This is a genomic window from Ensifer sp. 1H6, from assembly GCF_001976035.1.
Classification (GTDB): Bacteria; Pseudomonadota; Alphaproteobacteria; order Rhizobiales; family Rhizobiaceae; genus Ensifer; species Ensifer canadensis.
On sequence record NZ_MOAI01000013.1, the window covers coordinates 56,886 to 172,228 of the forward strand.

Sequence of the window (115,343 nt, forward strand, 5' to 3'; positions counted from 1 at the left end):
CCCGTGCGACCAGGATTCCATCTTCGCCATCGCGGATCATTTCCTCGGGCCCCCATTGGCACCGAAACGACACGGTGGGAATTCCGGCGGCCATCGCCTCCAGCAGCACGATCCCCCATCCCTCATAGCGAGACGAGAGCACGAACACGTCGGCCGTCTCCACCCATTCTCCTGGCCGCTTCGTGACGCCAGGCATGCTCACCCGGTCGGCAAGACCAAGCCGGTTCCTTTGCGCCTCAAGGTTTGCCCGCTCCTCCCCTTCCCCCCAAATGCGCAAATGCCATTCCGGCAAATCCGGCGCGATTTTGGCGAATGCCTCGAGCAGCAGGTCGAAGCCTTTTTGGTGGGTCAGGCGTCCGACGGCAGTCAACGTGTTATCCTGTCGTCTCCTGTTCCAACCCGGCGGCAGATCGGATGCATTAGGAACGACCCAGCCACGCTTGCGCATGATGGGTGGAAAGGTTTCGAGCGCCCCGCGCGTCATCGTGACCAAGCCGAAGGCGCGCGGGTAGAGCCATCGCTGCAATCGCTTCCAGCCGCGTCCAACGGGCTGCAGTTCGGGATTGTTGCGCTCGGAAACGATGATCGGCACACCAAGCCGCCAGCCCGCGAGCAGTGTGAGAACGTTTGTTCGCGTGAGGAAACTGAGGATGAAGGTCGGGCGGGACGCTCGAAGCGCGGCTGTAAGCTTTCGCATCCTGCGAAACGCCATCAGACCGGAATGAAGGTTCGATCGAGGCCGCCCGGCCCCGCCGAGCCGCCAGATATCGATATGCGGATCGATCGGATAATATGCCTCCGAAGTCGGGGCCTCGAAAGTAATGATGGTTACCTCATGCCCTTGCCGTGACCAGTGATTTGCCACCAGGCTAACGACATGCTCGGTACCGCCGGCGCCGAGTGCCGGCACGACGATCGTGGTTCTGGTCGTTTTCCTGTCTGGATGGTCGTGCGCGCCACAATACGGGCTCGTTGCCATTCGTTGATGTTCCCCGTCGCGTTCCACACGTCCTCGGTCAAATAGATGATGGTTGGTACATTCCTGATCGCTGTTTCAGTATATTATGTTTTAACCGCTGCCGCGACGGCTTCATCGCGCCGTCAGGGGATGCCGATGAGCAGTATTTTGCAGCGTGTCACGGGCGCATACGAAGCGTGTCCGGCTGACCTCTCATGCTGCGTTGGCGGACGCGTTACTCGTTTCCTCGCCGAAAATCCGGCAGAACCTGGTTTCGGTTCATTCTGTCCCGAGCAACAGCTACACCGTATCCTCGCACTTGCCGATCGCAGCTCTCGGCAAGTGCGAAGGAGCTGCTGGTCCATACAGGCCCCGACTTGCGCTCCAGCTGACCACGCGGTCACTTCGTAGCGCCCGCGACGACGTTCCTGACAACGTCGGCGATCGTCCTCATTGCCTGCGCGTCGAAACTGGGGTCCACCAGAAAGGCCAAGCTTGTTTCTCCGAGAGACCTGGCGACCGACAGTCGGTGCGCCGGCACCATGCCTAGGTTGATGAATGCCTGTTCCCGATAGATTTCCGAGCAACTGCCACTAAAACACGGCACGCCGCGGCCATTGATCTCCGTCACAAGCCGATCCCGGTTCCATCCGTCGCGCAGCATTTCTGGCTTCACGAAACTGTAGAAGCGATACCACGCATGGACGAACTCCGGCGGCGGCATGGGGGTGCGAAGCGCCGACAGGTCCTTGATGGCGTCGTGAAGGATCGCTGCGTTCACAGCACGGATATCGTGAGTGTCGGCAAGCGTGGCAAGCTGCGCCGTCCCGAGCACTGCCTGTATCGACGTCATGCGCCAGTTGGTGCCGATCGTCTCATGCAGCCAGCGGAACCCCGGGGGATGCTCCGTCTTGAACACGGCATCGTAGCTCTTGCCGTGGTCCTTGCGGCTCCAGGCGCGTTTCCACATGGCCTCGTCGTTTAAGGCGATCAGGCCACCTTCGCCGCCCGTCGTAATGATCTTGTCCTGGCAAAACGAAAATGCGGCGATCTCGCCGAACGTTCCGACGGGGTGGCCTGCTATGGAGGCTCCGTGCGCCTGGGCGCAGTCCTCGACGACCCAGAGATCGTTTTCGGCCGCCAGCGCCATGATTGCCGGCATGTCGCAGGGCCAGCCGGCGAGATGAACCGCTATGATGCCTCTGGTCTTTTTCGACAGGCAGCGGCCGATCGTCTCTACCGTGATGTTCTGGCTCTCCTCGTCGACATCGGCGAACACCGCCCTACCCCCGGCCATGACCACGCAGGATGCGGAAGCTATGAAGCTCCTGGGCGTAACGACGACCTCGTCGCCGGGCTGCAGGTCGAGTGCATGAAGTGCCAGGTCAAGCGCGACCGTTCCGTTTGCAAGCGCGATCGCATGTCGCATGTCCAGATAATGTTCATAGGCCGCTTCGAAGGCGCGAACGTGAGGTCCGGTCCAGGCGTTGACCTCGCCGGTTCGCAGCACGTTGCAGACGTCTGCGATCTGCTGTTCATCGTAGATGGGCCATCGATGCATCTGTCTCCCCCGAAATCCACCTTGTCATGAGCGCGTCTGTGGCAGCATCCAACGAACAAGGACGAACGCTTCGGCCGCGTCGCTCATCACCGTCGCACCGCGCAATTGCGCCAGCGCCGACAGCGTTCTCGTCGATCGCTCGTGTGGCGGCGAGCGGATTTGGGACGCAAAACACTGCACCGCTTCGAGTTTTCTTTCGAAATAGCTGGAGATGTCGACGAAGACGTTCGGCGTGAAGCCTGGAGTCAGATAGGGCGCGTTCCAGTTAGTCTCGGACAGTGTTTCGTAGGCCAGTATGCGATGAGGGAAGCTTTCCTGGTGCGGTCGACTTGCCACCAGCGCCGAAAGGAACGCCAGTTGATGATCCTTATGAATGTCGCCGGGAAATGGCAAAAGAACTGTCTCGGGAGATAGGAGACGAACGAGATCCGAGAGCGCGCTGTTGACGGCGGAATGCCCGGCCAGGTCGAGACCAGCCGCTTCGAAACCGAGCCAGAATGTTTCCTCCACGCCTAGCAATGCGTGGGCCTGATTGGCCTCCGTTCTGACTAGAGCGATGCTTTCCGAAGTGAAGGCGGGAGGCCGCCCCTCGGTTACGATCGCCACGAACACCCGCTCGCCTTCCGCGGTCAGTCGCGCGATCGTTCCGCCCGCCCCCAACACCTCGTCATCCGGGTGCGGGGCGATCACCAGGGTTCGGCCAAACGAGAGCGGAACAGGCAACGCGGGACCCTTCTTTGCCTTGGCGCGCTTGCTCATCGATGGCTTTCTCCTAGTGGTGCGAAAGGCGCAGCGGCGCCGTATCGTTCGGCGATATGACGCCGTGCCTCTGTCAGATGCCTGTCGTTCCGCTTCTCGCCGGCGAGCAGGGTGAGTACGGTCATGACGAGGATGCGCGTGTCGAGCCATCGATCAGCATGGTCGACATACCAGATGTCGAGCGCCAGTTTCTCCTCGTTCGACAGGAGCGTATTGCCGTTGACCTGCGCCCATCCGGTGATGCCGGGCAGTACCCGGCAACGGACCCGGCCGAGCTCACCGAATTCCGCGATGGTTGTGGGACCCAGCGGGCGCGGTCCGACGAAGGCCATCTCACCCCGCGCAACGGAGAGGAACTGCGGCAATTCGTCGAGGCGCGTGCGTCGCAGAAACCATGTCAGCCTCGTCGCGCGCAGATGGTCGGGCAATAGGTGTCCGTTCGCATCGCGACCTTCGCGCATGGTACGAAACTTGACGATGGAAAATGGCTTGGCTCCGAGACCGGCACGCAATTGTCGAAAGATGAGTGGCCAACCGAGTGTGGCGAACACAATCGCGGCCGCCAACAGCATCAACGGCAGGCAGAGGACAAGCAACACGCCGGCGATGAGAACGCTGTCTATCCGGCCATTTTCAGCTGGTACAGCTATAGGGCCCATATCGAGTGCATGTCGGCCATTCCGTCTCAATCCGCTCTCCGTCAGGTGTCTGTTCGGTCGGCAGCGCCGCCTTGACCGTGCTTGCTTACATGCCCGTTATTGCCACCACCAAGACGTCGCCGGGCAGCATTTCCGTTAAAGGGGAAGCCTCAATGCTCGCCGGCTTGCCGCCGACGGGGTTGCGGCGGATCTCGTAGGTGTAACTGATCTTGGATTTGTTCGCTTCATCGGCGCTCGCCGCTGCCATCAGCAGAATTTGCTCCTGGGCAGCTTGCCTGCTCGCGATCAGTTTCTTGATCTCCACGTCGCGCTCCTGCAGCTGCATGAGAATTTCCTTCTCGCGATCCGCCCCGAGCTTGGCGAACTGCAGCTTCATTTCGCTCAGCTCCCGCCGTGAACGGGCAAGCGTCGCGAAGGTCTCCAGCAACTGGGACTTTTCATTCGATGCGTTGTTCTTGGCCCGTGAAAGGTCGCTTTCGGTGTTGAGTTCACGCTTGCGTAGCGAGCTCACCCGCGCCAGGTCCTTTTCGTTGATGTCGACCACTTCCTTTTGTTGAACCACCAGCTGATCGAGGATGTCGATCGCGCCTTGCCCCTGGGTAATTCCTTCCGACAAAATGGCCGTCTGCGACTTGTTGGCGGCGAGATCGGCACTCAGGATCTTTTCCTCCACCTCGATAACCCCTTTGAGAGGTAGGTCGGTGAGGAATTCCTTGGCGACTTCCGGCACGTCCTTCAGGTCGATCTTCGCGCTGTTGTTCAGCTGCGCAACCAGGCGGGCAGCGTAAATCGCCTCATAGACGATCTGCGCGTCAGCTCCCTCAATCTCACCGCGAAGCCTTGCACGCGCCACGATCCGGTCGGATGGATTGACGGATGCGATCTGGGTGCCTCCAGCGAGACCCACGGCCTGCTCTACCGTCAGGCCGCTGTAGAAGGGGAAAGAACCGGGGGTTCGCACTTCGCCGAGAATGAAGATCGGACGAAACGTGGAGATGTTGAGCGAAAGCTTAGGATCAATCAGGATTTCCCGGGAACGGTACTCGGAGCGCAATTTTTCCAAGGCCGCCGTCACCGTCAACCCATCGATCTTGACGGATCCGATCAAAGGGAATTGGGCATCGCCGTCGCTCGAAATCGTTACCGTCACGGGAAGCTCGGCGTCGTCCAGGAAGTCGAAGGTGAGGATATCGCCGGTGGACAGCCGATAGTCCGCGGAAAGCCCTCCCCCCGCCGTCACACTAAGCAGAAAACACAGGATCGCTGCGAGAAGATATTTGGATATCCTTCTCGCAAGGCTCCGGTTGTCGAATGAACTCATGATTCCGGTCATGCGATTGCGCCTCTCAAAAGAAAAGACAACGCTCGGATATCGTATTGCCGGAGACTATATTCTGCCATTCGTCGAAGCGTCAAAGGATTTTGGTTGAAAATCAAAAGATGCGGTCACATTATAATACATATCCCGCGTGGGAGAGTAATTGCGATTTTTATTACCCTGATGGATTACCCCTAAAGAGTTACCGAGACTGTCCTTTTTCTCGCCGGCGCTCCCGGCATGTTCTTCTGGAACGCGTGCGTGACGATCCGCAAGAAACTACGACGCGCCATGAAGGCGTTCGGCGACATCGCGAGGCGGGAAAAGAGCCTGAAGGAGAGGCTGCAGGCGGTCGCTCATCTGATGGCCGGCAATTTCTTGGGCTCGATCATCGGGCTCGCCGGTTTTGCCTTGACCGCGCGCGCACTCGGTCCGACCGACTACGGCATCCTGGCGCTGTGCTTCGCCTTCATCAGGGCCGTTGAGCGGCTTGTCAGCTTTCAGTCCTGGCAGCCGCTCATTAAGTTTGGGAGCGAGGCCAAAGAGGCCGGGCGTAACGACGATCTGCGCGTCATCCTTAAGTTCGGGCTCCTGCTGGATGTCGCGGCCGCGATCGCCGGTTGCCTGATCGCAATCCTGCTGGTTCTTCTCGCCGCACCCTTCTTCGGCCTCTCGGAGCCGGTGAAAGGACTGGTACTCGTTTACTGCTTCGTCTTGCCTTTTCAGCTTTCGGGCATGCCGACCGCGGTCCTCAGGCTTTTCGGCAGGTTCACCTCCCTCGCCTACGGCCAGGTGATTTCGAGCCTCTTGCGCGTCATCCTCTGTTTTCTCGGTTACATCACCGGGGCTGGGCTGTTCGAATTCGCATTGATCTGGATGGCGGCGCAGATCCTGAGCGCCATCTCGCTCGTTGCATTTTCCTTGGTTGCCCTCAAGCGCGAAGGCTTGCTTCACGGGCTGGCGTCGGCGTCGATGGCACAGCTTCGGACCCGATTCCCCGGCCTATGGAAATTCGCGATCTCGGCGAATGTCTCGCTGACCATTCGCGCAAGCGCCAACGAACTTGACACACTGCTGGTCGGCTACCTTGCTGACCCGGCTTCAGCAGGGCTGTTTCACATCGCCAAGCGCGTCGGTCGCCTGGCACAACAGGCAGGCAGCCAGGTCCAGACGGTGCTCTATCCCGAACTCGCTCGCGCATGGGCCTCGGGCGCCAGCGCCGAATTCCGTCGCGCCGTGTCCCAGACACAGTGGCTGCTTCTGGCATTCGGCGTCGCGATGATGGGTGCATTCTACGTCTCGATCGAGCCGCTGCTGAAATGGACAGCCGGACCGCAATTCGTCGGCGCTGCGCCACTGGTGATCGTCCAGTCGATTGCCGTGACACTAACCCTCGTCGGCGCCGTCTTCCGCTCGGCACTGCTGGCGATAGGAGAGGAACACAGAGTCCTCACCAGTGTGTTGATTTCGGTCGTGGGCTTTTACGTGACGGCGTTGATCTTCATTCCGCAGATTGGCGCCATGGGCGCCAATGTTGCCCATATCGTCATGGCAGTCTTGTGGCTGGCGATGATGTATGTGGCTTATCGTCGGCGCGTCTAGCCGAACATCTTCAGTCTGTGGGATAGCGCCCGGCGATGCGCTCTTCAGAAAGCCACTGCATGAAGTCGTCGAAGTTCGACCACCCGTTGCCGTCGCCGTCGACCCAAGCGTCGTTGCTGACCGCTGCGGCACCAAACTGCGGCTCGATCGCGTCGGCCATGCCGTCAACATCGGAATCGAGGTAAGGCTCGCCATTGGCAATTTCCGGCAGGGCACCCGGCGCGCTGACCATCTTGCCGCCGCCCTTCTGCCCGATGGGCCCGATTTCGGCGATCACCCGTGTGTCGACGCCATCACGCGGGAAGGCGCCCGCGGTCGCCGTGACGGAGGCATAGACCGCCTCGGCCGGCTCGGGATTGGCAATCGCCAACGGACAAGGCGGCTTGTCGACGACGAAGCCGAGCGTGTCGGGCGCGATCGCGACGATCGATTTTTTTCCAAAACTCCAGGTAACATTGCCGCTTTGGTAGAGCTTCGGGTTGTCGACACTGGCCGTGTCGTTCCAGTTCATCGCGTAGGTGACTTCGTTGGTACTCGGGCCTGCCTTGAAATAGTTACCGACAAAGGAGATCGGCGTTCCCCCGGGAAATTGCGAGAATATTTCGCCCCACTCGGACGCTGCGTTAAAGAAGAGATTGTTGACGATCTCGATGCACGAGCCGCCATAGTGGTTATTGTCCGGGTTCCTGTCTCTGTTGGAAACACAAGCATTTTTCCAGAAGCTGATGTTTTGTGGCCCCCGCGGATCTGAGCCGAGAAGCGCGCATTTGCTGTGCTTGTTCAGGCCTTCGGCAAACAGGGAGTTGGCAACGGTCAGATCCGTCGTGGTGGCATAGGCGTTGAAGTTCTCATCCGTTGCCCAGGACGTCGACACGTGATCGACATAAACCAGCCGACTGTTTTCGATCGTCACGCCATCGACATTCGGTATCGAATTGGCAAACTGCGGCCGCATCCGAATATGGCGAACGATGACGTTGACCGATCCGTTGACGACGAAGGGCGTGTGTAGCCCCTCGCTGTTTGTCTGGTCGATGGTCAGCAGGATGCCGCCACCCGGCGCCGTCTGGCCGAGAATGGACAGATTGGCGTTCTGGTCCCGCACCACCAATGAACTTTTGAGCTTAATGATTCCGCCAACCTTGAAAACGCAATTGCGCGGGCCGCTGAGATCGATGCAGGCGCGCAGGCTGCCGGGGCCAGCGTCGTTGAGGTTGGTGACCGGGATGATCGCCCCGCCCCTTCCTCCCGATGCCATCTTTCCGTAGCCCTCAGCACCCGGGAATGCCGGCTGTTCCTGTGCCAGGGACAGTCCCGGCGCCGACATCAGCGCCAGGCAAGCGCAAGCGACTGCGCTGCCCCACCAAAAGGAAGGCAGGCGAAACAACAAACAATTCGAACTCGAAACCGCCTTCGCTGCGTCTGTCATGTGAAATCTCCTGCTAGGGCTCCACATCGGTTCGTCGGGACAAGAAGGCTGGACGAACGATAATGGTTTTAACTCAAGTCATCGAAAGGCACCAGCCGCCCTCGAACTCGCTTTCGCCGCGTGCGAGGATTTCACGAATTTTTCCATGAACACTGGATGCGGTGCGTGTGTGCGCATTGCGCACCCGAATTATGTCCGCCGGCGCTTTTACGAGCTGGCGGCTTCCGGTTCTGCAGCGATCGCCAGCGAGGTACTGAAACGCATCGCCGAACTTTATCGCATCGAGGACGAGATACGCAGCCAGACGCAGGATGAGCATCGTGCCATGCGCCAGGGCCAGTAGAAGAGCCGCCCGTCCAACTCATGTATTTAGGGGCGGCATTCAATGTTGGGTCGCAAACGGTATTCAGACCGCATAGCCGAATTTTTCAAGATCCAAGCCGGTTAGCTCCATAACGCGGCAGTTGCTATCACGATAATGGCCGGCAACGAATGCGCGTATGTTTCGGTCAATTTTCCTGTTTAACCGCTCGTCAAATGATTGCGGAGTTAGGCGTTCGAAGACCGGCTTCAGTCGTGCGAAACGCCGCGCGAAGCGGGGGATTTGAACTATCCCGCCGCGGCTGAGCTCGTTGTTGCTCATGAGACGGTTTGCAAAGCGCTGAACGACCTGCATCGTAACTGGACGCCTGCTGTTGGTGACGACCTTTGCGATCGAGGCGGGAGGCGGCATCTCCATGAACTGGCTGATTTGCTCCACGAAGCCTTCCAAGTCCCGCACCATCATCTCGAAAGGTAGCACCAGGACGCGGTCAAAGAGCTCCTGGTAGTGCCGGATCAGTCTGTCGAACTCGTAGACTTCGAGACGGAACCCAGGCATGCGTCCTAATTGTGGTTCAGGCGTCTCAAGAAACCGGTGGAGCGAGAGATCCCCGCCGTCGGTAATGTACTGGCTATATATTGATCTGATCAGCGATACCTGCTCTCGCACCACGATCAGAATTCTTGCCGCGGGGAACGTACGCACGAGCCGGTCCGCAATCAGCATGCGATCATAACCGCCGCTTGGCGGATATCCGGAGAGCCGTTCGTGGCTAAGGACGAAGCGCAGGCGATTGTCGCGCGCGGTCTCTATATAGGGTAAGTAAAGGCTTCGGCACATAAAGGGGTCGAAGACGAAATTGTCGGGGAATGCGATGTCTTTCACAATGCGCGTTCTCGACCCGCCTATGTTGCTGGAGTAGCCATTGATGGGCTGGAAGCAATGGTCCTGCAGGTAGGTCGATCCGGTCTTGTGATAGCCGATATGGATAAGTATGTCGGCGAAATTTGCGTCCGCGGGTGCGGTTCCTCCGCTGTCATTCACCCGATCGAAGTTCATCTCGCCCCCTTCTCAGCGGGCGCCTTTGGCTCCGCCGGTTGGCTGCAGTCACCTGCCTGATGCAGGAATCCCATTTTGCCATGATGGTTTCGGTCGAAAAGCGGAGGACGGTTTGATAGCCGGCTTCGGCAAAGCTTCCGCGCAAGCTGTCGTCCAGCATCAAGAGCTTCAACGCGGCCGCTAAACTGTCGACGTCGTCGACGGGAACGAGAAGACCTGACACCCCGTCCTCAATGATCTCCGCCGGACCAAAGTCGCACCGAGTGGAAATAACCGCCAGCCCCGCCGCCATGGCCTCCATCAAAACGTTGGGAAATCCTTCATAACGCGAACTGAGAACGAATAGGGCCGCGTCATCAATCCAGGAGCCGGCCTTTGCCGTCACCCCGGCGAGCGAGATTCTGTCCTGCACATGCCGAGCCCGGATCCTCTCTTGCAATTGATGCCGGTCCGGACCTTCGCCGTAAATCGTCAGGCACCATTCGGGAACCTCCGCACATACTTTGGCAAACGCTTCAATAAGCGTATCAAAGCCCTTCTGATCCACAAGCCGCCCAACTGCCACGACACGTAAAGCTCTACGGGTAGGTTCAAGGACGCGGCTTCGCTCACAAGGATTGCCGATGACGACCGCCTTTGCCCTCAGTGATGTGGGCAGAGTTTTGGAGATGGCCTCTGTTTGCATGATCAAGCGGTGGGCTCGCCTCAGAACCAAGGGTTCTATCACGTTCCAGAGGAAATGCTTGGGTTGAGCATCGGGATTGTTGCGTTCTGAAACGAGCACTGGAATGCCTAGTCCGCGCGTGGAAAGCAGGGAGACAATGTTGACCTTCGTCAGAAAGGACAGCACGACGTCTGGGCGAAGCTTTCGAAGTTCTGCGCGCAGCCGCAAAATTCGTTTCACGGTTTTGATAGAGCTCTTTGAAAACGGACCCTCTCGGGCGTCCGGCAATCGGTGGACAATCACGCCGCTGGGCAAGGAAAAGTAAATGTCATCCTCATCGGAGCTGAAGGCGAAGACATGCACTTCATCGCCGCGCGCGTGGCGGTCTTTCACGATAAGGCTGACGACCCGTTCAGTTCCTCCGGCGCCGAGGCCTGCTTCAACTAGCGCAAGTCGCATGCTTCCTCACAATCGCACAGTGCTACTGTCGGTTTTGCGCGGCTGGGGATGATCGGCGCGTTCTTAATTTTCGACGTCAAATTAAAAGGCGAAAAGAAAACAGGCTCGAAACAAGCCTGGCTCAGTTCTGGCGGCACCATCGGGCATAGGGAAGATACCCGCTCCGGCCAGCTTGAACAAGGCTCTCCTAAAAAGCGCCGCTGGGCATCCTAGCCATGGAATTCTCTACCAGTGCCGCAGAAGCGAAGACGGGCGCGCGGCCCTATTTCATCCGAAGGCCTTATGCCTGTTTCAACGCGGCAACGTGAAGCAAGGTGTTAGTCTAGTTCAAAGTGCTCCTTGTAGTCCTGCTTGAGGCGGTCGGGCTGATCTTCCTTTCGAAGGACGCAGTTTCCAACGACAAGCCGTTCTATCTCGGTGCCCATGAAGCAGTGGAACGCGTCTTCTGGAGTACAGACGATCGGTTCGCCACGCACATTGAAGCTCGTATTGACTAGAACCGGGCAGCCGGTACGCGCCTTAAAGGCAGTCAGCAACTCCCAGTAACGGGGATTGGTCTCTCTATGCACCGTCTGCACTCGGGCCGAATAATCGACGTGAGTAACAGCCGGGATCTCCGATCGTGAGACGTTCAGGCGGTCGATGCCGAATAATTCCTGCTCATCAGTGTTCGGTTGATGTCTTCGACTTTCCAATACGTCGCCAACAAGCAACATGTAGGGACTGTCAACATCGATATCGAACCAGTCCGATACATCCTCGCGCCTGACGGAGGGCGCGAAGGGGCGAAAGCTCTCGCGATATTTAACCTTGAGATTCAGCGTTCTCTGCATGGTAGGCGACCGCGGATCGCCCAATATGGATCGCGCCCCGAGCGCTCGCGGCCCGAATTCCATGCGGCCTTGCATCCACCCCACAGCCTTCTCTTCAACGAGAGCATCGACGGTGCTCTCGGTAACCTCGCTGTCTGAAAGAACGCCGTAGACGGCTCCGGCGGTAGTAAGGCGCTGTTCGATCTCTTTTTGGCCGTAGGCGGGCCCAAGATATGCGCCCTCCATGCTATCGCGACCATTGACCTTCCGACCATTGCGGAGGAAGCCGTGCCAAACAGTAAGAGCCGCGCCAAGAGCACCTCCGGCGTCGCCGGCTGCCGGCTGGATCCAGATATTCTCGAATATGCCTGCCTTAAGGAGCTTACCGTTTGCGACGCAATTCAGCGCGACACCACCGGCAAGGCACAGGTTTCTTTCGCCCGTTTCAAGTTGTGCAAAGCGTGCGAGCCTCAGGACCACCTCTTCGGTCACTGCTTGGATGGACGCAGCCAGGTCCATTTCGCGCTGGGTTAAGGCGGATTCCGGTTTTCGTGGTTCGCCTCCAAAGAGACGATGGAAGGCCGGGGAAGTCATTGTAAGACCAGTGCAGTAGTCGAAATACTGTTGATCGAGGCGAAACGAGCCGTCCTCTTTCAAATCGATCAGATGATCTAGAATAGTTTGGGCAAAACGCGGCTGCCCGTAAGGTGCTAAGCCCATAAGTTTGTATTCGCCCGAGTTTACCTTGAATCCCGTGTAATAGGTGAAAGCGGAATAGAGTAGGCCCAGAGAATGGGGGAAGTGTATCTCCTTGAAAATGGTGAGGCGATCGTCGGTACCCTGCCCTATTGATGTGGTGCACCATTCGCCCACGCCGTCCATTGTCAACACGGCCGCATTCGAAAAAGGAGACGGAAAGTAAGAGCTGGCTGCATGCGCCATATGGTGCTCGGTGAACAGGAGCGAGCCTGTCCACTCTTTCGAGCCAGCCAGTTTTCCCAGCTTCTGCCGCAGAATTTTCTTTTGAAACAATTTTTCCTTGATCCATATCGGCATCGCGGTCTTGAACGAGCGAAAGCCTCTTGGGATCGTTGTGAGATAAGTTTCAAGCAATCGCTCGAACTTCAAGAATGGCTTTTCATAAAAGACGACGTGGTCGATTTCGCTCATGCCGCAGCCTGCCTCGGCCAGGCAGTACTCAACCGCCCTCATTGGAAAGGCCGCATCGTGCTTCCTGCGGGTGAAGCGCTCTTCCTGTGCTGCAGCGACAATACGTCCGTCCTCGACTAGGGCCGCCGCACTGTCATGATAGAAGGCCGAGATTCCAAGAACTCGCACTCACCCTCTCCGCGTCAGAACAGTGTGTAGATAAAGGGAGCAACCGCGGTGCCCTGGGTCAGGACCAAGAGAGCTCCAAAGACGGCGACCATGATAAAGACGGGCAGCAGCCAAAACTTCTTGCGGACGCTCATATAGTGGAAAAGCTCGCGTACCATTTCCATGTTTCGGTCCTTCATCGACGTTCGATCACAGTAAAAAACCGCGTCGTCAGAACTGATTTCGCATCGTGGACGGCTCGGCCTCTTCTAACGGATGGTTGACCCAATAGGTGACTGCCGTCCGGTCAAACCTCGGTGCGAGAGGATCGTGACCTCGCAGTCTCAGGAGCAACCCGATGGGCACGAACGTCGTCACATATATGAAGAGCATCACGACGGGATTGACGACCTTGAACAGGAGCAGGCCGAGCTTGCTCCAAATCTCATTGGGGATTGTGAGAGAGGCCGGGTAAATAAGAGCCAGCAAGACCAGAAGGCCGCCCACGCTCGCAAAGCCCAACATGACCGGTGTCATTGTTCCGGTGATTATCCATCTCGCCGTAACAAGACAAAGGAGAATACCGCCCACCGTGTAACCGAAATTACGATTCGATGGCCCTTCCGGAATATCCTCGAATAATTGCTCGTGCGATTCGCTCACTGTTTTTTGCCCAGAAAGTACGGAACAGAAGACGGTAACGGGCGTAGCTCGATTATGATTTCATACGTCTAGCGGGGATTCAACAGGTGCGCAAAGTCTCGGTCAATATGCCAATGGATATAGACGTCGCGCTCATTGCTTCTCGCAGTATCGCGCAGTCACCTCATATTCGTTACCATCGTGGACGACCTATCGACGGTTTCCAAACGTCGGCTGATGACATCAGCGGCAAAGGCTGCCCCCTCCCGACTGAAATGGCTGTCCGGGGCATACATGCGCGCCGGGTCGGGTTGGCCCTCTAGCGCTTGGCGGAGATCAATGACCTCGATTCCTTCGGCCGCCGCGGCATCGGTCACGATTGTGCGGAGCTGATCGTATACGCGGTCTGTAGAAAATGGGCCGACGAAGCGGTCGACCCGCGGCACATATACAAGGGCGAATCTGCCGCCCCATGCGGCGGTTATTGTTTTAGCTCGGTGCAAGGCCTCCCTGAATTCCGGCATTTCACGAACAGCCTTCGGGTAAATCAATCCGAGCCGCGTAAAAGTTTGCTGCAGGGCCAGGAAGTTTCGAAGCATCGCTGTTCTTGTCAGTATATCAATGTAGTTGATGGGCTTGCTGTTGTTCCGGTTCAATATGACTCTGGCCTGAAGCGACGCCGGCTGCGCGGTTGTCTGTGTTCCAAAGTGGGCGGTTGGCGAAAGCGCATCGCGCAGCCAAGGTTTGCTGAGCTCGTTCTCGAAATTCTCCCAGTCGTTGCCCTCGAAGAAAACCATCGCCACGTGGCGTGGTCGAAAGAGTGGCCCAAAGCGGCCCAGCGTCGCGAGCTCGAGCAAAGGGCCATTGCCACGAATTCCCGCGCCTGCCGTAGAAAAACCGCTGGCCCTTAGACGCGACGCTAGATCCTGGCCTGGCGGCAGGCAGAATCCTTCGACGAAGGAATCACCCAAAAGCATCAGGTCCAATGGTTTGTCGTAAACATCGTCCGGATTGTTGAAGCCATAGCGGTCCGCAGTGTACCTTATGATTTGATTGTCAGGTGTGCACAGGACGACGCTGGTATTTGGGAAGCCCGACAAAAGTGCTGTCGATAGCTTTTGTGTTTGCAAAAAACGGTTCAGACTACCTAGCGCGAAGCCGCGAACGATGTTCTTGTCCTGCTCAACTGTTTCAGCCTGCGCAGGGTTGAGTTGACCCAGCATAGCCAGTCGCACCGAGATCGATTGGAAGGCGAGATACGCCTCAAATGCGAAAAGGGCCGCGAGTACGCTCAGTGCGTAAACGCCAACCGCCGTTGCAAAAGGCGGTTTCGCCAACAAGCCTATCGCAAGGAAGGCGATCCCGAGCAGCCCGGGGATGCCAACGTAGCGAATGAAATGCGGAACATCCGAGGCAAAATCCCGGAAATTTAGAAGCGCATATGCGGGGCTCACTAGAAGATAAACTGCAATGAGCACACAGATTAAGATGCCAAGGTTTCGCTTGATCACAACGTTTCTGCTTTCTCGCCTTTGCGCTTCAAGGGTCGCTTCATGCAAACCTCGCGCTTCACGTCTCCTAAAATCGGGTCTCATTCGTCAGCCATTGCCGTTTCGCTAGGTTTGCGAGCTCCACGCGCGTCGAAATACCAAGTTTGCCATAGATGCTGTGAAGATGCAGTTTGACTGTGCCGGGAGAAATCCCAAGCTCGTCCCCTATCGCCCTGCTACGCAATCCATCGGCAGCAAGACGCGAAACCTCAACTTCACGCGGTGTCAATGCTTGCAGTAGGGAGTTGAATTGGAAGTCGCGTTCGCGGAGCCTGTCCAGCGCACAGACCAGGTTTCTGTCCGTAAAATATGTGCCGCCGGTGGCAACGGTCCGCAGACAGTTAAGAAATATGGCCGGTGCCTGTTCCTTCAGTACAATGCCATTCACGCGATATTGCATTGCCATGGCAAGATCGTCGTCGCTGATATCCGCGGTAAGGACGACAATTGGCAGGTCCGGCCTAAGGGTGCGGATGTAATGAATGAACTCGAGTCCGCTCATTCCGGGCATTCGCAGATCTACGACGACGAGATCAACCTGTTCCCGATCGATCGCCTCAATTGCGTCGAACGCAGTGCGACATGTCGCGACCACCCACGAATTTTCCTCGGTCTCGATCATGCGGCGCAATCCGTCCAGAACAATCAGGTGATCATCGACAATGACAACGCGCAGGCTCATTGGTGCACCGGCAATCTGATCAATATACGTGTCCATTGCGCGACCCTGTCGATCGAAAGCTCTCCACCACGCGCTGCGGCGCGTTCGCGAAGGCTGCGAGGTCCGGTCTTGGTATTCTTCAGCTCCGCATGATCAAACCGTCGTTCAAATCCGAAGCCTGATCCATCATCATCCACCGTCAGCAAGATCGTACCGGCATCAAGCCGCAAGGTGATTTCAAGTGTTCGCGCGCCACCGTGACGCACCGCATTGGCAGTCGCTTCGGAAGCCATGCGTATGAGCTCGTAGACCATCGTGGCGGGAAGACGAAGATCTGTAGGGTTTAGAGCGAAACGAATATCAATCGACCATTGCTTGCGCAAACGCCGAGCCAGTGCCTCGAATTGCAGTGCTAAATGAGATTCGGCGAAGTTGCGGTATCCTTGGCCTGGTTCGAGCGCGCGGATGAAAGAGCGAAGTTCGCGCTGCTCATCGGCAAGCATGGCTTGGATCGCGGTCACACGCCCGTCGATCTGTTGATCCTCCCCGAGAGTGAACGAACGCAGGGACTGGAGTTGCAACGCCGTTCCGGCCAGAGCTTGAAGCACTCCGTCGTGAAGATCGCGACCAATCTTGATACGCTCCTCAACAGCCGCTGCATCGCTAAGCCTGCGCATCAAGATGGCCTGCTCGAACAATGCTTTGATCCTGTCGGCGATGACCTCTGCAATGGCCACGTCGTCAAGCGAAAGTGTCGGTGGATCCAAGAGAAAGATGCGTGCCTCAAGATCACCTACTCGAAATGGCGCCGAGACGGCAGAGGCTATCGAAAAATCGCCAGCGAGAGCATGAGAAACGGGAGACACTGCGTCAGCCCATTCGTCGAAATATCCCTCACCCCGGTGGATGAGGATTTGAGAATGGCTGGCGTCGGCGATTAGAAGGCTGGCGCGCTGCAATGGTTCGGCAACCCATGGCCAATAGGCGTCCGGCGGCAATTGCGTGACACTGCAAGCGCCATTCTCGCGAACTGCTACATAGGTCCATGGCTCGTCCGGGTCGCTCCAAATCAGGAGCGCGCGGGGCGAGCGCATCACGTGCGCTGCGTATTCAAGAGCGGCACCAGCGGGCCACTCAGGCCCTTCGGGTGTCGCAGGAGTTTTCTCCACCAGGCGCAGCATCTCCGCGCGAACCACTTCCTGGTGAGCCCCGAGCCAGACCAGTAGAACGCTGGCGACAGTCACGAACAGGATGTGTGAGACATCCGTCGTCACGTCAGCAGCGGTTCCGAACGCTACCAGGCAAACAGGAACTGCCATGCAGACGAGTGCGGTCCAAAACGCACCTCGCCAACGCCAATGCAGCGTTGCACTCAGGAGAACGAAGGGCATAAATATGAAGAATGGACTGGAAGCGCCGCCAGTTAGTAGCATGAAAACAACAAAGGTAACGACATCCACCACATGGCGTATCAGGGTGCCGCTAACACGCGAAATCTTGCTTCTCCAAACGTGGATCGCGCAGAGGATCGCGTATGAGAGGTAGATCGACAGAAATGGAAGCACAAACTGGGGAGGACGCGGCTGATGCATCGCATCGAGCCAGGCTATGGAAAGGCTTGCGATCACTGACATGATACGGCCAATAGCGATGACCTTATCCGCACGCGCACGGTGTGTGTTGATCCAGGTCGTTCGACCGCGCGCTGCGTCCGCGTCGTAGGTGTTGCTAAAACCTTGGGGTCGAAGCGAGGCAATATTGCCCCTAGGTATGAAGTTTCGCCAGGCTTTCATACGCATGGCCCGTCTCCAGCGATGACCGAGCCGGGCCGCCTTACCCTCGCTCGTAAAGGCGCTCAGAATTAAGCTGTTGATTGCTATCTACTCTGTACGAGACCGGCGGTCGTTTCATCTCAGGCAAATGGACTTGCTGCTTTCCACCCTGAAATGCTTAATTACGTCAGCATAACATACTAAAAAATGAACTTAAACCGAATGATCAATGGCTGGCTTTGCTCTTGCCAACGACTGACTGGTCAAAGGGCTGGTGGGCCGTTTTTGTCAGCGCCTTCTTGCTCATTTGGGATTGAGGAGCGACTGATTATTGTCTTCGCATCACAGCGGAATTGGGGTCTGAGTCATGCCGCGGAATGATGAAAGCTGTGGTGGCGCCAATCAACGGTCTCCGGCGGGGGAATATGTTTGGGTGTAGGCCCTGTGTCATTCATCTGCGGGGGCAAATCTAAATGGACCAGCTTGAGCGCTGCGCCATAACTGGCGGCCAAGTTGTAGAGAGAATTGCTTGCGAAATATACGATCGAAGCGGAAGTTACCGCTTCGCGCACCCGCTGCTCGTCGCCAATTTTTACGTAAAGCACGCCTGGAATCGACAGTGGCATTGTCTTGACGACCGGATCGAGAACCAAATTAACGGCCTGGTACGTCACGTTGTTCAGGACAAATACGACCAGACCATATTGGCTTGACCGATAGCCAGCTTCGATCAATTCGGCAGGAACCCGCCCGCTCGATGGCATGATTTCGATGACGCTGCAACCTAACATGGTCAACTCCAGCCCAATCATTCCGACCCGGCAATACCGCCGTACGCAGAACAGGCATCGCACAGCAAACCACCCATCGGATTATCCGCCAGCCATTCAACAAAAGACTGTAACTCGTTCCCCGATGGCGGAGTATATGTCCTTGGATATATCGGAGGAAATTTCCAATGCGAACGGAATGCGCGGTCGTTGGCGCCGGCCGGGCAAGTGAGGGAAGGATACAGCAGCGCTTGTCGGTTGTGTTTGCCGCAGAAGTCAAGTTGCAACCGCGCCTGACGACCGAGCTCAGCAAGGTTTCTCCGCTGCCCTGATCCGCACATCCGCGTTGCTCTCACGTTTCAAAATTTTCCGGATCGATGAGCGGATTGTAGCAGCCGCCGATCAAGAGCCGGCAGTTCGGATTGTAATGGATCATCGTGAGAAGCCGCGTTAGATTAGCGAAACCGCAGAAAGGACCGTGGCTCCCAGGGAGAGGCGATCCGGGGAGAAGAATATCCTGAGCGACGTTGACCGTCTCGTAGTGGCCTATCCATTTGTGGGAGATGAAGTCGGCGGCAGCCACATCTCCGCCATTGGTTTGATCCGCGCGCTCGATCAATCGAAATATAAACCACTTGTCATTCTGCATCGACCCGGAAAGACACTTGAAGCTTATCTCACGGAACGTGGAGTGCCTTTCGTCAAGTCGCCCGAGGTTGCGGTGATGTCGCCCCGCCATTCATATGGCGTGGCTGGCAAGCTCTCGCTCGGTTTTGCATTTGCGCGAACCACGGCGCTGTTGAGCTCATTCCTTCGTGAACATCACGTTGATATCGTACATACAAACGACGGCCAGATGCACGCGACCTGGGCCCTGGCCACTCGCCTTTCCGGCGCGCGGCTGCTTTGGCATCATCGCGGCGATCCCGATGCCTTCGGCGTTAACGTCATGGCGCCCCTATTGGCAAATCACATCGTTACGGTCTCGCGCTACGTGCAGCCGACGCGGCCGATCCTGCCGGTTTCCCATAAGCTGAGCGTACTGCACAGCCCGTTCGATCATCCAACCCTTTTGCCCGATCGGGAAGACTGCAGGCGCGAATTCGTCAGGGAATTAGACCTGCCAGAGGAAACGCGCTTCGTCGGCTATGTCGGTGGATTGATCGACAGGAAGCGCCCGGTCAGGTTTGTCGAGGTCATCCACGCTTTCCTCCAGCGCTTTCCGGATTTCCCGCTGGTTGGCCTCGTCTTCGGTATCCCATCGCCAGACCTTCCAAACCCGGAACCGGCGATGCGCGCGCGCGCGCTTGAACTTGGAGTCGAGCGGCGTATCAAAATGATGGGCTTTCGCGCGCCGGTCGAACCCTGCATGAGCGCGCTCGACGCATTGCTGGTGCCGGCCATCAACGAACCATTCGGGCGGACGTTGATTGAAGCCATGTTGCTCGAGACCCCGGTGATTGCGACCCGCCACGGCGGCAACATCGAGGCAATCGTCGACGGTGTGACGGGTTTTCTCGTGGAGCCTGAAAAGCCGGAGGCCTTCGTCGACCCGCTGGCGAGAGTGCTGATGAACACCGGGGAACATCGCCGCATCAGTTCGGCGGCTCGTGAGAGCGCCTTGACGAAATACGGCACCGAGGCTCATGTCGAAGGCATCAGCCTGCTTTATGAACGTATCGTTGGACGCGAGTACCGGAGCTTTGGAGTAAGAACGACAGCACCCTGAGTTTGGCCTTGAGGAGCAGACGATGGAAATGCACGATATCAACTTCCTGATCATTGGCGCGACGAAGGGCGCCACCACCTGGTTGCAACAATCGCTGCAATTGGATCCACGTGTCCATATGCCGGATCCGGAGATCCATTATTTCAGCCGATATCATGACCGCGGAGATCACTGGTATCTGGAGAATTTCAAGCCGGCCAGCGAAGGACTTGTCATCGGTGAAAAGTCGAATTCCTACCTTGATACCCCCGCCGCGGCGAGGCGCATTTACGAAAGCCTGCCGGACGCCCTGCTGGTGGCTCAGCTGAGAAATCCCGTCGAGCGGGCCTATTCCGACTACTGCATGCTCCATCGCCGAGGAGAGGCGACCGCCGACATCGAGCGCTATCTCGATCCGCGCCAGGGTGCCGGTGGCAGGTTTCTGGAAGGTGGGCTATATTTCCAACAGCTGCGCCGGTTTCTCGATCTCTTCCCACGGGAAAGGATGCTCGTTCTCTTTTACGAAGACCTCAAAATCGATGCCGCCGGCCAGGTCCAGGACCTGCGGCGCTTTCTCGGCCTTGATGAAAACCCTTCGTTTGAGCCGCTCGCTCAGAGGGTAAAGGACAAGACGAAACCGTTGGTGGACGCCAGATTGCGGCAGATACTCAAGCCACTTAAGCCGATTGTTGCACCCTTGCGTGACACCAAAGGCTTCGAGTTTTTGAGATCAATCGTCTCCGCCGAGTTCAAGTATGTGCCGCTTAACAATGAGTTGGCCGCGCGAATGATCGAGTACTATGAGGCCGAGACCGACCGGCTTGCAGGTTTGCTTGGCCGGGACTTGGGCGACTGGTTGAAAGCTCCTTTGGCTGATCGCAAGCGCCAACCGGTGTAGGCTTTCGGCGCCTACCGACGAGGTCACCGGCAATTGGAGGTAGCATGGATTGCTTCTCCATCAGGCCATGGCACAAACACGGGGCTAGGAGCGGCGGATCTGCAGACCCAGGTTGCCCGTTCTTCTCCAGGAGCCAAGCCTGTTCTTGAGCCAGTCAAGCAGGGTTCTCCATATCGGTTTTTGCCGATAGATGCCGGCGAAATTGAGGATGCTTCCGATGATCCTCGCGCGGCTGGTTGTCAGTCGCTCAACGAGGTCCAGGAGGTTCTTCTCGTAGGTCCGCTCCGCCGCCGCAACCACAAACACCGCATCGACATGACTTGCGAGCCAGATCGCATCGTCATCATTATCCGCCGCAGGCGTATCGACGACGATAAGATCGAAGTGCCTGCGCAGTTCTCCAAAAATGCGCTCCTGATCCTGGAGCGTCAGACGCGAGGTGAGAACATGAACAAAAGGAAAGTCAGGCGCTTGCGCGCTAATTGAGGTCAGATCCGTGGCGCCATCGGCTACGAGATCGAGATTGAATGGCCTTTGCGGCGCTCCGATCATCGTGGTCGCCCCCGTAGGGCCGGGGTCCATGTCCAGGATAACGGAACGCAAACCGTTCAGAGCAGCAACGGTCGCCATGCCCACGGCACACGTTGTCTTGCCTTCGTTGGCTGAAGGAGAGCAGAACATGACGACTTTGGATGCGTCCTGGCTCTTCCAGCCGAGACATAGAGAGCGCATTGAGCGTGCGAATGGTGAGCGTGGGTCGGCGAGAATGGAGCGATAAAGCGTTTGATCCGGTTTCAACGTCGCCGTTAGATCGGGGATCGAGAGATAGGTCGGCTGGTTGACGATCGCTTCGAGCGTGCGGGCCGTCCGAACGCGTCCGTCCGCTGCCTCGACCGCCATCGCGCCAACCAGGCCCAGCAGCAGCGAAGCCAAGCCGCCGATGGGAATGAGCAAGCCGGGCTGGGGAAACGACGGATCGATCGGAACTTCGGCGAACGACGCAATACGGGCCGTGGCCTTGATCTCATCCTTGTCCGGATCGAGCGTGCCGAGTCTCAGGACTACTGCATCATAGCGCTTCTGCTCGGTCAGCAGGTCACGCTCAAATTCGCGTCGGCGAATTTCATCAAGATTTCGGTCCTGCATTTGTTTCTGCAGCCGACCGACTTCCTCCTGGAATTTCTGAACTCTGACGGTTGCGACTTTCGCGTCGTTTTCCAGCTCTTGGAGGATGCGATTGATTTCACCTTCGATCACTTGGCGATTGGACGCAAGTTCCGCATCGACCTCGACTACCTGGGGGTGGTTCTTGCCAAATTTTGAGGCCAGTTGGGCCCGGCCGCGTTCCAGCCTTCCTTGTTCGGTTCGCAGCGAGCCGAGCAGTTCCGACGTCATGACGCGGCCGGCGGAGTCGATGCCGGTCATTGAAAAAACGTTCTTGGCCTCATTGTACTTCGCCCATGCACCGGCTTCGTCGACCCTCGCCAGGGTGAACTGCTGATTGAGCTGTTCGGTGCGGGCACGCAGAACATCGTCGCGCGGATCGAACGTCAGGTCGCTGCGCATTGTGAAGTCGGCGATCTCGCGTTCCTTCTTGGCTATCGACTGCACCAGATCTTTGGCTTGGGTGCGAAGGGTATCGACAGTCGCATGCGCTGCAAGCTCTTTCATCTGGGTTGACCAAACCACGTAGTCCGCCGCTACGCCATTGGCGATCTCGGCCGCATAAAGCGCCGAGGGATGCTGAACGTAGATCGTCATGGCAAGGCTTTCGCCCTTTCGATCGGCAGAGATGGCAGCGGCGAGTTTTGTGATGACCCGATCACGGTTGACTGGGTCGAGCGTGGTGGGCCGTTGAACATTCTGGCCCGCCGTCACGCGCCGCGGACCTGCCTGTGCTTTGCGTGGAGACCACCGCCACCCCCAAAACGACGATGCGTCTTGCTGGATGTCCGGTGACAAATTGGCATTGAAGTATGGGTCTTGCATCAAATTCAGATCGTCAACCACAAAGCCCAGGAATTCGCGAGACTTGATGAGATCCATTTCGGTCTCCATCGCGGACTTGTCACGCTCCTGCTTTTGCAACTCGATGACGGCTTCGTACGGTCGGATATCGTTGCGGTCGAAGACGAGCGTCGAGGAGGCCGTGTACATCTTCGTGAGCGACAGGGTGATGATGGCGGCAAGCAGGGTGCCCGTCAGGGCTGTAAACAAGATGAGCTTGGCGTGACGCCGGAAGAAGTCGACGATAGCCGCAAGTTCATAGGACGAGGTGTCGCGCGAGACCGGCGGTGCGGGACCAAGTCGGCGCCCAGCCTTCTCATCGGCTTCGAACTCTCGGTCATATTTCAGCATGATGGCCTATCTCGAGCCCTCCGTTGGAGCCATCCGCGTCCACGTCGGTCGGTCAACAAGTGATCTTAGGCTTCACATTCTCGTATTTACTTGGGAGCAGTTTGGGATCAATGTCAAAAGGAATTTTAGCAGATTCAATTCAAGCATGTGCGTAGGTATGTGGCCTGTAGAATAACCAACTCATTTCCCATTGGTTGTGGTCGACGTCAATGACGGACATGACACGAACGACCGGTGTTCAGCCGATCTCGGCCGACCGACAGACCTTTTGGCAAAGGATTGAATACGCCTGTGCCGTCTGCGCCGTTTTCCTATCGGCGGTGAATTTCCTGCGCACGAACATGTTCTATTTCACTCTGAGCGACTTGTTGTTTTGCGTCGCCCTTGGGTTGCGCGCGCTTACCGGTGGGTTGCCGCTACGGCTGTGGGGGCGGGCATCGGCGACTGTGTGGCTTTGCGGTCTGCTGTTGCTGTGCTCCGGACTGATGATCAGCAGCCTTCTGTCCACCGCCCCGGTACGCGGTATCGTCATCGTCGGACAATATCTGTTCGCCTATCTGGTTATTGCCCTTGCCGTTTGCGGGCGCGATCTGCGCACCATGTGGACCTTCGCCAAGGTCTACGTACTCTCGATTTTCCTTATGTGCTTGCATGGGATCTACCTGATCGATATCGACGGCCAGAAGAACACCGCTTTCGTAAGCGGTAACGGCCGCCTGACGGGATTTGTCGAAAGGGAGAACGAATGCGCGGCAGTCATTGCGCTCGCGATGCCGATCTTGCTTTTGCTGGTTTCCAGGGGAAAGGTCGGCAAGGTCTATGCGACCGTCGTCGGGGCAACCATGGCCTATGGCATCTTGCTGACCGGTTCGAATACCGGCCTGGCCAGCTTCGCCTTCGCTCTCCTCGGTTTCCTGGTCCTGAGCGGCAGTTGGAAGTATGTCGTGGTCGGCCTTGCCTGTTTGACGCCCTTTGCTCTTTGGATTGTGCATTCCGGCCGCGACTACCTGCCGGTGGTCTTTCAAAGACGCGTGCTCGGCGCCTTGGAAACTGGCGATCTAAGCCACGCTGGAAGCTTCGACCATCGCCTCCAATTGATCCATGAGGCCCTTGGTCGAGTGCAGGACAACATGTGGATCGGGCTCGGCGCCGATCAGTACCAAGTCACCAGCGCCGTGGAGCAGCCGGTGCATAACCTGTATCTTCTGTTATCGACCGAAGGGGGGATCATTGCGGCCATAGGTTTTGGGATTATGATTGCTGCCACGTTTCACCCGATTATGCGGACATTTCGCGTACCCGGAGGCGCAGCTTACGCCGCCTGCGCTTTTGTAAGCGTTTCTATGTTCGCATTGATGGCCAATGCGTTTCCTCACCTTTATGGGCGGTTCTGGACCGTCCCAGTAATCCTTACGCTAGGACTGGCAACAAGCTATTGTGGCGCAGTGGGGAACAGGAGCATCGGCAATGGAGCGCTACCACCTGTTCGAATATCGCGTGCCGGACGCCCGTCTAGGTCAGGGTTAAGTCCTATTCGCTAGTTCGCGTGAGCGAAGTGTTTGAACGGACGCAAATTTCTGTCTCAACGCAAACTGTCGGATCCATTGCTAAACGCGAGGATGAGCGATGCTGGTCTCAACGGAAGAATGCCTTGAAGCATTGCGTTGCCCGCGCACCGGTTCGAAACTGGCGCGCGTTTCACCCGATGTGCTGAAAACGGTCTGTCCCGAGACGGCCGAGATGACTTATCGCGTGGTCGACGGCAAGCCGGTTATGATCGATTTTTCGGAATCCGTATTCAGCGAAGGCGATATCCTGCGTTCGAACGCGGCAAGCCCCATCGAGCGCAAACACTACGGCCGTTTGACGAGGTTCTTCAAGAAACTGCTCTCGCCGACAAAAAAGAGTACTGTCGCCAACGTCAATCGATTGGTGGACGACCTGCAGACGACCGCGGCGCGCCCGGCCAAGCTTCTTGTCATCGGCGGCGGGAGCATTGGCCAGGGAATGGATCCGCTCTATGAACATCGGGAGATCAGCGTCTACTCCTTCGACGTCTATGCCTCCCCGCTCACCCAGTTCATCGCCGACGCCCATCAGATACCATTGCCGGACGACTTTTTCGACGCAGTGGTCATCCAGGCCGTTCTGGAGCACGTCCTCCAACCTGCCCAGGTCGTGTCCGAGATCTGGCGCGTCCTGAGCGACAAGGGGCTCGTTTACGCAGAAACGCCCTTCATGCAGCAGGTGCACGAGGGAGCATTCGACTTCACCCGGTTCAGCGAAAGCGGGCATCGCTATTTGTTTCGCTGGTTCGAGACGATTTCATCCGGCGCCAATGGTGGCCCCGGCACGCAGTTCATGTGGTCAGTCGACTATCTCATTCGCAGTGTCTTTCGGTCGATGATGCTGGGCAAGCTTGCAAAGCTCGCCTTCTTCTGGACGCAGTATCTGGATGCGATCATCCCCGCCCGCTTTGCGGAGGATGGCGCAAGCGGCGTGTATTTTTATGGTCGCAAGGCGCAGGCGCCGATTTCCCCGAAGGCCATTATCGCCCACTACCAGGGTGCGCAGGGGCGACACGCCTGACCGGACCTACCCATTTAGGCTAACCCGTTCTCGCTAATTGCCACCGGGGCGGCGCGGACCTTAAATTCGAACATCAATTACGAAACCTGTTTCGGGAAGCCGCTTTGCCGCTTTCCCGATAATGTTTGATTAGCGCCGATCGATTTCGCAACGCGACACAAAGGGGTTGTCGCATGGCTCTTTCGCATCTTGCCCGCCTTGAGGCCGAAGCCATCCACACCATGAGGGAGGTCGCGGCAACATCCGCCAACCCAGTGCTGCTTTATTCCGTCGGCAAGGATTCAAGCGTGCTGCTTCATTTGGCGATGAAGGCTTTCTTTCCTGCAAAACCACCGTTTCCGCTGCTTCACGTCGATACGACCTGGAAGTTCAAGGAAATGATCGCGTTCAGGGACCAAGTCGCACGAGACAACGATCTCAGGCTCATCGTTCACATCAACGAGGATGGTGTCGCTCAAGGCATTAGTCCTTTCGAGCACGGTTCGAACGTCCACACCCACCTCATGAAGACGGTGGCATTGCGCCAGGCGCTCGAAAAGCATCGCTTCGACGTGGCGATCGCGGGTGCGAGGCGCGATGAGGAAAAATCGAGGGCGAAGGAACGGATCTTTTCCCTGCGCACGGCCGGTCAGGCTTGGGATCCCAAGCGACAGAGACCGGAGATGTGGAAGACTTTCAATACCAGGCTCACGCCGGGAGAAACCATGCGGGTCTTCCCGCTCTCGAACTGGACTGAACTGGATGTCTGGCAATATGTCCTGCAGGAAAGCATCGCGGTGGTCCCACTTTATTTCGCCGCCGAACGTCCGGTCGTCGAACGGGACGGCATGCTGATCATGGTTGATGATAACCGCATGCCGCTGCAGCCGGACGAGATCGTTCGTCAGCGCCAAGTGCGTTTCCGCACCTTGGGTTGCTACCCGCTCACCGGCGCCATCCTGTCCACGGCGACGACCGTTCCCCAGATCATCGAGGAGATGGTCTCCAGCCGCTCCTCCGAGCGGCGCAACCGGCTTGTCGATCGCGACGAAGCGTCCGGCATGGAAAGGAAGAAGCGGGAAGGATACTTCTGATGCACGGTCAACCTTCGGTGTTTTCGCCTGAAGTGGCGGGGCTCCTTGATGTCGAAGGCAGCAAGTCGCTTCTTCGCTTCATTACCTGCGGATCGGTCGACGACGGAAAATCCACCTTGATCGGCAGGTTGCTCTATGACGGCGGCTTGATCCTCGAGGATCAGGTCGCGGATCTTGGACGGGAGAGCGAACGGCAGGGAAAGGTCGATCACCTCGATTACTCGCTGCTGCTGGACGGGCTTGAGGCGGAACGAGAACAGGGCATCACCATAGATGTCGCCTACCGTTACTTCTCGACCGCCAAGCGCAAGTTCGTCGTCGCCGACACGCCCGGTCACGAGGAATATACCCGCAATATGGTGACCGGCGCATCGACGGCGGATCTGGCGATCATCCTGGTCGACAGCCAGCACGGCATGCTGCCGCAGACCTGCCGCCACACCTACCTCGCCTCGCTTCTTGGCATTCGCCATGTGGTCGTTGCGGTGAACAAGATCGATCTCGTCGGCTATCGCTCGAGCATATTTGAGGCGCTACAGACCCACTATCGCAAATTCGTGCTGACGCTCGGTTTTGAAACTGTGCAGGCCATTCCCGTATCAGCGCGTTATGGCGACAACGTCACCTCCCGGTCAATGCACACGCCATGGTACCAGGGGCCGAGCCTGCTCGAATATCTCGAAACCGTCGATGTCGGCAAAGAGGTCGCCGAGCGCCCGTTCCGCTTTCCAATACAATGGGTCAATCGGCCCAATGCCGGGTTTCGCGGCTATGCTGGCGAGATTGCGTCCGGCAGGATAGCCGTCGGCGATCCGGTTACGGTCGCCAAGTCTGGACAGAAGACGGCGATCAAGTCCATCGTGACCTATGACGGAGAAGTCGCAAGCGCCGAGGCCGGCCAGGCCGTTACCCTTGTTCTTAGAGATGAGGTCGATGCCTCCCGCGGCAATATGCTGACGTCGCCATCAGCTCGGCCTTTCGTCGCCGACCAGTTGCAAGCTCACGTTATCTGGTTCGACGCCAACCCTTTGCTTCCGGGCCGCAGCTATATCCTGAGGACCGAAACCGACAGCGTCAACGCGACGATCACCAAGCTCAAGCACCGCGTGAACGTCAACAGCTTTGCCCGGGAGGCAGCCAAGTCGCTGACGATGAACGAGATCGGCGTCTGCAATATCTCGACGCAGGCTCCGATCGCCTTCGACGCCTACAAGGACAACAAAACCACCGGCAATTTCGTCATCGTCGACCGCCTGACCAACGACACCGTTGCGCCGGCATGATCGATTTCCCACTGAGGCGCGCGGCCAACGTCCACTGGCACGCCATGGACGTCAACAAGCAGGCGCGAAGTGCGCAGAAACAGCAGACACCTGCCGTGCTGTGGTTCACGGGGCTTTCCGGCTCCGGCAAATCGACGATCGCCAACGCGCTCGAACGGATCCTCAATGCCCATGGCAGGCATACCTATCTTCTCGACGGCGACAATGTCAGGCACGGCCTGAACAGGGATTTGGGCTTTACCGACGAGGATCGGGTGGAAAACATCCGGCGCGTGGCCGAGGTGGCAAAATTGATGGCGGATGCCGGCCTGATCGTCCTGGTATCCTTCATCTCGCCGTTCCGCGATGAGCGGCGCATGGCACGCGAACTGATGGCCGAAGGTGAATTCATCGAGATTTTCGTGGATACGCCGATCGAGGAATGTGCTCGCCGCGATCCCAAGGGGCTTTATGAAAAGGCCCGTGCCGGCAAGATCGCCAATTTCACCGGCATCTCGTCACCCTATGAAGAGCCGGAGCATCCGGAGCTGCGCCTTTCGACTATCGACAGCGAGCCGACGGATCTTGCCCTCCAGATCGAAGATTTTCTCACCCGGCGACAGTTGCAATGAACGCGTTGTCCGAGCTTTTCGAGGAGACGGCACTGGCTGCGGGCACCGCCGTTCTGGATGTCTACCATGCCGGCGCACACGCCCTTGCCAAGGCCGATGGTTCGCCCGTTACCGAAGCCGATCTCAGGGCCGAGGCGGTGATATTCGAACGTCTCGCCAAGGTTTCGCCCGGCACCCCCATCGTCGGGGAGGAGGCGGCGGCTGCGGGCTGTGCTCCCTCCGTTGAGGAAGGCTCCTTTTATCTGGTCGACCCACTCGATGGCACCAAGGAGTTCATTGCTCGCCGTGACGATTTCACTGTGAATATTGCCCTTATCGAGAACGGCAAGCCGATTGCCGGGATCGTGTATGCCCCCGCCTTGCGACGAGCCTATGTCGCCGCCGGCGGCATCGCACAGCGCCTGGAGATCGATCGCTTCGGTCGCGTGTGCGAGCGACGCGAGATCCGCGCGCGCGGTCGTGAAACCGCGATCATCGCGGTCGCGAGCCGCAGCCATTCCTGCGCGGAAACGGAGAAGTTTCTCGCCCGGCACCATGTCCAGGAGTGCACCTCGGTTGGTTCATCGCTAAAATTCTGCCTGCTGGCGGAGGGCCAGGCCGATGTCTACCCGCGTTTTGGCCGGACGATGGAGTGGGATACTGCCGCCGGTGATGCGGTATTGGCTGCTGCCGGCGGAACGGTGCTGCGCCTGGACGGCTCGGTGCTGAGGTATGGCAAGTGCAGGCAGGCGAGCGATTGCGATTTCGCCAACCCTCACTTCGTCGCCTGGGCCGCAGCCCCGCCTGAAGGTTGGTGCTGACCATCATCGGTGCATGCGGTCGTCGCTTTGCCGTCTATTTGCATACGCGCAAGAAGCAGGCGGTTTACCAGCCTGACGTCGAACCGTTCTTCCGCCATCCGGCGCGAAGCGCGCCCCATGGCGGCAATCGCGGAACGCTTCTCAATGAAGCCTTCCATCGCTAAAACAAGCGACGAGACGCTGCGAGGCTCGATCAAAACGCCGTTGACACCTGGGTCCACCGTTTGCCTGCAGCCGGGTAGATCCGTCGTGATGATTGCGCGTCCGGTCGCCATGGCCTCCAGAATGCTTCTGGGGATGCCTTCCCGGTAGTAGGAGGGCAGCACGAACACGCTGCAGGCTGCAAGGTACGGACGCACATCGCGGGTGGTTCCCAGATACTGCACCACACCTTCCTGCACCCATCCAGCGACTTCTCCTTCGCTGATCGCTGTCGGGTTGGGATCATAGTGCCCCAGCAGTTGGAAGACGGCGTCGGGATGGCGCGCGCGGATTGTCCGCGCCGCAGCGACATATTCCGGGACGCCCTTGTCGCGCAGGAGCCGGGCGATCAGGAGAAAAACGGTCGGCTTTAGCGGTGGCGTCGATGCGTGGTAGTAATCAAGATCGACGCCCGACCCCGGCACTGTCGAGACAACAGAGGGGTCGTCGACCAGCCGGCGCTCTCTGATGTCGGCAAGATCCGCTTCGTTATAAACGAAGACGGCCCGTGCCTTCTTCATCGCGCATCGGTAGAGCCCGACGCACATCGAGCGCAGCGATCGGCGAACGGCGCTTTCGTCAGGCTCGACAGCGAACATATGGCCGAGTCCGGTGACGAGAAAGAACCTATGCGGCACCGCGCAGAGCCGCGCGGCAATGCCGCCGTAGATGATCGGCTTCATCGTATAGGGCAGGATCGCCGCCGGACGTTCCTTCAGGAAGTGACGGACCAGTGCGGCGAGCGTCACCAGGTCGGCAAAGGGGTTCAGTCCGGCCCTCGACATGGGGATCCGGATGAAACGCACACCAAGCGCATCCAGTTCTTCTTCCACGATCGGATCATGGTCGGGGGCCATTGCGTCGACATCAAACCCTGCCTTCACAAGATCCTTGATCAATTCGCGGCGAAAGTTCGTTAGCGACGAGGTCAAGCTCGCAATCAGGACTATCCTGGCGCGGGGTGCTTCTGCTTTACCGGAAAAGGTTTTGGATGCCTTCATGACCGCTACCGCATACGGCGGGCTTCGTTGACCGGTGCCTGCCACCCTACTTGCCGCGCCGCTTTGGTGACTTGCTGGTCGAGGACCTCGTCGTAGAGCGAGAGGTGGCTGTCGACGTAGGATCTCAGCGAGAACCGCTCGACGACGCGCCTACGCGCGCGTTCTCCCAGTTGCCGCCGGGCGCTTTGCGACAGGCACAGGATCGACGCGGCTAGTTTTGCTAGGCCATCTGCGTTTTCCGGTTCAACGACCATCTGCCGGTCCCCCAGCAGCCATGCGCAGTCTCCGACATCGGTGGCGATCGCCGGCACGCCACTGGCCATTGCTTCAGCCACGACCAGTGGAAATGCTTCCCCCCAAGCCGACGACAGCATAAACAGGTCGAGGCCCGGCATTAGCCGGTCAATGTCCGCACGCGCGTTTGAGACGGTGATCATCGGTGTTATGCCGAGTTCGACCGCCAAACGTCGGACGATCCCATGTTCGTGGCCGTCACCGATCAGGATCCCGTGCGCATCAAGCCCCAGGCTGCGAAGCGTGGCGATTGCACGCACGAAGGTGCCATGGTCCTTCATCGGATGTGCGCGCGCGACATTGCCGACAAGAAAGCGTTCAGTGGGCACGCCGAGCGCGTCGCAGAGATACCGTCGGGCGTCAGGGCGTGGGCGAAACTGATCGCAATCGACGCCGTTTGGAATAATACGCCGCTTGTCCGGATCGAAACCCAGCGCTTCGTGCTGGTCGGCCGACACCCGCGAACAGTAGGAAATTGCGCTTGTGCGATGGGAAAGGGAAGCGCTCAGCCGGATCACGGCACGTGTCAGCAGTTTCTCTGAGGCAAGGTTGGCGATGGAGTGGTGAATGCTCCATATGGTGGGCTGTCGCTCGCCGAGCAGCGATCCGAGCGATGCGGCGACATTGCCGTGATACATCCATCCGTGAAGCAGCCTCGGACGAGACGATCTCACGATCGCACGCAGTCTGACCAAGGCACGCGGGCCTGGTCGTGACTGCTGCATCTGTAGTGTCGCGACATCGATGTTGGCCGCTTGCAAATCGCGCGCGATCGGGCCAGGCGTCATCAGCGAAAGCACGGCGGGGTCGTAACGCGTTTGGACGAGCTTTGCGCCAAAGCGCGCGAGCATGTATTCCGCACCGCCGACATTCAGCCCCGTGATGCAATGAAGTACGGGGATCCCTGCCATGCTCGGCTCCTTCCTTGCGCGTACACCAACACCTACTGCCGCGGCCTGCTGGTGGTTTGCGGCCGCACCGCCTTCTTGTTGCCGAACGCGATAACGCTAGCACTGCGACCGGTCGATCGGCGAGCCGCCCTGGCTGCCGAAATCATGTCTTGCGGGATTTCCGCGTTTGGCAACAATTGTGCGATCGCTGCCAGGACTGAACCCTCATCACATCGTTCGGCATCGCGCTGCATACGATTGAATGCGCTCTTCAACAGCGAAGAGGGCACGGGTTGAGGGACCGCTCCAAGCACGCCGGGGATGGCCGATGGGGTGCGCTTATCGGTCGGATCGAAGAGTTCCTCGAACAGCTTTTCACCCGGTCGGGATCCAACGATCTCGATCATGATGTCCTTGTCCGGCACGAAGCCTGCCAGGCGGATCATGCGTCGAGCGATGTCGATGATCTTCACGGGCTCACCCATGTCGAGCACGAAGATTTCGCCCTGGCCGATCTGCTTCTGGAAACCGTAAGCCGATGCCTGAAGCGTCAGCTCGACGGCCTCTCGGATGGTCATGAAGAAGCGCGTCATTCTCTCGTCGGTGACCGTCAACGGACCGCCCTTGGCCAACTGATGCTTGAAGAGCGGGATAAGCGATCCGCTTGATCCAAGCACGTTGCCGAAGCGAACTGTCATGAAGCGGGGTCCCTGCCCGCTGGTGGCGCCATCGAGATCGAGCGCCTGGCAATAGAGCTCGGCAAGCCGTTTCGTCATGCCCATTATGCTGGAGGAGTTCACCACCTTGTCGGTGGACACCTGCACCATGGCGAGCGCACCGAACCGCTTGGCCGCGTTCGCGACGTTCATGGTACCGATGACATTGGTCAGAACGCCTTCGCAGGGATTGATCTGCACCATGGGCACATGTTTCAGCGCGGCGGCGTGGAAGACCAGTTCCGGCAGGTGCGCTTCGAAGATCTCATTGACCCTCTGGCTGCGCCGAACGCTGCAAAGGCAGTTCGAATGACGGACATCCGGAAACTCTTCCTTCAGGCAGAGGTCGATCGAATAGAGATTGAATTCGGTATTGTCGACCAGGACGATCTCGGCCGGGCCGCAGGCGGCGATCTGGCGGGTGAGTTCGCTGCCGATCGACCCACCTGCACCGGTAATGAGAACCCGCCGACCGGCAATCAAGCGCCTGATGGCGTCCTTGTCGAGGGCGGCCTGCGGCCGTTCGAGCAGGTCAGTCATTTCGATCGATCGGAGCTCGTATGGGTTCTCGTTGCTGGTCTGCTTGAACTCCGTGGCGCTTTGCAGCCGCGAGACTGCGATACCAAGGCGTTCGGCGGCCTGCAGCAACTCACCCGAAGCCGTCTCGTCGAAGGACGACAGGGGTTCGGTGAAAACGATATGGCAGGGCTGCTTGCCCACGGCCCTGAGATCGGCGACGACCTGTTCCAGATCCTCGAGCCTGCCGGCGATCGGTACCCCATGCAGCATCAGGCCAACCTGAGATTCACTCGAGTCGAGGCAGGCGACCGGCACATAGGGCGCCGCCGGATCGCGAAACAAAGCGCGTAGATAGAGATCCGCGGCGTTGCCGGCTCCAACCAGAAGCAGGGGAACGCGGTGGCGATGGCCATCGGCGTCGGCCTTTTCCGAACGCTTGTTTTTGGAAGGCAGGAATTCGTCTGCGCGGAAGCTTAAGCGGGAGGTCGCAAGGAAGGCAATCAAAAGCAGCGATTGCAGCGGCACAACAGTTCGCGGCATATCGGTGAGGCGTGTCGAAAAGAACAAAAGGGCGATGAGCACGAGCGAGGTCAAGACCACCGCGCGGATGATAATCACGAGGTCGCTGATTGACCCGTATTTCCAGTTTCGACTGTAGAGACCCGAGAGCGGGAACATGGCCGCGCAGACCGCCAAATACTGCGCGGACGACCAGGCCAGTATCTGCATCGTATCGGGGCGATCGCTCAGGCCTCCAGGCCCGTACCGCAGGAACAGGGCGACGAAAAGCGCGACCGCCGCCGACGCCAGATCCACCGCATAGAGCGCAGAGTTCTTTCGTGCGCCACGAGCGGCTGATTTGAGTTTCCTGACGCCAATCTGCGCAAGTGTGATCGCGGCGTCCCGGGCCGTTGCCGGGAAAGCTGCGCTGTCTGCGATGGCTCGACGATTCAATACACGAAATGCCCACGCACCGTAAAACGCCTTAAAGGCGGTCGGAATGCGAAACATAACGCCCCTCCTTCGACATGGCTTCGCTAGCCGGTGGCCAGAATGGGCCGGGCGAGTAATACGACCGAAAGTATATGCGTTACTGCTGGTGGAGTTCCGTCAATTCCATAGCATAAAAAAGATATACGCTCTCGACCTGTTCGGTGTCGGAGCGTGTTGTACCTTTTCCCTATTTGCATTGAACTCTAGAGACCACTTTGATTTTGGAAAGTAAACTAACGTTGAAGGATTAATCCTTTGGGGCAATAAATGTAATCTACAACATCGATCGATTTTGATGGCGCGGGAATACGACGAAAAAGATCAAAGATTTAGGTTCGCAAGTGTCGAATCGCGATAGGTGAGAGGATTAGGGAAGGCGCTTGATCGCTAACTCAAGTTCGTCGAATGTAACGATTCGTGATTGTGCCTGGTGCATCGGCGTCGGCGCATCGCATCGGTGGATGCGATCGTCGCGCAGGATTTGAACGGTTTGCCAGCCCCTCGTTCGCGGCGTGACAAAATCCTTGATGGCATTGTCGGCAACATAGGTGAGTTGCGATGCCGTCAGATGCGACGCGGTCTCGACAGCTTCGAATGCTCTTGGATGCGGCTTGCGATAGGACATGCCCCAGGCATCCGTACACAGGACGAGGTCAGCTTTATGTTCGAGCCCAAGCGCCTTGATCTTCGAACACTGGGTCGAGACAGGTCCATCGGTGATGATGCCGATGAAGTCGTCGTCCCGGCGATGGGACAAAAAACGTACCGCGTCGGGGGCGAGCGAGATCGAGGGCTGATGCTCCCGGTAGATCGTCACCAGCTGCTCTACCAGAGAAGGGTCGGCACCGCCCTCCGTTTCCACAAGCGCAAGATCGAAAACCTGGCCCCTGACGCCCGTCGCGAAAAGGCGGGCACAGCGCGCGGCGAAATCGGTCTGTCCCGTTCTTTGCCGCCACCATGCCCCCACAGCCGCAAAGCCGCTGAATACGAAGTCGCGCTCGAGATAGAGTGTGTCATCGAGATCAAAGATGATCCCGCGAGCAAAGGAGCGCATTTGGTCACCCGTCAAAAAGAGCCTGATCATAGCGCAACATGAGTACTCCATCTCGCCAATCGTCGTTGGCGCTGACGGGAAGGCCGGCGACCTCCTCCAGCAGCCACTGCGCGAAACGGGCCCCGGCGCGATCGGCTAGCGGATAACCGCCTCCGAACCGCGCGTTGAGTTCGATTACCTGCAATCCGCGTGTTACATCGGCGATTGCCTGAAAGCAGAGGGCGCCGCGTGCGTCGGGCAGTGCCTCAGCCATCCCCCGCGCAAGCGCGGGAAGCTCCGCCAGGCGCACGGTTCGCCCCTTCTCGACTTCGCCCGCCCGCACCGAGAGCCGTTCGTGTGCGATGCATGATCGGGCGATGCCATCACGGTCGACGAACATGTTGATCGTGTATTCGGGGCCGGAGAGGTATTCCTGGACAATCATCGGTTCGGCGCAGTCTTTAGGAAGAGCGTTTGGGTCGTGGATCACACTGATGGAGCGACTGGCGCTGCCGGAGCGCGGTTTGACGAAGACCGGCCATGTCCAGTCGGCGGTCGTCTGACGGGCATTCTCCAGCGTATCTGTACGAGGCACGGCGAGGCCTGCCCGGTGGAACGTGTGCATCGTACGCAGCTTGTCCCTGGCGATTTCTACCACCAAGGGCGGGCTCACATGGATCCGTGTTCCCCTCTCGGCGAAGCGCTCGGCGTTAAGGGAAAACGGCAACAATTCGGGGTCGATTGTCGGCACCACGAGATCGACGTTTTCTGTTCGGCAGATGTCGGCGACGGCATCGATGAACGCTTCGTCGTCGCAACCGGGCACGGCGAATGCCCGATCGGCCGTGTGACAAGCGGCACTGAGCTCGGGCCTCCTGTCACACGCCATTACCCGGAGCGTCACATCAAGCCGCGCGGCCGCGGCGCGAAAGCACTGGATGAGTTCGACCCGCCGTCCGGCGGAAGAAAAGAGAACGCACAACTCCCGTCTGCTCATCGCCAAAGCCCTCCGTTGGCGCCTGTCGTACTGTCTTTATCCGCCCTGGCTAAAGTCGCGGGCGGCCATCCGTCAGCTTGCCATGCAACGCAGGCCGATCCCCCTGCCAGTCGATGACTTCGAGGCAATTGCCGTCTCCACACAAGACGAGGAAACCGGCCTTCGTATGCACCTGGACCTGGCCCGTCAGGCCGATATATTTGCCCGCATTCGGGTGCACGGTCGCGCGGGTGACAACGATCTTGCGATCGCCGAAAAAGGTGAATGCTCCGGGATAAGGATCGCCGACGGCGCGAATGAGGCGCTCGATGTCCACGGCCGAACTTCGCCAATCGATTAGCCCATCCTCGGCTCTTCGGCGCGCGCAGTAGCTTGCGCCCCGCTCGTCTTGCTGGATGCCTTTCGCCAGCCCTTTCTCCAGGAGGTCGGCCGCCACGACGACCATCTCCGACAGGTTGCGCGTATGTTTGTCGTAGAGGGTCCGCGCGGTCTCGTCGGCGGCGACATCGAACAATCGTTGCAGCAGGATGTCCCCGGAATCCATGCCATCATCAAGCCAGAAGAGGGTCGATCCCGTGACCTTTTCGTTGCAGAGTATCGTCCAGGGGATCACCCCCCGTCCCCGCAGCCTTGGCAAGGCGGCCGGGTGGAAACCCAGGCAACCGCGTGCGGCGATGCTCCGAAATTGGGGGCCGCAGATCTGCGACCACCCGATGACCAGGATGACATCGGGCGCGAACTGCCGCAGGCTTGCGAGCGTGGCCTCGTCGTTGACATCAGAGGTTTCGACAACCTCGATCTCTGCCCTTCGCGCAATCGGCATAAGGTCGGCATGATCCGAATGTCGACCTGCTTTTGCACCGGGAAGGGTGAGCAGCAGGCCGGGTGCGCGCCCCGCACACACGAGCGCTTCAAGAGCGATCCTCGAACCCTCGACTGTCCCGACGAATGCGACGCGCATCGATGATAACTCCGTACCGAGGGAGAAAGGCAAGCTTGGGATGCAGCCTGTGGATGGCCGCGTCAAAATTACATCATACTAAAATTGAGGCCAGTGGATTTGTCGGACGCGAAACGCGTTCCTCAGTTTTTTCGGAGCCATCGCGTCTTCTTGGGGGCAGTTCCGGTACGGGGCGCCCCGAAGGCTTGTTCCGCTGTCCCAATTGAACCTGTGTTGATTTCATGCCCGCAAAGCCTTGATTTGCATGGGCCGATCGATGTCCAAGACAGACTGCTGTTGAAATGGGACAAGAAAAGCACTCAGTGCGGTTTTCTCAAAGCCTGCGAGGGCTTCTTTGTGCCCCAACAGCGGCCATTCGCGTTGACTACGGGGTTAGTTGGCGCGAGACGCCGCACTCTGACGCTGTTCGCGATGATGTCCGCCGGGTTGTCAGCCTCCGCGGCTCGCCAAGGAGGAGGAGGCGATCAATCGGCGCGCGTCAGCCGCCGACAAGCCCTCAATCGAGACTGCGTTCCTGACGGGGCCAAAGCAACGTCGTCATGAAGGTGGCAAAGGCGATGGCCACCAGTATGTAAGTGACGCGGGTGGAGAAGGACTCGGCGGCAGACCCCGGAAGCGGTGAGACGCCGGTTCCGAATACGAGGAGGAAGATCGTCAAGGCGCCCGCGTAAAGTTTGGCGGCCGGCGCACGCATGGCGGCACGACCGCCAAATACCAGGCCGGCCAGCAGGACCAATAGAAAGAGGAAAATGAGGGACGGCCGTAGCTGAAGCAGCCCGAATGCGACGGACGCGGCCACGCCTCCAGTGATATTGGTTATCACGATCCCCAGGGCCGCGCGCGTGCTGGCTGTGGCGTCGAATTGTGAGAGCAGTGACACGACTGTTATCGGAATGACAATCGCCGTGGCCAGCGCTTCGCGTGTCAGACAGGCAACCACCGCGATCAGGAGTATGGTGGTGTTGGCGGCAGCGTAGCGTGCCGCACGCGGATATGTCGTCACCGTCGTCGCCTTAACAGTGGGGCTACCTTTGTCCGGGATAAAGACATAGGCCAGCCACATCAAGAGCATTCCGGTCACCACACCCTGCACCAGGATCATTAGAATGGTGTCGCCGAGATCCTCGTTCAGAATTGTGAGGAGCGGCACCATAACCGCGATGACCAGAACAACAAAGATTGTGGGGCCGCCCTTGCCGTTCGCCTGTTGGTAGAAACATCCAAAGTAAATCAGCCCAAGCAGTAGCAACAGAACCGGCGGCCGGTCGCCAGTCAGCACGGATACGAATTGCAGAAGTGCTCCGACGACAAGAATAAACACTGTGACCGCCAACGCCTTTTGCAACGGCATAGGGCGGGAACTGGAGATCAGAAACTGTGCTGCAAACAATGGCCCAAGGAAGGGGATGATAGCCCCCGAATAGACTGAACAGGAAAAGCCGACCGCAACGGCAAGCGCTATGCGCAGACCCTTGCGCTTTACATTGACGCGGTCCTCCTCGAGCGAAAGATACGTGTCAGCTGACATAGGTCAGGACCGACAGAATTCGGATCCAGAGACTGCCGAGCGCATTGGTGACCGGATGGTCCCCGGTATAGATCACCACATTCGCCTGCGAACCGTACCGAACGCCCTTGGGCCGTCCTTCGTCGAGAACCAGGCGGACGGGAAAGCTCTGTGGTGCTCGCACCCATCCAGTGTCTGTCGAAATCTTCGGCAGGCCCGTCGCTGGGTCGACACTCCCCTGAGCCACTCCCATCCCGATGCCTTCAACGGTCCCGGCGAAAATCTGACCGGGGAGAACATCGAAAAGCACCTCCGCACGGTCGCCGGCGGCAACCATCTCAAGGCTGTTTTCCTTAAACGCGGCGGTGATCCAAATCGTGCCGGTATCGATGAAAGTCATTGCACTCTCGCCAGCGCTGAGCATACCTCCGACGGAAAGCTGAAGATTGGTGACGACGCCTTCCGCCGGCGCGGAAACCGTCGTGCGCAGCAGATCAAGCTGAGCGGTTTCAAGCGCCGCGAGCGCCTCCTTCAATTGTGGATTGTCCTTTCCCGCAGGTCCAAGCTCCTCCTGAGCCCGCACGAGGTCGGCTGTGGCTGCATCCACGCCTGCATCTGCCTGATCCAGCGCGGCCGCGGCCTCATCATACTTCGCCTGGGCGTAGATACCGCGCCTGACAAGTTCCATGGCGCGGGTGGCTTGATCCTGGACGTTGACGCGCACTGCCTTCGTCTCCACCACCTTGGCCTGGGCGACATCGACGGACGCCGTCGAAGCGCCGATCGTCTGACCTACCCCTGCAAGGCGTGCTTCCGCCTCCGCAACGGCGAGCCGGTACTGTTGCGGGTCCAGGCGAAACAGCATCTGGCCGGACGTCACGGCGCTGTTGTCGGTCACGCCCACTTCAATGACCCGCCCGGTAACCTCCGGCGCTACGCCAACGACATATGCACTGACGGTCGCCTGCGAGGAAGAAGGAGTACGCCGCTCCATGAAAACCGTCACGACGAACAGAAGCAAAGCCATCAGGAGCACGGTGATTGCGACCGTGCGCTGCGGGTTTTTCTCTTTAACAGGCGCGCTCACTGTATTTGGAGCATCATTTTGAGGGGCCCCAGTTGCATCCGACGCCATGACGTTTCCCCCCTAAGATCACGCGGCCGTCGCGCCGAGGCTCTCCTTGCGCCAGCACTCGCGTTGTAATGGCAATCTAGTCCTAAGCTGTCTCCATCGCAACGGCCGCCGATGCGACGCATAAGCCAGGTATCCACCCATAGAACCGCGCCAGGCTGAGGCTGCATCGACTTCTCAAATGGCCGGTTCGAGGCGCGTCCAGCGAGCACTTTTGCGTCTGTCTTGCAGGAAGACCGAAACAGGTAAATAATCACCCAAGTACCGAGCTACCTGGGAAGTCCGGATTGGCTGGGAAGGGGGGCAGTAACAATGGAGCCGAAGGTGACAATCCCTGAGCGCGCACCGTCGCTCTTGAGAATGCTCGACGCTGCACTTCAGATCGGACTCGTAGCCTTACTGATCTTTGCCTGTAGCCGCATCATATTGCCCTTTGCTGGCATCCTGCTCTGGTCGGTGATCCTCGCAGTCATGCTCTATCCGCTGCACCAACGCTTGGTCGCCCGGGTCGGCAATCGCTGGTCGGCGACGTTAATCGGGTTGGTCAGCGTTGCGCTGCTGCTGGTTCCATTGGTCATGGTTGTGACGTCGCTTGGATCTTCCATACTTGAGTTCGTCTCGGGCTTGCAAGACAGCAGCCTGACGGTGCCGCCGCCGCCGACATGGCTTGCCGACCTCCCGCTGGTCGGCCAGAAATTAACCGAGACATGGGCTCTCGTCGCGACAAACATGCCGGCGGCGCTTGCCAAGTACGGCAAGATGCTAGGTGGAATTGCATCATGGCTGGCGTCGTTCGCGGGCGGTTTGGCCGCCGGTCAGCTGTCATTCGTGCTTTCGTTCGCAGTCGCTGCCGTGCTCATCGCCTATGGCGATGGTGCCACCGAGTTCGCCAGACGTCTGTTGGAACGTATCACCGGCAGCAAGGCACAAGGTACCCGGCTGGTTGCAATGACGGCCGCGACGATTCGAGGTGTGGCGGTCGGCGTAGTCGGCGTGGCCGTCATCCAGTCGTTGCTGATCGGGATAGGCTTTTTTGCGATAGGTCTTTCGGCAGCCGGAGTTTTGACGCTTTTGGTGCTATTGTTTGCCATCGTGCAGGTGCCGGCGGTGTTGGTAACACTACCTGTCATAGCCTATGTTCTTGCGACAGAAGCGACCACGCCGGCGATCATCTTTTCGATCTGGACCATTATTGCCGGGCTCAGCGACAACCTCCTCAAGCCATTGATGCTCGGCCGCGGACTTGACGTTCCAATGCCGATCATTCTGATCGGTGTAATCGGCGGCATGATCGCTGACGGGCTTCTCGGCCTGTTTGTGGGCCCTGTGCTCCTGGCTGTTGGCTATGTACTGCTCATGGAGTGGCTGCGGGACGAACCCATTGAGGGCGGGCCGCGAACTGAATATCCGCCGCCATGATCGCGGTCATTGCTCTTGGCTTGCTGGCGATGTTGGCATAGTTAGCATTTCAGGTGCTGGCATCGGTTTTCGCCGCCCGTTACTTCGCCCGGACCTCCCTGTGGCGGGATGACTGCGAACACCTTGCGTTCGACTAGGCCGTCCTCTTCGAGTTCCCTTAGCTGCTTGATCAGGAGCCGCTGTGAGCAGTCACCGAGTTCTCTTTTCAGGGCATTGAGCCGCAAGGTACCCTTGCGAAGATGATACAGGATCATGCCTTTTCACTCGCCGCTGATGAGATTGAGCGCCGCATACATCGTGACCGTGGCGTCTGGCTGCGTTGGCGCCTAATTGAATGTTGTGGGTAAAAATTTACTAAAGACGATTTCGAAATGCCGTTGCATATGGCACATTCACCAATGACAACGATCGCCCTATGACAACAATGGAATGACGGCATGGTCACTATCAAGGAAATCGCCAAGAGCGTTGGCGTGTCGTCGGCTACGGTTTCGAGGGTGCTCAACTACGACCCCGCCCTGTCGATCTCACCGGCAAAACGGCAGGCGATCATCGAGACGGCCGAGGCTCTGAACTATGAGACCCCGCGCAATCGCAACAAGGCGAACGGACAGGCTGCCCCCAGCCTTTTGACCAAGCTCGTCATCGTGCATTTTCTCGAGCCTTCGGACGAGATTGCCGACCCCTATTACGTCGGCGTGCGGCTTGGCATCGAAAGCCGCTGCCGCGACCTGAGGACGGAGATCGTCAAGGTCTTCCATTCAGACGCGCTGCCTGAGGCGTCCCTGCTTGCAGGCGCATCGGGTGTCATCGTCATAGGCAAGCATTCCGACAACGAGATCGCATGGCTGAGCGAGTATGCTCCACATGTCGTTTTTGCCGATTTCGACCCGAGGAGCGACCTGATCGACAGCGTGTTTTCCGATGTGGGGCTCGCCACGTGCAAGATCCTCGACGCTCTGAAGTCCAGCGGATACAAGCGCATCGGCTTTATCGGCAGCCACGAGAACCTCAATGGCACTGTCCAGCATTTCGCCGAGCGCCGATGTGTGGCCTATATCGATTGGCAGAAGAAGAACGGCACCTTCGCGCCTGAGCTTTTGGCGCTCTCCGATTGCTCATCGGGTCAGAGCCTCCGGCTCGAAACCGGCTATCGTCTCGCGCGCGATTTGCTGTCGCTCACTGACCGGCCGGATGTGATCGTGACATCCAACGACAACATGGCAATCGGCACCTATCGGGCGATCCAGGAATTCGGCCTTTCGATCCCGGCCGACATTGGCGTCATATCCTTTAACGACATCCCCGTTGCCCAGTTCCTGACGCCGTCGCTGACCACGGTGCGCATCCATGGCGAACATATCGGCGAGACAGCCGTCGATCTGTTGCTCGAGCGCCTTTCCGGCCGCAGCTACGGCAAGCAGGTGCGCATAGCCACCGAACTCGTTTGGCGCGACAGCTGCCGCAAACCCCTGGAATCCTTGTCGTTGTGAGCAGCTCAACGCGCGTGATAAATATTTACTAAATATTCCTTGCGCGTTGCCTGAATTTCGGTAAATCTTGCGCGGACGGCAGGAGAGGAGAACCTGCCCTCAGCAAGTTTCTAGGGAGGAAACGATGTACCGCAAAACGAACCTGTCGCGCGTCGCGGCTGGCGTGCTCGCCGCAACAAGCCTGCTTGCGTCCACCGCCGCCTTTGCCGGGGAAGTCACGATCTGGTGTTGGGATCCCAACTTCAACGTTGCGATCATGAAGGAGGCGGCGGCGCGCTATAGCGCGAAGCATCCCGAAACGACGTTCAACATCGTCGATTTCGCCAAGGCGGATGTCGAGCAGAAGCTGCAGACGGCACTGTCGTCGGGCACCACTGACGCGCTACCGGATATCGTGCTGATCGAGGACTACGGTGCGCAGAAGTACCTCCAGTCCTTTCCCGGAGCCTTCGCCGAGCTTTCCAGCAAGGTCGATTTTTCCGGCTTCGCGCCCTACAAGGTTCAATTGATGACGATGGACGGGGCCGTCTACGGCATGCCGTTCGACTCCGGCGTCACCGGCCTCTACTACCGCAAGGACTATCTGGAGCAGGCCGGCTTCAAGCCAGACGACATGCAGGACCTGACCTGGGATCGTTTCATCGAGATCGGCAAGCAGGTCGAAGCCAAGACCGGCAAGAAGATGCTCGGCCTCGACGTCAACGATGCGGGCTTCATCCGCATCCTGATGCAATCCGCCGGCGGCTGGTATTTCGACAAGGACGGCAATCTTTCGATCGAGAACAACGCCGCCCTGAAGGCAGCGCTCGAAACCGAACAGAAGATCCTGCAGGCCAATATCCATAAGCCGGCTGCCGGCTGGACGGAATGGGTCGCGACCTTCACCTCCGGCGATGTCGCCACCGTGACAACAGGCGTTTGGATCACCGGTACGGTCAAGGCCCAGGCCGATCAGTCCGGCAAGTGGGGCGTGGCACCGATTCCGAAGCTTGACGTCGAGGGCGCCTCGGATGCGTCCAACCTTGGTGGTTCCAGCTGGTATGTTACCGCAAGCTCCGCCGAGAAGGACGAAGCCATCGACTTTCTCAACGAAGTCTATGCCAAGGACGTCGATTTCTATCAGAAGATCCTGACGGAGCGTGGTGCCGTCGGCTCGCTGCTCGCGGCCCGCAACGGTCCCGCCTATTCTGAAGCCGATGCCTTCTTTGGCGGCGAGAAGGTCTGGCAGAACTTCTCCGACTGGCTGGCGAAGGTTCCAGCGGTCAATTACGGCGTCTTCACCAACGAGGTGGACACGGCAGTAACGGCGCATCTGCCTTCGCTTGGCGAGGGCGCGCCCATCGATGACGTGCTGAAGGCGGTCGATAGCCAGGCGCAGGGCCAGATCCAGTAACGGCTCAAAGGCAGGCGGCAACCGCCTGCCTTCTCGCTCGGGCGCATGCGGCCATCACGTCGCGTGCCCTCCGCAACATCATCCCTTTTCGTTGAGGGCACCCATGGCTGCCGGCAAAACAGGCGGATTGAAGCGCTACTACGACCTGAACGGCTGGCTGTTCGTCGCCCCGTCCTTGCTTCTCATCGCAATCTTCCTCGTCTATCCGATTTTGCGCTCGCTCTACCTGTCCTTCTTCTCGGGCAAGGGAATGATGATGAAGTTTGCCGGCTTCGGAAACGTTGCACGGCTATGGAACGATCCGGTCTTTCTTCAGGCTCTGAAAAACACCGTCACCTTTTTCATCGTCCAGGTGCCGATCATGATCACGCTGGCGCTTCTGCTTGCCGCGGTCTTGAACAACGACAAGCTGAAGTTCATCGGCTTTTTCCGCACCGCCATTTTCCTGCCCTGCGTCGCCTCGCTCGTTGCCTATTCCGTGCTTTTCAAAAGCATGTTTTCCGTCGATGGCGTGGTGAACTCCGCACTTCTGGCGGTCGGCCTGATCGCCACCCCGATCGGCTGGCTGACGGAACCCTTCTGGGCCAAGGTGCTCGTCATCCTGGCCATCACCTGGCGTTGGACCGGCTACAACATGATCTTTTACCTTGCTGCCTTGCAGAACATCGACAAGTCGATCTACGAGGCGGCGCGGATCGACGGCGTGCCCGCATGGGCTCGCTTCGTCTACATCACAGTACCAATGCTGAAGCCGGTGATCCTGTTTACGACGATCATCTCGACCATCGGCACGATCCAGCTGTTCGACGAAGTCTACAACCTGACCGAGGGCCGCGGCGGCCCGGCGAACGCAACGATCACCCTCTCGCTCTATATCTACAATCTCACCTTCCGCTTCATGCCGAGCTTCGGCTACGCGGCGACCATTTCCTACGTCATCGTGATCATGGTGGCGCTTCTGTCCTTCCTCCAATTCTACGCGGCGAGGGATCGGTCATGAACGCCTCACGCCTGGCCACAACCGCATTGCAATACGCCTTCCTCGCGGCTGCAGCCTTCCTGTCGATTTTCCCGTTCATCTGGATGGTGATCAGTTCGACGAACAAGTCGATCGACATCATTAGCGGCAGAACGGGTATCGGAGATGCCTTTGGTACAAATGTCACCAACTTCTTCGCACAGGTCGACGTGCCGCTGGTTTTCTGGAACTCCACGAAGGTCGCGGTGCTTGCGACGCTTTTGACGATCGTCGTTTCGTCGCTCGCCGGCTACGGTTTTGAGATGTTCAGATCCAAGGCGCGCGACCGGATCTACGCGCTCGTGCTTCTGACACTCATGGTGCCGTTTGCCGCACTGATGATCCCGCTGTTCATGATGATGGCGAAGAGCGGTCTCATCAACACGCATATCGCCATCATGCTGCCGACGATCGCGTCCGCCTTCATCATCTTCTACTTCCGCCAGTCGACAAAGGCCTTTCAGACAGAGCTTCGCGACGCCGCCAAGGTCGACGGCCTCAAGGAATGGCAGATCTTTCTCTACATCTACGTTCCGGTGATGCGCTCGACCTACGCGGCCGCCTTCGTCATCGTCTTCATGACCAACTGGAACAACTACCTCTGGCCGCTCATCGTCCTCCAGTCGAACGAGACCAAGACGATCACCCTCGTCGTCTCCTCACTCGCCTCGGCCTACTACCCCGACTACGGCGTGGTCATGATCGGCACGATCCTTGCCACGCTCCCCACCCTCCTCGTCTTCTTCGTCATGCAGCGCCAGTTCGTACAGGGCATGCTCGGCTCAGTGAAATAGGAACGTCGTCAATGCGCATTACTGAAAACTTCAATGCCGACTGGGTCTTCCGCAACGGCTTCGAGCCGGCACATGTTCTAGCACTTCAGTCGGGCGAAACCGTGCGCCTGCCGCACAGTGCCGTCGAGCTGCCTTACAACTACTTCGACGAGACCGATTACCAGAAGCCCTTCACCTATCAAAAGCGGCTCGACTGGCGCCCGGAATTCGAGGGGCGCGAAGTCTCGCTCATCTTTGATGCCGCCATGGCCGACAGCGTCGTCTATCTGAACGGCAAGGAGATCATTGCACACAAGGATGGCTACACGCCCTTCGAGGCGCGTTTGACACCCCATTTGGTGCGTGGCGAAAACCTGATCACGGTCAAGATCGATGGCTCTGAGAACCCCGAGATCCCGCCCTTTGGCGGCCAGATCGATTACCTTTGCTATGCCGGGATCTACCGCGACGTCTGGCTGAAAGTGGCAAGCCCCGTCTCGATCGCCAATGTGAAGATCGAGACGCCGGATGCGCTTGCCGAAAAGAAGTCCGTCACCGCTCGTGTCTTTCTCTGCAATCCGCAGGGGCACGCCTTGTCCGGCACGCTTTCCGCCAAGATCCGCCGCAAGGGTGGTGGCGACGTTGCGGCTTCCTCGATCAAGTTCGATGGCAACGAGGTGGCCCTCACCTTTCCCGATCTCACCGATATCGAACTCTGGGATATCGACAACGCGGTGCTCTACGCCCTGTCGCTCAAACTTGAGACAGAGTACGGCGAAGACGTGCTGACGCAACGTTTCGGTTTCCGCACTGCGCTCTTCACGCCGGAAGGCTTTCTGCTGAACGGCAGGCCATTGAAACTGCGCGGATTGAACCGGCACCAGGCCTTTCCCCACACCGGCTATGCCATGGGGCGGCGCGCGCAGGAAAAAGACGCCGACATCCTGAAGCATGAACTCGCCTGCAATGTCGTGCGCACATCGCACTATCCGCAGTCGAAGTGGTTCATCGAGCGCTGCGACGAGATCGGCCTGCTCGTTTTCGAGGAAATACCCGGTTGGCAGCATATCGGTGGTGAAGCCTGGCAGAAAGAATCGATCGAGAATGTGCGCCGCATGATCGAGCGTGACTGGAACCATCCTTCGATCATCATCTGGGGCGTTCGCATTAACGAGAGCCAGGACAACCACGCCTTCTACGCGGAGACGAACCGACTTGCGCGCGAACTAGATTCCACCCGCCAGACCGGCGGTGTGCGCTTCATCACCAATTCGGAATTGCTCGAAGACGTTTACACGATGAACGACTTCATCCTCGGAAACGAGGAGTTGCCGGGCAACAACCGCGGGCGCGTGGTCCTGCGCGATCGGGTGGAGACGACGGGTATTCGCCGGCCGATCCCCTATATGATCACCGAATACAACGGCCACATGTATCCGACCAAGCGCTTCGACCAGGAACAGCGACAGGCCGAACATGTGACGCGTCACCTCTTGATCCTCAACGCCGTTGCCGGCGACCAGGACATTTCCGGCTCCACCGGTTGGTGCATGTTCGATTACAACACCCACAAGGACTTCGGCGCCGGCGACCGTATCTGCTATCACGGCGTGCTCGACATGTACCGGATACCGAAACTTGCGGCCTATGCCTATGCCTCGCAGGGGGATCCGAAGGACAATGTCGTGCTTCAGCCGGTGACCTTCTGGGCACGCGGCGAGCGCAATATCGGCGGCGTACTGCCGCTGATCGTGCTGACGAACTGTGATTATGTCGAAGTGAAGTTCGGCGAATGGCCGGCAAAGCGGATCTACCCCGACAGGGAGAACTACCCGCATCTGCCGCATCCTCCCGTCGTGCTCGACCTGCGCAGCGTGACGCCGGAAGAATTCGGCACCTGGGGTCGGGTCTGGCGCGAAGGTACCTTCACCGGCTACGTCGACGGCAAACCTGTGAAGACGCTGACCCTTCCGGCCGACCCGGTCCCGGCGACGCTGGAGGTCGTAGCCGACGATACGGAGCTTCGCGCCTGCGAAAAGGATTCGGTGCGCGTGGTGGTGCGCGCGCTTGATCAATGCGGCAATCTGCTGCCCTATTTCGAGGAGCCCGTCCTGCTTTCGCTGGATGGCCCCGGCCGGATCATAGGGCCCTCAGAACATACGCTTAAGGGCGGCGCGACCGGCTTCTGGATCGAAGCCGGCGAGGCCAAGGGCAAGCTTGAGCTGACGGTGGCGAGCCGCCGCTTCGAGACCCAGTCCGTCACCTTTACCGTCAGCTGAGTAACCGCCATGGCCGAAGTCCGTCTCACCGACATTCGCAAGCGCTTTGGCGCGCTCGAAATCATCAAGGGCGTCGATCTGTCGATCGAAGCCGGAGAGTTCGTCGTCTTCGTTGGCCCATCGGGCTGCGGAAAGTCGACGCTGCTGCGTATGATCGCCGGTCTGGAGGATATCTCCTCCGGCGAACTCACCATCGGCGGCGACGTCATGAACGACGTTGACCCCTCCAAGCGCGGCATCGCCATGGTGTTTCAATCCTATGCGCTTTATCCGCACATGACGGTGCGCGAGAATATGGGCTTCGCGCTCAAATTCGCCGGTATGGCAAGAGAGGAAGTCGATAGCCGGGTCAACGACGCGGCACGAATTCTCGAGCTTGAACCGCTGCTGGATCGCAAGCCGAAAGCGCTCTCGGGTGGTCAGCGGCAACGCGTCGCGATCGGCCGCGCCATCGTGCGCAATCCGCTCGTCTTCCTGTTCGACGAGCCGCTGTCGAACCTGGACGCCGAGTTGCGTGTGCATATGCGCGTCGAAATCGCCAAGCTGCACAAGGAACTGAAGTCGACCGTCATCTACGTGACGCATGACCAGGTGGAAGCGATGACGCTGGCCGACAAGATAGTCGTCCTGCGGTCTGGTGTCGTCGAACAGGTGGGCGCACCACTCGATCTCTACGACGACCCGGCAAACACCTTTGTTGCCGGATTTATCGGCTCACCGCGCATGAATTTTCTGAAAGGCCATGTCGCAAGCGTCGCAGACGGCCGCGTGACAGTGGCACTGACGAGCCAGCCCGGTGTGGTGTTGACACTTCCTCTTACATCGACATCCATTGCCACCGGCGACGTCGTAACCCTTGGAATTCGTCCCGAGCATTTTCTCGCTGAAGGGAAGGGTGACGTTGATCTCACGGTGAAGGTCGATGTGGCAGAGCACCTCGGCAATACCAGCTATGTCTACGCTCATGTTTCCGACAGCGAGCGGATCATCATCGAACACGGTGACGTCCGTAATATCGCAAGTCGCGAAACCCTCAGCATCGGCATCGCCGCATCGCGGTCCTTCCTGTTCGACATGGATGGAATCCGTCTCAGATAGCGAAATTTGCGGCGCAGAGGCGACCCGTATCGTTTTCCTAGCCGCTTCGGCTCGACCGATGGCTACGCGTTATCGCTGCCCGAAGGGAGAGGCAAGAGCTGTCCTGCCCCACGCCGGCCTCGAAGAAACGCCACTTGCGCACAAGTCTTCGAACTGTGCGCAAGCGGTGCCGAAACCCGTCAACTGACGAAACCATTGTCTCAGTTCAATCGCGCGCCCTGTGACGAAAACAGGTGGATTTTCGCCAGATCAGGGGCGATCGTCACGGTCTGCCCGGGTCGAAGCTCCATTCGATCGCGGATCACCAATGTCGTATCGAATGCGCCGAGCTTGACGACCAGATGCGTCTCGGCGCCAGTCGGCTCCACCACGCCGACTGTCGCTTGGATGCCGCTCTCGGCAATAGCCAGATGCTCAGGCCGGATGCCATAGGTGTGCGCAGCACCGCCGGAGTAATTCGGCGGCAGCGGAAGCGCTTTGCCGTCCTCTGTGACGAACTGCCCATCGAGGATCGAGCCGTGGAAGAGGTTCATCGCGGGCGAACCGATGAACGTGGCGACAAAGGTGTTTACGGGCCGATCATAGAGGTCGAGCGGCCGGCCGATCTGCTCGACGACACCACCACGCATGACGACGATGCGGTCTGCCATTGTCATTGCCTCGATCTGATCGTGCGTGACGTAGACTGTCGTTGTCTTCAGCCGCTGGTGCAGATCCTTGATTTCGGCACGCATGGTTACGCGCAGTTTGGCATCGAGGTTCGACAGCGGTTCGTCGAACAGAAACACCTGGGGATGACGGACGATCGCACGGCCCATCGCCACGCGTTGGCGCTGGCCTCCGGAAAGTTGCTTCGGCAGGCGGTCGAGCAAAGGTTCGAGTGCCAGGATATCGGCCGCCTCCTTTACCCTGTTTTGGATCGCGGCCTTGTCCTGTCCCTTCAGCTTCAGCGCAAATCCCATATTCTCCGCCACAGTCATATGTGGATAGAGCGCGTAGCTTTGGAAGACCATGGCGATATCGCGTTCCTTGGGCGCGATATCGTTGACAACGCGGCCGCCGATGCGGATCTGGCCACCGCTGATGTCTTCGAGACCGGCAAGCATACGCAGCAATGTCGATTTTCCGCATCCAGAGGGCCCGACGAGTGTGACGAACTCGCCATCCTCGATGTCGATGGAAACATCGTGAATAACCGGAACGGCGCCATATTGCTTTCTAACCTGTTCGATAGTGACAGATGCCATTGCTTATTCCTCCCCTTGCGCGATCACAGTTCGAGTTGCCAGATCGTGGCGGCGGTAATGTTGTCCGCGGGCGCTGATAGGCGTGCCGTGCTGACGGTGGCAAAGCCTGGCAGACGTTTCGTTCCCGTCCAGCGACCGTTGTCGGCGAAGACCTCAATCGAGCCGACATCGAGGAAAATACGCAGCGTCGACGGTTGCGCCCCGACGGCGATGTATCGCGGTGCGCCCTTGCCGTCCGGCAGGTCGTAGTGGATGATCAGGCCTTCCGGTCCGAGCTGAACGCCGAGACCAACGTCCGGATGATCAAGCTCGAGATGAAACTGCGCACCCGGCGCCGCGAGTTCGATGACGATCTCGACCGCCCCGTTGTTAAGGCCGACAGGCTCCTGCCCCTTGAGTTTGTTGTCGTCGATCAGGTCACGACGCAGCGTCGCAACCGTTTCGACCGGCGGCGTCAGCAATGCGTCCTTTTCCAGCAGCAGCTGGCGAGGCAGTGTCATTGCCGTCGGAAAGTCTACTTTTTTTGACACCTCGGTCCAGTTGGCAAGCCAGGCGATGCCGATCGGCCCGGATCGATCGACGAATGCCTGGAAAGCATAGGCATCGGTCGCGAAATCCAGTTCCTGCTCGAATTCCTTGACGAAGCTGCGGCCGTCGAAGCGGCCGACCGTTGCCGCTGTGATGTTCCGGCGGCCGGTCTGCGGGTCGCGGCTCGTCAGCAGTCCGAAGATGAGCGCCCAGCGCGTTTTCGGATCATCAGCCGGGCCGTCGAGCGGCACGATGCACGGGCACTCCGCCGCCGTCATCCCGTACCGGTCTTCCCGGTGGATAATGCCGACAAAGGTCCAGTCGGAGGCACCGTTCGGATCGCCACTTTCGTAGAGCAGGACGACGCCGCCGGCGCGGTCGCGGCTGCCAATCAACATTTTCCAAAGGTGGTCCGGGCCCTTGAAGACATAGGGGTCGCGAAAGTCGAGCGTCAGGTCAAGACCGGACGGCCGGTCAGCAAGAATGATCTCTTGCGCGCCAAGCGTGATCTGGTCGTGCGATACCGCCGTCAATTGGATCTGCTCTTCGGGTTCCCGGTCCTTGACCTGCTCGGTGAAGAAGACACGGATACCCGGTTCACCAGACGATAGTGGAATTGCCGAGCCGGAAAACGCCCCGCCGCGGCCATCGGCGCGGGCCGAAAGGTCCGAGGAGGGAAACAGGAAGATCGGCAAGTGTCGCCAATGAATGTAGTCGTCCGATACGGCATGGCCCCAATGCATGGTGTTCCAGCGCAGGCTGTGCGGATAGTGCTGGTAGAAGAGATGGACATGGTCGCCAAAACGGCCAAACCCGTTGGGATCGTTCATCCATCCGAAGGGTGGGCGGAAGTGGTACCCGCCGGCGACCGTCGGCGCCGCATTTTCCCGGCTGCTGTGCAGGATCTGAACGCCCTCGGTCAGAACATTCTGGTGCTGAAAGGCATAGGCAACGGAGACGAGCGTTGTGGTCGGATCATAGGCGAGAACGGTTCGACCGCCCTGCCCCAATTCCAGGCTGCGCTGCTCGAATTCGTCGCTGTTGGACGCGATCAGACGGTTGATTTCGCGGCCGCCCACGGTCGCTCTGATCTCGACCGACGTTCCAGTTTGTCTCGCCTTGAGCCAGATGTGGATCGTGGTCGCATCCGCAAGGACTGCACTGATCGTCTCGACGTCTGCGGCGGCGGCCGAAGCGGTTTCTGCATGCTTTGTCATTGATCAACCTTTCACGGCCGAGCCAACGAAGGAACTCACGAACAGCGCTGGAAGGCAAGATAGAGGGCGAGGATAGGCAGCATCATCAACACGGATGCGGCCATGGCGCGGTCCCAATAGATGCTGTCCTGGCCAAAGAACGTGGCGATCGCGACGGCGAAGGGCCGCGCATAATCGGTCTGGGTGACGAGGATCGGCCAAAGGTACTGGTTCCAGCTCTCGATCCCCATCAGGATCGAGACGGTGGCAAGTGCCGGCAGGCTGAGCGGCAGGAAAATCGACCGGTAGATGCGAAAGATCGATGCTCCGTCGATCTGCGCAGCCTCGAAGAGCTCCTTCGGAAGCTGGGCAAAGAATTGGTAGAAGAGGAAGATATAGAGCGGGCTGGCGATCCAGGGCACGATCTGCACGGCGAATGTATCCGTCATTCCGGCGCGTGACACCATGATCACGAGCGGCATGATGATGCTTTCCTGCGGAATGACGTAGAGGGCTATGACCAGTGAAAGGATCACTGCGCGGCCACGCACGGAGCCCCAGGCAAGGACAAAACCTGCCATGGAATTGACGATCAGGCCCGACCCGACCGTCAGCGCGAGGATGATTAGCGAATTCACCAGATAGCGCCCAAAGGCAAGCTCGCCTGAGAAATTGCCGACCTCCGCAAAGTTGGCGAGGGTCGGATCGGAGACCCAGAACGCCCTGAAACTCCCCATGTCGGCCAGGATCTGGAAACGATCGTCCTTCAGGCTGGCAATCAGCAGCATGAACAGGGGGGAGACGATGACGAGCGCGATAACAAGGATGCAGGCCGTCTGGACGATGCGTAGCGAACCAACGGCCGAGCGGGTGCGCATCACCTGCGCGTGCGGTGTGGAAATTGCGATATCAGACATCGAAACGCCTCAGAAGTTGACGCTGAAGCAGCGCGATAACGAGAACGATGAGAAAGAGAATGACCGATACGGCCGAAGCATAGCCGAGCTTCTGCTCCTCGAAGCCGGAGCGCACCATGTAGTGGACGACCGTCTCCGTGCTGCTCTTGGGACCGCCTTGGGTCAGGATGGCGACCTGCGTATAGAGCTTGAACGCCTGGATTGTCGTAATCACCAGAACGAAGACATGGGTCGGCCGCAAGCCCGGCATGGTCACATGCCAGAAGCGCTGCAGCGGGTTTGCGCCGTCGATCCGTGCTGCGTCGTAGAGTTCATCCGGAATGGACTGAAGGCCGGCGAGATAGACGATCATCTGGAAGCCGTAGGCCTGCCAGGCCGACAGCAGGACGATCGAGAACATTGCCCAGTTGGGGTCCCCGAGCCAGTCGATCGGTTCGATGGCTCCGCCCGACAGGAAACCGATCACCTGGTTGAACGGTCCGGTCGGGTATTGAAAGAGCGTTCCCCAGATGACGCAGACGACGACCATCGACGTGATCGCAGGCAGGAAGAACAGTCCGCGAAAGAGATTTCGAAATGGCATCTTCTGGTGCAGCAGCAGTGCGGTGGCAAATGCCAGGCCGCATTGCACCGGCAGGATCCAGAAAGTGAAACGCGAGACGTTCCAGAGCGATGTCCAGAAGAGATCGTCCCTAAAGATGCGCAGGAAGTTGCCGAAGCCGACAAAACGGACCGGCGTTGGCCGCGGGACCAGCGGTTGATTGGTCATCGCCGTCCAGAAAGACAACAGGAACGGAACGATAAGGAATATCGTCAGCAGCACCACCGCCGGCGCAAGCATGCCCATCTCCTGAAACAGCCGGCTCTTGTCCCGGCGCCAGGCGGGACGCGCTGCAATCGCCGGCTCGGCTGATTGTTGCAATGTCATATTCTCCTCCTCCTTAGATCGATGCGCAGGCCGGCGACGGGTACGATGGCGTTAGACCGGCTGCGGCCGCGCCATCGTGGTCCCGTCGTTGGTTGCCTATTGCTGCTCGTCGAATGGCGGGTACCCGTCGTTCTCCTCGATGTCCTCGTCGATCTTGGCCGCGGCCGCCGACAATGCCGTCTTGGCATCGCCCCCGTTGAAGATCTCGTCGACGGCCTGCATGAAGGTCGATGTGATGACTGGATAGGCCGGATGCGGGGGACGCGCGACCGCGGTCTTGGACGCCTGTTCGAATGCGACGGCGAGCGGACCACCGGTGTTGTACAAGGGGGATGCTGCTGCGAAGCTCTTCAAACCGGGATAGCCGGAATCGGCGATTGCATAATCCCGGTAGAGCTTGTCCTTCAGCATGAAGCTGACAAACTTGCCGGCGATGTCCGGATGCTCGGAGGCCGTCGTGATGCCCCAGATCCAGGTGCCGTTGGGGCTAGCACCCTTCGGCCCGAACTTCGGCAACGGCATGACGACGATGTCGTCCTTCATCGACGCGGCAGCTTCGGCGTAGAACCAGTGGCCCCCGAGTGCGAGCGCTGCAGGATGGCCTTCGGCGAAGAACTGGTTGGTGCCGGAAGATTGCGGCACGACCCAGCCGTTCTTGACCCATGTCTGCATCATCGTCAGGGCCTTGACGCACGCATCGCTATCTAGGGTGCCTGTCGATTTCCAGGTCGTACGATTGATCAGGTCGCAGCCCGCCGACTGCAGGATCGGGCCGTAGGCGTAGGTGATCCATTCGGTTTTGATGCCGTATCCGCGAAACGTGTCGATCGGCCACTTGACGCCATCGACCTTGGCGAGCTTTTCGAGGTAACCTTCAAATTCTTCCTGTGTCCAGGCATCGTCCACCGACTTCGGAATGCGGGCGCCGATCGCTTCCAGATACTTCCTGTTGCCGTAAAGCACGACGGAGGAGTCGGTCAGGCCGATTGCATAGAGATCCTTGTCGATCGGATAAGTGCCCTGGGCGATGTTCGACGGCGTCATGTCGTCGAGAACATCCTGATCGATCAGAGATTTGATCGGCTGCAGGTAACCGGACCAGACATAGTTGGCGAGGAAAGGTGCATCGAGTTCCATGACATCAGGCAACTGCTTGGACATGACCGCAGCGCTGAATTTTTCATTGTAGGCATCGTGCGGTGCGTAGATCAGCTCGACATCCACATCCGGATTGGCGGCTTCGAAGCGCTTGACGACATCGCCATAGGTCGAAACCCAACCTGGGTCGCCTTGGTGCATGACATGCAAGACTGTCTTCGCCTCTGCACCCACGGCGGTGGCCATAAGGGCAACCGACCCCATTAACATTGAAAGTAAACGTTTACCCATCACTGCAACTCCTCCTCGACAGGGTTTGGTCTTTCAGTTTGATCAGACGGATGAGCGCTCCACCAACTGAAACGCGAGTTTGCGCACCTCGCCGGGGGCGCTATTTTCGGCAAGCAGAATGTCTGCCGCCAGGCGGCCCATGGCACGATGCGGCAAAGCCATGGTCGTCAAAGGCGGATCAAGCCTGGTTGCAATGTCCACCTGGTTGTCGAAGCTTGCGACCGCGACGTCATCTGGAATTTGTGCACCCACCCGGCGCAATGCGGCGTAGACTTCCATGGCAACGCGATCGTTGCCGCAAAGGATCGCATCCGGGCGCTCCGGTCCGTCCATCAGCGCAGTTACGTGTGCAAGCACAAGGCTGTGGGCCCGGTCGCTATAGATCGCCCGGCGGACCGCCGGCAGGACGCAGGCACGACCTGCATCAAGCCCGGCTTCGTCAAGGGCACGCCGGAAACCGGCCTCGCGCAGCTCTCCTGCCAGAAGCCCCGGCAGGTTGATGAAGGCAATGTTCCGGCGGCCAGCCTCGATCAGATAGGTCGTGATCTCGTGAGCGGCAGCGATCTCGTCCGGCACCAAGGACGTCACTTTGTCATTGGCCTCACGGCAATTGATCATGACGCCGACCGTATCTGCGAACTCCGCCGGCAGCGATACCATCTTGTGATACATCGCGGCGTAGGCAATCGCGCGTGGGCGGAAGCGGCGCACCTCTTCAAGCACGGAGGCCACATCGCGACCTCCGCCGAGCGTCATTGCAAAGACCGCCATGTCCGCCGCGCGGGCGGCGCCATCCAGTCCGCGGATGATCTCGGTGGCGAAGGGCGAGGTGATCAAGTCATCGGCAACGACACCGATCAGCGGCATCCAACCCTGTCGCATGCCACGAGCGGCCAGGTTGGTGACGTAACCCAACTCTTCGGCGATTTCCTTGATGCGCAGTCGCGTTTGTTCCGACATTCGCGCCGAGCCGCCATGCAACGCACCCGAAACGGTCTTGATGGAAACGCCGGCGCGTTCAGCAATGTCGCTCAATGAGGTCGTCACGGGCAGTCCTTGGGTTAACGGTTACCCAGTCATTACCCGATCGCGATAATTGAGTCAATCTCAGGCACCAATCAACCGCAGTTGAGGTTTGTAGCAAAGGGTTTATCACCCGCTCCGGCATAGCATGTCGATCGCTATCGACCCGTCCGGCTGGCGACCGAAGGAAAGCCCCGGAACTGGGAGGTTCCGGGGCTTCCTCGCCGCGCGACCGGGAGAAAAAGCTACGCGGCGTGAACCTTTCTTGCGCTTCTTGCCCATTCCGGGATCCAGTTGCCGTGAGCGGCAAGCAGGTCGTCGGTGAGCGACCAGATCTGGTCGAGATCGAGTTCGGCGGCCGTGTGCGGATCCATCATGGCCGCATGATAGAGATGCTCGCGGTTCTCGGTCATCATCGCGGCGACCGTCAGTTCCTGCACGTTGATGTTGGTGCGGATCAGTGCGGTCAACTGCGGCGGCAGATCGCCGATAAAGGTCGGCTGTATGCCGTTTTCATCCACCAGGCATGGCACTTCCGCTGCGCAATTGTCGGGCAGCGAGGTGATGCAGCCATTGTTGCGCAGGTTGCCGTAGATGACCGAGGGCTCGCCGGTCCAGACGGAGTTCATGATGGAGGAGGCATACTCCTTCGACGGCTTGACCTCGATCTTGTCGGCGGAGCGATAGGCCGCTGCCTGCCCTTTCCAACGCTCGATCTGCTCGATGCAGCGCTTGGGATATTCGTCGAGCGGGATGCCGAATTTTTCGATCAGATCGTCGCGGCCTTCCTTGATGAAATAGGGCGTGTATTCGGCGAAGTGCTCCGAGCTTTCGGTCACGAAATAGCCGAGCCGCGTCAGCATCTCGTAACGCACCTTGTTCGGGCAACGCGGATTCCAATGGCTGGGCTTCGGGAAGCGGCCTTCGCGATAACCGCGCAGAAGATCTGGATAAAGGTTGCGATAGGATCCGTCCGGCTGGCGGTGCTCGAATTTGAGGAAGAACGCCATGTGGTTGATGCCGGCCGAGCGGTAGCGGATCTCCTCGTAAGGAATGTTCAGATCCTCGGCGAGTTCCAGCGCCGTGCCCTGCACGGAGTGGCAAAGGCCGACCTGCTTGATCCGGGGATATTTCTCGGCGATCGCCCAGGTGTTGATCGCCATTGGGTTGACATATTGCAAGAGGATTGCCTCGGGGCAGACCTCGGTCATATCAGCGCAGATCTTCCAGAGATGCGGCACGGTGCGCAGGCCGCGCATGATGCCACCGACGCCGAGTGTGTCGGCGATGGTCTGACGCAGGCCATACTTCTTCGGCACCTCGAAATCCGTGACCGTGCAGGGCTCGTAGCCACCGATCTGGAATGCAACGACGACGAAGTCGGCACCATCGAGCGCCTTGCGCTGGTTGGCATGCAACTCGATGGTGGCTTTGGCGCCGAGCGTTGAGATCAGTTTCCGTACGACGACTTCGCTTTCCTCGAGCCGTTGCGGATTGATGTCCATCAGCGCGATCTTTGCATCCGACAGGGCCGGACGCTGCAGAACGTCGCCGATGATGTTCTTCATGAACACGGTCGAGCCGGCGCCGATGAAAGTGATCTTGGGTTGTCTGGTCATGGATTGCCTCTGCTTTCTGACGATCATGCTGCCACATCGAAGGCGGCTCGAACGAGCCGCTCGGTGTAGGCGGTCTTGGGATTGGTAAGAATGTCGTGCACCGGTCCCTCCTCGACGATCTTGCCGTTCTGCATCACCACGACGCGGTGGCAGAGTGCGCGCACGACCTTGAGGTCATGGGAGATGAAGAGGTAGCTCAGGCCCCGCTCGTCCTGTAGTCGGCGCAAGAGGTCGATGATCTGCGCCTGGACGGAAAGGTCGAGCGCCGAGGTCGGTTCGTCGAGCAGGATGAATTCCGGCTCGAGCGCGACGGCGCGGGCGATGGCGATGCGCTGGCGCTGACCGCCGGAGAATTCATGCGGGAAGCGTGAAAGGATATTGCCCGGCATGCCCGCGGCGACCAGCGCATCCACGACCCGGTCGAGCCGTTCCTTGCGGTTTTGTCCTATGCCGTTGACGACGAGCCCCTCCTCGATGATCTGGCCCACCGACATGCGCGGGTTGAGCGAGGCAAAGGGATCCTGGAAGACGATCTGCATGCGCGAGCGCAACGGCCGCATTGCGGTGCGGTCCTTGTCGTGGATCGGGACGCCGTCGAAGAAGATTTCGCCGCCATCGGTGTTGATCAGGCGGATCAAGGCCTGTCCGAAGGTCGTCTTGCCCGATCCGGATTCGCCGACCACTCCGAGTGTCTCATGCTTGCGCAGATTAAGGCTGAGACTGTCGACGGCAACCAGCTCGGAAAGCTGGGGTCGGAACAAGCCGCCCTTCTTCAGCATGAAGGACACGCGGACGTTTCGTCCATCGAGTATGATCGGCACATCGTCCGGCAGCGGATTGGCCGCCCCCGATGGTTCCGACGACAAAAGCCGCTTCGTATAGGGATGTAGCGGATTGCCGAACAGATCGGCGGTGGTGTTGTGCTCCTTCACTTCGCCATGCTGCATGACATAGACGTAGTCGGAAAACTGGCGCACCACGGTCAGGTCGTGGGTGATCAGGATCACCGCCATGCCGAGCTCGCGCTGCAAGTCGCGGATCAGGTTGAGGATCTGCGCCTGAACGGTGACGTCGAGCGCCGTCGTCGGCTCGTCGGCGATCAGCACGTCAGGCTCGTTGGCAAGCGCCATGGCGATCATCACCCGTTGGCGCTGACCGCCGGAAAGCTGGTGCGGATACTGGTTGAGCCTGAGCTCGGGATCCGGGATCCTCACATGACGCAGCAATTCAAGCGCGCGCTCGGTGGCCGCGCGCCGGCCGAGCTTGCGATGCGCCCGGATCGCCTCGACGATCTGCGCGCCGACCGTGTAGACGGGATTGAGCGAGCTCATCGGCTCCTGGAAAATCATCGCCAGGCGATCGCCGCGCAGGCCCCGCCGCTCGCGCGCGGAAAACTTGAGCACGTCCTTGCCGTCATATTCGATGCGGGACTGCGAGGCGATCGTCGCGCGCTTGGAGAGAAGCCCCATAATGGTCCGCGCCGTCACTGATTTGCCCGAGCCGGATTCGCCGACGATGGCGATGGTCTCGCCGCGATAGAGCTGGAAGGACACGTCCTTCACCGCTTCTACCGTGCCGTGTTCGACCTTGAAATTGACCGCGACGTTGCGCGCGTCGATGACCGGCTTGCCGTCTCGGCTCGAAAGGTCCTTCCTTTCGACGGGGGCAGCGGCCATGAAGTCGATCGTTTCTGCCATGAGACGCTCCTCCTCAATAGGGGTCGATTGCATCGCGCAGGCCGTCGCCCAGCGCATTAAAGGCGAAGACTGTGACAAGCACGAAGGCAACGGGCGATAGAATCCAGGGATAGGACCCGATGACCGAATAGGTGGCGGTGTCCTGCAGCATCAGTCCCCAGGAAATCAGCGGTGGCTTGACCGCAAAACCGAGGAAGCCCAGGAACGATTCCAGCAGCACCACTTGCGGGATGGACAAGGTGACGGCGACGATCACATGGCTCATCACGTTTGGGAAAATGTGCTGGAAGATGATGCGCCGGTCGCTGGCGCCGACGGCAATGGCCGCCCGCACATAGTCGATACGGGCGAGCGCCAACGTCTTGCCGCGAACCTCGCGCGACATCTGCGCCCAGCCGAGCGCCGACATGACGATGATGACGAAGGCGAGGAACACACTCGTTGGCGCCGTTACCGGGATCAGCGACGCCAGTGCCAGATAGAGCGGCAATTGCGGGAAGGCCAACACCAGCTCGACGAAACGCTGTGTCCAGGCATCGAAGCGCCCGCCAAAATAGCCCGACGCCATGCCGACGGTCGTGCCGACGACGGTGACGATCGAGACGACGATCAGGGCGATCATCAGCGAGATGCGCGACCCATGAAGAATGCGCGAGAGCACGTCGCGGCCGAACTTGTCGGTTCCAAGCAGGTGCACCGGTGAACCGTCGATTGCGCCGAAAAGGTGCCGCTCGGCCGGGATCAGGCCGAAGAGGCGATAAGGCGATCCCTTGACGAAGAAACCGAGGACCTGCGGATTGGCATAGTCCGGGCCGATCTTCGGCTGGAAGGTGATGGGATCGAGCTCTTCGGTCTCGCGCAGGGGATAGCTGCGCGGCGGGAAGGCGAAATCGCCGTCCTGATCGCTGAAGCTGATTGCCTGCGGCGGTGCGAAGCCGACACCGGTCGCCTTCGGATCAACCGGTGACAGGAAATCGGCGAAAATCGCCATGACGAGCAGCAGACCGACGAGGATCAGTCCGAGCATCCCGGTCCAGGAGCGCTTGAATCGACGCCATACGAGCGCCGAATAGCTTTCGTTGTGCTGTGCGTCCTTGGGGTCGACGGTAAGGGGAATGGCGCTGTGCATTTCGACGGTCATGCGTGGGCTCCTCCCCCCATGCGCACGCGCGGGTCGAGAGCGGCGAGCAAGAGGTCTGCGATGATGTTGCCGAGGATCAAGGTCGCCGAGAGCACCAGCATGAAGGTCGCGGTGACATAGACGTCTCCCACCCACATGGAGCCAACGATGGCGGGACCGACTGTCGGCAGCGCGAAGATGATTGCGGTCTCGATTTCGCCGGTCAACATGTAGGGTAGGACGACGCCCTGATACATGATCAGCGGATGCAGGGCATTGGGCACGGCATGGCGCATGACCACGGCCCCTTCGCTCAAACCCTTCGCCCGGGCGGTCTCGACATATTGCGCATTTAGCGTGTCGAGCAGATTGCCGCGCATCACGCGCATATTGTAGGCGAGGCCGCCGAAGGTTGCGATCGCCACGACCGGCCAGACATGCTTGATGAGATCGACGAACTTGCCCCAGGACCAGGGCGCGCCGCCATAGCGGGCGGAGTGGAAGCTGTTGATTTCGCTGACATTGAAGTGGAAGACGAGGACATAAACAATGATCAGCGCCATCAGGAAGCGCGGCACCGTCATGCCGAGGAAGGAGACGGTCGAAAGTAGGCTGTCGATCCAGGAATATTGCCGGGTCGCTGCAATGATGCCGAAGGAAATGCCGATAACCGACGCAAGGATATGGCAGACGAGAGCAAGCACGAGCGTGCGCGGCAAGCGCTCGCTGACGACATCGGCGACGGGCTTGTTGTAGTAGAGGCTGTGGCCGAAATCGCCGCGCGTCAGAATGCCGGTCATCCAGGTGACGTATTGGACCGGCATCGACTTATCGAGACCATGCTCCTTGCGATAGGCCTGGGCCTGCGCATCGGCCTCCTCGAAGGAGGCCCCGCCCTGATTGATGAGCTGCGAGCGGATGTAGTCGCTATAGTCTCCCGGCGGCGCCTGGATGATGGCGAAGGTCGCTACGCTTAGGACCAGCAGCACCGGAATGGCAGAGGCGATGCGGACAAGCAGAAATCTGAACATGCCGTTTCCTTCTGTCGGATGGGCTTGCAGTGCGCCGGCTAGACGGCGCACCGGGTGAAGGCGGGTTCCTCCTCCGGCCCGAGAGCGGGCCGGAGGAGGCGAGGTGTCGTCAGTTGCTCGGCCCACTCTCACCAGGCTTGCCCGGAAGCTGCTCGGCGAAGAGTTCGAAGTCGGCCTGCTTGTCGGCCGCCACGAAGACCGCTCGCGGATGATTGTGTCTTCCGCCCAGTTGAACATCAAAATGGGCGCGCCTGTCGGAATGTTCGAGAAGCGCTTGTTGATGATCAGCGCGCCGGGATATTCGGTCAGACCAATCGTATCGACATTGGTCGTGGCGACCTTCTGATACTGCTTCATCAGTTCCGCGCGCTCGGCGTTGTCGTTGGTCGCGATGAACTTGTTGACGATGTCGACAAGCTCCTTCTCGAACGGCATCAGGTCAGGAACACCGCCTTCCGGAGCGCGATGGTGCCAGCTCGTTCGCGGGCCGGTTGCCGCGAGTTGCGGGGTGTTTTGAACGACGGAAGCAAATTCCGCCTGATTGCGGTGCACCATCCAGTCGAAGCGACCGGAATAGTTGGCCGCGTCGCGCTGCTTGCCGTCCAGCGCATTGAGCACGACCCGCAAGCCGAGCTTCTCCATTTGCCCGATGATGCCCTCGGCCAGATTCCTGTCTGTGCCTGTGTCCGAGGCCACCAGCAGCACGATCTCGACATCGCGCCCACCGAGCTTGTCGGACGGGAAGTTGACAAAGCCGTTGCCGTCGGTGTCCTTGAGGCCGACTTTGTCGAGCAGCGCCTTCGCACCGTCGAGGTCATAGGGGTAATAGACCGTCGACTGCCGATCGTAGAAGCTCGTACCGGAGGAAATGCCGCCCGGATAAATCGCCGTGAAGGGCCCCTTGACCAGAGCCTCACCGAGCTTCTTCCGGTCGACCGCCATGGTCACCGCCTTGCGGAAATCCTCGTTGCGGTTGAGTTCGCGCACCGCCTGGGCCCGCTCGTCTGGCTCACCCCAGCCATTGGCCGAGAAGTTCATGTGCATGTTGTAGCCGATGAGACGCGGACCGAAGGCCAGCCGGGCGGGGGCTGCCTCGTCGGCTGCGCGCTTCAGCGATTCGACGAAGTTTTCCGGCTGCTCCAGGTTTGAGAAATCGCCCGAACCGGCGACCGCCTGCACGTCGCGGTCGGCCCAGGTCGAGAGCTTGTAGTGGAGCTCGTTGAGGTAGGGCAGCTGGTTGCCGGCCTCGTCGACCTTCCAATAGTAGGGGTTGCGGCGCAGCACGATGATGTCGTCCGGCCGATAGGCGACCGGCACCCAAGCACCCATCACCGGAATATTCATGTATTCCGCCGGAAAGCCGTTCTTGTACTGGTCATAGGTCGTGCCGGCATATTTTGGATGTTTGGTCTTGAGGATATGCGACGGGCCGGGGCAGAAGGTGCCATAGGCCATGGCATAGAGGTGCTGGCGCGGGAAGGCCTCCTTGAAGGTCCATTCGACCGTATACTTGTCGATCTGCTTCAGCGTCGTTCCTTCGCCGAAGGTCTCGGGCGTCGCGCCGTTCAGCGGCGTCACGCTTGGATCGAGAACATTGTCCTCCCAGTAGAACATGACGTCCTCGGCGTCGAAGGGATCGCCGTCCGACCATTTCGCGCCCTCGACGAGATGCATCGTCAGCTTGTGTCCGTCCTCGGACCAGTCCCAGCTCTTTGCGAGGTTCGGCAGCGGTTCGACGTCCTTCGCCTCCACCTGGAAGAGTGGGGCCGTACGCGTCAGGCATTCCGACATGCCGATATCGATGCCGCCCCAGCCCTGGCTCTGGCCGGCGCTGTAGTTCCAGCCCTCCGGCCGGCCGCCGATCACGTGGCGCAGCGTGTCGCCATAGACGCCGACGCCATCGGGCATGTTGCCGGTCTTGAAGACCATCGGCTCCTTCGGCAGACGCTCGGCGACCGGCGGCAGTTTGCCGGCCTTCACGTATTTCTCGGTGACCCAGGCCGGCTCCTTGTATTCCGGCAACGCCTTGAACTCGGCGATCGAGTCGCGTGGCACATAGGTGATTTTGCCCTGCGCCGGAAAGGGTGGCTGCTCGGGCACGACAGTCGGCTCCGATGCGGCCGCCTGCAGCGCAAAGCTTGAGATGCCGACGAGCAGCAGGCTCGCCATTTTCGTCAGTCGGTGGCTGTTCATGGTCTGTGGTTCTCCCTCATCTATCTGCCACGCCGAAGGGTGGCCTCCTCCTAGAAAGTCTCAGAATGTCCCGCGGGCGCGGGCATGTGGCGGCAAGAGGGTCCGCGTCTCCTCACGCGGTGGCCCCGCCAGCCGTCAACCGGCGGCGCGGACTTTGGTCGCCTGTCGCTCGGCGCGGATCTCGTCCACCGAACGTACCTGGCGTCGCGCCGCGCCGTTCCAATCGCGGGTCTTGACGGTCGCCCGGCTCAGGCGCTCTCTGGCACCGCCGATCGCGTGGGCGTATTGCGGTAGCCAGTTGGCTTGCGCGACCACCATCTCGTCGACCATCTGCCAGACCTCCTCTGGCGTGCAGATGGCGCCAACCAGCGGATCGTGCAGCATCGCCAGCTTGAGCAGATCGAGATCGCCGGAAATGGCAGCATGCACCGACATGCGCTGGACATTGATCGAGGACAGGCAGGTGGCGGCGCAGGCCTCGGGAAGCGTGATGCCCGAGACCATGTTGATGCCGAAGCGATCGACGAATCCAGGGGACTCGATGATTGCATCGGCAGGCAGATTGGTGATGATGCCGGTATTCTTGACGTTGAAATGGCCGCGATAGACGCGCCCCGTCTCCAGCGCCTCCAGGATGTGGCTGGCGTGCTCGTTCGAGCGCTTCGTCGCATCGATCGGACGCCGGGCATCCTCCAGGAACTGCGGGAACTCGGTTTCGAACCAGTTGCGGGTTTCCGTCGAATAGCGGAGGTAGCCGCCGGTTTCGCCATGGATCCAGTCCGACATGTCGATCCAGCGGGTGATCTCCTCCGGACGCTTGCGATACCAGGGAAGGTATTCGGAGAGGTGGCCGTTGCTCTCGGTGGAATAGACCCCGAAGCGCTTCAGCACGTCGATCCGGAGCTTTTCCTGCTTCGAGAAGACCGGATGGGCCTCGAAGGCGGCGACGAGTTCATCCCTGCCGATCTTGCGACCGCGCAGCCTGATGTCGACGAACCACGTCTGGTGATTGATGCCCGAGCAGATGAAGTCGAGCTCGCCTTCCCCGGCGCCGAGGATTTCGGCGATCTGCTCGCCGCCATGCTGGACGCCGTGGCAAAGCCCGACCGTGTCGACCTTGCCGTACTCGATCGCCGCCCAGGTGTTCATCGCCATCGGGTTGGCATAATTGAGGAACTTCGCGCCCGGCTCGGCCAGTTCACGGATATCCTTGCAGAAATCGAGGATGACCGGAATGTTGCGCTGGCCATAGAGAATGCCGCCGGCGCAGATCGTATCGCCGACGCACTGGTCGACGCCGTATTTGAGCGGGATACGGATATCATCTGCATAGGCGCTGAGCCCGCCGACCCGCACGCAGCTGATGATATAGCGGGCGCCTGCGATCGCTTCGCGGCGGTCGGTCGATGCGGTGACCCTGGTCGGCAAGTTGTTGGCTTCGACGATCTTGTCGAGGATTGACTTGATCATGTCGAGGTTGTGCGCGCTGACGTCGGTGAGCGCGAACTCGACATCGTGGAACTCCGGAACGCAGAGAATATCAGTAAAGAGCTTCTTGGTGAAACCGACGCTGCCGGCGCCGATGATGGCAATCTTGAAGTTACTCATGCTGTCCTCGTCGCTGTTCGTTCGACCAAATAAAGGCAGTCTGGGTAAAATTGGTGCGCCGACAGGGTTGCGCCAAAGCGCGGTTCCCCTCCCGGTTTACTCCCCTCGCTTCGCCTGAAATCGGCCGTCTTGCTTTGTTGGAGGGCATTATGCGTATAATGCTTGGCGTCGCCAGAGAGGTATTGTGCTTTCATGGGTAATTCTATGCTGAAACGGTTGATCGAGAATGGCCCTGCCATGAAGACGGTCTCGCTGCCGCGCGGGCGTCACAGCCTGCACACCATGCCGACCAGCACGGGTTATGAGATCCGCACGGATGGAAGTTACGATTGGGATGGTCGCAAGCGGGGACAGACACCGTTTACCGTGCTGCAGTATACGATCTCGGGCGCGGGAAACCTGCGCTACGAGGCGCGCAACCACCGTGTGCGCGAGGGCGAGACGCTGCTCTTGCTGGTGCCGCACAACCACCGCTACTGGCTCGAGCAGAATGGTCGTTGGGAGTTCTTCTGGATATCGATGAACGGCGAAGAGGCACTGCGCATCCACAAGGCCATTCTTTCGACAACCGGACCAATCCTGAACTTGAAACCCGAGACGATCGAGCATCTGGCAGACTGCAGTCTGCGGCTGATTTCAGGTGGCGGCGAAGCGCCGGGCAGCGCATCGGCAATCGCCTACGAGGCCGCAATGGCACTCTATGACGACGTTTTCGGCGCCCATCCCGTATTCAGCCAGGAATACCGGACAATGCAGCATGTCATTCAACATATCATGGCGAACCTTGCGCATCCCCTTCCTGTCGAGACGCTTGCCGAAGTGTCCGGGCTCAGCCGCGCGCACTTCTCGCGCGTGTTTGCCGCCAGCGAAGGCATGCCGCCCGCGGAGTTCGTGCTGCGCAAGCGATTGCAGCGGGCAACGAAACTCCTGACAAAGGCGGCACATCTCTCGGTCAAGGAAGTGTCGATCATGTCTGGCTTTGAAGACCCGAACTATTTCGCCAAAGTGTTTCGACGCTATTTTGGTGCGAGCCCCACCGAGTTCCGTACGACCGGGATGTATTCGAGTGTGGCGGCGAAAAGCCAGGAAGCGGTGAACTACTCTCGTGGGGAAAACGAATAGCCAACGTTGCGGCCAGCGTGCTTTACGCCACAATCTCGTCTTCTAGGCCAATGGCCCGCCCCATCCAGCGGCGCGAAATTGCCGAACTGACAATCCTCCTTGAGCTCCCTTTCTGCACCGGTTCTGCTCATTCAATGCGCTGCTTAACCGCTTGCAGCTTTTAAGTGCCGGTCAGCCAAGGGAGCGCTTCGCAGCAATTGTTCGCTTGTCCTGGAACGGACGAGCAGCGCAGCATACGCATAGCTGCATTGCACAAAAAATGTTTTCCAAGTGATCAAAAAACGATCATAACGCTCACAGCTGATGCACATGGCGGCTTCTCCTCCCAGTGCCGCCGCAGCAGCTGTTCCCCTCTGGAGGTTTTATGACCTTCACACTTCATGGGCCGCGGTTTTCCGTAGGCCCATTTTTTTTTGCCAAGATTTTCGGCCTGCGCGATCAATCGGCGCGGCCGGTGAGCGCAAAAGCCGCCCGTTGCCGTTCGCGCTCGGCGATGGCCCATTCCACCTGACACCCGCTTGATCCCGCTTAAGGCCAACCGGAAGGCTGATGATTGCTGGCGCGCAGCCCCAAGATAGAGCCGCGCTGGGATGAATTGGCTGCGTCGCGGAGGGTTTTCTTATTCGGGAAATGCGTCGCCAACGTCGATCAGCTGATCGACTGAAGCGAAGTATGCGCAGAGCCATGTTCGGAGAACTGCGTCGGACGCGATTTGTGATTTCGGTTTTTGTCGGTCAAAGCCTCGAACTGGCACAGCTTCGAGCCACGCCTTGTTCGGCGTGGCTGCCTCGTGCGCCTTGGCGCCCATGTCGCTCGGTTGCACGCGATGTCGCCGCACTTGTTTTACTTAGAGAGGCGATCGGGCCTACAAACCTTTGGCCAGCTTGCAATCGGCAATCACGCACTGGATCGTCTAGGGCCGACCGGCCTCGACGACTGGCTCCTCTGCCGAAACGGGCTCTGCTTGCAGATCGGCTTCGAGGCTCAGATCCAGTTTCCCCCAGATCGATGTCTTTTGGTTGTCGGCCTTCGCCTTGCGGGACGGCTTTATCTCAACGATGAACGGCTTTGTCTGCTGACGCATAGATCCTCCAAGCGACGAATCGCGTTCAAACGATACCGATTGGTCAGGCGGACGCAACTGCCAGATCAGGTGAGTTCGCCGCTATCCGGCAGAAGACATCCGCGTCGAGGAGCAGCGACCTCGCAGTCGCGCGCAACCCATGCCCCCTCCTCCGGCTCCGTCCGAATCAATTGATCCTGCAGCAAAAAAAGAAGCCACCGGGGCGGCGATTCTGCCGTTTTGCCCTGTTACCAGTGTCGGTCAGTGCAAGAAACGGTTGACAACGCCACGTGAACGGCCGGCAAAAGCAAGGGGTTGCTGGACGGATCGGTGACACCAATGTGCCGCCAAATTGTTGATAAATATACGAAAAATGTCAAAGACGAAGCCGTGAGATGCCGTTTCCGGTGCAACCGCTAAGTTCTTGTTATCCCTAAAGCGGCTTGTCGACCGACATCGAATCGTGTCTCTACTTCCAGACGGAAACAATGCGTCAGACGCGAAGAAACCGTTTTGAAGAGACCCCGATGCTGAAGCCCGCGAATCCCCAGGTTGAAAACGAGACGACTTCCGAGCGTATCACACGCCAGGCGACCGCGCTTTCGGACCGTCTGCGGGCCGTCGGTGAGATTGCTTTTCCGCCGAAGGCGATGAAGAGCCTGAGGTCATTTACCTCAGGAGAGGTCGCGCAGATCGTTGGTGTATCGGACGGTTATCTCAGGCAATTGTCCTTGGACGGTCTCGGGCCGATGCCGGAACTGGGCACCGCTGGTCGCCGTTCCTACACACTGCGCCAGATCAACGAGCTTCGCGCCTATCTTGCCGAAGCACGCCCGAAGGAAGCCTTGAAGTTCTGGCCGCGCCGCCGCGAAGGCGACAAGCTCCAGATCATCAGCGTCGCCAACTTCAAGGGCGGCTCGGCCAAGACGACGTCATCGCTATACCTCGCACAGGGGCTGGCGCTGCAGGGTTACCGCGTTCTGGCGATCGACCTCGATCCCCAGGCGTCGCTGTCTGCCATGTTCGGTTACCAGCCGGAATTCGACATTGCCGAAAACACCACCCTCTACGGCGCGATCCGCTACGATGAGGAGCGGGTCAACATGCGTTCGGTGATCCGATCGACCTATTTCGAGGGCATAGACCTCGTCCCGGGCAATCTCGAGCTGATGGAGTTCGAGCATGAAACCCCGCGTGCAATGGGCAAACGATCCGGACCCGAGGATCTGTTCTTCCGCCGCGTCGCTGCCGCGATCGATGAAGTCGAAGCGGATTATGACGTCGTTGTCATCGACTGCCCGCCGCAGCTCGGCTTCCTGACCATGGGCGCCCTCAATGCGGCAACCGGCATGCTGGTGACGATCCACCCGCAGATGGTCGATGTCGCATCGATGAGCCAGTTCCTGTTGATGACGGCCGATCTCATCGCGGTGATCGAGGATGCCGGCGCGCATCTGAACTACGATTTCATGAAATTCGTCGTGACCAGGCACGATCCGCGCGACGTGCCCGAGCAGGAGATCGTCGGACTGTTGCGCGACCTCTTTGGAAGCGATGTCCTCAGGGCTACGGCATGGAAGTCGACGGCCATTGCCAATGCCGGCCTTACCAAGCAGTCGCTGTTCGAATTGTCGAAAGGCGCCGTCGGGCGGTCTGTTTATGACCGAGCCATGGAATCCGTCAATGCGGTCAACACCGAGGTGATCGACCTGATTTCGAAGGTATGGCAGCGATGAGTGATTGCTCCCATTCCGTGCCAGTACTCTTTCCCCTTGGGCGGGGAATGTTGTCTACAGACAACGCCTCGCCTGTAACGAGGAGGTCCCTCCATTGAGCAAACGCACCCAGTCCATTCGCTCGATGTTTTCCGGCCAGAGCGAGCACTCCGTTGATGGTGACATCAAGCGGCCGGCGCTGCCGCGTATGAGTTCCGGCGCAGTCCGCTCGCTCAAGGACACCTTTTCGGACGTCGAGAAGGAGTATGAAGTTCTTCGCGCAAAGCTCGCGTCGGGCCAGCTCGCCGTGGAGATCGATCCCACCCTGATCGATCCCTCGCCTTTGGCCGATCGCTTCAGCGAGCAGGACCCAGCCAGTTTCGAGGCACTGATAACTTCGATCCGGGAAAGAGGACAGGAAATTCCCGTCCTCCTCCGCGAGCATCCTTCTTTATCCGGTCGCTACCAAAGCGCCTACGGACATCGGCGCATTCGCGCCGCTCGTGCGCTCGGCATTCCCGTCAAGGCCTATGTGCGCTCGCTGAGCGATGAAGATCTAGTCGTGGCGCAAGGTGTGGAGAACTCCGCCCGCGAAGATCTGAGCTTCATCGAACGCGCGGTATTTGCTTGCCGTTTGGAGGATGCCGGCTTTGCCCGTGCGCTGATCCAGTCGGCACTTTCTGTCGACCGGGCTGAAGTTTCCAAGCTGGTCGCTGTCGCACGCGCATTGCCGCGCGAACTTGTGGACGCCATCGGGCGGGCACCGAAAATCGGTCGAGGCCGCTGGCAGTCACTGGTTGATGCGATCGGCAACGAGCCGGCATTGAAGCGCGCCTTGGCGGTTGCAACCAAAGCCGGCTTTACGACACGGGAAACGGATGACCGCTTTATGCTGGCCTTTGCGGCCGCGACAAAGTCCGAAAAAGGGCAAGCCGCTGGGCTTGCACCTGAGACTGTCACTAGTGGATCGGGTGCGGAGATCGGAAAAGTGGCCACGACTGACAAGCAATGGCGCCTGTCGATCCGGCGCGATCGGCATGACGGATTTGCAGATTATCTGACGGCGAAATTGCCCGAGTTGTTTGAAGCTTACGAGGCGGCGCTGGAGAAAACGCAGAGCAGCGCCGAATAGGGCGCCGTCCTGAAGACTGAAAATATCGAGGAGCAACACGGCAAAAAGAAAAAAGGCCCCCGAAACACCGTCTCTGAAGGCCCTTTCTCGTCATTTGGCGATTTCGAGATTCGCACTTCCGGGATTCACAGTCAAGACTCTCTTCGGAGATTTGGCGCCGTTTCGGTGACTGGCATTCCTTTGCCTGAAAGAAGGTAAGGCTGAAATGGACAGGTTATCCGTAACGACGCCATTCGGGCGGCGGCCGATGTCGCTTGCCCTGGTGAAGGGGCAAATCAGATCGTCCGGCATCAAAGCCGGAAAAACGGTCGACAAGTGGAAGGTGCTTCGCGACGTATGCGAGGCACGGACGCTTCTCGGCGTCCAGGACCGCGCTCTGGCTGTGCTGAATGCACTTCTGTCATTCTATCCGCAGGGCGAACTGGCTGAGGGCAATGACCTCGTCGTGTTCCCGTCGAACGCCCAGCTGACCCATCGCGCCAATGGCATCGCCGGCAGCACGCTGCGCCGCTGCCTTGCTGCATTGGTCGAGGCTGGCCTGGTTTCGCGCAAGGACAGCCCCAATGGCAAGAGATATGCACGCAAGGACGGCGAAGGCGGCATAGAGGAGGCCTACGGCTTTGATCTCGCCCCGCTTTTGGCCCGCTCGGAAGAACTGGCAGGCCTGGCCCAGGAAGTTGCGGCAGAACGCCGGCGGTTCCTGATCGCCAAGGAGCGTGTCTCATTGTGCCGCCGGGATATTCGCAAGCTGATTACTGCCGCGATCGAGGAGGGGGCATCCGGCGATTGGGGGCATGCCGAAGACATGTTTGTCGCGCTGATTGCGCGAATTCCACGCCGCCCAAGCCTCAAGGATTTGCTGGCCATTGCCGACGAGATGACGCTTTTGCACGAAGAAGTCGTCAACATGCTGGATGATAACGCGATTTCCGAAAATATGGCTACCAATGGTGGTCTATCTGAGCGGCACATACAGAATTCAAAACCCGAATCCTTCCATGAACTTGAACCTCGCTCTGAAAAAGAGGAGGGCGAAAAGCCGAGGGCGGAACCCGGAGGAAAGCCGAAGGGGGTACAGCCATTCCCGTTGGAGATGGTTTTGCGAGCCTGCCCCGAAATCAAACCGTTCGGCCCGGACGGCGTGGTTTCCAGTTGGCGCGACCTGATGATGGCCGCGGTGACCGTCCGCTCGATGCTTGCCGTCAGCCCGTCGGCTTATGAGGAGGCGTGCGAGGTGATGGGCCCGGCAACGGCTGCATCCGTGGTGGCCTGTATGTACGAGCGGTCCGGACACATCAATTCGCCCGGCGGTTATCTCAGAGATCTGACAAACCGGGCGCGGCGCGGAGAGTTCTCGCTCGGGCCGATGCTGATGGCACTGCTTCGCGGGGCGCCGACATCCAATCTGGCTTCTGCGTCGTGAGCCGGGCTGCAGTTGGGCAGACTGCTCTCGGCTCGAAGCTTCCCCTTGTGAACTGCACCTAGCCTGAGACAGCGATCGCCATCGGTCTGGCAGTGTTTGCCACACCAGGGTCCGGCCGTTACTTCGAAAGGTTGACAAGCGGGTCGCCGTTTGCGGCGATCTGGCCTCGACTGTCGGCGTCACCACAACACGCGACCTCCCCTCCTCCTCTTTCGTCTCTCGGTAGAGGGATTGCGTTAGTTCGATTGCTGCGACACCACCGGGAGGTAGACAGTCGGGGTTGAGGGCTTGTTGCCAACAAACGAGCTTCCGACAAGGAGATAGGCCGCAAGTGCGAGGACCGAGATGAGTAATATACCAACGGGCATGCCGGCGGAGGCGTGACGTTCTGGCTTCAGGTAGTTTCTTTCACCCAACATAGCGAACTCCATTTGCACGACCGGAACGGGGAAAGGGTGCAGGTGGTTCCCGGGAAACGGGCGGAGTTGAGGGACAGGTTGCTAGAACCTGTGGGCGGCATTTTAGCACCATGACCGGTGCTTCGCCTGAGACCGCAGGTAGCATGTGGCCCGGATATCTAGATTGTTCGCGCCTGTTCGTAGCTAATTCGGGCGCTTTCAAACAGGAGGCGCTGAAATATGCCGAACAAAGAACTCCGCCCCTGGTCGTTCAAACGCAGATTCCGAAATCTGGGTGCTGCTTCATGGGGAATGCGGGTGCCCGACGATTTTGCCACAGTTGTGAAATGTGACCTCAAGCATGTGTATACAGTGCGCAGCAGTCTCGGCGAGCGGTTCCGTTGACAGCCTCGGTTGTGTGACTGCGTGTGGGAAATGGCGATATTGCTCGCGTTATCACCGACGGCTCGATCGAGCGCCAGCTGAATAGCGGTGATCTCATTTCCAGCGACATCCCGTCATTCGACCCAATGGCTCGACGAGGCCAAGTGCTTTCCGGCCGGGTCGGTCATGCATGGTGCAATTCCATTGGGAAGACCTTGATTGTCGTAGCGCGAGCCTTTCAAACAGCCGCTTTCGCTTTCACCGGCCAAGGAAAGGAGAGTTCACCCAGTCTGACGCCAAAATTCGCGCAAGGACACTAACAGGGTAACTGGGCAGATTTGGTTGCACGACGGCCGTTGCGACGCTGGAGAAATTACTTATTGTTGTCGTGGTACAACGTTACGAGGCTAATGCTGCAATGCGCGTTTTCGTTTTGCTAATGGGCTTCCCTGGCGTCGGGAAACTGACAATTGCCAACGAATTGCGTAGCCTCGTTTCTGCAAAAGTCATTGATAACCATTGGTTCAACAATCCAATATTCCGCCTCCTGGACGACGACGGGATGACGCCCCTCCCGAACGGGATATCGGAATACACTGGAAGAATCCGACAGGTCGTTCTGGATGCGATTGTGGCCTACAGCCCCCCTTCGGCAAACTTCATCTTCACGCAGGCCCTTGTCCAAGGCAACCAAGGTAGTATTCGCACATTTGAACAGATAGCCGGCGCGGCGCGGCAATGTGCGGCGCCGCTCATTCCCATAAGATTGCTTTGCGATGAGGACGAGTTGGCGCGCCGTGTTTCCACTCCCACGCGCCGTGAGCAACTGAAGTCGATTGACGCAAGAGCCTCCAGAGAGAGAAGCAGAAAAGCGCTGGTCTTCGATCCCCAACACCCCTTTGCCGCGGATTTGGACGTCACTTCGAAATCAGCGAAGGCCAGTGCAAAGGCAATCCAGCAACATTTTATCCGAGTGATTTCCGGCGCTTTTGGTCCACCTCCAACGACAGGTTTCGTTACCCAGTCATAGATACGATTTGGTTCTCCCGGTATTGTCCACGACCCGTCCCGACAGGTGTGCGTAAGTCTCTGCTTTGAAGGGCCGGTTATCGCCATTGTGGCTTCCACCGCTGCTGCACGACGAGCCGGGATGGCCAAGCTATTGCGCCGCTGGCTGGCCTGGTCGCGGCAAAAGTCTAAGCGCCACTCCCCTTCCCCTCTATAAGTACCCAGGCTGCCCATCATCAACCGCCCTGGCCGCGAAACTATGTTCGCGCGGGCCTCACCAAACCCGCAGGGACTGACCGCGTTCGTCTTGCCCATCCTTCCCCACGGACGCCGTCCGTCTTCACGGCGCTCTGATACGATCGCAGCGTAGCGATCTTGACCATCAAATCGGCATTGCCAACAAATCTGCCCCGGTTGCCTAACAGGAGCGCGCCGCTGTTATTGGGTGTGCACTGCTAACTATATGAACTTGCTTTCAATGCACCGCATAACGGAATAGATATCAGGCTTTACTTCCGCCACGTAAACGCCGATGCAGCACGGTTGTTACTGTTGCGCTTAGCGAGGGCCCGTTGATTTCGGGCAGAAGTCACTTGAGATACCGTTTCGCGGGCCGACGTTTGCCTCGCCACGGCCCAAAAAATTCGGCAGCTTGCGAAGTGCGGCGCTGCCATTTCCATTGGACGCGGGCATTTCCCGGCTGTAGTTCGAGGGGGTCTTCACTGGGGACGAGCTGGGCGATCTCGTCTACCGATGTAGAAAAGCCCGGGCCTATCCGAGGTGGGCGCTACCGAGCGCTTAGATCTTGTCGGGGACCCGACAGGCTTTCGTTACTGCGAGATCCTCAGGCTCCAGAGGTTATCAACTGGCGCATCGTGCGAACAGGAAACCGGGCGATCATACTGGGATCCCGGTCGTTTTGGGATTCTATTGCCAGCAGGCGATTTGCCCAGCATGTTGCTGCCTATGTCATCGCACTTTAATGCATATGCCCGAAGTTGACTAACTGACCAGACGCTGATGCAACCGCCGTTGAGGGACACTCAACCCATGCGCCGCTCCTGATGGCACGGATTTTCGCCACAGCATGTTGCACGAAAGTGTCCGGTGGCTTGTCCGTTCAAGGGATGCACAGACGCATTGGCGGATCAGAAAGATTGCGACGTTGCGTTGAAACGTTCCCGCGCCGGCCAGGTTTGGGTACGATTTGCGCAGCACACGTGTCGAAGCATGAAGCCCCTCGCCCCGACAGGCCCGCTAGTTTCGGTCAATCCTGGCCGGCCGGAAGCCGAGCGCGGATTAGCTATTCGGCGATCTGTGGATCGACGGGTTGATCAGCGGTTTTCGGAGAACCGATATCTCGGGCGTCCGGTTCGTGAGTCCATTCGCCGATTGCTCAGTCGGTAGTGCGGGCAAGCTGTGCAACCGGTCCCAACGTGCGGTTCACCTGATCCCAAACGTCCAATCACGCCATGACCCGGCACGTATCTCCGTTTCTCCTCTCGCCTTCTCGTTGCCAGATCGTGATGCTTCCGTCGTGGTTTTTGAAAGACGAGATCCAAAAGGGGCGGATTTTCGCCGCAACACGCCATATGACCTACGATATTGCCCGCCACCAGCATCGTGATTGGACAGCGCCAACGACTAGGAACAGGCTGCTGTTGGGCTGGCTTTCGCAACGTCGTTTGATTGGAGGCGACAATGAAGCATCACACCTTGGAGCAGTTGCAGACCATCGCGCAGATAGAGCCAATTTTCGGTGCGCACGGGATGACACGCCGCCAGCGACTGGAACGTTGGGCCGAGTTGTTGGAGGGGGTTCGGCACAGGCACCTCGATACGCTACACGAGACTGAGTTTCAGTTTAGCGACGAGCGAAATGCTCTGCGTAGTGACTACTCGCCGATAACCGTCGCCTTCCGCGATCCAGTGCTGCATGCGGCTGGCATGGAAAACGACACCTATGGTGAGGCGAAACGCTTCTTTGAGATCTGTGACGAGGAACTGCATGACATCGTCTGCTACTGTCACTTCGGCACGACGGTGAGTGCGGCTGCCGCGGCGCGCCAGGTCCGTGGGTTACTTTCGGAGCGTCCGCAAAGCTTCTGGTCGGCAGTGGCTGCATTTTTCATCGCCTAGGCAGTGGCTGCGGCCGCGATTTGTTGGCGATTGCCGCCAAGGGAGCCACCTCATTGCGTCTGGACGCTTTGACTTGGTTGTTCGGCAAAGATGTGCGGTTGAATGCATCGTTCGGAACGGTCTTGCGCATCTTGGATGCCGTGCGCAGATCTCAAGTTCTCGCATGTCCGTCCGCCATTGGCCAGCGCCGCCAGCCAATGGGGAGGTTGCTCTAGGAGTCGGGTCAGGTCCGCAGGTTGTCAGCCGATGTCTTGCCTGATTTGCGGTCTTCGACCAGGTCGTAGCTGATCTTTTGGCCGTCGTTCAGGCCGCGCATCCCTGCCCGCTCAACGGCGGATGCATGAACGAAGACGTCTGTACCGCCATCGTCGGGTTGGATGAAGCCATAGCCCTTCGTCGAGTTAAACCACTTCACGGTACCAGTCGCCATAACATTCCCCTTCGTAAGCCTTGGAACCAGGGGTTCGCACGGCGTTTGTTGCACAATCAAAACTAATCGATCGGGCGCAGAAGGGAAGAGGGTGCTTCAAATTAAGTGTTCTGACACGTTCCTCGCTGCGCCTCTACTACGCGCCACGCGGATTTCGTCTGCAAAGAGAGCGGCGCTGTGCAGTGCATAGGTGCTTGCGGTTCTTGTGGGCGGCGGTGTAGCCGTCGCGCAAAATGTCCGGACCAAATCGGCATTGATGTTGGATTTGTTGTCTGCAGACAACGAGTGTCGGTTGTTCGTACTATTGGCGCAACCGAAGGTAGCAATGTGGGGGATCAACGTCGGCGCCTTCATTGTTGTCAGCAGACAACAATGGTCGGGCGATAGGCGGCCGCGCATGTCTACGAGGTGCGGCCGGCGCCACTGTGATTGTTGCCTTGCGGGCATTGCCATCAGGCCGCGACGCTGTTGATGCAAGAAGGCGGCGTCTTCCCGGTGGACGAATGACAGAGCGGTCCGTGGGGTGCTGGTCACACACGTGTTTGCGTTGTTGCCGACGGCTTGGAGTTATTGTGAGCTGCGGCGTGGCATCGCGATGGCTCCATCAGTGGCTGGCGCCGAAGGGTGGCACCGCGTGCGATGTTGTCTGCAGACAACATCGCTGTTCCAATTATTGACGGCCACTGAAAGTGAGGAAACTGCTCCGGCTTCATCATCGAGTGCGGAGCATGATTGTCGCTGAAATCGTGTTGATTGCCATCGACATGGCATTTGCGGGCTATAGAGATCTGTTTGCTGGTGACGTTGTCTGCTGACAACATCGCGTCTTCCGTTTGACTGCATGTCCGTTACAGCGGGCCGGAGGACATGGCCAAGGTGTGTGCTATCGCGGAGGTGTGGAGCCTGGCACTCCCGTCTGCGCACATTCCATAGGAACGAGGCCTTTCATGCGAGATGACAAGGCGAAACGACCATTCCGCACCGGCCGGCGGCAAGTGGTCAGGAATACGAGGCCCGCTATTTCGCAAAAAGAACATGGCATCAAGGAAAGCGGCGCCGGCGTAGCGGCGCGGCGGCGATCGCGACGCCGCTGATAGAGCGGTCAATCGGTTGCGGGCTAGTTCGCCATGCCTCTCGGTGTAGCGACTGGCGCAGGGTGGGAGCCGTGATCGGCGCGACAATCGGAGGTATACCCAAGGGCACCGCACAGGCGATAGCGTTAGGTGCTGCGTCCGGAGCGGCATTTCAATGCCAGTTGTTTGTGCCCAATCATGTTACGGCGCGTTGCCGCACTCCATCTGCCGGTTGGCGGCATGAGAGCAGGCAATCTCGAAATTTGGAGCCATATAGCGGCGAAGCTGGGTGCTGCGACCGTAGATCTCACAACAAATGACGACGATTACAGCATCGAAAATGCCCGCGACGGAGGAATGTTGCGAGGCGAGCCTGCAGTTGGACGGCAAGGATGACCGCGCTGTGACGTGGCGTTGGCTCCACAGAGCGGTGATTGGAGGAAGCGACACAGGCGCAGACGTGATTTCAACGAAGCAATCGTACCGGGTGCGTATTGCTGGCTTTGTTCTTCTATTTCTTGCTTTGGCAAAGACGTGCCATCCCAATAGATCGGCATGATGTGCATGCCGGCAATGCTACGCCGCACTTGTGGCACGCGATCGGCATTACTTGCAAAAGTGCCGGCATTGGAGAAGTCCGTACGGGCCGGCTACTTCGCTTCGTCAACTTGAGCAGCGACACTTTGTGCGCGCCAGAAAGCTTCGGCGACTGCCTTGGCCGTGACGCAGTCGTCTGCGGAATCTTGCCTAGCGACCGCCGTTGCGGGTTGCGTGTACACGGGCGCTGTCACCCAAACCTTTCAGCTTCCAGACTTTGCAATTGTGTACGGGGATCGCGAAGCGGCCTACTTCGGCATCGACACCGGGTCGGACTTCGATCGATATTCTCCTCGCTAATTGCGCATTTGGCGATCGCCGCTCGGTGCACTCTCGGTCGCCGGGCAACGCAAGTCCTTATGACGCCGGCCGAAATCTATGGCATCATGATCACGGTTAAATATTGCGCGGAAGCACTTTTGGACCCGGCTCCATATCGCGTGGCTCAGAGCCACGCCTTTGACATAATGGGTGCTACAATGCCAGCGGCGAGGAGCTCTGGCGGCGAGGATGGCGTACTTTGGCTCCCGAGAACGACGTATTGAAGGTTGATTGATCACCCCAACAGTCAATCCGACCCACCGAACACGATTCTGGTGATGGCAAGAGTGACGGAAGCGAATGTTTAATTTGCTTCCGATTGGTGAAACGTTGCTGCAAATTCAATTGATTAACGGTTGACGATTTCGCTCACATTGCCTTGGAAATGCCGCTTCATTGACCTGCGTGAGTGTAAAACCGCTACCCGGCAAGCTACAGTCAGTCTGAAGCTCATTCAGGAACGCCCGGAGTTCGTGGGACGCGACAAGATCGGCGGCGACGATCCGTTTCCTGCCGGCTTGATAGTCCATTCGCCCGAAGAATGGACTATGGGCGTGAAGCCTTTCATTTAGCCAAGCCGGTATCTGGAGGCGCAAGCCGAGCTTGGCCTGGCTCCAACTCCACATCACCGCCAGCATCATCCACCATTTGTTGTAATAGCCACGCCGTTGCCAATGCCAAGGCGGCATGAATCGCGTGAGCGCCGGATAGGCTGGCGGTTCGGTCCTTTTCGCAAGTGTGCCGATCACTTACGAACCAGGTATGTGCCGTGTATCGACAACTTGTCTTTGATTTGCTTTAATTACGCAATTAGACGTGGGGGCTTCCATGGCCTGGGACGGTTGGAACAGAGACGGCGCTGGATGTGTGAGGATGTCTGCCGTCCTTGCTTGGAACAGCGCAGTACTGTTAAGCGAGAATACGGATATCGGCTTGCGGATTGAGTTCACAGACGAGCCGGAATCGCACAATGTCAGCGCGCTTCAGTTCGGCCTGACAGCGGCGCAAGCTAGAGCCTTGAGCGCCGATCTGGCAGCTCATGCCGACAAACTTGAAACGCAGCACTTCGGCATATCCACATCGATGCGACAGGGACAGTGCGCCGGTTGACGCGGGCGGTGGGCACGGTGTGCTGCGGGCCCGCAAGACACTCGCGTCGACGAGGTCAGTTGTTCGCTGCCCGGGTTCGCACGCTGCCATACCTTCGTCGGGAGGAGAAACCGTATGTTCAGTGAACCCGGGGTGCAAGGAGAGGTCCAGGCCGTTGGTGAGCCTGGTACTCGTTGGCTGGAGCCACAACCCATCGCTGTCGAGATTCTGCATCCTTCGTTGCTCACAGCGCTTGAGCAACGCAACGACGTGGAGGATTTTCAGGGCTATCTGGCCCGTGTCTACGAAATGCCGGGAGATGCTCTAAACGGCTTCTTTCATATCGCCGTCAATCCGATGACATCCGAGGCTGCCGGCCTGCATTCCGTCAGCTTGGTCATGGGCGAAAAGTATGCAGAAGACATCGAGCTTGCCATCGGACCGATCTGGCTCGATGCAAGCGACGAAAATGAAGCAGCGGCCGAACTCTACGCAATCTTGAAGGATGTCGGCCGGCTCGCCTGACCTGAGGGAAACGCAGACCTTTTGGGGGTTCCGCGGCGATTGATCCGCAAAGCCAATCTACGCGCCTGCGACACCGATAGTGTAACTTGCTTGCAGAATGCCGATTTCGAGCCGTTCGACGTCGAAGATGAATCCCGACGCCTCCGCCGCAGAAAAGACGCTGTCGCCGCCGTTCATCGTATCGCGCTGCTGGCGCGCTGCGTAATCGGGGTGGCCTTGATAGACGATATCGCTGAGCGCGTCGTCGAACAGGAGTTGTGTGACTAACAACTCCCTGCCATCAATCACGATACGCAGATGGACATGGACGGTACGGCCACTGTACCAGCCAGGATAAATGCTGAGAAAATTCACACGGCCCTCGGCGTCGCTGATCTGCCTGCCACGCAAAAATGCGAGGCTGCTGGCGTCTTGATCGTCCGCGTTGCACATCCCTGCCGCGCGCCCGGAATAGACGCCGCGCGTATCGGCATGCCAAATCTCGACGTCTGCACCTTTTATCGGGTTGCAATCCTCAGACCGCACAAGGCGCAAGCTGATGCGGGTGGGCAGTCCGTTGACGCCTTCTGTCACGTCGCGTCGGATGGGAACGTCATTGGTATGGCAGGGACCGAGGTCTGCGCGAGGGTGGTGACGCATTGGGGTTCCTCGCGAAACACCGGATCGGGCAAGTCAGCTGGCACTCCAGCCGTGCCGCCGGCTCGCAGCCTAGAGACGGTCCAGTCGATGCTGTCACGCGACACCGCATCGCCGCCGCCGCTCCTGCCGGACAGCAGAGCAACGCTTGCTCCTGCCAGAAGGGCTCCTCCTCCAAGAATGATGGTACGTCGTCTCATCGCCTGGCCGTTCCCAAAGTTCGCAACGAAGATCACGCCCGCTACACACCAATAGACCAACAGAGACAGTGAGCAAAATTACGTTTTCGTCACACCATATCGCGTCTCGTGCCAGTACTTGTCCCTGGTATGTCAAAGTTAATTGTGTGAGGGCGCCCCTTAAGATCAGCATGGCGAGCTACGAAATCGGAACCGAACAGGATGTCCGAATGCCCGATTGGCGTGCCGTAATCCTTGAGCAGGCAGAGATCGCCATGGCGGTCGAAAAGGTTGTACTGCAGGCCCTGTCACGTGAGCAGCTTGCCAAGGCAGAAGCGCTGCACCTGTGGTCAAGGGTTGGGGAACTTTGCGTCAAAGCCCAAACCGTCGGCGACGAGATGGAAGACGGTCACGCGGATCTCGAGACGATCAAGGATTTCGAGGCGATCGAGGACATGTATCGCGCGCTTCATGCGTCGCTCGACGCGCGCCTGGTGATGATGGCAGGGCTCGGCCCGCAAGTGTGCTCTGACGGACTTCACTGAACGTCGAGCGCATATCCAATCGGCGAGAGCCCGCACTGTCTTTTCCGGCTACAGACTCTACTGCAACCGAGGCTCACCATGTCGCTACGGGTGAGCAGCGTTTGGCAGTGCCGACCGCGGTCGAGTGTGCACGAAGGCAGTTGCGCTTACTGCAGTCGGTGGATATGCCGATGCGTTGGAAGCAGGTCGGATCTCGTTGCTTTGTTGCCAATAGCTGACCGCAGCGCCACTCTTCTCGCACCGTTACCTGTCACAGGCACCAATCTCACCGGGCTTTTTCCGGCCCCGCAATATGGATCGAATTGATGAGCGTCGTCGCGTCGTATTTGTATCGCAACGGAAAGCGTGCGGAGACGCTCGAGCTTTCCGGACAAGCGCTGGTAATGGATGAAAGCGAGTTCGCCTGGATCGGGCTTCACGACCCGACGCCAGAGGAAATGACGGCAGTTGCCGCGGCGTTCGGGCTTCACCCACTTGCCGTTGAAGATGCGCTCAATGGAAATCAGATCGCCAAGGTGGAGGTCTACGGCGAGCAACTGTTCGTAATTGCCAAGACGGCCCATCTGGAGAAGGACAAGATCGTCTACGGCGAGACGGCGATCTTTGTCGGCAGACACCACATCATCACGGTCCGGCAAGGCTCGGCACGCAGTCACACAGAGTTGAGAGCACAGCTCGAGGCATCGCCGCAATTGCTGGCGCGAGGGACCGACTATGTCCTTCACGCGGTCATCGATTTCATTGTCGACGGCTACCTGCCGATCGTTCAGACGATCGAGGACAAGGTTCTCGGCATGGAAAAACACATGCTTGTGGCCTTTCTTGAGCGGGATGAAATCAGGCGGATTTTCCGGCTGCGGCGGCAGGTCATCCTGTTCCAACGCATTCTCGGCCCGATGTCGGAAGTCGCCAGCAAATTGGTTCACCTGGAACTCCCGTGCGTCGACGATAACGCCAGACCATATTTCCGCGACGTGCTGGATCATATCAGACGCGTCGAAGGCATGGTTGCCGGTCTGCGCGAGGTCATCACATCCGTGTTTGAAGCCAGTAATCTGCTCGAACAACAGAGACAAGGAACGATCACGCGACAGCTGGCTGCGTGGGCTGCGATCCTCGCTGTGCCGACCGCTATTGCTGGCATCTACGGCATGAACTTCAAACATATGCCCGAACTTGACACGCTCTATGGCTACTACGCAGTTCTCGGGGTGATTGTCTTCCTCTGTGTGGTGCTCTTCCTGCGCTTCCGCAAGGTTGGGTGGCTTTAGCACAACGAGCGCTGCGTCAGCATGCGTGGGAGATGGCCTGGTGGGTGAGCGTAGTCCTCGAGGGAACAGAGGGTCAATCCGCTGACGTCCGCGGAAAACACGCCGGTCGTTAAGGCAGAGAACCCCTGCACGCCGGTGTTTGACGGGAACAATTCTGCGGTTCCGCGCTTACAGTAGTGCATGCGCAAAAACGATCCAGAACTTAATCCCTTCGGATCGTGTGCAGGATGGCCTCTTTCTTGGAGGCCATCATTTATGGTTGACGGCTGACACCCCGACGGAAATGCCATGATTGATCTCACGCCGATTACCACCGTGGAAGCCCTAGGACGCTTTCGCAAACTCCCACCCGTCTATGGGCACGAACTCGCTGGGCTGTGGCGCGGCTCTGGTGTGCCAACAGGCCACCCCTTGGATGGGGTTCTTGAAAACCTCGGCTGGTTTGGCAAGCGCTTTCATCCGAACCTTCGCGCCGATGCACTTCTGTTTCAAATCGGTCCCGGTCGACTGGTCGCACTCGAACCGGCCTATATCCCCCTGGGATTGGCATTGCGCCTGGGATCGATCGGGCGCACGCGTTTAGTTCGTCATTGTTTTCGGTTCCTGCAACGCCCGCTGCGGGCGCGTGGGCCAACCGCTACCCTCGAGATGCAGGACTTCGAAGGAATACGTTCAGCGGCCATGCGCTATGACCGGCAGCCAATCATGGACCGATTTCGACGGATCGGCGACCATCAGTTGTTTGGAATGATGTCAGCCCACCGCGACCCTCGGCCCTATTTCTTCACCCTGACGCGTCAGGAATAGCGCCGCGGCGTTGCCGATACCGGCACAGCTTGCTGGGAACGCACCTTGATCAATGCGCTGAAGTTTCTTAGCCGGCTATCCGCATAGTTTCGCTGGGCGCAAATGGCCGCAAATTTTGTGATTGCCGCTGCGTCCACCATCTATAAGGTTTCGTGCCCCGTTGGATGGTTGCCCTCATCGACCACTTCGGTATCAGGCCGATCTTCGCCATCAGCATGTTCCTGGCGCCAATGCCCGCTTCGGTCCTGATACTCGATTTCCGCGTCTTTCCCCGCGCTTTGGTGTTCCTGAGCGGCAATGCGCGCTGCTTCAAGAGCGTCGTCATGAGTGGGGAAAGTTTCCGAGAAGACATCGCCCGACTTGTACGCCCAACCGCCGTCATGGGGGACAACCTCGTATCTCGCTTTCGTCATATACACCTCCGATGCAAGAAGCCCGGTTTGACGACGCTAGGCTGTTTTCTGCAACGCCCATGGCTCCTGCCTAAACGGATGTGCCGTATTTCAACAGCCGCGATGAGCGTCCGCAACCGGGCATGTCAGATCCCATATAGGGCGCCGAGATCATGTTGGTACCGCATCCAGAGCCCTTCCGCGGCACACCGGCACACCCATTACCAGGGCCATCTGCCAGGTGCAGATCACCGCATGGCCAAGACTTCCGATCGTTGTTTTCCGCCCCGGGGCGTCGAATTGGAACAATGCACACCGACACTCGTTGGAAGCCCATGAACAGAGACAAATTTGTTGCAGCACTTACGGTATCAACACTGATCTGCGGCCCTGCCATGAGTTTCGAACTTTTGCCAGAGACAATCAATAGGGCGTCGCTCGGTTCTATCTCCACAGCCGCAACTTCGTTGGCACCTCCAGACAATCCGGACCCTGCCATTGTGCAGCTTCAAGTGCTGTTGGACCGCGCCGGGGCGTCCCCAGGCGTGATCGACGGGTATTTCGGCGAGAATGTCAGCAAAGCAATCGCAGGCTTTGAGGCCATGCACGGACTACCTTCCGACGGCAAGCTCGATCCGGAAGTTATCGCTCGTCTCAACAACAATGCGCCGGTCGTTCACAGCTACAAAATCACCGCGGCAGATACGGCCGGCCTGGTTCAATCGATCCCGGCGGACTACGGCGAGAAAGCCCGGATGGATCACCTCGGTTATACAAGCGTGGCGGAGAAGTTGTCCGAGCGCTTTCATATGGACATCGATCTAATCAAGGCGCTCAACCCGCAATCGTCCTTTGCCGTCGGCGAAACGATATCGGTAACGATGCCAGGCCCGCCCAAGACCGGGAAGGTTAAACGGATCGAGGCCAACAGACGGACGGCACATCTCTATGCCTATGGCGAAGACGGTACCCTATTGGCAGTCTATCCAGCAACAATTGGCAGTTCCGAGACACCTGCGCCCTCCGGTAAGCACAAGGTCAAGGGCGTGGCGCGAATGCCTATCTATGTCTACAACCCCAAGATCAACTTCAAGCAGGGCGACAACAGGAAAGTTCTGACAATACCCAGTGGGCCAAATGGGCCAGTTGGCACCGTATGGATCGATCTTTCGAAACCGACATACGGCATCCACGGCACACCGGAGCCTGCCCTCATCGATAAGGTCGGTTCGCACGGCTGCGTGCGCCTTGCAAACTGGGATGTAGAGGAATTGGCCGCAATGGTCGAACCGGGCGTCTCTGTCGAATTTGTGGAGTAACTTCCGATTTCTTGAAGTGCGACCGCATGGATTGGCCTGCGCACCTCACCGTTGACGGAAAGTGACCCGGTATCAACTGCCGTCAGCAGGTCTCGATAGGCGATCAAGTGGACCTAGCTCACGCTGTTCTGATTCTCACGCCACTGGCATTCACGCAACCGGCCCGCTCGGGGACGCCCGCGGGCGGCTCTTCTCGTTGCCATCCTGAGCATAAACACCCCCGTCGACCGCAGCGGCGGCCATTCTCTAGTTGCCCTGGCGCGCCGCCTCCCCCGCTGCGTCGCAACCGATCACGGGGTTTCACCCTGACAAAGCGCCCGACCACCACCAGGTCGCCATTTCGCGCGTGGCCTGCAGAAATCCGCAGCGGCTGGTGCCTTAATGCGAATTGGTGGGCCTGACCCGACCGGCTTCGCATCTTCCGGTTATCCTCACCAGATACGCAAGCCCGCAAACGAGGGCGACGGAGCCCGGCAATAATCCGGCGATCGCGCGGGCATGGGCAATCGGCTTTTTCAGGGACCGGCGCGGCGTAGGGGAGCAGGCTGCTACAGGCCGCGGCGCAGGCAAGGGCAAGCCCTCCTCCACATCCGTTTCGGCCCTGCGGGTGCTCGCGCCACTCGTGACCTTCCGCTGCTGGAAGCTCCCGCCGCTTAGGCGGTCCAGAAAGGAGCTACCCATGCAAACCAAGCGCGACACCTATCAGATCATCACCGACACGATTCTCGCAGCCCTCGAAAACTGCGGCCCTTGCGAGCGTCCCTGGATGGGCCCGGCGCTGACCATGCCGGTCAACGCCGTGTCAGGCCACGAATATCGCGGCACCAACGTCCTCATGCTGTGGGTCGCCGCCCAAGAGGCCGGCTACGCAGAAAACCAATGGGCGACCTTCAAGCAGTGGTCCGAAAGCGGCGCGAGCGTCCGCAAGGGCGAAAAAGCTACCCCGGTCATCTGGTTCAAAATGCTCGAGCGCAAGGGCGACGACGTCGGCGATGATGACGAGAATGGCCGCCACATTCCCTTCGCCCGCCTGAGCTGGGTGTTCAACGCCGCCCAGATCAATGGCCGCCAACCCGAGAAAGTACGCACGCCCAAGGACAACCAAGTCTCCCCAATTGAGTTGGCCGATGGGCTTGTGGCCGCCAGCGGCGCGAACATCCGCCACGAGGGCGCACGGGCCTTCTACCGGCCAAGCACAGACGAAATCGTTTTGCCCCCACGACATCTTTTCACCGGCACCTCTACCAGCAGTGCCACCGAGGCGTATTATGGTGTCGCTCTTCACGAGTTGACGCACTGGAGTGCGCCGCGCCTCCAGCGCGAGTTCGGCAAGCGCTTTGGTGATGACGCCTACGCCGCCGAAGAACTGGTCGCCGAGCTGGGTGCAGCGTTCCTCTGCGCCCGCCTGGGCGTTTCGGCCGAGCCTCGCGCCGATCACGCCAAGTATCTTGCCAGCTGGATCAAGATTCTGAAGGGCGACCGCAAGGCGTTCATCACCGCCGCCAGCAAGGCGTCCGAGGCCAGCGACTATCTCCTGGCTTTCCAAGGCTGAAAGGAAGCGAAGGAGCGACCTACAGCGCCGCGCGTCTTATTGGACGCGCAAAGGTCGCTGTAGCGCTTTGAATTGCTGCATGTATCCCTAAAGCCAATACGATCTAAGGATACATGCAGTAGAGGCAGCCTTCTTCGCCATTCTTTGCTGCGTGGGCCCGCCAAGAACGGTTTGACTTTTTTGGGCAGTTTGCCGGTCTAGTGTCGAGATCCATACCGTGTCGCTCAGGCAAGCGCACCGACGACCCGAGGGAAACGGCCGGAAGGGTAAGGGATCGCAGTTCATCAGCACTCGCGCGATTTGCCCTGCTCGACGTTTCTAGTTGGAAGTCCTGCGTCAAAGCCTCAAATCGGCAACAGGGCGTCAGGCTTTACATCTGCAACGGATGCGTAGGTATGGGTCTCCCTTACACCGGGCAAAGGCAAGATCACCCGCTCCAGAAAGTCCTGAAACATCGACATGTCGGCAATTCTCGCTTTGACGAGATAGTCGAAGCCGCCGATGACCATGTGGCATTCCAATACTTCCGATGCATTTGAGATTGCCTCGGAAAACCGCTCGAAAATGTGCGGAGCGGTGTGATCGAGGCGGACCTGAATGAACACCACTGTTCCCCGGCCGACCTTCTGCGGATCAAGGATCGCCCTGACGGCTTTTACATAACCCTCCCGGAACAGACGTTTGACGCGCTGGCTCGCCCCAGTCGGCGACAAGCCGACCCGGCTCGCCAGTTCGAGCGTGGTACGGCGGCCGTCTTCCTGCAGCAGCCTCAGCAGGTTGCGGTCGATTGCGTCGAGTTCGGCAGCTTCGTGCTTCACGCAGTTTTCTCCATAATAGAGTTATATTCACTTCAAAATCACGAAATCAATATATTCAGGCACGCACGCTTGAGCAATACGATGTGATCGTTGTTTCCCGGCACATTCGGTCGCCTGCCGATGGCCGGGCCGGGTCCCCCTGCCCTTACGGAGGCAAGAGTGCGCATTTCGATCCTCGCAGACAGTGACGGCAGCAAGCGGATGGCTGTTATAGCAGGGGCAGCATTCGTCGCGATTACCACCGTGCAATTCGTGGCCGCCCGCTTCAGCTTGCGCGAACATCTGACCGCCGCCGATATCGTCGGCTTGCGGTTTGCTGGCGCTCTTTTCGTCTTCCTGCCGGTGCTATGGAAGACCGGCACGGCAAAGCTGAGGCTGTTAGGCTGGCGCAAAGCCGGTCTGCTGGCACTGCTGGTGGGATTGCCTTACACCCTGATCATCAATCAGGGGCTTACCCACGCCCCGGCCGCCCATGCCGCAGCCCTGTCTCCCGCCTCCATCGTCTTCTTCTCGTTCCTGCTCTCGCGCCTCGTGTTCAAGGACAAGGTTTCCCGCGCGCGCATCATCGGCATTGGCGCGATCATCGGCGGACTGCTTCTGTTCGTTTCCCCCGCAGCCCTCAAGACAGGCGACACCCTGCGCGGCGATCTGCTCTTTGCGGGTTCGGGGATCATGTTCGCGCTCTATGCGGTGCTGGTGAGGTTCTGGTCCGTCGACGCGATAACGGCGGCGATCGCCGCTGTCCTCTTCTCCTGCTTGCCGCTGCCCCTGTTGTACACCGTGGCGCCGAGTGGTCTCGCAGCTGCGTCCATAGCCGAGATTGCGACGCAATTCGTGATCCAGGGCTTCCTTGCCGGTGCGGTTGCGATCGTTCTCTACACCTATACGGTTCATCAACTCGGCCCGCGCCAGGCCTCGCTATTCATGCCGTGCATTCCAGTGACGACGGCAGTGATCGGGATGGTAGTGCTCGGGGAAATGCTGACCCTTCCCCAGTTCGTTGCTATCGCTGCCATTACATTTGGAATGGTGTTCCCAATGCTGCAAAAATCCTGAATTTCGCGGCAAGTTCACTGGCGTGGGACATCGATAATCGGCTTTGCCTGACACCACCTCGCCTTCAGGCGACCAGTCGCGACTGAACGTTTTCGTTGGGCCTGTTGGATGCAACCGTCCCGTCAGGTGTTAGACACCGTATTCGACGAACATCGCGGCCTGCGGAAAATGGATCGAACATACGACGCCGATCGGGAGGCTCCATTCGTCAGAGGCTGCGATTGCCATGTCCCGCTCATCCGCTGTTGACAGCGCTCCCTCGGCGGTCTCGATGAGGCGTGTCTGACCGAAGATCGGCTGCGCCTCGATCGTCCTTCCGCAACGGCAAGTCGCAGTTTTCTTACCCCTGTCAGCTGCGCCGCCATTCCTCGCGCACTAACAAAACTGCGACTTGCCGCCCTCCATTCCATTGCGGCCCTATGGGTGCGGACCAATCGTCCCCGGTCCTTGCGACAGCCATCGAGGCCGCAATGGTGCGGCCCGACACAGCGAAAAGGAACACGACAATGGCAACCATTGGCACCTTCACCTCCACCGAAAACGGCTTCAACGGCTCAATCCGCACCCTCGCACTCAACGTCAAGGCTCGCATTGCCAGGGTCGAGAACCCCTCCGACAAGGGGCCGCATTTCCGCATCTACGCCGGTAACGTCGAACTGGGCGCGGCCTGGCAGAAGACCTCCGATCAGGGCCGCGACTATCTTTCGGTGAAGCTCGACGACCCGAGCTTCTCAGCCCCGATCTACGCAACACTTGCAGAGGTCGAAGGTGAAGTTGACCTCAAGCTCATCTGGTCGCGGTTGAACCGGGACTGAGACTTAGATCATGGCCCCGCTACATCAGCGGGGCCTACCTCGTCGAATACGGCATCTGCAGCAATGCTGAAGCAGCACGGAACATCGCCGTAGAGCCCCATCCCCCTTTTCCGTTCCTCGAGCGCCCGCGGCGGAGGACCGCAACACTGGGCGATCGGCGGCGCGCGCGTCGGTCGCCTGCCTCACCTCGGACGCGTCGTTCATCGGTCGCAGCCTCACGAACGCTATCGATGCCATGACGTACCTAGAACTCCGATCGACGCAAGCCGCGGGCGAATTACGAGGTGCGGCTGCGACAGCAGGAATTTGCACCACCCGGTGCGCAACTGTGGAATTGCCAGTATTTGCATTTGTGGAACGGTTGTCACCGCCCACCTTTTTTGCCGTGTGTGGTTGCCCTGCACTTGCGACGAAAACAAGACTCAATCATCGTCGGCTGCAGCATGCGATCTGGGGGGTTCCTGCATGGCTCCATCGGTTGTTTGAAACTACACGCAGGTAGGAGCATGACTGTGGCATCAGGTTCGCTGAAACTCTTGAGTTACGCCGTCCTTCTCACGTCCATCACCGCATCGGCGCATGCCCAGTCCAGCAGCGAGGAGCTAGCGAAGAAGCTCTCAAACCCAATTGCGTCGCTGATCAGCGTTCCATTCCAATTCAACTACGATCAGGGCTACGGACCGAACGACGGCGATCATACCGTGGTGAACATCCAGCCAGTAATTCCAATTTCGCTCAATGCAGACTGGAACCTGATTTCCCGTACGATCCTGCCTGTGACCTGGCAAGACGACATTGCCGGACCGTCGGGGAGCCAGTTCGGCCTCGGTGATACGCTGCAGAGCTTCTTCCTGTCGCCAGTCAAGCCAACCGATGGAATCATCTGGGGTGTTGGCCCGGTGTTTCTGATTCCCACAGCAACCGACGAGTTGCTTGGAAGCGGAAAGTGGGGCGCGGGGCCGACCGGAGTGGCTCTCAAGCAAGACGGGCCCTGGACTTTTGGGATATTGGCAAACCATGTTTGGTCGTTTGCCGGACAGAGCGACCGAACGGATGTCAGCTCGACCTTCCTGCAACCGTTCATCTCTTACACCACGCCGGAAGCCTGGACCTTCTCCTTGAACACGGAGAGTACCTATGACTGGGAAACCAATGACTGGTCGGTTCCAATTAACTTTCAGGTATCCAAGGTGGTAAAGTTCGACGAACAGCCCGTGAGCTTTGGCGTGGGCGCGCGTTACTGGGCGGAATCGCCGGAAAACGGGCCTGACGGCTGGGGAGTTCGTGCAATCGTTACGTTCTTGTTCCCAAAGTAGCAACTTTGCAACGCTCACTACTGTGCCGTCGAAACTCTGGCTTTTGGCGACACTTGAACCTCGCCCGCTCGCTAATTCGGATCGGGCGCGTTGCCCTTGGATAACCATGGACAAATTATCTGCTCCCAACCCAATTCTTGAAATAGCCCTTGGGACCGTCATGGTCATTTTGATCATGTTGGTACACGGCGTTGGCATTCGCACGATCAATCGGCGTTTCAGCAGGTCCTGGGTTCTCGTGAACAACACCACGCCGCATTGGCGTATCAATCTCTTGCTTGCGGTCGCGATCGGATCGCTGGCAATCCTTCATTTCGCTGAGACTCTCGTGTGGGCAGCGCCGATATCGATGATGGGGATAATCCCTTCAATGCGGGACAGCTACTACTTCGTCCTGGAGAGCTACACGACGCTTGGTGAAGGCACGGTAAAACTACCTGATAGTTGGCGTTTAATCGGGCCGATCATGGCGGTGTCGGGCTTGTTTACGTTCGGATGGACGGGCAGCGTTCTGGTTAGCATCATGACCGAGTTCGGCAAGCTCGACAGAGGGCAGGCCAAAAAGGAATCGAAAGACTCTGAAGGATGAAATCGGCAAGGCTTGGGACGCACCAATATAGGTAAGATGACTTAGTTTTCGTTGGTCAGTTTTGACAATCTCGACGTCGCCGTCATGCTAGCTGAGGCACGGTATGATCGCTAAAGGATCACCGGCGACGTGTTCTACATCACATGGGAGCTGATCCGCACAAGCCCCGCTGCGTCTTGGCCTACAGCGTCGGCGTGACGCACTTCCGGAGTTACGCTCTGCTCGAAGATCAGAATGGCCGGCTTGATGAGTTCGGTGGAGTAAGAGTCCAGTCGATGTCGAGCGGGAGGACAGTGCCACGTGGGTGGACGCGGTCGTCGGCCTGCGCGAGGACTACTTCTTCACCCCGGAATCCAGGCGACGGGCCGGGGTCCGGTGGGCGGCGGCGGCCCCGCGTCGACTGGGATGGCGGCCCGTCAGCGCATTGGCGATTTCGGCGAATTGCAGTCGTCTTGCTCAATCTGGGAGAGCCTGATGTCCTGCAGGAGGCGGAAGAGCGACGCCGCCAGAAAGCCGAGAGCCGCCATGAACAAAACGGCGGCTCCTGGTTCGTGGCGGTACCCAACAAAGGCGATGACGAATCCGAAGATCAGCAGAAACGTGACGCCGATTCCTGCCAACACGGCCAGGTGAAGTGCATTGTTGAGCACACGTTCTCGCCGCCGCAGTTCGGCCATTTCCTTCTTCAACCACGCTCGGGCATCGCTTTCGTCGAGCTCCCGGAGCATTCTGATCCGCTCCGTTACGCCGGAAATCCGATTGGCCAGAATCGCCACCATCGCAGCGACCGCGTTGAGCATGAACGCCGGCGCGACCGCGTGACTAATCATGTTCGAAAGCTGGTTAGCATCAACAGAGACCATGTTTCTCCCCCGGGTGTTCTTCCAGATCGCCCCGTGCCCATATACGCAAATTCTACCGGACCAATCCCACATTGATGAAGTGAACGCGTGTACCGGACGAACAGCGAACCGATCGCCAAAATCGCTACTCGGTTCTGCCCCGTTTTAACCACGGCGCGGAACCCGGATGCGCTTTACTTGGATACATCATTGGTGCGGCCTTACACCACCGGATAGGTCCAAGGCGAATGTATCATGCTCACTTCGGACCCTCGCAGGACTGGTCGGCCGGCGCCCGCTTCTATTTGGACTTGCCGGACGATCCCTTCCGCTGGAGGCGGGTTTCATGGGAGGAGAGCAGGCGCGCTCATCGGACTTGACGCCTCGGCGGCTGATGGCTCGGGGCACAACATAACTGGCGTTGTGCTTCGTACACTGAGGTTCCAATGGCCGCCCACCCCGCTGAAATTTGCGTAACGCATGGCGCAACGTAGGCCAGAGGGTCCAGCAGCTTGGAGTGGCCGTAAGCCCGCAATCGCGGTTAAGACACTACGGGATGACATTGACTGCACGCGCGGCCACGAGCACGAGTGTCAGGAGCGCGATGGCACTTTCGAGCATCATCAGGAGCTTCGCGCGCGGCGTGAGCGGCAGCACGTCGGTAGGGCTGAAAGCCGTAGCGGTATTAAACGCCAGAAAAAGATAGTCGACATAGAGCGGCCGCCAATTGGCTGATGCGAATTCGGGAGCCGACGACTGGGGAAAGAGCCAATCAGGTCTCCTTGATATCCCACGCGCGATGCGTGAGGGACCACCAGAATCGACCTGCCAATAGAGAAGCGAGAACGCCAGAACGTTGGTGACCCAGATCGAAAACGATGAACTCAACAACGACACCTTTCGCGTCTCGGGCGGGTGTATTGTGATGATCCCTATCATGTCGCCAAGTTCTGCCGCCGTATTGGCAACGTAGAGACTGGAAAGGAGCAGGATCGCAACGTGCTCGATCCGCAGCCAGACAGCATTCTCGGTCGACATCGTCACCATGATCATTGGAGCAATAGTTGCTATCAGGACCCCGAATGACACCCATCGAGGCAGCGCGGAGACGTGATGCGGTAGAACCTGCAAAAAAGCGTAGACCGCAATGATTGCCAGAACCGGGGGCCAGCGGCGTTCGTCACGACCTTGTTGGATGACATTGCTCATCGCGTGGTCCCGATTGAGATCTTGAAGTTGCCAACGCCTTCCTGCTGCATCCGCCACAGGTGTATGTCATGTTACGCTATTCGCCTGTGATGCCCTACCTCATCGCCTGACCTGTCGGGTGTCCGTCCAAGCCGATCGCCCGTCGTGCCGATGAGGCGATCAATGAAGTTGCCGCCTACACATCGCCCTTGAGATTGCCGCTCATGAGCCTGCCCCTCGTCGAACCGGACAAGGTCCGTTTGCGCTGTCCGCCACGCAGACATCAACAAGCGCTCACTCCCGTTTCATCTCGCCACGCGGACGATCTCCACACGCAATTGGTGGCATTTTCGTATTGCCAACGCGCCAGTCAATTGCCCTTAAGGGATCCTTTCCGTCTGCTTCGAAAAGGATCATTATCTCGTGCCTCTCTCGGAGCAGGGCCAAATTCTTCCGCCGCGCGCGCTACCAAGTGAAGCAGGCGCGAATAGAGCCAGTCCTCACATCATCACGTGTGTGATCAACGTCATGCCGCATGAAAAGAGGTGCGCGACACGATTCGCGGAAGCAAGTCTTCCTCTAGGTCAAGCTGGACGACCCGAGCTTTCCGGCTCCGATCTGCGCGACGCTCTCCAACCGGGACTGAGATCCCAGCCAATGGGCCTCGCCGTTCAGGCGGGGCCTCCCTTCCGTTCTGACGAAACCGAAGGCGGGCATCGAACCCGCCTTCGGCTTTGGGCGCCATACGGAGAGGTGGGGTCTGCTCATATCGAGGCAATCATGCCGTGGAGCCGGGCCAGCCTCAAGGACGTCGCGGTTCCCCCAAAATGCTGGCGCATTCCGGCTCCCCCACTCGCCGCCGCCGGCGGTCGCTTGCGCGATCCTTGACCCCAACCCGCCACCACGTCGGCGGGCGTCATCTTTCTCAAACGTCAAGGAGACGAAGATGACGATTACCCTCGAAATCCAGGTTGAAGAACTTCGCGCTGAACTGAAGTGCTCCTTTGACAGCGCCGAGCGCCGCCAGATCGAAGCGGAGCTCGAACTCGCCCAGGCCGAGCTGGTCGTGATGCTGGCCGAACAGGACGGTTCCATCGAAGCCCAACCGCCCTTCTGAGGGCGGCATCTCACGTGCGCTACCAGACCGCCGACGTTCAGCGACGGCCAGGAGCAAGAAGTCGCAGCTCTCCAGTCGATCTCTTGTCATTGACATCGGGGATGTTGGTCGCAACCGCCTTCATTAGAATATTCCTCGTGCGTTGCGGCTCCTCGCAGAAGCAAGGTTCAGGAGGCGGAAGATCCTCCAGTTCCGTTTCGGCCTTTCAGGTGCGCCCACCGTCCGGCAGCCGATCTCCGCGATATCAGCAATTCGAAAAAAGAAATCACCATGCAACAGCTCGCTCAATTCCTCGCCGCCGTAGGCCGCCGGGTCCGCGTCGCGGCGAGGTGATCTGTCACTTCTTCCGAAGGGGCGAAATGGGACTGTCGCGATCAAGGTCCCGCTCTTCATCGATACCGGGACGTCGTTGATTGGGAGTGAGGCGCTGGTTGGGCGCACTGCAGCGACCTGGGATTGGCGAGGAGGATAATGACCTATCCATTCAATGCGTCTTGTTCGGATTGCTCGGATTTTACCTTTCCGAGATTCCCATGGGTCTGATGGAACCTGTTCGAGCCGACGCAACTGTTCATGTCTTCGCGCCGAAACCAGATCGCTCGGCCGCATCTGAGCGGCGCGTTGCCGGCGGTGAAGACTATCTGCTCGTCAGCGCGCATCTCAAGAACTTCGTGTGGCTGGATCAGCGGCCTGGCGGCGAGCTGCTTCGATCGCGTGCGCGACGACCCCTTCGCTTGAAAGCCTCGACTGACTTGGTCGATCTCGACCGTGGTCGTGCCGCAGCGACGCGAGATGTAATCGGCCGTTTCCGGATCGTTGATGGCGGAAAACGAAATCCAGCTTGCGCTCTCGAACCACTTGCTGGCAGCGTCGCGGCCACCGTAGGTTTCTCGCATCTGGCCGATAGACTGGTAGATCATGATCAGAGCAATGCCGTACTTGCGGCCAGCGTCGCGGGCGGTTTCCAGAATGCGCATGTGGCCGAGGCGGGCGACCTCATCCAGCAGAAATAGCGCGCGTTCATCTACTCCCCCGTCGCGATTGTAGATCGCGTTCAGAAACGATCCGATGAGGACGCGGGCCAATCCCGCATGCGTTTCGAGCGTCTTGAGGTCTATGTTGATGAAGACATCGATTGTCCCAGCCGCGAGTTCGTCCGTGGAGAAGCTCGATCCCGACACCAATGCCGCGTAGTTGGGATAAGAAAGCCAATGTGTTTCCTTTACTGCATTGGCATAGACGCCGCTGAAGGTTTCGGGCGTCATGTTGACGAAAGCAGCGGCATTCTCCTTTACAAAGTCCGACCGCGAATTCTCGTGGATTGTCTGAAGACGTTCGCGAAGTTTCGGCTCCGGTTCGGCCAGATTCTTGCGGACCTGCCGCAGCGTCTGACACTCCTTTATCGTGTGCCCGGACAGGCAAACGTCGGCGATAAGTGCAGTCAGCAATTGTAGTCCCGAAGCGCGGAAGAAATCGTCGCGGATACCGTTTGTACGCCCGCTGTCGCTTACGATCCAAGACGCGACAGAGGCTATATCCTCCTCCTTCGTTCCTCCGAACCGGCCAATCCAGTCCAGAACGTTCACGCCCGTTTCCGACCGCTTCGGATCGATTACGAAGGTTTGCCGTCCCGCGCTGCCGCGGTGGTCGGTGACCATCGGAGCAACTTCATTGGAAGGGTCGAGGACCACAAGCGTGCCGCCCCATTTCAGCGCGGTGGGGATTGTTACCGACGTCGTCTTGAAACCACCGGAGACAGCAAAGACGATGCCGTGCGACGAGCCGAATGCGCCATCGAAGCACAAAAGGGGTGCCTTACCGCCACGGCCCCAAGTATCCGGATTGTCGGCTCGAAAAGACTGGGCTGCGACCCCGTCCCTATCGACGCGGTAACGCTCGCCAATCACAATACCGCCAGCTTCGGGAAACAGTTTCGCTGCATCCCGCAGCTTCATCCAGTCGGCTTCACCGTGAAGCGCGCGCTTGCCGCGCACGCGTCGTGGCTCTTGCTGTGCGAAAGCAGCATTTCCCATGAGCGATACGCGCAAGGCAAAGCATGCGGCCATTGCGGCGGCCGCTGCGCCAAACATTGTCGCTGTGTCCACGTCGGAAAACGCTATCCGACCGGCCGGCACCTGGCCTTTCGCCGTTGAAAGCCGAATTGTCTCACGAACTGCGGCGATGATCATCGTTGCGAGAGATCCGGTGAAAACGCCGAAACCCGCGAGCTTGATATTGGCAGAGCCGGCACAAGCGAACAGGAAGACAGTTCCAATCGCCGCAGCGCAGATATAGGGCAAGGCAACACCCGCCTGCCCGAGCGTCAGTTGCGCAGCCTGCGTGCTGCCGAACGCTGCCAGCCAATTTTCGATACCCGTCAGTACGATGGTGACCAGGATCATCAGCGCGATGGGTGCAGCAAAGAGCGCGATCCTAATCGCGGTCATTGCCGAAGGCCTCCGCGCCAATTTCCATCAGCCGCGATCGCTCGCCTGCGTCAGCCTGCAGCCGGCGGCCCAGATCGATCAGGCCTCCGAGAAGAAGCGCGCGCTTTTCGTAGCGCAGCCCAGCTTTGACGATAAGGCCGCCGAGCTCGATCTTCTCGCGCGTGTCCTTTTTCCGGTCGTTGGATGTGATCGTTCGGCTCATTCGGTCAAGCCTCGCTGCCGTCGCCCGCATGCGCGCCAGACGTGACCGTCGCGCCCGATGCGGCGCCAGCGCGAGCTCCACCGGCAATCTTTCCGGCAGTCGACCGAGGCCTGCCTGCGCGAAAGTGTTTTGCCAATTCCTCAAATGCTATTTGCAGCTCGGTCTCGTCGATCTCTATCTCGCCGAGCCCGGCTTTGAGCGCGATGCGGCCGATCCGTTCGGCTTCCCGTGTCTCGGCCTGTTTCAGCTGTTCGTGGAGCCTCGCGATCTCTTCGCGAATTTTCGAGGAGGGTTTCTTCATTCCCGATCGGTCCCTTCATGCCGTTTCAACTTTGAACGGCATGAACTTCCTTGAGATCGGCGCGCCGATCTACTCTCACAAATGAGAGTTGGCGGAGCCAACGCTTCTGATCATCATCCCGGCTGTTCCAAGAGAGCGGCTTTCAAGGGCGCAATTATACGTCGCTGACGCGACGCCCTTGCTTGAGGCCCAGTCCGAGCCTTTCCCTCCCGACGAACCCATTGACTTCGTTTACAACCGGGAAAGAACACCGCCATGGCCGTCCCACACTTCTCCGTCAGCGTCGTCGCCCGTGGTTCCGGCCGCAGCGCGGTGTTGTCGGCGGCCTATCGCCACTGCGCCAAGATGGATTACGAGCGGGAAGCCCGGACGATCGACTACACCCGTAAACAGGGCCTGCTGCATGAGGAGTTCGTTTTCCCGGCTGATGCTCCTGATTGGATCAAGAGCATGGTTGCTGATCGCTCGGTCTCGGGCGCTTCCGAAGCTTTCTGGAACAGGGTCGAAGCCTTTGAGAAGCGGGCCGATGCGCAGCTTGCCAAGGATGTAACCATCGCACTTCCCATCGAGCTGACCGCAGAGCAGAACATCGCGCTCGTCCGCGAGTTCGTCGAAAGGCATATCACGTCGAAAGGCATGGTGGCGGATTGGGTCTATCACGACGCACCCGGCAATCCGCATGTGCATCTAATGACAACATTGCGCCCGCTCACCATGGACAGTTTCGGCGGCAAGAAGGTCGCCGTGCTCGGACCTGATGGTAACCCGATGCGCAATGCTTCCGGCAAGATCGTCTATGAACTTTGGGCGGGGAGCGCGGATGACTTCAACACGTTCCGCGATGGCTGGTTCGCGTGTCAGAACCGGCATCTGGCGATTGCAGGCATCGACATCCGCATTGACGGCCGGTCCTTCGAAAAACAAGGGATTGAACTGGCGCCGACCATTCATCTCGGGGTCGGGACAAAGGCGATCGAGCGGAAATCGAAGGCTACCAAGCAAACTCTTTCGCTTGAACGATTGGAGCAGCAGGAAGAACGACGCGCGGAAAACGCCTGCCGCATTCAGCGCAGTCCGGAACTTGTCCTCGACCTCATCACCCGCGAGAAGAGCGTCTTTGACAGCCAAGATGTAGCCAGGATCCTGCATCGCTATATTGACGATGCCGGTCTGTTCCAGGGCCTGATGGCAAGGATCCTACAGAGCCCTCAGACACTCCGTCTTGAACGCGAGCGGATTGAGTTTGTTACCGGCCTACGGGCTACTGCCAAGTACACGACACGGGAACTGATCCGGCTCGAAGCCGAGATGGCCAATCGCGCGATCTGGCTATCTCACCGTTCGTCGCACGGTGTCGGGCAAGCGGTTCTGAAGACGACATTCTCGCGTCATGCCCGCCTGTCGGAGGAACAGCGGGCCGCGATCACACATGTCACAGGGGCCACGCGGATCGCGGCCATAGTCGGCCGCGCTGGTGCCGGCAAGACCACGATCATGAAGGCGGCCCGAGAGGCCTGGGAAGCGGCCGGCTATCGCGTCGTTGGTGGGGCGCTCGCCGGTAAAGCTGCCGAGGGACTGGAGAAAGATGCAGGCATTTGGTCCCGCACGCTGGCGTCGTGGGAGCTACGCTGGAACGAGGGCCGCAACCAGCTCGATGATAAGACCGTCTTCGTTCTGGACGAAGCAGGCATGGTCTCGTCGCGGCAGATGGCGATGTTCGTCGAAGCGGCGACGAAGGCTGGGGCCAAGCTGGTTCTGATCGGTGACCCGGAACAGCTCCAGCCGATCGAGGCGGGTGCCGCTTTCCGGGCAATTGCCGACCGCATCGGTTACGCGGAACTCGAAACCATCTACCGCCAGCGCGAGCACTGGATGCGCGAGGCCTCGCTCGATCTGGCGCGGAGCAACGTGGGAAAGGCCGTCGATGCCTATCGTGCGCATGGGTACTTCAAGGGGTCGGAGCTAAAGACGCAAGCGGTCGAAAATCTGATCGCCGACTGGAACCGTGACTACGATCCGCAAAAGACCAGCTTGATCCTCGCACACCTTCGGCGTGATGTCCGGATGCTCAACGAGATGGCTCGTGCCAAACTCGTCGAACGCGGCATCGTCGCTGAAGGATTTGTGTTCGGGACTGAGGATGGCAAGCGCAAGTTTGCCACCGGCGACCAGATCGTGTTCCTGAAGAATGAGGGCTCGCTCGGCGTCAAGAACGGAATGCTGGCAAAGGTCGTGGAAGCCGCGCCGGGCCGGATCGTCGCCGAGATCGGCGAGGGGGAGCACCGGCGTCAGGTGACTGTCGAACAACGGTACTATCGAAACGTCGATCTCGGCTACGCAACGACGATTCACAAATCCCAGGGCGCGACTGTTGACCGGGTGAAGGTGCTCGCATCGTTGTCGCTCGACCGCCATCTCACCTATGTCGCCATGACCCGCCATCGCGAGGATCTCGGTGTCTATTACGGCCGCCGATCCTTCTCGAAGAGCGGCGGATTGATTCCGATCCTATCGCGTAGAAATGCGAAGGAAACGACACTCGATTACGAGAAGAGTGCCTTCTACCGCCATGCACTTAGGTTCGCACAAGCCCGCGGACTGCATCTCGTCAATGTCGCCCGCACCCTCATGCGTGATCGTCTTCAATGGACCATTCGGCAGAGCCCGAGGCTTGCCGACCTCGGTGCTCGCTTCGTCACCATCGCCGAGAAGCTCGGTCTATCCGCAAGCACCAGAACCGCGGAAGCAATCCAGGAGGCAAAGCCTGTAGTTTCTGGCGTCACGACATTCGCGAGATCTCTCGAAGAGGCGGTGGAGGAAAAGGTCGCCGCCGACCCCGGTTTGAAGATCCAATGGGAGGATGTCTCGAAGCGTTTCCACCTCGTCTACGCGCAGCCGGACACCGCATTCAAGGCCGTCGATGTCGACGCCATGCTGAAGGACGATGCCACAGCGAAATTGACCATTGCCAGGATCGGCGCAGAACCGGAAAGGTTCGGCGCGTTGAAAGGCAAAACCGGCGTCTTCGCCAGCCGCACGGATAAGCAGGATCGAGAGCGTGCGCTTGCCAATGTTGCCGCACTGGCTCGAAATCTCGAACGCTATCTGCGCTCGCGCGCCGAGACGGAACGCCGCCATGAGATGGAAGAGAGCGCGGCTCGGCTCAAGGCATCAATCGCGATCCCTGCCCTGTCTGAAAATGCAAGGCAGATCCTTGAGGGTATCCGCGATGCAATCGAACGCAATGATCGTCCTGCGAGTGTTGAACTCGCCCTAGCCGACCGCCAGGTGAAAGCGGAGCTGGAAGCTTTCACCATGGCAGTCAACGCCCGTTTCGGCGAGCGCGCGTTCCTCGGGATCGCGGCCAAGGACGCGAACGGCCAAGTGTTTTCCAGTGTTACAGCGGGAATGAACCCGACACAGAAAGCCGAAGTCCACGAGGCGTGGATCTCCATGCGTACGGTCCAGAAACTCGCCGCGTCAGCGCGCACCACGGAGGCGCTGAAGCAGGCAGAAACCTTGCATCAGACACAAGCGAAGGGGCTTTATCCGAGATGACCGTTGGCATGTTCGTTACCACGCGTCGTCGACGCCGATCATGGCGGTTTGTCGCAGCAGCGATGACGGTGGCCGCCATCGGTGCCGCCGGCATCGTCGTGTTCGGGACGTTCGGCGGCCGCATCAATGTTACGCCAAGCGAACCGCTCGGCCTCTGGCGGATTGAGCCACTCGATCGACCGGTCATGCCGGGCGATCTCATCTTCATCTGTCCACCGGTCAACGGTGTCATGCGCAAGGCGCGTGCCAGAGGGTATCTCCGCTTCGGCCTGTGCCCAGGTGGACTCGCGCCTTTGATCAAGACGGTTGTTGCCGTGGGGGGACAGCGCGTCGACATCGGCGCCGATATCCGCGTTGATGGCGAGGCGTTGCCGCACTCGAGGCTTGCCGTGCGGGATGGCGCGGGCAGGAAACTACAGCCATTTGCCAGTGGCATCGTACCTGTCGGGCACGTCTTTCTTTTTTCGAGCTTCGCCGGTTCATACGATTCCCGATATTTCGGTCCGCTCCCGCTGTCGGGCATGCTTGGCCGTGCCCGAGAGGTGGTGACCTATGCGCCGTGAACACTGCCTTGTCGTGGGCCTCGTCGCTCTTTCCGTGGCTGCCGGTTGGGTTGGATGGAGCGGGAAAGCTCTGCTTCTGCCAGTGGCGTTCGCCTTTCCGGTTCTATGGTCACAAGCACCGACGCGGACAGGTGCCGCTCTCGTTTCCGCGGGCTATTTTCTCGCGGCGTCGCGCGGCCTGCCGCAAGGCGTCGCCAATTACTATGAGGTGGACCTCTGGTCAGGTCTTCTGCTTTGGTTGGCAGCCTCCTTTGCCTTTGTCGCTGTCCACACCGCGCTTTGGTCAGAACGGTCGGGAAAAGGCAGGGCCGTCCGCTATATCATAGCCGGCGTACTCATGGCGGCTCCGCCTTTTGGCATCACAGGATGGGCACACCCGATCACGGCCGCCGGCGTCGTTTTTCCGGGATGGGGATGGTTTGGATTTGCCACTGCTGCAGCCGGCCTTGCAGTCCTGACGACATGGCTCTGGCCGGCTGCAGCAATCGCCATATCTGGCTTTTGGCTTTGGTCCGCCGCTCTCTGGACGGACCCAGTCTCACCCGAGGGGTGGCGCGGCGTCGATCTCAAACTGGGTGCGGCTCTTGGCCGTGAGGGCAGTTTGCAATGGCACCGTGACCTGATTGCAACGGTTCGGGACGAGGCTCAGCAAGGCGTCCGTCTGATTGTCCTGCCGGAAAGCACGCTCGGCTTCTGGACGCCGACCGTCGAGCGTATCTGGACCGATGGCTTGAGTGGTCTCGAAGTCGGTGTGGTTGCCGGCGCAGCGCTGGCCGGGCGGGATGGCTATGACAGTGTCATGGTTCTGGTTACGTCGATGGGCAGCAGCGTGTTCTATCGTGCGCGCATGCCCGTACCCGGTTCAATGTGGCAGCCATGGCGCATTTTGCTCGGACAATCGGGCGGTGCGCGAGCGTATTTCCTTGCCAATCCGGTTGCGGAAATCGAAGGGCTGAGGATCGCGCCACTCATTTGCTACGAACAATTGCTCGTCTGGCCCTTCCTTCAGTCGATGACGCATGCTCCCGACGTGTTGGTGGCCATCGGCAATGGCTGGTGGACGCAAGCCACATCGATCGTCTCGGTCCAGCGCGCAAGCGCGGTCGCCTGGGCTCGGCTTTTCGGCAAGCCGGTCGTGATTTCGTTCAACACCTGATGGGTGCGCCTGATGATCGATGCCGCGCTGATCGAAGAATGCGCCGACCAATCCCTGAAGCCTGCCATCGTCGAGCGGTTTGTCGAGGCGGCCGGATCCTTGGATCCGCTATCCATCACGGTCAGATCGGGTGATCGGTTGATCCTCGTGCCGAAGGCAAGGACACGTGGCGAGGCAATGGAAATCATCCGCCGGCATGTCGTCAGTTCCGTTGTGCGTGTCGGGATCACGCAATATCCAGCCAGCTTCGTCTTCAAAGACACGACCGATCCGAGGCCGGATCTCCTCGATGCCTGTGACAACCTGCGCATGGGAACGACGATGTTTGCAAAAATCCTGCGGATCGTTGCGAAGTGGTATGGCAATTCCAACGAGAAGGATGTGTTGCCAGAGGTTTTCGAGGACGCCGTTCATGCTTGGAAGACAGGGGAATTCGAGGGCGCCAAGGTGTTTCGGACGCAGGGTGCGGATTCCTATGCTGAAACTGCCGTTGATGATGCCGTAGAAGGCACACCTGATGAGGCTCACGGGCTTCAAACTGACCCCGTTGAAACTGACAAAAACTCCGTCGGAGCCCCCTCAGGGCGTTCTGAGATCCGTATTGATCTTTCGAGGATCAACGGACCGGTGCGCTGAACACCTCACTCATCGCAGCTTGCTTGCCAATTGGCAAAATAGGATTATATTTATGCCAGAAAGTGAGGTGCGATATGCTGCTCCAACCGATTGTTGCCACGCCTGCTGCGACAAACAACGGTGTTATCACGGATGAGGAAGCCGGAGCGCTGGCACGCACGACCGTCAATCTGTTCAAGGCCTGGGAGCTTTCCGATGCCGAGGCGTGCACCCTGCTTGGCGGCCTTTCTGCGCGCACCTGGGCTCGATGGAAAGACGGTAACATCGGCAGAATCGACCGGGATCTGAGGATGAGGATGGCTCATCTGATGGGCATCCACAAAGGGCTACGCTATCTCTTCAACGAGCCGGCGCGCAGCTACGCTTGGATTCGCAAGCCCAACACCGCCTTTGCTGGCGAAGGTGCTCTTGCAATGATGTTGCGCGGCGAGATGTCCGATCTATCCGCAATGCGTGAATGGATCGATGCGGAGCGCGGTGCATGGTGAGTGGACTGGCCGTCCGCACCCTCGTTCAATGGCCGCAAACCTATCGCATCATCCGCTCGATCTATCCGCCGATCGATCTCTTTGAAGATATCGCCGACCCTCGCGACTGGGAAGCGCTCGTATCTGTAGAAGAAAAAACCAATCCACGCATTCGCCTCGAGGTCGGTGACCTTGGCAAGGTTCCGGCTGGTCGCCGCGTGGCCGGCCCGGGCGCAAGTCTGGTCATGGCGCCCTTCGTACATTGTTCCACGTTACGGCCTGGCCGCTTCACGGACGGTCGCTACGGGATCTACTATGCCGGCGATAGTGAAGACGTTGCTGTTGCCGAAACCATTCATCATCATGAAAGATTCATGCGAGCAACAAGCGAGGAACCCGGTTGGACGGCTGACTTCCGTGTTCTTATCGGCAGTATCGACCGCGAGCTTGATGATGTGAGCGCGGTGCCGGATGCCCTGCATCCAGACGACTACACAGCGTCGCAGTTGGAGGGGCATGCCCTGCGCGCCGCAGGAAGCGACGGCGTCTTGTGGAACAGCGTTCGGATGCCGGGTGGACTATGCATCGGCATCTTCTGGCCGGACGTAATCCCGGTTCCGATGCAAGGCCGTCACTATAGCTATCACTGGGATGGCTCACGGGTCGACTTCGTGAAAAAGCATGACACCGGAGAGGTGTTGCAAGTCACCTGAGATATCGTGATCGCGGGGAGACAACGGGTGTTGCATCTTGCATTTGAAGGCAATCTCCAAGTCGCGACATTTGTCGAGCCTCTGTGGGTGGCTCCCAGCCTTGCCTACAGATCGCAGTCCGGCAGGGGCCCAGCTTGTTCCGTTGTAGCCGAACTCCTTGTTCGATGACGCGAACCATTGATTGCGACAGGACAATAATCCTAGCCGAACGATATTAGACCCACGGACTCCAACCCAGCACCATTCGCCGTGAAAGACACACGAATGGGAGAAAAATCGTGGGAACAAAGCGATGCTTCGCATTGATCTTTTCCGTTACCTTTGCCGGGCAATCCGGACTGGCCGGCGCCGAAACGCTGGTCCTCAACAGCTACGGCGGGCCATATGAGGCCATTATCCACGAAAGGATCATCAAGCCGTTCGAGGACCGTTACGGGATAGACGTCGTCTATGACGCCGTCGGTTCTGCGCAGCAGGACTACGCCAAGATCAAGGCGACCAGAGGTCGTCCGGGCTTTGATGTCGCGGTGATGACCGCGTCGCAGTCGCTTCAGGGCTGCAAGGATGGGCTTCTGGAGAAGCTTGACGCGGCTCTGGTTCCCAATCTCGGCAAGCTTGCACCCAGCCTTTCGCAATCGGCAGGCCCCTGTGGCGCCGTCCATGAAGTCCAGTACCTTTCGCTGCTCTATCGCACAGACACTCTGAAGGCCGCGCCGGACTCCTGGTCCGCCCTCCTCGATCCGGCACTTGATGGAAAGATCATCCTTCCGACCTTTCAAAACATCATGGCGGTCTATCTGCTTGAAATGATGTCGGTGAGCAATGGCGGTGACCTCCTCGATAATATCGAGCCGGGCTTTGCCGCCATGCAACGCGTCTCGGCGCACGCGATCGGGTTCGAGCAATCCTCGGCGATCCTTGAGAGCTACATGCGAGAAGGCACGGTCTGGGTCATGCCGTTCTGGAACGGACGTGCGCAACTGATGGTCGATGAAGGCGTTCCTGTCGACTACGTCAGGCCGAAGGAAGGCACGATCCCGCTGATCGCCACGCTCAATGTGCCGGTCGGCGCCGAGAATAAACCCGCGGCGATGAAATTCATCGACTTCTTCCTGGAGAAGACGAGTCAGGAGGCCTGGGTCGCCGGCTACAAGGTCGGAAGTGCGCGCGGTGACATCGACGTGCCGGAGGCGTTGCGCAGCCGTCAGATTACCACTGAGGCCGACCTCGAGACGCTGCACCTTCCCGACCTGGCGCGCTTGACGTCCAAACTGCCCGAATGGGCCGAGCGCTGGGAACGCGATATCGTTCCGCAGGCACGATGAGAGGGCCGATGAACACGCTTGCCATCGAACTGCCCGCAACCGCGCGGCGCCGACGCATCTGGTCGCCCTTCGCCTATCTTGCTCTCTCCCCATCCTTCCTCGGTCTTTTGATCTTCTTCGCCTTGCCGATGGGAATGATGATCGGCATGAGCTTTGCGAGTGCAGAGACGCTCGCGCCAACGCTCGACAACTACGCCAGGTTCTTCACTGACGGTCTGTCGATCGTTGGTTTCTGTCGAACGGCAATCATGTCTGCCTTGGTTGCCGTCTCGGTGACGGTTCTCGGCTATCCGGTCGCCTATTTTCTAGGGCGCTCGAAAACGCGCTGGCGTGCGCTCGTCTTCGGGCTGGCTCTTGCGCCGGAACTGGCAGGCGTTGTGCTAAGGACCTACGGATGGCTCATCATCCTGGAGGATCGCGGGTTCATCAATGACACCCTGATCCATCTCGGCATCATCGCTTCGCCTCTCCCCTTGTCAAAGAACCTGTTCGCCGTCGTCGTCGGTCTGACGCATGTTGTGTTGCCCTTCGGGATCCTGTCGCTCATGACCAGTATCCAGGGCATTGATCCGAACCTCGAACGCGCAGCGCAGATGCTGGGGGCCTCAAGGCTTGCCGTCGTCAGGCATATCATCCTTCCGCTTTCGGTGCCGGGCATCGTCAGTTCGTTGCTGATTTCGTTCACGATGGCAGCCAGCGCTTACGCCACACCCGCCTTGCTCGGGGGCGCCGGCTTCAAGGTACTGGCTACGATGATCTATGAGCAAGTGCTCTTCTACATCAACTGGCCCTTCGCCGCGGTCATGGCCATCGCGCTTCTCGTGATGATGCTCGCCATCTCGTTCGTCGGCGTGCGTTACGAGAGCCGGCTGCGTGCCCAGAGCGGCAACCTCAAGGGAGATGTGTCGTGAACAGGCTGCTTTCGCTTTTATTCTGGCTTGCCTTCATTTCAGTCCTCGTCTTCATCACAATGCCGATTGTCGTCGTCGTTGCAGCGTCGTTGAGCCCGACATCTGGCGTCACGTTCCAACCGTGGGAATGGACGACCAGATGGTACGGCGATCTGTTCGCCGATCGCTGGCTTGGACCGTTCCTCACCAGTGTCAAGATCGCCGTGATTGTCGCGACCGTCAGTGGCGTTCTCGGGCTGCTGGCAGCCTATGCCGTGGTCTACGAACGCATACCGGGCAGCGATGTGTTGATGTCCTATCTGCTGTCGCCGCTTTCGGTGCCACAGATTGTCAAGGGCGTGGCCATCGTTCTCTTTCTGTCGATGATCGGGTTCCAGGGGTTTCTCGGAACGCCGGCCCTGATCGCCGCACATGTCGTGTTGGCTCTTCCGTTCGTCACGCGAATGGTCGCGACCTCACTTGCCAATTTCGATGGCAATCTCGATCGGGCCGCGCAGATCCTCGGCGCAAGCAAGGGCCAGCGTATCAGGCACGTGCTGTTGCCGATGATCAAACCGGGCGTGCTTTCGGGCGTTACCTTCGCCTTCATCATCTCGTTCAACAACATCCCGCTTTCGGTTTTCCTCGTGCGGCCTGGCGACACGACACTTCCGATCACGGTGATCAACTATCTCGAATACAGCCTCGACCCGGTCATGGCGGCCGTCAACGTCGCCTCCATGATCTTCATCCTCGCGGTCATCTTTCTCTTCGAAAAGATCGGCGGGTTCTCGGCGCAGCTCCACGGTGGAAGCAAATGAACAATCTCGATATCGAACTCGTATCCGTCAGCAAATCCTTTGCGAACATGCCCGTCGTCAAGGACATCAATCTCGCTATCCCGCAGGGAGAGTTTGTCAGCATTCTTGGGCCGTCGGGCTGCGGCAAGACAACGACGCTGAACATGATCGCGGGGTTCAGCGCGCCAACGCGCGGCGAGATCCGCATTCGCGGGAAGAGCCAGATCCGCGTCCCGCCGGAAAGGCGCAACATCGGGCTGGTTTTCCAGAACTATGCCTTGTTCCCGCATATGACGGTTGCCGAGAATGTTGCCTTCGGCCTCAAGATGAAGGGGACGGCGCGCGAGGAAATCACGACCGCAGTGGCCGGTGCTCTGCGAAGCGTGCATCTCGAAGGGTTCGGCGGCCGTTATCCAAGGGAGCTGTCCGGTGGACAGCAGCAGCGGGTGGCACTCGCCAGGGCGATCGCGCCGCGCCCGTCCGTGCTGCTCCTCGATGAGCCTCTTTCCAACCTCGATCTGAAGCTGCGCGAGGCGATGCGGGTGGAACTGAAGGAGATACACGAGCAGCTCGGGATGACCTTCGTCTACGTGACGCACGACCAGGAGGAGGCAATGGCGATGTCGGATCGGATCGTCGTCATGTGGCAGGGCGTCGTCGCCCAAGAGGGCAAGCCCGCCACGATCTACCGGGACCCGAGCACCCGTTTTGTTGCCGATTTCATCGGTAAGTCCAACATCCTTCCGGTCGCAGGCGTGACGCAGTGTAGCGGCTTTGTCGAGCTGGCGATCGACGATGGTGGTCCGGTACTCAAAGCCAGGTCCTGTGAGCGGACCGGAGATGTTCGTTATTGCTCCATCCGCCCCGAAAGCATCTCGATCCTTGAGGGAATATCGCCCGTGGCCGACGGCTTGAACCGAGTCCATGGTGTCGTGCGCAGGATCGTCAACCTCGGCGGCAGCTACGAGATCCTGGTCGAAGCCGGCGAAAACATAAGGCTGGCAGTTCTCGTCCGGTCCTCACGCTCCGGCGCTCCACCGGAGATCGGGCAAAGCATCCTGCTCGGCATCGACCCCGGCGATATCCAGCCGCTTGCCGATTGAAAGCACTGATAGGCCGCCCCAATAGATGCAAACGGATGGATATTGGAAACACCTTGGCGGCCCGCCCTACGATTGCTTCGACCTCATGGATAGGTCGACCAAGGAGATTGAAAATGCTGATGAAAAACAAACTTCGCGCCGTGCAGCACGACAGCAATGTGTGCGCGGATATCGAGGGCTTCGACTTCGACGACTATAGCGCAGACGACATCGCGCAGGTGCGATCCTACTGGTTGCAGTACGGCGTCCTGCGCTTCAAGGGCATCACGATGACGGATGAACAACAGGTCGCGTTTTCCCGGCACTTCGGCGAGTTCGTTATCCATCCCAAGCAGCTCCAGGAGGGCGGACATCCCACCCACAAGGAGATCCTTGTCATCAGCAATGCGATGACGGACGGAAAACCGAGCGGGGCCATGGGCAACAGTGAGGCAACCTGGCATACCGACACCTGGTTCTACGAGCGCCCGCCGGCCGGCGCGATCCTGCGTGCGGTGGCAGTGCCGCCGTCTGGCGGCGATACCTACTTCCTGTCTACCTATCTTGCTTACGATACCCTGCCTGACGCCTTGAAGAAGTCGGTCGATGGCCGGCAGATTTTCTTCCAGAACGTCTACGACAAGACCGGCAAGCTGCGGCTCGGCAAGTCCGTGCCCTCCAGCCGTGATTTCCGGGAATGGAGTGGTATCGTCCATCCCCTGGTCCGCGCCCATGGCGAGACTGGTCGCAAATCGCTTTATCTCGGCGGAACGGCTGAAGGTGCGTGGATCGTCGGCATGCCTCTGGATGAAAGCGAGGCGCTTCTCGCCGAACTCTGGGATCACACGACCAATTCGAAGCAGGTCTTCGTCCAGCAGTGGAACGTCGGCGACATCATGATGTGGGATAATCGTTGCACGATGCATCGCCGGGATGGCTTCGACCCCGCGACGATCCGCATCATGCATCGCACCACCACCTCCGGTGAGCGGCCGGTCTGAACCGGTTCAAGCCACTTCCTGAGAAAAAGGCAGCCATCATGCAGGACTATCGGGTGAACGCTCGCAGCCCTTCCCTTCCGCTCGACCTTATCGATCTTCTGGGTTTGGTCGAGACCGCTACCATCGGGCATATCGAGCATTTGGGATTTGTCGGCGACAATGTTCGCCCGGTCGTACCTGCACGAGCGGCGGGATCGGCTGTGACCGTCGCGGCTCCGGGCCGCGACGGTACGGTCATCTATCGGGCCGTGGATCTATTGATGCCGGGAGACTTCCTCGTCATTGCGCGTGTGGATCGAGACGACATCGCCTGTGTGGGCGGTGGAGTTGCGACGGCAGTCAAGGCAAAGGGCGGGCGCGGAATTGTCATCGACGGGCCATGCACCGACGCAGACGAGATCGCAGCTGTCGGGCTTCCTGTCTGGTGCCGCGGGGTCTCCGCCAAGACGACAAACCGGGCCTTCCAGGTCGGTGGATCGATCAATGTCCCGATCGCCTGTGGCGGAGCAGCGGTACTGCCCGGTTATGCGGTGCTTGCGGACAACGAAGGCGTCTTCGTTGCTGATGTCGAGCGAATGCGGCAACTCGCTGAAGCCGCGATCATTCGCCAAGAGCGTTCGTCACGCGCGCGATCCCATCTGGCTTCCGGCCAGTCCATCTTCAATTTCAACCCGGAGGCAAACCCTTGAAAATCTCGCTCATCCAGATGAACTCGCAGCCCGACCGCGCGCAAAATCTTGAAGAAGCCGAGCGGTTGATGCTTCAGGCGACGGCTCTCGATCGGCCCGACCTCATTGTCCTTCCCGAGCACTTCGACTGGACCGGAGGGACGGTGCAGGACAAGAAAAATGCCGCAGACCAGGTGCCCCACGGACTGGCCTATCGGATGGTCCAGCGCTTTGCCGCCCAGCACGGCGTTTGGGTTCATGCGGGTAGTCTTCTCGAGGCGGTCGTCGGTCGCGAGCGCATCTTCAACACGACCGTCGTCTTCGACGATCACGGTCGCGAGGTGGGCGCATACCGCAAGATCCACCTTTTTGACATCACAGCGCCAGACGGCAAACGTTATGCCGAATCCGAAACGGTTGCGCCGGGCCGGGAACTGCTCATCTACCAGATGGGTGGCTTTAGGATAGCATGCTGCATCTGTTACGATCTTCGTTTTTCGCGTTTGTTCGACCGCCTGGCGAGCGAACGTGTAGATGTCTTTATCCTGCCTGCCGCCTTCACCCGGCAGACCGGCGCGGATCATTGGGAGGTTCTTTGCCGTGCACGCGCGATTGAGTTTCAGGCCTATGTCGTCGCCTGCGGTCAGTGCGGGTCCTATCCAATGCCGAGTGGCGAGGTCCGCCAAACCCACGGTCATTCCCTTGTTTGTGACCCTTGGGGGAAAGTGGTCGCCGAGATGGACGACGGTGTAGGAGTGCTGACAGTCACCCTCGAGAAAGAACCGCTGGATACGGTCCGCCGCTTGATCCCGATGACCGATCATCGCGTCGCCCTTCAGCGTAGCAAAGTTCGGGTCGCCGGGTCGGTCGCTGACTAAGACGACGAGGCGTCATCATCCTTCTCGAATCTCACAAGGTCGATATGGCTCACGCCAAGAACCTGAGCGAGTTCGTAGAGGCTGACGATGGTGGGATTGCGCTTGCCGCGTTCAAGGTCGCTCACATATTGCTGGCTGAAGCCAGAGCGGGCAGCGACCTGCTCCTGCGTCAGTCCCTTTTCCCGACGCAGGCGCGCAAAGTTCCGGCCGACCAGCACTCGCATATCCATGCGTCAGTGATGGCAGTCGGTTCACAGCGAATTTATCTACTATAGTATGTAAACGCTGAGTGGACGTTTCGTCCGTTCGATGCCGCGGGTTGATGAAACGGTGAAGCGAAATCCTCGTAAAGCGGATGAAGTCGACGCCCATGTCGGTCTTATGATCCGAATGCAACGTCGTGCGCTCGGCTTGAGCCAGATCGAATTTGCTGCCCGCGTTCAGATCAGCACCACGCAGCTGCGCAAGCACGAAAATGGGATGGCGCGGGTTGGTGCTGGCCGGCTGCAGGCCATTGCAGGTGTACTTGGCGTACCCGTATCGTTCCTTTTCGAAGGTGCAGGCGGGAGGTTTGCAACACCGTGCTGCTTCGATGAAGAGCTGGCATTCTTCCTGGCGTCCGCTGAAGGGCGGGAGCTGAACGACGCTTTCGAGCAGATTGCCAGCCGTCGGCTTCGCCGGGAGGTCGTTGCGCTCGTCATCTCGATTGCCACTCTTCGCACGCAGCAAGGCTAAACACTTTCAATCACTGCGCAGGGTCGTCGCATCTCAGTCGGTAATGAAACTGTCACTCGCATGCTCGATCGTTCATTTTCAAAACCGAATATTGCTCAACTGTTCACCCCCATTGGGCGGCCGACGTGCCTAAAGTTGCACCCGATGCAGCAGCACGGGAGGCGATAGTGGACAACGATGAGCGAAGGATCGAGTTCGTAAGCGCGAACGAACTACGAGCACTCGGAGCCGAATTGACCGTAGGCGAAGTGCATGCGGCGGTGGAACAGGCTTGGGAAGGCTTGAGGAGTGGTGCTGCAACGGGCGGCAAGGCGGTTCTGTCCCTGCCCGAAGACGAGTTCTGGCGCCAGCCGGACTTCGCGCCTTTTCGCGACGGATTTGCCGATCAGCGGCTGGGGTGGAAGCTTTCGGCGCTCTATTGCGTCAATGCGCGATATGGGGCTGTGAAGATCATCGGGGCCAATGCGTTCAATCGGCGCCTTGGTTATCCTCGCTCGACCTCGACCATCGTTCTAATGGACAAGTATACCCTACGGCCATTGAGCGTCTTGGACGGCACAAACCTTTCGGCGATGCGAACCGGGACCTATGCCTCGCGTTTCGTAGACGGCTTTAGAGCCCGGTACAGTCGGGTGGCACTCTTCCTGTTCGGAACGGGTCCCGTTGCGAGAAGCGTCATCGAGTGTCTGTCTTATAGCAGCGCTGATCTTGTCGCAGACATCTTTGTGCGCAGCAGGACGTTGGACGGTGCGCAGAGATTCGTCTCGGAGATGGCCGGTCGCAGCGCAATCCCGCTTCAGGCGGTTGCCGATAACCGTCGGCTTGCGGAGTGTTCGATCGTCGTGACAGCGTCGAACGCCCGTCAACCGGTGTTCGAGGACGCGGAAGTGGCGCCCGACGCGGCCGGCCTTCATCTTGGTGGCGATGAGGTACCCGAAGCCTATCTCAGGCGTGTTCTCAGAACAGGCGTGGTCGGTTGCGACGACACCAAAACCGTCTCTCGTCGCAACTCGCAAAGTCTTGCCTTGTTTTTCTCGCGCAGCGGCCTTTCGCTCGAAACCGTTGGGCCACTTCTCGGTATCCGCGAGCTCTCGTCTTCACACGAGTGGGAGGCCGCCGAACAAGGGCCAGTTAGTCTCACCTGTGTTGGGCTGCCGGCGCTCGACCTCTACGTCGCGGCCGCTTGTTACGAGAAGTTCTGTGCCGCGCGCAGGCAACGGGTCGAATTGCGCTAAGCCGCTCAAGCCCAAGCACCATCTCTCCCACTATGGAGCGATCAATGGCCTATCTGACGCGGGACTTGGCCGAGCACATCCATTGCTCGCTGAGAGACGGTTTACCGGCCGATGTGAACGAAGTGGCGATGAAATGCCTGCTGGACCTCATCGGCGCGGCGATTGCGGGCTACGATATGCCTGGCCCGAAAGCCGCCCGGTCGATCGCAGGTACGCTCTTTGGAACCGGCGCCGTGCCGGTATGGCTCTCTGGTACCACTGTCGCCCCTCTTGCCGCACTTCATTGCAACGCGGCTGCCGCCAGTGCCCTTGACCTTGACGACGGAAGCCGCGCCGCTCGTGGGCATCCCGGTGCCGCAGTCATTCCGACGGCGTTCGCTGCGTTGCCGCAAGCGGACCGTTCGGCGAGCGAGTTGATCGCTGCGGTCGCGCTCGGCTACGACGTCGGCATCAGGATCGCTTCGGCGCAAAATCCAGAAGGAATAAAAACACGGCAGACCGGTCGTTGGGCAGCCTTTGCGGCAGCTGCGACTGCCGGACGCCTGTTGAAATCACCGCCACATGTCATTGCGCAAGCGCTTTCCATTGCCGGCGTTCTGGCACCCAATCAACAGGCCAATGGCAGTTCGGGCTACTCCCTGCTCACCGGCAATGACGTCAAGGAGGGCATTGCCTGGAGTGCGGCAACGGGGCTCGCCGCCATTTCACTCGCCATCAATGGTCACACGGGTCCTGAGGATATCCTCGATCATCCCGGCTATTATGACGCTTCACGTATCCGGCTGGGGCTCGGGCAGAGGTTTGAAATCATCGATACCTATTTCAAGCCCTATGCCTGCTGCCGCTACATTCATCCGGCCTTGGACGCCTTTTTCGAAGTGATGGGCGAGCGGCGCATTGATGCCGCACATATCCGTCGCATCGAGGTGGAGACTTTCGCCTGGGCGCTGAAACTGGGCAATCAGCTTGAACCGGACAATCTCGTGGCGCTTCAATACAGCCTACCCTACTGTCTGGCCGTCGCAGCACTTGAGGGCAAAGACGCGCTTGCGCCTGTCGGCAACACTCTCATTGGGCGGCCGGACCTGTCGCGTCTTGCCGGACGCGTATCGTTGAAAGTCCACCCGGACATCGACGGACTTTTTCCGGCGCAGACCCTGGCCCGGGTCGTCGTCGAGACGCCGACGGCCACCTATGCCTCGAACATCAATGCGCCCTTCGGCGATCCCAAGCGGCCGATGAGGTGGAGCGATATCGAAGGGAAGTTCAATCGCGTAACCCGCGATCGCCTTTCGAGAGAGCGGCAAAAAGCTTTCATCGACGGCGTTCTCAATCTGGCAAGTGGCGATCTGGATGGATTGATGCTCGCCTTGCGCTGAGGTCCCGAATGAAAACCACCGCCGGCTTACCGATCATATGATCGCTCCATTGTAGACGGCGAATTTGCCGGCGATAAGCACGTGGCGAACCCGGCTCAGATTGTGGCTGTCGCAAATCGTGAGATCCGCCCGCTTGCCGCACGCGATAAGCCCTCGATCGCCGGCCAGTTCCGGGAAGACGCGGGCGACGTTTCCGGTTGCGAGCGCGACCGCCTTCGGTGCCGATAGCTGTTTCTTTCTGATCATGCGGTGGATTGCGGACAGTATGCTATCCCAGTCGCCGCCAGCGAAGTCGGTAGAGAGCGTATCAACGAGGCCACCCTCGACAAGGGCATCAAGGTTTTCCGGGTTGTTTCTCCATCGTGTCGAAATGCAGTCAAGCGTGGAGACATCGATCGTAGCCCCTCGCTCACGCAGTCTTGTGGCCGTGTCGATCGCCTCCTCAGGAGTGAACATCGGATGGTTCGAGTGTCCGGCGACGATACGCGCTTGGGGGTAGATTTCCGCAAGTCTGACGAGAAGGTCGGCTGTCGGCGCCGCGTTGTGGAAGATCGCCGGCAGGCGTAACCGCGCCGAATGCGCGGCGATCTCCTCCAGCC

Annotated in this window: 98 protein-coding genes and 6 pseudogenes (2 of these 104 cut by a window edge); 52 read left to right on the forward strand and 52 right to left on the reverse strand. The window is 59.1% G+C overall.

Annotation, left to right across the window (positions count from 1 at the left end; translation table 11 throughout):
* From BKP54_RS16830 to BKP54_RS16850, 5 genes are all read right to left on the reverse strand, one after another.
* Positions 1–979: the 5' portion of a glycosyltransferase family 4 protein gene (locus BKP54_RS16830; RefSeq protein ID WP_084814587.1), read on the reverse strand. The gene continues 164 nt to the left of window position 1, outside the view; the window shows 979 of its 1,143 coding nt (coding positions 1–979); it begins with the start codon at positions 977–979; its stop codon lies off the left edge, out of view.
* 379 nt (positions 980–1,358) lie between these two features.
* A complete protein-coding gene (locus tag BKP54_RS16835) occupies positions 1,359–2,519 on the reverse strand; it encodes a DegT/DnrJ/EryC1/StrS aminotransferase family protein (protein ID WP_084814588.1) in 1,161 nt (386 codons plus the stop codon).
* Positions 2,520–2,543: 24 nt separating this feature from the next.
* Positions 2,544–3,278 carry a PIG-L deacetylase family protein gene (locus tag BKP54_RS16840; RefSeq protein ID WP_025431342.1) on the reverse strand — a complete coding sequence of 245 codons (735 nt, stop codon included), beginning with the start codon at positions 3,276–3,278 and terminating at the stop codon, positions 2,544–2,546.
* Positions 3,275–3,967, reverse strand: a complete 693-nt coding sequence (locus BKP54_RS16845; RefSeq protein WP_245317846.1) for a sugar transferase — start codon at positions 3,965–3,967, stop codon at positions 3,275–3,277. The genes BKP54_RS16840 and BKP54_RS16845 overlap by 4 nt, the downstream gene beginning before the upstream one ends.
* A gap of 55 nt (positions 3,968–4,022) precedes the next feature.
* Positions 4,023–5,270: a polysaccharide biosynthesis/export family protein gene (locus BKP54_RS16850; protein WP_128090435.1), complete on the reverse strand. Its 1,248-nt coding sequence runs from the start codon at positions 5,268–5,270 to the stop codon at positions 4,023–4,025.
* A 276-nt stretch (positions 5,271–5,546) separates the two neighbouring features.
* Between BKP54_RS16850 and BKP54_RS16855 the strand changes: the two genes are divergently transcribed.
* Positions 5,547–6,857, forward strand: a complete 1,311-nt coding sequence (locus tag BKP54_RS16855; RefSeq protein WP_084814670.1) for an oligosaccharide flippase family protein — start codon at positions 5,547–5,549, stop codon at positions 6,855–6,857.
* 10 nt (positions 6,858–6,867) lie between these two features.
* Here the strand turns inward: BKP54_RS16855 and BKP54_RS16860 are convergent, their stop codons facing one another.
* On the reverse strand, positions 6,868–8,286 hold the full coding sequence (locus tag BKP54_RS16860; protein WP_025431338.1) for a hypothetical protein: 1,419 nt from the start codon (positions 8,284–8,286) through the stop codon (positions 6,868–6,870).
* A gap of 190 nt (positions 8,287–8,476) precedes the next feature.
* Between BKP54_RS16860 and BKP54_RS35160 the strand changes: the two are divergent.
* Positions 8,477–8,623: pseudogene (locus BKP54_RS35160) on the forward strand (transposase); the annotation flags it as partial.
* A 69-nt stretch (positions 8,624–8,692) separates the two neighbouring features.
* Here the strand turns inward: BKP54_RS35160 and BKP54_RS16865 are convergent.
* Together BKP54_RS16865 and BKP54_RS16870 are read right to left on the reverse strand one after the other, a co-directional pair.
* On the reverse strand, positions 8,693–9,667 hold the full coding sequence (locus BKP54_RS16865) for a sulfotransferase (protein ID WP_084814590.1): 975 nt from the start codon (positions 9,665–9,667) through the stop codon (positions 8,693–8,695).
* The gene (locus BKP54_RS16870; RefSeq protein WP_084814591.1) at positions 9,645–10,790 is read right to left on the reverse strand and encodes a glycosyltransferase family 4 protein; all 1,146 of its coding nucleotides are present in this window, start codon (positions 10,788–10,790) and stop codon (positions 9,645–9,647) included. Before BKP54_RS16870 ends, BKP54_RS16865 begins: the two co-directional genes overlap by 23 nt.
* Positions 10,791–10,838: 48 nt before the next feature.
* On the opposite strand from BKP54_RS16870, the gene BKP54_RS35855 reads away from it, so the two are divergent.
* The gene (locus BKP54_RS35855; RefSeq protein ID WP_158071701.1) at positions 10,839–11,003 is read left to right on the forward strand and encodes a hypothetical protein; all 165 of its coding nucleotides are present in this window, start codon (positions 10,839–10,841) and stop codon (positions 11,001–11,003) included.
* 104 nt (positions 11,004–11,107) lie between these two features.
* On the opposite strand, the gene BKP54_RS16875 is transcribed toward BKP54_RS35855, so the two are convergent.
* From BKP54_RS16875 to BKP54_RS35170, 8 genes are all read right to left on the reverse strand, one after another.
* On the reverse strand, positions 11,108–12,940 hold the full coding sequence (locus tag BKP54_RS16875) for a carbamoyltransferase (RefSeq protein WP_084814592.1): 1,833 nt from the start codon (positions 12,938–12,940) through the stop codon (positions 11,108–11,110).
* 14 nt (positions 12,941–12,954) lie between these two features.
* Positions 12,955–13,104 carry a DUF5989 family protein gene (locus tag BKP54_RS35165; protein ID WP_107027808.1) on the reverse strand — a complete coding sequence of 50 codons (150 nt, stop codon included), beginning with the start codon at positions 13,102–13,104 and terminating at the stop codon, positions 12,955–12,957.
* A gap of 46 nt (positions 13,105–13,150) precedes the next feature.
* Positions 13,151–13,582 carry a hypothetical protein gene (locus BKP54_RS16880; protein WP_084814593.1) on the reverse strand — a complete coding sequence of 144 codons (432 nt, stop codon included), beginning with the start codon at positions 13,580–13,582 and terminating at the stop codon, positions 13,151–13,153.
* Positions 13,583–13,740: 158 nt separating this feature from the next.
* Positions 13,741–15,072, reverse strand: a complete 1,332-nt coding sequence (locus tag BKP54_RS16885; protein ID WP_084814594.1) for a GDSL-type esterase/lipase family protein — start codon at positions 15,070–15,072, stop codon at positions 13,741–13,743.
* Positions 15,073–15,139: 67 nt separating this feature from the next.
* A complete protein-coding gene (locus BKP54_RS16890) occupies positions 15,140–15,829 on the reverse strand; it encodes a response regulator transcription factor (protein WP_245317847.1) in 690 nt (229 codons plus the stop codon).
* A complete protein-coding gene (locus BKP54_RS16895; protein WP_348626743.1) occupies positions 15,790–17,571 on the reverse strand; it encodes a sensor histidine kinase in 1,782 nt (593 codons plus the stop codon). Before BKP54_RS16895 ends, BKP54_RS16890 begins: the two co-directional genes overlap by 40 nt.
* Before the next feature lie 338 nt (positions 17,572–17,909).
* Complete coding sequence (locus tag BKP54_RS16900) at positions 17,910–18,335, reverse strand: hypothetical protein (RefSeq protein ID WP_128090436.1); 426 nt, start codon at positions 18,333–18,335, stop codon at positions 17,910–17,912.
* 331 nt (positions 18,336–18,666) lie between these two features.
* A complete protein-coding gene (locus tag BKP54_RS35170; RefSeq protein ID WP_128090437.1) occupies positions 18,667–18,963 on the reverse strand; it encodes a hypothetical protein in 297 nt (98 codons plus the stop codon).
* Between the two features lie 42 nt (positions 18,964–19,005).
* On the opposite strand from BKP54_RS35170, the gene BKP54_RS16905 reads away from it, so the two are divergent.
* Together BKP54_RS16905 and BKP54_RS16910 are read left to right on the forward strand one after the other, a co-directional pair.
* Positions 19,006–20,043 (forward strand): glycosyltransferase family 4 protein, encoded by a 1,038-nt coding sequence (locus tag BKP54_RS16905; protein ID WP_128090438.1) that lies wholly within the window; start codon positions 19,006–19,008, stop codon positions 20,041–20,043.
* 22 nt (positions 20,044–20,065) lie between these two features.
* Positions 20,066–20,920, forward strand: coding sequence for a sulfotransferase (locus tag BKP54_RS16910; RefSeq protein ID WP_084814598.1), 855 nt, complete (start codon positions 20,066–20,068; stop codon positions 20,918–20,920).
* Between the two features lie 84 nt (positions 20,921–21,004).
* Here BKP54_RS16910 and BKP54_RS16915 read toward each other — a convergent pair whose 3' ends face one another.
* On the reverse strand, positions 21,005–23,278 hold the full coding sequence (locus BKP54_RS16915; RefSeq protein ID WP_084814599.1) for an exopolysaccharide transport family protein: 2,274 nt from the start codon (positions 23,276–23,278) through the stop codon (positions 21,005–21,007).
* A 209-nt stretch (positions 23,279–23,487) separates the two neighbouring features.
* Between BKP54_RS16915 and BKP54_RS16920 the strand changes: the two genes are divergently transcribed.
* The 5 genes and pseudogenes from BKP54_RS16920 to cysQ all read left to right on the forward strand — a co-directional run bounded on the left by BKP54_RS16920 (position 23,488) and on the right by cysQ (position 29,634).
* Positions 23,488–24,819 carry an O-antigen ligase family protein gene (locus tag BKP54_RS16920; RefSeq protein ID WP_084814600.1) on the forward strand — a complete coding sequence of 444 codons (1,332 nt, stop codon included), beginning with the start codon at positions 23,488–23,490 and terminating at the stop codon, positions 24,817–24,819.
* Between the two features lie 85 nt (positions 24,820–24,904).
* Positions 24,905–25,867 (forward strand): class I SAM-dependent methyltransferase, encoded by a 963-nt coding sequence (locus BKP54_RS16925; protein WP_084814601.1) that lies wholly within the window; start codon positions 24,905–24,907, stop codon positions 25,865–25,867.
* 173 nt (positions 25,868–26,040) lie between these two features.
* Positions 26,041–26,940 (forward strand): sulfate adenylyltransferase subunit CysD, encoded by a 900-nt coding sequence (cysD, locus tag BKP54_RS16930; protein WP_084814602.1) that lies wholly within the window; start codon positions 26,041–26,043, stop codon positions 26,938–26,940.
* Positions 26,940–28,834 (forward strand): annotated as a pseudogene (cysN, locus tag BKP54_RS16935) (sulfate adenylyltransferase subunit CysN). The gene cysD and the pseudogene cysN overlap by 1 nt, the downstream one beginning before the upstream one ends.
* Positions 28,831–29,634, forward strand: a complete 804-nt coding sequence (gene cysQ, locus BKP54_RS16940) for a 3'(2'),5'-bisphosphate nucleotidase CysQ (RefSeq protein WP_084814603.1) — start codon at positions 28,831–28,833, stop codon at positions 29,632–29,634. Before cysN ends, cysQ begins: the two are co-directional and overlap by 4 nt.
* Here the strand turns inward: cysQ and BKP54_RS16945 are convergent.
* From BKP54_RS16945 to BKP54_RS16980, 8 genes are all read right to left on the reverse strand, one after another.
* Entirely contained in the window at positions 29,589–30,836 is a 1,248-nt protein-coding gene (locus tag BKP54_RS16945; protein ID WP_025431321.1) for a glycosyltransferase family 4 protein, read from the reverse strand. The two genes, cysQ and BKP54_RS16945, sit on opposite strands and share 46 nt — an antisense overlap.
* Before the next feature lie 5 nt (positions 30,837–30,841).
* On the reverse strand, positions 30,842–32,041 hold the full coding sequence (locus BKP54_RS16950; RefSeq protein ID WP_051509359.1) for a glycosyltransferase: 1,200 nt from the start codon (positions 32,039–32,041) through the stop codon (positions 30,842–30,844).
* A gap of 32 nt (positions 32,042–32,073) precedes the next feature.
* Positions 32,074–34,266 carry a nucleoside-diphosphate sugar epimerase/dehydratase gene (locus tag BKP54_RS16955; RefSeq protein WP_025431319.1) on the reverse strand — a complete coding sequence of 731 codons (2,193 nt, stop codon included), beginning with the start codon at positions 34,264–34,266 and terminating at the stop codon, positions 32,074–32,076.
* 349 nt (positions 34,267–34,615) lie between these two features.
* Positions 34,616–35,302 (reverse strand): HAD family hydrolase, encoded by a 687-nt coding sequence (locus BKP54_RS16960; protein WP_041693174.1) that lies wholly within the window; start codon positions 35,300–35,302, stop codon positions 34,616–34,618.
* A gap of 4 nt (positions 35,303–35,306) precedes the next feature.
* Positions 35,307–36,278, reverse strand: a complete 972-nt coding sequence (locus BKP54_RS16965) for an ATP-grasp domain-containing protein (RefSeq protein ID WP_025431317.1) — start codon at positions 36,276–36,278, stop codon at positions 35,307–35,309.
* Positions 36,279–36,327: 49 nt separating this feature from the next.
* Entirely contained in the window at positions 36,328–37,239 is a 912-nt protein-coding gene (locus tag BKP54_RS16970) for a methionyl-tRNA formyltransferase (RefSeq protein ID WP_084814604.1), read from the reverse strand.
* Positions 37,240–37,735: 496 nt separating this feature from the next.
* On the reverse strand, positions 37,736–38,767 hold the full coding sequence (locus BKP54_RS16975) for a DUF2955 domain-containing protein (protein ID WP_025431315.1): 1,032 nt from the start codon (positions 38,765–38,767) through the stop codon (positions 37,736–37,738).
* A complete protein-coding gene (locus tag BKP54_RS16980) occupies positions 38,757–39,881 on the reverse strand; it encodes an HlyD family secretion protein (protein ID WP_025431314.1) in 1,125 nt (374 codons plus the stop codon). The genes BKP54_RS16975 and BKP54_RS16980 overlap by 11 nt, the downstream gene beginning before the upstream one ends.
* Before the next feature lie 309 nt (positions 39,882–40,190).
* Between BKP54_RS16980 and BKP54_RS16985 the strand changes: the two genes are divergently transcribed.
* Positions 40,191–41,297, forward strand: a complete 1,107-nt coding sequence (locus BKP54_RS16985) for an AI-2E family transporter (protein ID WP_025431313.1) — start codon at positions 40,191–40,193, stop codon at positions 41,295–41,297.
* A 41-nt stretch (positions 41,298–41,338) separates the two neighbouring features.
* Here BKP54_RS16985 and BKP54_RS16990 read toward each other — a convergent pair whose 3' ends face one another.
* Positions 41,339–41,551, reverse strand: a complete 213-nt coding sequence (locus BKP54_RS16990; protein ID WP_025431312.1) for a helix-turn-helix domain-containing protein — start codon at positions 41,549–41,551, stop codon at positions 41,339–41,341.
* A 183-nt stretch (positions 41,552–41,734) separates the two neighbouring features.
* Here BKP54_RS16990 and BKP54_RS16995 point away from each other — a divergent pair, with 183 nt between their 5' ends.
* The 6 genes from BKP54_RS16995 to ugpC (BKP54_RS17020) all read left to right on the forward strand — a co-directional run bounded on the left by BKP54_RS16995 (position 41,735) and on the right by ugpC (BKP54_RS17020) (position 49,351).
* The gene (locus BKP54_RS16995; protein ID WP_025431311.1) at positions 41,735–42,790 is read left to right on the forward strand and encodes a LacI family DNA-binding transcriptional regulator; all 1,056 of its coding nucleotides are present in this window, start codon (positions 41,735–41,737) and stop codon (positions 42,788–42,790) included.
* Between the two features lie 124 nt (positions 42,791–42,914).
* Positions 42,915–44,183 (forward strand): sugar ABC transporter substrate-binding protein, encoded by a 1,269-nt coding sequence (locus BKP54_RS17000; RefSeq protein WP_025431310.1) that lies wholly within the window; start codon positions 42,915–42,917, stop codon positions 44,181–44,183.
* Positions 44,184–44,286: 103 nt separating this feature from the next.
* Complete coding sequence (locus tag BKP54_RS17005; protein WP_084814605.1) at positions 44,287–45,183, forward strand: sugar ABC transporter permease; 897 nt, start codon at positions 44,287–44,289, stop codon at positions 45,181–45,183.
* Positions 45,180–45,995, forward strand: a complete 816-nt coding sequence (locus BKP54_RS17010) for a carbohydrate ABC transporter permease (protein WP_025431308.1) — start codon at positions 45,180–45,182, stop codon at positions 45,993–45,995. The genes BKP54_RS17005 and BKP54_RS17010 overlap by 4 nt, the downstream gene beginning before the upstream one ends.
* A gap of 11 nt (positions 45,996–46,006) precedes the next feature.
* Positions 46,007–48,253, forward strand: coding sequence for a glycoside hydrolase family 2 TIM barrel-domain containing protein (locus BKP54_RS17015; protein ID WP_025431307.1), 2,247 nt, complete (start codon positions 46,007–46,009; stop codon positions 48,251–48,253).
* A 9-nt stretch (positions 48,254–48,262) separates the two neighbouring features.
* Positions 48,263–49,351, forward strand: coding sequence for a sn-glycerol-3-phosphate ABC transporter ATP-binding protein UgpC (gene ugpC / locus BKP54_RS17020; RefSeq protein ID WP_025431306.1), 1,089 nt, complete (start codon positions 48,263–48,265; stop codon positions 49,349–49,351).
* Positions 49,352–49,551: 200 nt separating this feature from the next.
* On the opposite strand, the gene ugpC (BKP54_RS17025) is transcribed toward ugpC (BKP54_RS17020), so the two are convergent.
* From ugpC (BKP54_RS17025) to BKP54_RS17080, 12 genes and pseudogenes are all read right to left on the reverse strand, one after another.
* On the reverse strand, positions 49,552–50,598 hold the full coding sequence (gene ugpC, locus BKP54_RS17025; RefSeq protein WP_025431305.1) for a sn-glycerol-3-phosphate ABC transporter ATP-binding protein UgpC: 1,047 nt from the start codon (positions 50,596–50,598) through the stop codon (positions 49,552–49,554).
* Positions 50,599–50,621: 23 nt separating this feature from the next.
* Positions 50,622–52,343 (reverse strand): beta-fructofuranosidase, encoded by a 1,722-nt coding sequence (locus BKP54_RS17030; RefSeq protein ID WP_084814606.1) that lies wholly within the window; start codon positions 52,341–52,343, stop codon positions 50,622–50,624.
* Positions 52,344–52,346: 3 nt separating this feature from the next.
* A pseudogene (locus BKP54_RS17035) lies at positions 52,347–53,239 on the reverse strand (carbohydrate ABC transporter permease).
* Positions 53,232–54,167 (reverse strand): sugar ABC transporter permease, encoded by a 936-nt coding sequence (locus tag BKP54_RS17040; protein WP_025431302.1) that lies wholly within the window; start codon positions 54,165–54,167, stop codon positions 53,232–53,234. The pseudogene BKP54_RS17035 and the gene BKP54_RS17040 overlap by 8 nt, the downstream one beginning before the upstream one ends.
* Before the next feature lie 96 nt (positions 54,168–54,263).
* On the reverse strand, positions 54,264–55,556 hold the full coding sequence (locus BKP54_RS17045; protein WP_025431301.1) for a sugar ABC transporter substrate-binding protein: 1,293 nt from the start codon (positions 55,554–55,556) through the stop codon (positions 54,264–54,266).
* A 42-nt stretch (positions 55,557–55,598) separates the two neighbouring features.
* Positions 55,599–56,603 carry a LacI family DNA-binding transcriptional regulator gene (locus tag BKP54_RS17050; RefSeq protein ID WP_084814607.1) on the reverse strand — a complete coding sequence of 335 codons (1,005 nt, stop codon included), beginning with the start codon at positions 56,601–56,603 and terminating at the stop codon, positions 55,599–55,601.
* A 221-nt stretch (positions 56,604–56,824) separates the two neighbouring features.
* On the reverse strand, positions 56,825–58,198 hold the full coding sequence (locus tag BKP54_RS17055) for an alpha-glucosidase/alpha-galactosidase (protein ID WP_084814672.1): 1,374 nt from the start codon (positions 58,196–58,198) through the stop codon (positions 56,825–56,827).
* A 23-nt stretch (positions 58,199–58,221) separates the two neighbouring features.
* Entirely contained in the window at positions 58,222–59,874 is a 1,653-nt protein-coding gene (locus BKP54_RS17060; protein ID WP_245317855.1) for an ABC transporter ATP-binding protein, read from the reverse strand.
* A 34-nt stretch (positions 59,875–59,908) separates the two neighbouring features.
* The gene (locus BKP54_RS17065; protein ID WP_084814609.1) at positions 59,909–61,036 is read right to left on the reverse strand and encodes an ABC transporter permease; all 1,128 of its coding nucleotides are present in this window, start codon (positions 61,034–61,036) and stop codon (positions 59,909–59,911) included.
* On the reverse strand, positions 61,033–62,046 hold the full coding sequence (locus tag BKP54_RS17070; protein ID WP_057220956.1) for an ABC transporter permease: 1,014 nt from the start codon (positions 62,044–62,046) through the stop codon (positions 61,033–61,035). Before BKP54_RS17070 ends, BKP54_RS17065 begins: the two co-directional genes overlap by 4 nt.
* 109 nt (positions 62,047–62,155) lie before the next feature.
* A pseudogene (locus BKP54_RS17075) lies at positions 62,156–64,239 on the reverse strand (ABC transporter substrate-binding protein).
* A 135-nt stretch (positions 64,240–64,374) separates the two neighbouring features.
* Positions 64,375–65,847, reverse strand: a complete 1,473-nt coding sequence (locus tag BKP54_RS17080) for an alpha-glucosidase/alpha-galactosidase (protein WP_084814610.1) — start codon at positions 65,845–65,847, stop codon at positions 64,375–64,377.
* 192 nt (positions 65,848–66,039) lie between these two features.
* On the opposite strand from BKP54_RS17080, the gene BKP54_RS17085 reads away from it, so the two are divergent.
* On the forward strand, positions 66,040–66,969 hold the full coding sequence (locus BKP54_RS17085) for an AraC family transcriptional regulator (protein ID WP_084814611.1): 930 nt from the start codon (positions 66,040–66,042) through the stop codon (positions 66,967–66,969).
* A gap of 913 nt (positions 66,970–67,882) precedes the next feature.
* On the opposite strand, the gene BKP54_RS36080 is transcribed toward BKP54_RS17085, so the two are convergent.
* Entirely contained in the window at positions 67,883–68,053 is a 171-nt protein-coding gene (locus BKP54_RS36080) for a hypothetical protein (RefSeq protein WP_167578365.1), read from the reverse strand.
* A 506-nt stretch (positions 68,054–68,559) separates the two neighbouring features.
* On the opposite strand from BKP54_RS36080, the gene repA reads away from it, so the two are divergent.
* The 5 genes from repA (at position 68,560) to BKP54_RS17120 (ending at position 76,231) form a co-directional block, all read left to right on the forward strand.
* Entirely contained in the window at positions 68,560–69,768 is a 1,209-nt protein-coding gene (gene repA, locus BKP54_RS17095; protein WP_025431291.1) for a plasmid partitioning protein RepA, read from the forward strand.
* A gap of 94 nt (positions 69,769–69,862) precedes the next feature.
* Entirely contained in the window at positions 69,863–70,879 is a 1,017-nt protein-coding gene (gene repB / locus BKP54_RS17100; RefSeq protein ID WP_025431290.1) for a plasmid partitioning protein RepB, read from the forward strand.
* A gap of 205 nt (positions 70,880–71,084) precedes the next feature.
* A complete protein-coding gene (gene repC, locus BKP54_RS17105) occupies positions 71,085–72,302 on the forward strand; it encodes a plasmid replication protein RepC (RefSeq protein ID WP_084814613.1) in 1,218 nt (405 codons plus the stop codon).
* Between the two features lie 1,200 nt (positions 72,303–73,502).
* Positions 73,503–74,114: a chloramphenicol phosphotransferase gene (locus BKP54_RS17115; protein WP_084814673.1), complete on the forward strand. Its 612-nt coding sequence runs from the start codon at positions 73,503–73,505 to the stop codon at positions 74,112–74,114.
* A 1,679-nt stretch (positions 74,115–75,793) separates the two neighbouring features.
* The gene (locus BKP54_RS17120) at positions 75,794–76,231 is read left to right on the forward strand and encodes a hypothetical protein (protein ID WP_025431284.1); all 438 of its coding nucleotides are present in this window, start codon (positions 75,794–75,796) and stop codon (positions 76,229–76,231) included.
* 223 nt (positions 76,232–76,454) lie between these two features.
* Here the strand turns inward: BKP54_RS17120 and BKP54_RS17125 are convergent, their stop codons facing one another.
* From BKP54_RS17125 to BKP54_RS17135, 3 genes are all read right to left on the reverse strand, one after another.
* Positions 76,455–76,661, reverse strand: coding sequence for a cold-shock protein (locus BKP54_RS17125; protein WP_025431283.1), 207 nt, complete (start codon positions 76,659–76,661; stop codon positions 76,455–76,457).
* A gap of 530 nt (positions 76,662–77,191) precedes the next feature.
* Positions 77,192–77,482: a hypothetical protein gene (locus BKP54_RS36270; RefSeq protein WP_210190575.1), complete on the reverse strand. Its 291-nt coding sequence runs from the start codon at positions 77,480–77,482 to the stop codon at positions 77,192–77,194.
* A 1,511-nt stretch (positions 77,483–78,993) separates the two neighbouring features.
* Positions 78,994–79,401, reverse strand: coding sequence for a hypothetical protein (locus BKP54_RS17135; RefSeq protein ID WP_128090440.1), 408 nt, complete (start codon positions 79,399–79,401; stop codon positions 78,994–78,996).
* Positions 79,402–79,525: 124 nt separating this feature from the next.
* On the opposite strand from BKP54_RS17135, the gene BKP54_RS17140 reads away from it, so the two are divergent.
* Positions 79,526–79,762, forward strand: coding sequence for a hypothetical protein (locus tag BKP54_RS17140; RefSeq protein WP_084814616.1), 237 nt, complete (start codon positions 79,526–79,528; stop codon positions 79,760–79,762).
* Positions 79,763–79,876: 114 nt separating this feature from the next.
* Positions 79,877–80,266, forward strand: coding sequence for a hypothetical protein (locus BKP54_RS17145; RefSeq protein WP_084814617.1), 390 nt, complete (start codon positions 79,877–79,879; stop codon positions 80,264–80,266).
* A gap of 57 nt (positions 80,267–80,323) precedes the next feature.
* Here BKP54_RS17145 and BKP54_RS17150 read toward each other — a convergent pair.
* A pseudogene (locus BKP54_RS17150) lies at positions 80,324–81,102 on the reverse strand (protocatechuate 3,4-dioxygenase).
* 209 nt (positions 81,103–81,311) lie between these two features.
* Between BKP54_RS17150 and BKP54_RS17155 the strand changes: the two are divergent.
* The 3 genes from BKP54_RS17155 to BKP54_RS17165 all read left to right on the forward strand — a co-directional run bounded on the left by BKP54_RS17155 (position 81,312) and on the right by BKP54_RS17165 (position 83,704).
* Positions 81,312–81,626 carry a hypothetical protein gene (locus tag BKP54_RS17155; RefSeq protein ID WP_128090441.1) on the forward strand — a complete coding sequence of 105 codons (315 nt, stop codon included), beginning with the start codon at positions 81,312–81,314 and terminating at the stop codon, positions 81,624–81,626.
* A 305-nt stretch (positions 81,627–81,931) separates the two neighbouring features.
* A complete protein-coding gene (locus tag BKP54_RS17160) occupies positions 81,932–82,897 on the forward strand; it encodes a magnesium and cobalt transport protein CorA (protein WP_084814619.1) in 966 nt (321 codons plus the stop codon).
* A gap of 288 nt (positions 82,898–83,185) precedes the next feature.
* Entirely contained in the window at positions 83,186–83,704 is a 519-nt protein-coding gene (locus BKP54_RS17165; RefSeq protein ID WP_084814620.1) for a DUF4334 domain-containing protein, read from the forward strand.
* A gap of 140 nt (positions 83,705–83,844) precedes the next feature.
* Here the strand turns inward: BKP54_RS17165 and BKP54_RS17170 are convergent, their stop codons facing one another.
* The gene (locus BKP54_RS17170; protein WP_084814621.1) at positions 83,845–84,117 is read right to left on the reverse strand and encodes a DUF2188 domain-containing protein; all 273 of its coding nucleotides are present in this window, start codon (positions 84,115–84,117) and stop codon (positions 83,845–83,847) included.
* A 314-nt stretch (positions 84,118–84,431) separates the two neighbouring features.
* Between BKP54_RS17170 and BKP54_RS17175 the strand changes: the two genes are divergently transcribed.
* Together BKP54_RS17175 and BKP54_RS17180 are read left to right on the forward strand one after the other, a co-directional pair.
* A complete protein-coding gene (locus BKP54_RS17175; RefSeq protein ID WP_084814622.1) occupies positions 84,432–85,415 on the forward strand; it encodes a L,D-transpeptidase in 984 nt (327 codons plus the stop codon).
* A gap of 679 nt (positions 85,416–86,094) precedes the next feature.
* Positions 86,095–86,967 (forward strand): zincin-like metallopeptidase domain-containing protein, encoded by an 873-nt coding sequence (locus tag BKP54_RS17180; protein WP_084814623.1) that lies wholly within the window; start codon positions 86,095–86,097, stop codon positions 86,965–86,967.
* A 344-nt stretch (positions 86,968–87,311) separates the two neighbouring features.
* Here BKP54_RS17180 and BKP54_RS17185 read toward each other — a convergent pair whose 3' ends face one another.
* Positions 87,312–87,785 carry an Lrp/AsnC ligand binding domain-containing protein gene (locus BKP54_RS17185; RefSeq protein ID WP_084814624.1) on the reverse strand — a complete coding sequence of 158 codons (474 nt, stop codon included), beginning with the start codon at positions 87,783–87,785 and terminating at the stop codon, positions 87,312–87,314.
* A 159-nt stretch (positions 87,786–87,944) separates the two neighbouring features.
* Here BKP54_RS17185 and BKP54_RS17190 point away from each other — a divergent pair, with 159 nt between their 5' ends.
* The 5 genes and pseudogenes from BKP54_RS17190 to BKP54_RS37310 form a co-directional block, all read left to right on the forward strand.
* Positions 87,945–88,841 carry a DMT family transporter gene (locus tag BKP54_RS17190; RefSeq protein ID WP_245317848.1) on the forward strand — a complete coding sequence of 299 codons (897 nt, stop codon included), beginning with the start codon at positions 87,945–87,947 and terminating at the stop codon, positions 88,839–88,841.
* Positions 88,842–89,347: 506 nt separating this feature from the next.
* Entirely contained in the window at positions 89,348–89,656 is a 309-nt protein-coding gene (locus tag BKP54_RS17195; RefSeq protein ID WP_057213826.1) for a DUF736 domain-containing protein, read from the forward strand.
* A 506-nt stretch (positions 89,657–90,162) separates the two neighbouring features.
* Positions 90,163–90,972, forward strand: coding sequence for a hypothetical protein (locus BKP54_RS17200; RefSeq protein WP_057213824.1), 810 nt, complete (start codon positions 90,163–90,165; stop codon positions 90,970–90,972).
* Positions 90,973–91,078: 106 nt separating this feature from the next.
* Positions 91,079–91,561, forward strand: coding sequence for a hypothetical protein (locus tag BKP54_RS17205; RefSeq protein ID WP_057213821.1), 483 nt, complete (start codon positions 91,079–91,081; stop codon positions 91,559–91,561).
* Positions 91,562–91,624: 63 nt separating this feature from the next.
* Positions 91,625–91,968 (forward strand): annotated as a pseudogene (locus tag BKP54_RS37310) (hypothetical protein); the annotation flags it as partial.
* Positions 91,969–91,977: 9 nt separating this feature from the next.
* On the opposite strand, the gene BKP54_RS17210 reads toward BKP54_RS37310, so the two are convergent.
* Both BKP54_RS17210 and BKP54_RS17215 read right to left on the reverse strand, forming a co-directional pair.
* Positions 91,978–92,424, reverse strand: a complete 447-nt coding sequence (locus BKP54_RS17210) for a DUF2721 domain-containing protein (protein WP_084814625.1) — start codon at positions 92,422–92,424, stop codon at positions 91,978–91,980.
* A gap of 528 nt (positions 92,425–92,952) precedes the next feature.
* Positions 92,953–93,612, reverse strand: a complete 660-nt coding sequence (locus tag BKP54_RS17215) for a hypothetical protein (RefSeq protein ID WP_084814626.1) — start codon at positions 93,610–93,612, stop codon at positions 92,953–92,955.
* A gap of 925 nt (positions 93,613–94,537) precedes the next feature.
* Between BKP54_RS17215 and BKP54_RS36085 the strand changes: the two genes are divergently transcribed.
* Positions 94,538–94,708 (forward strand): hypothetical protein, encoded by a 171-nt coding sequence (locus BKP54_RS36085; RefSeq protein ID WP_198956843.1) that lies wholly within the window; start codon positions 94,538–94,540, stop codon positions 94,706–94,708.
* Positions 94,709–95,184: 476 nt separating this feature from the next.
* On the opposite strand, the gene traG is transcribed toward BKP54_RS36085, so the two are convergent.
* From traG to traC, 3 genes are read right to left on the reverse strand one after another with little or no spacing between them, the layout of a single operon-like run.
* Positions 95,185–97,155, reverse strand: coding sequence for a Ti-type conjugative transfer system protein TraG (gene traG, locus BKP54_RS17225; RefSeq protein WP_084814628.1), 1,971 nt, complete (start codon positions 97,153–97,155; stop codon positions 95,185–95,187).
* On the reverse strand, positions 97,142–97,357 hold the full coding sequence (traD, locus tag BKP54_RS17230) for a type IV conjugative transfer system coupling protein TraD (RefSeq protein ID WP_084814629.1): 216 nt from the start codon (positions 97,355–97,357) through the stop codon (positions 97,142–97,144). The genes traG and traD overlap by 14 nt, the downstream gene beginning before the upstream one ends.
* Positions 97,358–97,361: 4 nt before the next feature.
* A complete protein-coding gene (traC, locus tag BKP54_RS17235; protein ID WP_084814630.1) occupies positions 97,362–97,658 on the reverse strand; it encodes a conjugal transfer protein TraC in 297 nt (98 codons plus the stop codon).
* Between the two features lie 255 nt (positions 97,659–97,913).
* On the opposite strand from traC, the gene traA reads away from it, so the two are divergent.
* From traA to BKP54_RS17300, 13 genes are all read left to right on the forward strand, one after another.
* Entirely contained in the window at positions 97,914–101,216 is a 3,303-nt protein-coding gene (traA, locus tag BKP54_RS17240) for a Ti-type conjugative transfer relaxase TraA (RefSeq protein WP_084814631.1), read from the forward strand.
* An 8-nt stretch (positions 101,217–101,224) separates the two neighbouring features.
* Positions 101,225–101,779, forward strand: a complete 555-nt coding sequence (gene traF / locus BKP54_RS17245; RefSeq protein ID WP_245317849.1) for a conjugative transfer signal peptidase TraF — start codon at positions 101,225–101,227, stop codon at positions 101,777–101,779.
* The gene (locus BKP54_RS17250) at positions 101,769–102,935 is read left to right on the forward strand and encodes a conjugal transfer protein TraB (RefSeq protein WP_084814633.1); all 1,167 of its coding nucleotides are present in this window, start codon (positions 101,769–101,771) and stop codon (positions 102,933–102,935) included. Before traF ends, BKP54_RS17250 begins: the two co-directional genes overlap by 11 nt.
* Positions 102,936–102,947: 12 nt before the next feature.
* On the forward strand, positions 102,948–103,571 hold the full coding sequence (locus BKP54_RS17255) for a TraH family protein (RefSeq protein ID WP_084814634.1): 624 nt from the start codon (positions 102,948–102,950) through the stop codon (positions 103,569–103,571).
* Positions 103,572–103,645: 74 nt separating this feature from the next.
* On the forward strand, positions 103,646–104,059 hold the full coding sequence (locus tag BKP54_RS17260) for an antitoxin Xre-like helix-turn-helix domain-containing protein (RefSeq protein WP_084814635.1): 414 nt from the start codon (positions 103,646–103,648) through the stop codon (positions 104,057–104,059).
* A complete protein-coding gene (locus tag BKP54_RS17265) occupies positions 104,053–104,751 on the forward strand; it encodes an RES family NAD+ phosphorylase (protein WP_084814636.1) in 699 nt (232 codons plus the stop codon). The genes BKP54_RS17260 and BKP54_RS17265 overlap by 7 nt, the downstream gene beginning before the upstream one ends.
* 302 nt (positions 104,752–105,053) lie before the next feature.
* Positions 105,054–106,076, forward strand: coding sequence for an ABC transporter substrate-binding protein (locus BKP54_RS17270; protein WP_245317856.1), 1,023 nt, complete (start codon positions 105,054–105,056; stop codon positions 106,074–106,076).
* Between the two features lie 8 nt (positions 106,077–106,084).
* Entirely contained in the window at positions 106,085–106,987 is a 903-nt protein-coding gene (locus BKP54_RS17275) for an ABC transporter permease (RefSeq protein WP_084814638.1), read from the forward strand.
* Entirely contained in the window at positions 106,984–107,787 is an 804-nt protein-coding gene (locus tag BKP54_RS17280; protein WP_084814639.1) for an ABC transporter permease, read from the forward strand. Before BKP54_RS17275 ends, BKP54_RS17280 begins: the two co-directional genes overlap by 4 nt.
* Complete coding sequence (locus BKP54_RS17285; protein WP_084814640.1) at positions 107,784–108,869, forward strand: ABC transporter ATP-binding protein; 1,086 nt, start codon at positions 107,784–107,786, stop codon at positions 108,867–108,869. The genes BKP54_RS17280 and BKP54_RS17285 overlap by 4 nt, the downstream gene beginning before the upstream one ends.
* A 113-nt stretch (positions 108,870–108,982) precedes the next feature.
* The gene (locus BKP54_RS17290; RefSeq protein ID WP_084814641.1) at positions 108,983–109,849 is read left to right on the forward strand and encodes a TauD/TfdA family dioxygenase; all 867 of its coding nucleotides are present in this window, start codon (positions 108,983–108,985) and stop codon (positions 109,847–109,849) included.
* A 35-nt stretch (positions 109,850–109,884) separates the two neighbouring features.
* Positions 109,885–110,538 carry an RraA family protein gene (locus tag BKP54_RS17295; protein ID WP_128090445.1) on the forward strand — a complete coding sequence of 218 codons (654 nt, stop codon included), beginning with the start codon at positions 109,885–109,887 and terminating at the stop codon, positions 110,536–110,538.
* Positions 110,535–111,395, forward strand: a complete 861-nt coding sequence (locus BKP54_RS17300) for a carbon-nitrogen hydrolase family protein (RefSeq protein WP_084814643.1) — start codon at positions 110,535–110,537, stop codon at positions 111,393–111,395. The genes BKP54_RS17295 and BKP54_RS17300 overlap by 4 nt, the downstream gene beginning before the upstream one ends.
* Here BKP54_RS17300 and BKP54_RS17305 read toward each other — a convergent pair.
* Positions 111,392–111,625 carry a helix-turn-helix transcriptional regulator gene (locus tag BKP54_RS17305; RefSeq protein WP_084814644.1) on the reverse strand — a complete coding sequence of 78 codons (234 nt, stop codon included), beginning with the start codon at positions 111,623–111,625 and terminating at the stop codon, positions 111,392–111,394. The two genes, BKP54_RS17300 and BKP54_RS17305, sit on opposite strands and share 4 nt — an antisense overlap.
* Before the next feature lie 79 nt (positions 111,626–111,704).
* On the opposite strand from BKP54_RS17305, the gene BKP54_RS17310 reads away from it, so the two are divergent.
* The 3 genes from BKP54_RS17310 (at position 111,705) to BKP54_RS17320 (ending at position 114,744) form a co-directional block, all read left to right on the forward strand.
* Positions 111,705–112,130 (forward strand): helix-turn-helix transcriptional regulator, encoded by a 426-nt coding sequence (locus BKP54_RS17310; RefSeq protein ID WP_084814645.1) that lies wholly within the window; start codon positions 111,705–111,707, stop codon positions 112,128–112,130.
* Positions 112,131–112,363: 233 nt separating this feature from the next.
* On the forward strand, positions 112,364–113,365 hold the full coding sequence (locus tag BKP54_RS17315) for an ornithine cyclodeaminase (RefSeq protein ID WP_245317852.1): 1,002 nt from the start codon (positions 112,364–112,366) through the stop codon (positions 113,363–113,365).
* Positions 113,366–113,409: 44 nt separating this feature from the next.
* Entirely contained in the window at positions 113,410–114,744 is a 1,335-nt protein-coding gene (locus tag BKP54_RS17320) for an MmgE/PrpD family protein (RefSeq protein WP_245317853.1), read from the forward strand.
* A 33-nt stretch (positions 114,745–114,777) separates the two neighbouring features.
* Here BKP54_RS17320 and BKP54_RS17325 read toward each other — a convergent pair whose 3' ends face one another.
* On the reverse strand, positions 114,778–115,343 hold the end of the coding sequence (locus tag BKP54_RS17325) for an amidohydrolase family protein (RefSeq protein WP_084814647.1). It continues 793 nt past the right edge of the window; the window shows 566 of its 1,359 coding nt (coding positions 794–1,359); the start codon falls outside the window, past its right edge; its stop codon occupies positions 114,778–114,780.

Bases quoted from the DNA above. Each gene is read 5' to 3' on its own strand.
- BKP54_RS16835 (WP_084814588.1), bottom strand. From the start codon at position 2,519: ATGCATCGATGGCCCATCTACGATGAACAGCAGATCGCAGACGTCTGC.
- BKP54_RS16840 (WP_025431342.1), bottom strand. From the start codon at position 3,278: ATGAGCAAGCGCGCCAAGGCAAAGAAGGGTCCCGCGTTGCCTGTTCCG.
- BKP54_RS16850 (WP_128090435.1), bottom strand. From the start codon at position 5,270: ATGACCGGAATCATGAGTTCATTCGACAACCGGAGCCTTGCGAGAAGG.
- BKP54_RS16855 (WP_084814670.1), top strand. From the start codon at position 5,547: ATGAAGGCGTTCGGCGACATCGCGAGGCGGGAAAAGAGCCTGAAGGAG.
- BKP54_RS16860 (WP_025431338.1), bottom strand. From the start codon at position 8,286: ATGACAGACGCAGCGAAGGCGGTTTCGAGTTCGAATTGTTTGTTGTTT.
- BKP54_RS16865 (WP_084814590.1), bottom strand. From the start codon at position 9,667: ATGAACTTCGATCGGGTGAATGACAGCGGAGGAACCGCACCCGCGGAC.
- BKP54_RS16870 (WP_084814591.1), bottom strand. From the start codon at position 10,790: ATGCGACTTGCGCTAGTTGAAGCAGGCCTCGGCGCCGGAGGAACTGAA.
- BKP54_RS35855 (WP_158071701.1), top strand. From the start codon at position 10,839: ATGATCGGCGCGTTCTTAATTTTCGACGTCAAATTAAAAGGCGAAAAG.
- BKP54_RS35165 (WP_107027808.1), bottom strand. From the start codon at position 13,104: ATGGAAATGGTACGCGAGCTTTTCCACTATATGAGCGTCCGCAAGAAG.
- BKP54_RS16890 (WP_245317847.1), bottom strand. From the start codon at position 15,829: ATGGACACGTATATTGATCAGATTGCCGGTGCACCAATGAGCCTGCGC.
- BKP54_RS16895 (WP_348626743.1), bottom strand. From the start codon at position 17,571: ATGCGTATGAAAGCCTGGCGAAACTTCATACCTAGGGGCAATATTGCC.
- BKP54_RS16900 (WP_128090436.1), bottom strand. From the start codon at position 18,335: ATGTTAGGTTGCAGCGTCATCGAAATCATGCCATCGAGCGGGCGGGTT.
- BKP54_RS35170 (WP_128090437.1), bottom strand. From the start codon at position 18,963: ATGCAGAATGACAAGTGGTTTATATTTCGATTGATCGAGCGCGCGGAT.
- BKP54_RS16910 (WP_084814598.1), top strand. From the start codon at position 20,066: ATGGAAATGCACGATATCAACTTCCTGATCATTGGCGCGACGAAGGGC.
- BKP54_RS16915 (WP_084814599.1), bottom strand. From the start codon at position 23,278: ATGCTGAAATATGACCGAGAGTTCGAAGCCGATGAGAAGGCTGGGCGC.
- BKP54_RS16920 (WP_084814600.1), top strand. From the start codon at position 23,488: ATGACGGACATGACACGAACGACCGGTGTTCAGCCGATCTCGGCCGAC.
- BKP54_RS16925 (WP_084814601.1), top strand. From the start codon at position 24,905: ATGCTGGTCTCAACGGAAGAATGCCTTGAAGCATTGCGTTGCCCGCGC.
- cysD (WP_084814602.1), top strand. From the start codon at position 26,041: ATGGCTCTTTCGCATCTTGCCCGCCTTGAGGCCGAAGCCATCCACACC.
- cysQ (WP_084814603.1), top strand. From the start codon at position 28,831: ATGAACGCGTTGTCCGAGCTTTTCGAGGAGACGGCACTGGCTGCGGGC.
- BKP54_RS16945 (WP_025431321.1), bottom strand. From the start codon at position 30,836: ATGAAGGCATCCAAAACCTTTTCCGGTAAAGCAGAAGCACCCCGCGCC.
- BKP54_RS16950 (WP_051509359.1), bottom strand. From the start codon at position 32,041: ATGGCAGGGATCCCCGTACTTCATTGCATCACGGGGCTGAATGTCGGC.
- BKP54_RS16955 (WP_025431319.1), bottom strand. From the start codon at position 34,266: ATGTTTCGCATTCCGACCGCCTTTAAGGCGTTTTACGGTGCGTGGGCA.
- BKP54_RS16960 (WP_041693174.1), bottom strand. From the start codon at position 35,302: ATGCGCTCCTTTGCTCGCGGGATCATCTTTGATCTCGATGACACACTC.
- BKP54_RS16965 (WP_025431317.1), bottom strand. From the start codon at position 36,278: ATGAGCAGACGGGAGTTGTGCGTTCTCTTTTCTTCCGCCGGACGGCGG.
- BKP54_RS16970 (WP_084814604.1), bottom strand. From the start codon at position 37,239: ATGCGCGTCGCATTCGTCGGGACAGTCGAGGGTTCGAGGATCGCTCTT.
- BKP54_RS16975 (WP_025431315.1), bottom strand. From the start codon at position 38,767: ATGTCAGCTGACACGTATCTTTCGCTCGAGGAGGACCGCGTCAATGTA.
- BKP54_RS16980 (WP_025431314.1), bottom strand. From the start codon at position 39,881: ATGGCGTCGGATGCAACTGGGGCCCCTCAAAATGATGCTCCAAATACA.
- BKP54_RS16985 (WP_025431313.1), top strand. From the start codon at position 40,191: ATGGAGCCGAAGGTGACAATCCCTGAGCGCGCACCGTCGCTCTTGAGA.
- BKP54_RS16990 (WP_025431312.1), bottom strand. From the start codon at position 41,551: ATGATCCTGTATCATCTTCGCAAGGGTACCTTGCGGCTCAATGCCCTG.
- BKP54_RS16995 (WP_025431311.1), top strand. From the start codon at position 41,735: ATGGTCACTATCAAGGAAATCGCCAAGAGCGTTGGCGTGTCGTCGGCT.
- BKP54_RS17000 (WP_025431310.1), top strand. From the start codon at position 42,915: ATGTACCGCAAAACGAACCTGTCGCGCGTCGCGGCTGGCGTGCTCGCC.
- BKP54_RS17005 (WP_084814605.1), top strand. From the start codon at position 44,287: ATGGCTGCCGGCAAAACAGGCGGATTGAAGCGCTACTACGACCTGAAC.
- BKP54_RS17010 (WP_025431308.1), top strand. From the start codon at position 45,180: ATGAACGCCTCACGCCTGGCCACAACCGCATTGCAATACGCCTTCCTC.
- BKP54_RS17015 (WP_025431307.1), top strand. From the start codon at position 46,007: ATGCGCATTACTGAAAACTTCAATGCCGACTGGGTCTTCCGCAACGGC.
- ugpC (WP_025431306.1), top strand. From the start codon at position 48,263: ATGGCCGAAGTCCGTCTCACCGACATTCGCAAGCGCTTTGGCGCGCTC.
- ugpC (WP_025431305.1), bottom strand. From the start codon at position 50,598: ATGGCATCTGTCACTATCGAACAGGTTAGAAAGCAATATGGCGCCGTT.
- BKP54_RS17030 (WP_084814606.1), bottom strand. From the start codon at position 52,343: ATGACAAAGCATGCAGAAACCGCTTCGGCCGCCGCCGCAGACGTCGAG.
- BKP54_RS17040 (WP_025431302.1), bottom strand. From the start codon at position 54,167: ATGACATTGCAACAATCAGCCGAGCCGGCGATTGCAGCGCGTCCCGCC.
- BKP54_RS17045 (WP_025431301.1), bottom strand. From the start codon at position 55,556: ATGGGTAAACGTTTACTTTCAATGTTAATGGGGTCGGTTGCCCTTATG.
- BKP54_RS17055 (WP_084814672.1), bottom strand. From the start codon at position 58,198: ATGACCAGACAACCCAAGATCACTTTCATCGGCGCCGGCTCGACCGTG.
- BKP54_RS17060 (WP_245317855.1), bottom strand. From the start codon at position 59,874: ATGGCCGCTGCCCCCGTCGAAAGGAAGGACCTTTCGAGCCGAGACGGC.
- BKP54_RS17065 (WP_084814609.1), bottom strand. From the start codon at position 61,036: ATGACCGTCGAAATGCACAGCGCCATTCCCCTTACCGTCGACCCCAAG.
- BKP54_RS17070 (WP_057220956.1), bottom strand. From the start codon at position 62,046: ATGTTCAGATTTCTGCTTGTCCGCATCGCCTCTGCCATTCCGGTGCTG.
- BKP54_RS17080 (WP_084814610.1), bottom strand. From the start codon at position 65,847: ATGAGTAACTTCAAGATTGCCATCATCGGCGCCGGCAGCGTCGGTTTC.
- BKP54_RS17085 (WP_084814611.1), top strand. From the start codon at position 66,040: ATGGGTAATTCTATGCTGAAACGGTTGATCGAGAATGGCCCTGCCATG.
- BKP54_RS36080 (WP_167578365.1), bottom strand. From the start codon at position 68,053: ATGCGTCAGCAGACAAAGCCGTTCATCGTTGAGATAAAGCCGTCCCGC.
- repA (WP_025431291.1), top strand. From the start codon at position 68,560: ATGCTGAAGCCCGCGAATCCCCAGGTTGAAAACGAGACGACTTCCGAG.
- repC (WP_084814613.1), top strand. From the start codon at position 71,085: ATGGACAGGTTATCCGTAACGACGCCATTCGGGCGGCGGCCGATGTCG.
- BKP54_RS17115 (WP_084814673.1), top strand. From the start codon at position 73,503: ATGCGCGTTTTCGTTTTGCTAATGGGCTTCCCTGGCGTCGGGAAACTG.
- BKP54_RS17120 (WP_025431284.1), top strand. From the start codon at position 75,794: ATGAAGCATCACACCTTGGAGCAGTTGCAGACCATCGCGCAGATAGAG.
- BKP54_RS17125 (WP_025431283.1), bottom strand. From the start codon at position 76,661: ATGGCGACTGGTACCGTGAAGTGGTTTAACTCGACGAAGGGCTATGGC.
- BKP54_RS36270 (WP_210190575.1), bottom strand. From the start codon at position 77,482: ATGTTGTCAGCAGACAACGTCACCAGCAAACAGATCTCTATAGCCCGC.
- BKP54_RS17140 (WP_084814616.1), top strand. From the start codon at position 79,526: ATGTCTGCCGTCCTTGCTTGGAACAGCGCAGTACTGTTAAGCGAGAAT.
- BKP54_RS17145 (WP_084814617.1), top strand. From the start codon at position 79,877: ATGTTCAGTGAACCCGGGGTGCAAGGAGAGGTCCAGGCCGTTGGTGAG.
- BKP54_RS17155 (WP_128090441.1), top strand. From the start codon at position 81,312: ATGCCCGATTGGCGTGCCGTAATCCTTGAGCAGGCAGAGATCGCCATG.
- BKP54_RS17160 (WP_084814619.1), top strand. From the start codon at position 81,932: ATGAGCGTCGTCGCGTCGTATTTGTATCGCAACGGAAAGCGTGCGGAG.
- BKP54_RS17165 (WP_084814620.1), top strand. From the start codon at position 83,186: ATGATTGATCTCACGCCGATTACCACCGTGGAAGCCCTAGGACGCTTT.
- BKP54_RS17170 (WP_084814621.1), bottom strand. From the start codon at position 84,117: ATGACGAAAGCGAGATACGAGGTTGTCCCCCATGACGGCGGTTGGGCG.
- BKP54_RS17175 (WP_084814622.1), top strand. From the start codon at position 84,432: ATGAACAGAGACAAATTTGTTGCAGCACTTACGGTATCAACACTGATC.
- BKP54_RS17180 (WP_084814623.1), top strand. From the start codon at position 86,095: ATGCAAACCAAGCGCGACACCTATCAGATCATCACCGACACGATTCTC.
- BKP54_RS17195 (WP_057213826.1), top strand. From the start codon at position 89,348: ATGGCAACCATTGGCACCTTCACCTCCACCGAAAACGGCTTCAACGGC.
- BKP54_RS17200 (WP_057213824.1), top strand. From the start codon at position 90,163: ATGACTGTGGCATCAGGTTCGCTGAAACTCTTGAGTTACGCCGTCCTT.
- BKP54_RS17205 (WP_057213821.1), top strand. From the start codon at position 91,079: ATGGACAAATTATCTGCTCCCAACCCAATTCTTGAAATAGCCCTTGGG.
- BKP54_RS17210 (WP_084814625.1), bottom strand. From the start codon at position 92,424: ATGGTCTCTGTTGATGCTAACCAGCTTTCGAACATGATTAGTCACGCG.
- BKP54_RS17215 (WP_084814626.1), bottom strand. From the start codon at position 93,612: ATGAGCAATGTCATCCAACAAGGTCGTGACGAACGCCGCTGGCCCCCG.
- BKP54_RS36085 (WP_198956843.1), top strand. From the start codon at position 94,538: ATGACGATTACCCTCGAAATCCAGGTTGAAGAACTTCGCGCTGAACTG.
- traG (WP_084814628.1), bottom strand. From the start codon at position 97,155: ATGACCGCGATTAGGATCGCGCTCTTTGCTGCACCCATCGCGCTGATG.
- traD (WP_084814629.1), bottom strand. From the start codon at position 97,357: ATGAGCCGAACGATCACATCCAACGACCGGAAAAAGGACACGCGCGAG.
- traC (WP_084814630.1), bottom strand. From the start codon at position 97,658: ATGAAGAAACCCTCCTCGAAAATTCGCGAAGAGATCGCGAGGCTCCAC.
- traA (WP_084814631.1), top strand. From the start codon at position 97,914: ATGGCCGTCCCACACTTCTCCGTCAGCGTCGTCGCCCGTGGTTCCGGC.
- traF (WP_245317849.1), top strand. From the start codon at position 101,225: ATGTTCGTTACCACGCGTCGTCGACGCCGATCATGGCGGTTTGTCGCA.
- BKP54_RS17250 (WP_084814633.1), top strand. From the start codon at position 101,769: ATGCGCCGTGAACACTGCCTTGTCGTGGGCCTCGTCGCTCTTTCCGTG.
- BKP54_RS17255 (WP_084814634.1), top strand. From the start codon at position 102,948: ATGATCGATGCCGCGCTGATCGAAGAATGCGCCGACCAATCCCTGAAG.
- BKP54_RS17260 (WP_084814635.1), top strand. From the start codon at position 103,646: ATGCTGCTCCAACCGATTGTTGCCACGCCTGCTGCGACAAACAACGGT.
- BKP54_RS17265 (WP_084814636.1), top strand. From the start codon at position 104,053: ATGGTGAGTGGACTGGCCGTCCGCACCCTCGTTCAATGGCCGCAAACC.
- BKP54_RS17275 (WP_084814638.1), top strand. From the start codon at position 106,085: ATGAACACGCTTGCCATCGAACTGCCCGCAACCGCGCGGCGCCGACGC.
- BKP54_RS17285 (WP_084814640.1), top strand. From the start codon at position 107,784: ATGAACAATCTCGATATCGAACTCGTATCCGTCAGCAAATCCTTTGCG.
- BKP54_RS17290 (WP_084814641.1), top strand. From the start codon at position 108,983: ATGCTGATGAAAAACAAACTTCGCGCCGTGCAGCACGACAGCAATGTG.
- BKP54_RS17305 (WP_084814644.1), bottom strand. From the start codon at position 111,625: ATGGATATGCGAGTGCTGGTCGGCCGGAACTTTGCGCGCCTGCGTCGG.
- BKP54_RS17310 (WP_084814645.1), top strand. From the start codon at position 111,705: ATGCCGCGGGTTGATGAAACGGTGAAGCGAAATCCTCGTAAAGCGGAT.
- BKP54_RS17320 (WP_245317853.1), top strand. From the start codon at position 113,410: ATGGCCTATCTGACGCGGGACTTGGCCGAGCACATCCATTGCTCGCTG.